The sequence below is a fragment of the Kordiimonas aestuarii genome (assembly GCF_025574465.1).
GTDB classification, from domain to species: Bacteria; Pseudomonadota; Alphaproteobacteria; order Sphingomonadales; family Kordiimonadaceae; genus Kordiimonas; species Kordiimonas aestuarii.
Window position 1 is genome coordinate 628,146 of record NZ_JAOBPP010000021.1, and the last position, 115,343, is coordinate 743,488.

Sequence of the window (115,343 nt, forward strand, 5' to 3'; positions counted from 1 at the left end):
TGAAGGCGGTCACCAGCCTGAAGGCGAGCTTTCGCCAGCATGCGCCAAACGGCACAGTGGCTCAGGGTACGCTGTACCTGGAACGCCCTGGCTATATACGGTTTGACTATACCGACGAGACCCCTTTTCTGGTGGTGGCGGACGGCAAGACGCTCAATTTTGTCGATTATGAAATTGGTCAGGTCAGCAAATGGCCGGTCAAGGATACGCCGCTCAGGGCGCTTCTTGGCAACTCGGTGGACCTTGCAGCCCTTGGTGCGCATATCGAGCTGGACCCAGCGGGTGCCACCGGCGTTATCGCGCTGACGGCACAGGACAACGACCGGCCCGAACTGGGGACCATCACGCTCTATTTCCGTCAGAAGGACGAGACCAAAGGCGGGCTTCAGCTCAATTCATGGGCGGTGGTGGACGCCGAAGACCGCGTCACCTATGTGGAGCTGTCGAACCAGCAGGTGAACATCAAGCTGGATGATAAGCTGTGGGAATTTGAAGACCCGCGCGGGCTATCGAAACGCCGCCGCCCGCGCTAAGGCCCGAAGCGCTATCACCAAAGCAGCCAGATGACGTATTTCCGCTTGCGCCAGGCCTGCGCGCGGGCTAGGCCTTTTGCCATGGTTTCACCCCAGCAAGGCACTTAGGGCATATGAGTATCGAAGACGAAGATATCTCCGAACTGTTTGAAGAATCCCCGGGGCTGAGGGCTGTCGCTCCTTTTCTGAAGCTTGCGACAAATGTGCACTGGTTCAGGACGCTGGGTGAAGACCCGGACCGCCGCACGGTGGATATCGCCCGCGCATACGCCGACGCGCTCGGCTTCCCCGAAGCGGACCCCGCTTTCCTCGCGGACTGGGAAGAAGCGGCGGACGCCGCCGAGAATACCGAGATCAACAGCCCGGCCTGGGAAGCGGAAGAGCAACTGCGCGCCGCGCTCACGGATGACGCGCTTGATGTCTTGGATGAGCAGACGCTTGAGATGGTCATGACCCATGTGGCGACCGAAACATCCGAAGCGATTGAGCAGGCAGCGATGGAAGCGGCGCAGGAGCTCAGGATTGTTGATGAAGAATTTGTGCGCGCGGTCTCAGGTGCAGCCGTTCAGGCCGTGTATCAGGCCACGCTCGCGGCCATCACTGGTGCGGAAGAGGACCATCCGTTTGTGCTCCGGTTCCAGCTTTTCGAAAAAGGCCGCTGGCCCATCGGCGTCATTGGCAATAGTTTTCTTATATTCTAACAAGCGCCCAGCCTTATAGGGCGCCCACTCAGGCGAGGGACAGCAGCATGCGCATTATCACGTGGAACATCAATTCGGTCCGGGCACGGCTTGATATCGTGCGCCAGCTTGTTGAGGAATATAACCCTGACATTTTGTGCCTGCAGGAAATCAAGGTGCATACCGACATGTTCCCGCGTGGCTTTTTTGAAGAGCTCGGCATGCCGCACCTGGCCATCCACGGCCAGAAAGGCCACCACGGCGTGGCGACCGTCGCCAAGGCCCCCTTTGAGGACAGCTTCCATATCGACTGGTGCGCCATGGGCGACGCGCGCCACATCGCCGTCAAGCTCAAGGACGGGCCGACCCTCCATAACTTCTATGTGCCAGCGGGCGGCGATGAGCCGGACCCCCTGATCAATGACAAGTTCGCCCACAAGCTGAAGTTCGTGGAGGAGATGACCGCATGGTCAAAAGAGCTGAAGGAACCCAGCATTGTGGTGGGTGACCTCAACATCGCGCCGCACCCTGACGACGTGTGGGACCACAAGAAACTTCTGAAGGTCGTCTCGCACACCCCGATCGAGACCGACGGCATGCTGGCGATGATTGAGGCCCATGGCTGGGTCGATGTGATGCGCGAATTTACCCCGCTGCCGGAAAAGCTTTATAGCTGGTGGTCCTACCGGGCGCGGGACTGGTCCGCCGCTGACAAGGGCCGCAGGCTTGACCATGTGTGGGTCAGCCCAAGCCTGAAAGAAACGCCCGTGCATATGGAAGTGCTGCGCGGCGCGCGGGGCTGGGAGAAGCCAAGCGACCACGCGCCGGTGCTGGTGGACTTCAAATTCTAAGTGGAAGGTAGCAAAGCCATGACGGGTGATTACCAGATTGAGGCAATGACCCGCGAAGACGTGGCAACCGCGATCGCATGGGCGGCGCGCGAGGGCTGGAACCCCGGCCTTGCGGACGCCGCCTGCTTCTATCAGGCCGCCCCGACCGGTTTTTTCAAAGGTGTGCTGAGTGGGCAGACCGTCGCGACCGGCAGTGCCGTTTGTTACGATGATAGCTACGCCTTCTGCGGGCTTTATATCGTTGCACCTGAGCATCGCGGCAGAGGCTATGGCCTCGCGCTCACCCGTGCGCGCCTTGCCTATTGCGGCAACCGCAACGTGGGCATCGACGGCGTGCTTGAGAATGTCAAAATCTATGAGCGCATCGGTTATGAAGCCTTCTATGAGAACTGCCGCTTCCATGGTGAAGCCAAGGCAATATCTGCATTAGCGCCTGAAGTCGTGGACCTTGGTGCCGCGAGCCTCGGCACCATTCGCGCCTATGACCGCCAGTGTTTCCCCGCCCACCGCGACAGTTTCCTGAACGCATGGCTTGGCCAACAGGAAGCGCGTTCAGTCGCTTATGTGGAAGACGGCGTGGTGAAGGGCTATGCCGTTCGCCGTAAGTGCTTTGAGGGCTTTAAGGTTGGCCCGCTGTTCGCAGATGATGCGGAGGTTGCGGGGGCGCTGTTTGATGCCCTGCAGGCGGACATCAAAGGCGCGCTCATCATCCTCGACACGCCGGAGAAAAACCCCGCGGCAGTCAGCCTCGCCAACCGTTACGGTATGGAAAAAGTCTTCGCCACCGCCCGCATGTACCAGAAGGGCATGCCAAACATCGCCAACCACAAGATATTCGGCATCACCTCGTTCGAGCTGGGCTAGACCCAACTCTCTTCGTCACCTGCAGGCGAATGACGATGCTGGGGTTAAGCTCCCAGCCCTTGCAGGCTGTAGCCGCCGGGTTCGGTGATCAGGATGCGCGCGAGGTTGGGCTGCGGTTCGATCTTCTGGCGCAGGCGATATACATGGGTCTCCAAGGTGTGGGTGGTGACGCCCGAGTTATAGCCCCACACTTCCGTCAACAGTTCCTCGCGGCCCACAGGTTTGCCGTTCGCGCGGTAGAGATACTTGAGGATGGCGGTTTCTTTCTCGGTCAGGCGTACCTTCTTGCCGTTTTCCTTTTCCTCTAGGATCTTGCCGGAGGGGCGGAACTGGTAGGGGCCGATGTCGAAAGTGGCGTCTTCGCTTTGTTCATACTGGCGGAAATGCGCACGGATGCGCGCGAGCAGTACGGTGAAGCTGAACGGCTTGGTGACATAGTCATTGGCGCCGGCGTCAAGGCCCAGCACCGTATCGGCGTCCGAGACATTGCCGGTCAGCATCAGGATCGGCACCGAGATGCCTTGTTTGCGGATGCGTTTACAGAGCTCACGGCCATCCATGTCCGGCAGGCCCACATCAAGGATGATCATATCAACCTGATTGTCCTTGAGGAAGGAGAGCGTGTCGGCCGCGGTGCCCTGCTCGACGGTTGAGAACTCGTCACACAGCGCCAGTTGGTCTGCCAGACCTTCGCGCAGGTCCACGTCATCATCAACAAGCAGCAGTTTCCTCACAGCCATGTAGTGTCTCCGGTCGTCAAAAATTATTTTCCTAGTATGCTTTACTCCGCCCTATATAAGAAGTGGAAAGCTAATCTGCCATCACACACGCTCACATTTGATTGATCATGGTGTGTTGGGCTTGCGCACACCAACGCAATTCTAGTGCTGACATTGCGGTATTTTCCCCTATATGAGGGTGCATGACAAAGACGGATATGGAACTTCTTTCGCTAGAACGCGCCGCCGATGACCTGCGCCGCGGTTATGTGGCCGTGGTGGCAGACGGCACTGACCGCGCGCTTGCGCTTATCCCGGCTGAACTGGCGAACACACCGTCGCTTGCGCGGTTCGATGCCATCACGGACGCTTCCTTTATCCTCCTTACCAATAACCGCGCCGCCAGCCTCAAGGTGCCGGGCGAAGACTGGCCGGTGGTGCGCCTTCACCGGCCTTCGTGGATGAAGGCCGAGGATATCGTCGCGCTGGCGGACCCTACACTTGACCTTGCGACGCCCCTGAAGGGACCGTTCAAACGTATGAACCACCGCGACGAGGCGGTGGACCGCGCGGCGGTCAAGCTGGTGAAATGGGCGCGGCTATTGCCTGCTGTGGTGGCGGCAGAGGTGCCCGCGACTTTCGCAGCACAGTATGGTTTCCTCAAGGTGCCCGCGGACCACATACTTGACGCAGACTTCACCCAGGCCGCGAAGCTCCGGCAGGTGGCCTCGGCCCGTGTGCCGCTCGCGGGGGCGGAGAACACACGTCTTGTCTCCTTCCGGCCGCTGGTGGGAGGGGTGGAGCATATCGCCATCGTTATTGGTGAACCGAACCGGCATGACCCGGTGCTGATGCGCATCCACAGCGAATGTTTCACCGGTGACCTCTTGGGCTCGCTCAAGTGTGATTGCGGTGAGCAACTCCGGGGGGCTATCAAGGCCATCGGCGACGCGGGTGGTGGTGTGCTGCTGTACCTTGCGCAGGAAGGTCGGGGCATCGGGCTTATCTCCAAATTGAAGGCCTATGCGCTGCAGGATCAGGGCTATGACACTGTGGACGCCAACACCCGCCTCGGGTTTGATGTGGATGAGCGCGTGTTTGCGCCTGCGGCCGAGATGCTGAAGGCGCTGGGTTTTGACGCGGTGCGCCTGATGACCAACAACCCCGATAAAGTCACGGGGCTGGAACGGTTCGGCATCACGGTGGCTGAACGTGTGGCGCACAAATTCCCCACCAACCCGCATAATGAGAATTACCTCGCCACCAAAAAGGCCCGCACCGGGCACCTGCTCTAAGCCATGGCGGTCTGGACGGTCAGCGCGGATGCGGATGACGGTCGTCGTGGGCGGCTCACCGGCCCGGTGTTTGGTGCGCCCTGTGCGCTTGGCCGCGGCGGCATGGTCCCGGCGGACAGCAAACGTGAGGGGGACGGCGCCAGCCCCATGGGCAGCTATGCCCTCAGGCGGGTCTATTTCCGTCCTGACAAGGTTGAGCAGCCGCTGACCGCTTTGCCGTGCGAGATTTTGCGCCCTGAATACGGCTGGTGCGACGATGCGGAAAGCCCGCACTATAACCGCCTTGTGCGCCTGCCCTTCGGGCCGAGCCACGAGAAGATGTGGCGGGACGATGATGTCTATGACGTGGTGGTGGTTATCGGCCACAATGACGCTCCGGTGGTGCCGGGCCTTGGCAGCGCCATTTTCATGCATGTGGCGCGCGGCGGCTTCACTCCTACGGAAGGCTGCGTCGCGCTCACTCTCGATGACCTCACCCGCTTCCTCAGGCAGGTCGGGCCGGAGGATACCCTCAAGATCGGCTAAATCCCCTTTGGTGTTTTACCGCCAGTTTGACATTTGTTACCGCTCACGGTTGGCAATCTCGCCTGCGTTGCATATATTCAAACATGGCTTTAATGGGGGATGGTGGTGATGGACAACAGAGGTGCATCTTTTTTGGCGTTGACCACATTGCTGACGCAGCTCCGCAGTGATGCCGGCTGGAAGAGCCGTAAGGTAGTACCTGTGGTGATTGCCGTTCTAGGCTTGACGTCTGATTTCCTTACTCCATGGTATGATCTGTTGTCATGGTTGATGCCTGCCGCCGCCCTGCTCGCGCTCGCTGGTTTCTGGCTTTGGCGCCGAGCGCATATTCAGGGGCAGCCAGCCCAGCGCGCAGCGAGTACGGCGCTTTATGGCTTGATGAGCGTAGTTATCCTGCTGCCGATTTCCACCATCAATGCCCTGGCGGGTGGGCAAACCGGAGTGATGGCGCAGGTTGTACCCCCACTTGAAAAACTGCAGGCTGCGGTGAATGTGCGGCTGGATCGGGTCGAACGCGCGCTTGATGTGCTCACCGGCGCGGTCGAGGACCAGACTGGTGCGGTTGAGAATGTGCAACAAACCATGGAAAGGTCTTACGCCGTTGAAGTGCTGGACCGTGCAATGGCTGCCCGCAATGGGTCTAATCAGGGGCAGGTTGAGGCAATCGAATCCCTGCTTGGTTATGGTTACGATTTTGTTGAAATGGATCTCAGTGGCATTTCGTTCCGTGGGGCCAAGCTCGATGGCGGTGATTTTTCAGGCGGGCGCAAGGTCTTTCTAAATCTTGATGAGGCCAGCCTGCGCAACAGTGTGCTTGACCGGACCGATTTCGCGTTAACAACTGCGCGCCGCGCGGACTTCACCGGCGCGGCAATGGAAAAGGTAGAGGCGGCTTTTTTTGATGGTCACCGCGCGCTGTTCGCCGGGGCCCGCCTTAAACAGGCCAACTTTTATGGCGCGGACCTGAGCGGCGCGGACTTTTCCGGCGCTGACCTAAGCGGTGCTTCCCTCGCCTTTGCTGATCTCTCCGGTGCTGACCTGCGCGGTGCCGACCTGCGCGGGGCGTATTTGACCGGTGCCATACTGCTTGGGGCAAACCTTTCCGATGCGATGTTTGGCGCCACCAATATGCTGGCGGTTGTCGCAGAGCAGGAGATATTTGGCGATGGCCAGCGCGCAGGTTTCTGCCGCCATCCGATTGCTGACCGGCGCTTTTCTGTCAGTTTTGTCGAAGAACGATCCGGGCCGCCTTACAAAGGGGGCAGCCGGTACGATAATTTTCTTGAGAGTTGGCAGAATGAAGACAATTCATATGGCTTCATTATGAGTGAGGTGCTGGCGGATAAAAGCCTGCCGCCCTGTACGACGCCGGACGACGCGGCACCTGGCTTTCAGGCGGACTACCCCCTTAATCTCAGACTTCAATTCGAAGAACCATTCCTGCAAATCGGCCGTCGATCCAAAAAGGCGTACGATCATTTTATCGGCGTGGTAAAAGCGCGGCAGGCCGCCTATGAAGCGGGGCCTCTGGTTCGCGGTACGGGAGCGTACCGGGACGCATGGTTGAATAGCATGCAAGCGGTTGCCGACGACCTCGGGACAGTTGACACGCCGATCTATTTGGGTTCCGACACTATGATGCTGCTTCTTATGGCTGACGGTGTCCTGAGCTCCGACAACATCAATTGGGGCCGCGCAGCCCAGGCCCGTTTCTGGATTGAGGAAAATAAGAAAACGGAAACTTTTGCTGTGACGGGATGGCCACGGTTTTTCCCCGGTGACGCCGCCTTCGATGATTTGCCAAAGGAAGCAATCAACATCTTCCGGCGCTGGAGCGAGCGGCGGGCGGCTACCCTGGGTACAGAATTTGTAATTCGTCCCGGCACCAAGCTCAGAACCGACGCGCAAGACCATCAGGTGTTGTTGATGTCTGGCAGCATCGCCAGCGTATCCTCCCAAAGTTGGTCGAGTAGGGTTTCATACGCACTCAGCAGTATTGGCGCAGACACAAAATCCAGTCTGATTGCACCCTCCCCGCGCGGGGCATTTGATTTCAGCAATATCATTATGGTGTTTGAAAACCCTGTCAGGGAGATGGGAGTGCGGTTGCCTGCGACCCTTAATCTTTCCGCCCCGCCTTCGGGTACCGAGGTGACGCTTGTGGTCACCGGAATCGAACGGCTGCCAACAAAAAGCAAGCGCGACATAATTGTCAGGGTGCGTCCGGTAGAGTTTCGCATTCGCAGCACGGACGGGTCTATTGCCTTCAGGGCACCGCTTTCAGTATTCCCCGGCCTGTGATGAGGTAATCTAACGGTAATCCCGCGCGCCGAAGATGGCGGTGCCGACGCGGATGTCTGTCGCACCCATGGCGGCGGCGAGCGTATAGTCCCCGCTCATGCCCATGGACAGGCGCTCGAGGCCATGGCGCTTTTGCAGTTTTTTCAGCAGCGCGAAGTGCATGGTGGGGTCCTCGCCCGCCGGCGGGATACACATCAGCCCCGCCACCTCAAGACCAAGGTTCTGGCATTCATCCAGAAGCGCGGGCAGGTCCTCAACCATGCAGCCGCCCTTCTGTTCCTCGCGCCCCGTGTTGACCTGAAGAAAAACCGGCAGCTGTTTGCCCTGTTTTTCCATCTCGCGTGCAAGCGCTTTTGCCAGCTTGATGCGGTCGACCGACTGGATGACATCAAACAGCGTTACGGCATCTGCTGCCTTGTTGGTTTGCAGGCCGCCGATCAGGTGCAACTCCACATCCCTGTACTCGGGCTTCAGCGCACCCCAGCGCTCGCTGGCTTCCTGCACCCGGTTTTCCCCAAAGACGCGGTGACCAGCCTCAAGGGCGGCGCGCACCCGCTCAAGCGGTTGCACCTTGGAAACCGCAATCAGCTTCGGCTGGTTCACTTCGGTGTCCACATGTTTGCACATGCGGCTGATCTCGTGGTGGACGGCGTCGATATTGGCTTTGATGTCGGGCATCATGGCGTGGACCTTCCTTGTGCGCGTCAGGTTCATATTTTGCTTATGCACCCTATGTGATAGGAAGCGAGCATGGTCAAGCTTGTGCTAAAAAAAAACCGGCAGTTCCCCGCGCACGCGCTTGCAAAAGCGGCGGGGGTAGAGCGGCTTATTTTCTGCACAGATCTCGCACGGGTGTGCGACCCGGTTGCGGTGGCTGAAAAATTGCCTCCGGGCAGCATCATCATCTGCCGGGACTATGACCACGCTGACCGCGAAACCTATGCACGGAAGCTGTGCGCGGCAACCCGTGAGAACCGCCAGTTTCTGTTGGTTGCGGGCGATGTAGCGCTGGCCCGAAAGGTGGGTGCCGACGGGGTGCACCTGCCTGAATACATGCTGTCGCGCCGTCAGGTGCTGAGCGGTTTTCGTCTTATTACCGCCGCCTGCCATAACCGGGCTGCACTCAGGCGCGCTGAGCGGCTTGGCGTCGATTTTGCCCTTGTTGCCCCGGTGTTTAGCACACGCAGCCATGTGGGCGCCCCCGCCCTTGGCCTGCACCGGTTCGCGCGGCTCACATTCCGCACACCTGTGCGGGTGGCCGCACTGGGCGGTGTGAACGTGGCAACGGCCAAAAAACTGAGGCCATTAAAACTAGCGGCCCTTGCTGGTATAGATGGATTTTTGTCTGATAAGTCAGGCGCTTAGAACTTCAGACGGCCGCCAAGGAAGACCATCTGGGATTTTTCGCCTGCTTCAGGGTGCAGCATGATGCGGCTGCCATAGTCATAATAGCGCAGGCCGCCCTGCAGCCCGAGGCTGTCTGTCAGCCGGTAGCTCGCACCCAGCTCAACCGAGATGATATTGCGCGCTTCGTTCTCGATACCATAAAGGTCCGCGCCCTCCTTGTATTCGCTGAGGGAAAGCCGCGCCATCCAACTGGATGCCTGATAGGAGAAGCCGACGCCGTAGCCGGAAATCTCCCGGTCGAACAGGCTTTCCTGCCGCATCATTGACGCATCAAGGTTGAAGCCGGAATACCCAACCGTCAGCCCGATGTTATAATTGCGTTCCGTTGTATCGCTGGAGCTAAAGCCCGAAAGCGCGGGAATGCCTTGCAGGGACATGCGGTAGCTGCTCTCCAGCGAGACTTCGATGCCCGGCGCATAAGGGTTGTCGCTTGTCGGCAGGCTGATGCCCATGCGTGATGTGGTGTCGAGAATATCCTGGCCATATGAACCCCGTACGGTGCCGTCTGGCGCCAGAAGCGAGGAAAAGTCAGGCCGGTCGCCAAGGTCACCAGGGATGATCATCGAACCCGGCATGCCCGCCGCGCTGCGGTCACGCAGGTAGAGGAACCCGCTATCGTTGGCGCCGGAGGTGTCTCGAAGGCTGAGATCGATATCCTTGATCTTCTCATCCTTGTCTTTCTGTTCGCCGCTGCGCAGTTTGGAAACCTGCTCGGCGATAAAAAGATCAAGGCTTTGCATGAAGCCGGTTGCTTCAAAACGAGCTTTATCCTCGGCAGTGGAGACTGTCGAGGCGCCACAAACAAGTGCTGCGGCTAGGCTATATTTCAAAACATTCTTCATGACCTTGGGGAGACTCGCTCTCGTAACGTGTATACATGGTATGGAATCTACCCCCCACTATGCAAGATGGTCGGGCAAAAATAGGGCGCTCTGTGTCCTCGTTGCCACTATTTGTTCCACTTTCTGACTGGTCAGCGCCTTTTATGGTCGTTATAACCCGCATTAAGCCATGGTTGTTACACATTTGAGGTGTAGCACCCGTGTGACGATAAAAACGAATCTACGGGGTGTAGCATGCAAAAATTTGCCCGGACCATGATGGCGCTAACGCTGGCGTTCTCGCTTGGTGCCTGTTCCGGATTGTTTGGCGGCGGTGATGAGAAGGGTGAGCGGCTAGCCCCGCGCCCCACAGCCATTGGCGTAAACGGTTATCTGTGGCAGGCGACGCTTGACACATTGTCCTTCATGCCGTTCGATCGGGTCGAACCCTCGGGCGGCGTGATCACAACAGACTGGCATTCCACAGCCGATGCGCCAAACGAGCGCGTGAAGGTCACAATCCAGTTCCTGTCTGAAGACCTGCGCTCCGATGCGATCCGTGTGTCTGTTGTACGGCAGGAACGGGAGACAGGTGGAAGCTGGCTCACTGTGCCTGTACAGGCGGCCACCACGCTGCAGATAGAAGAAGCTATCCTCGCGCGTGCCCGCCAGCTCCGGATCAGCACCCGCGGTTAAGCGGCTGCGGGCCTTGAAGAGGCCCCGGAGACAGAAAAGCATTCACTTCATGCCGGGCGGTTGCCCGGCTGTTTCAGTTACACAGATGCCGTCCCTGACCGGCGAGCCCAACCGAGATCAAAAACATGTCGCGCTACAACGCAAAGGCAACCGAAGCCAAATGGCAGAAAATCTGGCGTGAGGCCAACACGTTCAAGACCGACAGCAAGTCGGACAAGCCAAAATATTATGTGCTTGAGATGTTCCCGTACCCTTCTGGCCGCATCCATATGGGCCATGTGCGCAACTATACGCTCGGTGACGTGGTGGCCCGTTTTCGCCGGGCGAATGGCTTTGAGGTCCTGCATCCCATGGGCTGGGACGCGTTTGGTATGCCGGCTGAAAATGCGGCGATGGAACGCAAGGTGCACCCGGCCGACTGGACATACGACAATATCGCCAACATGCGGGACCAGCTGAAGCAGGTTGGTTTTGCCATTGACTGGGACCGCGAGTTCGCCACTTGCGACGCTGAGTATTACGGCAAAGAGCAACAGATATTCATCGACTTTTTCAACGCGGGCCTTGTGTACCGCAAGGAAAGCTGGGTGAACTGGGACCCTGTGGACAATACCGTGCTCGCCAACGAGCAGGTGATCGACGGCAAGGGCTGGCGCTCGGGTGCCACCGTTGAACGCCGCAAGCTGAGCCAATGGTTCCTCAAAATCACCGATTTTGCGGAAGACCTCCTCGGTGGCTTGAAGACGCTTGAACGCTGGCCGGACAAAGTGCGCCTGATGCAGGAAAACTGGATTGGCCGTTCCGAAGGGTTGAAGTTCAGTTTTAAAATTGCCGAGACAGGCGAAGACCTGCCGGTTTACACCACCCGGCCCGATACACTTTTTGGTGCCAGTTTCTGCGCCATTGCGCCAGACCACCCACTTGCAGCCAGGCTGGCGGAAGATAACGCCGAGCTGAAATCCTTCGCCGAAGAGTGCCGCAAAACCGGCACCACCGAAGAAGCGATCGAGAAGGCGGAGAAAAAAGGCTTCAATACCGGGCTTCATGTGCGCCATCCGCTGGACAAGGATTGGCTTCTGCCGGTTTATGTGGCCAACTTTGTGCTGATGGATTACGGCACGGGCGCGATTTTCGCCTGTCCGGCCGGAGACCAGCGCGACCTTGATTTTGCCCGCAAATACGACCTGCCGGTGATCCCGGTGGTACTGCCGGACGGCGAAGACGCCGCAAGCTACAAGATTGCCGATGAGGCCTACACGGGCCCCGGCAAGATGATCAACAGCCGCTTCCTTGACGGCATGGACGCCGTGGACGCCAAAGCCGCGCTCATTGACAAGGCCGAGGCCGAGGGCTGGGGCGAACGCACGGTCAATTACCGCCTGCGCGACTGGGGTGTGTCCCGCCAGCGTTACTGGGGCACGCCTATCCCCTTTGTGCACTGCGATGATTGTGGTGTCGTGCCGGTGCCAAGCGAGGAACTGCCGGTCAAGTTGCCGGAGGATGTCTCTTTCGACAAGCCGGGCAACCCGCTTGAGCATCACCCGACATGGAAGCACACCAAATGCCCAAGCTGCGGCAAGAAGGCAGTGCGCGAGACAGACACCATGGACACCTTTGTCGATTCGTCATGGTATTTCATGCGTTTCTGTACGCCGGATGAGGAGGCCCCGTTCGACAGTGACGTGGTGAACGACTGGTTGCCGGTGAAACAATATATCGGTGGGGTTGAGCACGCGATTTTGCACCTGCTGTATGCACGCTTCTTTACCCGTGCGCTCAAACATGTGGGTCGCACCAATGTGGACGAGCCGTTTGAAGGCCTGTTCACCCAGGGCATGGTTACCCACGCGACCTACAAGGACAGCGACGACGAATGGGTCTTCCCCGAGGTTGTGCGCGCGCGCGATGATGGCTCCCTCTACCGGACCGATAATGGCCTTGAGGTCTCTGAGGGCCGCATCGAGAAGATGTCCAAGTCAAAGAAAAACGTTGTCGATCCCGATGATATTATCGACCAATACGGTGCCGATACCGCGCGCTGGTTTGTGCTTTCGGATAGCCCGCCAGAGCGTGACCTGTTGTGGACCGAAGCCGGGATCGAGGGCGCCTGGCGCTTTGCCCAGCGCGTGTTCCGCCTTGTGAACAACCCGCCAGCACCCATTGGTACATTTGGCGCGGCACCGCCCGAGGCCTTGTCCAAGACGGCGGAAGCTTTGCGCAAAGCCACGCATAAAACCATCGAGGGTGTGACGGCGGATATCGAAAACCTGCATTTCAACAAAGCCGTTGCGCGGCTTTATGAGTTTGCCAATGCCGCAGGCGGCAAATGCACCGGCGACGGTGCGCCTGAGGTGCTCAGGGAAGCACTTGAAACGCTTGTGCTACTGGTCGGCCCGATGATGCCGCACCTCGCGGAAGAGCTTTGGAAAAAGCTGGGCCACAAGGAACTGGTTGCCAATACGCCGTGGCCGAAAGCCATCAAGGCGCTGACCGTGGATGACACGGTCAAGATGGCGGTGCAGGTGAACGGCAAGGTGCGTGACACGATTGAAGTTGCGAAAGATATGCCGAAGGAAGAGGTTGAGAAAATCGCCCTGGCATCCGACAGTGTTAAAAAGTTCACCGATGAGGGCACGATCCGCAAGGTGATTGTGGTGCCGGGCCGTATCGTCAACATCGTGGTAGGCTAATGAAAAAGCTGCTGGCTATCGGTTTTGTTCTGCTGCTTGGCGCCTGTGGTTTTCGCCCGCTTTATGAAGCTGGCGGCTCCTCGGCGGCGATGCAGCAGCATCTGGCAGGGGTGGAAGTTGCCCCCATCGCCGACCGCCTTGGCCAGCAGATGCGCAATCGGCTTCTGGACCGGCTGAACTCGGGCGGCACGCCGGAATACCGGCTTGTTATCACGCTGGCACAGGAAAGCGAAGGCTACGGCATTCGACCTGACGCCGCGGCGACACAGGAACAGCTAACGGTTTTTGCCAAAGTGCAGCTTATCAACCTGAACGGCGAAACGCTGGTGTTTGAGGAAGATATGCGCGCAACCACATCTTATGACCTCGTGCTGTCGGATTATGCCATTCTGTCCCGCCGGGAAGATAGCGCGCGCAGGCTTGTGCTTGAACTTGCCGAACGCATTCACCGGCGACTGGCACTGCATTTTACCAAGGTAGAACCGGCACCGTGAAAGCCAAACCCCGCGATATACCGGCCATACTGAAGGCGCTGGACCCGAAGATGCGGGCCGTGCTGGTTTTTGGCCGCGATGACGGGCTGGTGCGCGAACGTGCCGAGAAAATCGGCAAACAGATCTGTGAAGACCTTTCCGACCCGTTTCAGGTCGCCCGGCCCGGCAGTAGCGATATCAAGGAAAGCCCGAGTATCCTGCTTGATGAAGTTGCCGCGCTCTCGATGATGGGGGGCAGGCGGCTGGTGCGCCTCGAAAGCGTGGGCAATGAGGCCACCGAGGCGGTCAAACTTGTGCTCGATAGCGATGCGGGTGATGGCCTGCTTGTGATCACCGCCGGGGATCTCAAGCCGACATCAAGCCTCCGGAAACTATTGGAAGGTGCCAAAAACGCCATCGCCATCGCGTGTTATGAAGACAGCGCGCAGGACATCATGGGTCTTGTGCAAACCGTGCTTGGGAATGCCGGGCTGACAGCGACACAGGACGCGGTGGCTTATCTCGTTGATAATCTGGGCGGTGACCGCATGGTCTCGCGCAGTGAACTGGATAAGCTGGTGCTTTATAAGGGCTCGGCTGGTGGGCAGGTTACCATTGAGGACGCCAAGGCGTGTGTGGGCGATACGGCGGCGCTTGGCCTCAACCAGATCGCGGAAGCGGTAACCGCAGGCAACCTCAAGCAGCTTGAACGGTTCCTTGAACGCGCCTGGACATCCGGCGAAAGCGCCATCGCCATTTTGCGCACGCTGCAGAACCGTATGATGCGTATTCATCTGGCGCGTGGCTTTATGGATCAGGGCATGAGCGCGGGGGAAGCAGTGGGTAAATTGCGCCCGCCGGTTTTTTTCGGTGAACGTGACAAATTCATGGGGGAGGTCAGCCGCTGGTCTGCCCGTAAGGTAGAAACCGCGCTTGATATCCTCATTGAAGCCGAACTTGCGTGCAAAACCACCGGTAACCCGGCAGACACCATCTGTGCGCGCGCGCTTTTGCGTCTCGCCAAAGCGGCACGGTAAGGCGGGCGGATGCGCATTGGCTTTTTTGGTGACAGTTTTATCGCAGGCATGGGCGAGCCGGACGGCAAAGGCTGGGTGGGCCGCGTGGCCGAGCGCAGCGGGTTTACCGCGGTAAATTTTGGCATTGGCGGCGATACCAGCACGGATGTGCTCAGGCGCTGGCGCGCTGAGGCTGAGGGCGCGAACCTCGACCGGCTGGTTTTCTCTTTTGGTGCCAATGATTGCCTGCTGACAGACCACAAACGCATTACCGTAGGGCAGGTGGACCGGCTGAAGAACGCCAAGTCCATTATGGCCGAGGCGGGCAAAAAGTGGCCTGTTTTATTTGTCAGCCCCTTGCCGGTGGCAGGTGACCGGGCAGCCACCAACCGTATTGGCGAAATGGCCCGCCAGCTCATCACCTTCACCCGTATCCACAGGACACCCTATGTAAACATCTTCGATGATGTGAATGCTGCGGATGTCTGGCACGGGGAAGCGCTGGCGAACGACGGCGCGCATCCGGGGGCAGCTGGCTATGGCTTTGTGGCGGACCTTGTGGCGGCGCACCCCGAATGGCAGGCGTGGCTAAAAAGCTAGGCGGCGGATGTGCCGTGCAGCTTGCGGTAGGCGCCGGGGGTCAGGCCAAAACGTTTTTCAAACACCTGGATAAGCCTGCCCGATGAGCCAAACCCCGAGGACGCCGCAACGGTTTTAACCGGGATATCCGGTTGTTCCAGAAGCGCGCGGGCGCTGTCGAGCCTGAGGCGTTCCAGATAGCGTGCCGGGGTCACCCCCATTTCAGCGACAAATTTACGGTGGAAGCTGCGTTCGCTCATGCCCGCCGCATCGGCTATATCTGCCACAGTAATCGCCCCGTTCATATGGCTGGCCATCCATTCGGCCGCCTTTGCCACAAGGCCTGTGCCTTTGCTCTGGCCTTCGAGAAGCGCGCTGAACTGACTTTGGTATCCGGGCCGACGCGCATAGACCACAAGGCGGCGCGCAATGCCCATGGCCAGCGGGCGCCCATGGTCGCGCTCAATGATCGCAAGGCTCATGTCGATACCGGCGGTGACACCGGCCGAAGTCCAGAAACGCCCGTCTTCGACATAGAGGGCCTCTGCGTCGACGTCGACGGCAGGATAAAGCCGTGCCAGCGCGCGGGTGGAGCGCCAGTGCGTGGCAGCGCGTCGACCCGCCAGTACGCCCGCCGCGGCCAGCAGGAAGGTGCCGGTGCACACACTGGCAACCCGCTCCGCGCCGTCGGCCATATGCTTTAGCCACGTCAGCACTTTCTGGTCTTCACACGTCGCGCGCGTCCCGTTCCCGCCGGAGACCATAAGGGTGTGGACAGGGCCGCCTATCTCCTCATAGGGCACGGTCGCAAGAGAAATGCCGCTGGTTGTGCGCGTGCTGGCCCCAGCCGGGCTTGCGAGCACAATGTCATACTCCGGCGTGTTGTACGCCTCATTCACCGAAGCAAAAACCTGTGCGGGGCCGGTAATATCAAGGATCTGGGCATCGTCGAAACACAGAATAACAATTTTTTTGCTCATGGACTCACTCACAACTTGGCAGAAATCAATAATAATATGTCATATCCGCCATCCACCGACAAGTCTAAGGTGCCCACGTTGCCGAGTGACAACCGCGAGGAAAATATCATGACAATAAAAATTGGTTTCTATCTCTTCCCTGACATGACCCAGCTGGATTTCGCCGGGCCTTTTGAAGTTTTCTCCCAGGTGCCGGGGGTGGAGGTTTATCTGGCTGCCAAAACGCTGAAGGCTGTGACCGCCGACAAGGGCCTCGGGCTCATGCCGACCGTGACGCTTGAGGATTGCCCTGACCTGGACGTGCTGTGCGTGCCCGGTGGGCCGCATGTGGACTATCTGTTTGACGATGAAGCCACGCTGGCTTTCCTGCGCCGCCAGGGTGCCCAGGCGCAATATGTGACGTCTGTGTGCACCGGCTCCCTGATTTTGGGTGCGGCGGGCTTGCTGAGGGGCTTTAAAGCCACCTCACACTGGACGTCGGTCGATATGTTGTCGAACTTTGGCGCGGTGCCGACGGCGGGCCGCGTGGTCAAGGATCGCAACCGTATCACGGGCGGCGGTGTCACTGCCGGTATCGATTTTGCTCTGACATGTGTTGCGGAAATCGTAGGCGAACGGGTGGCGAAAATGATTCAGCTCGGGCTTGAATATAACCCGGAGCCGCCGTTTGACGGTGGCCACCCGAATGTGGCGGAACCCGAAATTGTTCAGGCCGTTGGTGTGCTGATGAAAGAACGGCTGGAACGCCGCCGCGGGCGGGCGGGTGCATTTGCCGAATAACCCCCTCCCAAACGAAAACCGGCTGATGAGATAAACCCATCAGCCGGCCTGCATTTCGGAAATTTACTGCCTGATTAATTAAGATTAATCGGGGCAGGGTCTTCGGAACTTGCCGCGTCAGCATTTGCTGCCCCGGCTTGTTGCGCTTCCTGTGCCGTCTGGGCACGGTAAAGCGCTTCGAAGTTGATTGGCTCCAGAAGGAGCGGCGGGAAACCGCCATCACGGCTTGCATCCGCAATAATGCGGCGTGCAAACGGGAACATCATCATCGGCGCCTGCACCAGAAGGAACGGCTTTAGCGCTTCTTCAGGGACGTTGCGGATGCCGTAGAGGGAGCCATAGGCAAGTTCAACAACAAAGGCAACCTGCTCACCACCCTCTTGGGCAGGTGCTGTCGCTTTTGCGGATATCTTCAGCTCAACCTCATAAACTTCATCGTTCATTTTGCGAACGCCGACATTGACGTTGACGTCAATGGCGGGTTTGGCGCCAGCGAGCGCCTGAAGGCTTGCCGGTGCGTTCGGGTTTTCGAACGAAAGGTCTTTTACATATTGTGCAATGACGCCTGCTTGTGGGCCTTCTGCACCAGCCGGTGCCGGGCCGCCTACGGGCGTTTGGTCATTCCCAAATTCATTATCAGCCATTTTTTCACTCTTTAATTGTCTGCCACCCCCCCAAACCACCTGGGTTGGCGAATCTGGGGCAAACGGCTAGCACGGTTTCAACAGATGAACAATAAACAATTGCGCCGGAGATGGCGGTTTTCCTAATTTTCGGGCCTGTCTGTGTTCCCATCCTCACGAGGAAGCGGCTCAGGCGCGGGTTGCTTGGTCTCCGCTGTCCAGAATTCGCCCTCGATGACGATGTTGCCACGCCGCATGCTTTCGGCCTTATGGGTCATCGCCCATGAGGCAATGCCCTTGCCAAGCCAAAGCCTGAGCGGCGGAATAAGAAGCAGGCCGCCGATTATGTCGGTCATGAAGCCGGGTATGAGGAGGCAGACACCGGCAAGGGCCAGAAAAAAGCCGTGCACGATGCTGGTACCGATGCGCTGACCCTGCGTCTGGATATCCCGCAACGTGGATAGCCCCTGCTGCCGCACGATGGTCAGGCCAACCGCTGCGGTCAAAATACACAGGGCGATGGTAGGCAATGCGCCGATCTCGCCACCGATATCGATCAGGATCGACAGTTCAACGACCGGAACGGCCAGAATTAACAATAATATGATTAAGGGCATTCCTTGTTCTTTCCTTCATTTCCACCTATCTATAAGGGCATGTTAGGCGCTTCGTTCAATAGCGGGCGGCCAAGTCTTTCAATATTTCAGGACGATCGGACTTCTATAAGTCATGTTGGATATCATTCTTCTCGCCATGTTGGCCGGTTTCATAATTCTGAGGTTACGCTCGGAACTTGGCAAAAAAACGGGCAATGAACCGCTTCCCCCGGCCGCCCCGCGTTCATCCGCGCAGACAGGCCGTCCGTCTTCACGCGAAGATGCGACGCAAGACATACCCGGGCGCGAGGACAATGTTGTAGAATTGGAAGAAAATCCGGCGTTGAGGAAGGCCTATCAGGATATCCGCCGGGTGGATTCAAGTTTTGACGTGCCTACCTTCATGGAAGGTGCGAGCGCGGCCTATGAGATGATCCTCGAGGCTTTCTGGGCTGGTGACCGGGAAACGCTCAAGGGGTTCCTTGATGATTCCGTCTATCAGCAATTCTCCTCTGCCCTCGATGCGCGGGAAGAGAACGGCTACAAGGTGGAAAACAAGTTGATCGACGTGGCGAACGCCGAGATCACCAAGGCCCAGCTCCAGAACCGCATGGCGGAACTGACCGTGCATTTCACCGCCGAGATTATCGCGGTGACAAAAGACGCGGACGGTAACCTGGTTGAAGGTGACCTGTCGGACGCCGTTGAGGTCAATGACCGCTGGACATTTGCGCGCGACACGCGCTCGCGCGATCCGAACTGGACCCTTGTGGCAACCCGCGCAGGCTAATCATGGCCGGCCGCGCCCTCAAATATATTGGCTTTCTTGCCCTGATTGCGCTGCCGCTTGTGGCGGCGCTTTTGCTGATGAGCCGCAAGCCGGCCGGCCTGAGCTTCCGGCCTGTACCGTTTGCAGAGCTGCCTGGCTGGGGGACGGATAATCTCATGGAGGCATTGCCCGCGCTCAGGAAAAGCTGCGACAGCATGAAACGCCAGCCAGCCAAACGTGGCCTGCCGGGCGCGGCGATTGGCGGCACGATGGGAGACTGGGCCGAGGTATGCACGCATATCCTGTCTGCCGGGCCGGATGACGACCTGCGCAGCTTTTTTGAAAGCGCCTTCCAGCCGCTTGAGGTCTCGCTGGGCGGCGAGACCAAGGGCATGTTTACCGGCTATTATGAAACTCTCCTCCGCGGTAGCGAGAACCAGAGCATCCGGTATCATGTGCCGCTTCACGTGAAACCGCCGGAGCTTGTAAGCGTTGACCTTGGCTCATTCCGGGCAGACCTCAGGGGACGCCGCATCGCCGGCAAGGTGCAGGGGGACAAGCTGGTGCCCTATTATGACCGCGAGGCTATCACCTCCGGCGCGATAGATGGCCGGGACCTTGAGCTGTTGTGGGTGGACGATCCGGTGGATGCTTTCTTCCTGCATATCCAAGGCTCGGGCCGGGTAATAATGGACGACGGTCGGCTTGTCCGCGTCGGCTACGCCAGCCAGAATGGCCATGCCTATACCGCGATTGGCAGGCAGCTGATTGCCGAAGGCGAGGTCCCGCGCACGAAAATGTCCATGCAAGCTATCCGCAGCTGGCTGGACGATAACCCGGACCGCGCCGAAGAGCTACTGAACACCAACGCATCTTACGTCTTTTTCCGTTTGCTGGAAGAGGGCGATGGACCTTTCGGGTCTGCCAATGTCGCGCTGACGGCTGGGCGCTCGCTGGCGGTGGACCGCAATCATCTGTCGCTTCATGTGCCGGTCTGGCTTTCGGCCAGTTATCCCGACCCCTCTGACCGGGAGGCCGAACCGCTGCCGCTCAACCGGCTGATGGTCGCGCAAGACACAGGCGGTGCCATCCGGGGCGAAATTCGCGGTGATGTATTCTGGGGCTTCGGTGAAGAGGCGGAGGAGATTGCGGGCCGTATGGCGAACCGTGGTCGCTACTGGATCATGCTGCCAAAGCCGCTGGCGGCGCGCCTGCTTGAGGACAGGGCCGGTGGCTAGGAAAAAAGACCCGTTAACCGAGCGGGACCGCGAGATATGGCAAAAGGTGACGGAAAGTGTCACGCGGCTTGGAGGTCGGCCCGAGACGCCGCCCCTGCAGTCGCTGCCCAAAATCTATCTGAAAGAAGAAGCGCGGGGTCTGCGGATGGAATGGCATACCAAAGCCTCGCCACAGCCCGAAGCCCGGATCGAAAGGCGCATGCAGCGGCAAATTGCGACCGGCCGGCAGGAGGTCGATCGCTCAGTCGATTTGCACGGCATGACACAGGACCGTGCTTTTGCCAAACTCCGTACCACCGTCGAGGGCGCTATCAGGCGTGGTGACAAGACGCTTCTGGTTGTCACCGGCAAAGGCGGCAAGCGTTTCAGCCAGCTTGATGCAATACCGGCTGCGTACCGTACAAGGGGTGATTTTGACCAGCACGGCGGCGTGCTGCGCCGCATGGTGCCTCTGTGGCTTGAAGGGCCTGAGCTGAAGCCTTTCATCCAGTCCTACGGGACGGCCGCGCCGGAACACGGCGGTGACGGCGCGCTTTATGTCATCCTCCGGCGGCGCTTGCCGGGCAGCCGGAAGAAGGGCTAGGCCATGACACCTTTTGGTGAAAAACTGCGCGAACTCAGACAAAGGCGCGGCATCACGCAGGCTCAGCTTGCGGCAGCACTGGATGTGACACCGGCCTATCTCTCGGCGCTTGAGCACGGCAAGCGCGGTGCACCGTCGTGGGCGTTTTTGCAAAAAATCATCCAGTATTTTGGCTTGATCTGGGACGATGCGGAACAGTTGCAGGACATCGCACACCTGTCCAAGCCCAAGGTCACGATCGATACCGCTGGCATGGATCCGCGTGCCACGCGCGCTGTCAATCTGCTGGCGCGGCGCATTGGCCGCCTGAATGACCGCGAGCTGGACCAGTTGCTGGCCTTCCTGAGCGAACAACCCCGCGCTGGTTGATTACCTCTTCTGACCTTCCATTTTCGTCTGGAAATCGTTGCCTTTTTGTTCTAGCTTTGCCACTGAAGCGATGGGAATGGGGGCTTTATGGTTGCATCGGTGCGGACAGTGGCGTTTGAGGGTATTGAAGCCTGTCCTGTTGAAGTACAGGTGCTGATCACAAGTGGGTTGCCGTCCTTTACTGTCGTGGGCCTGCCTGACAAGGCCGTTTCAGAAGCGCGGGAGCGGGTACGCGCCGCGCTTTCCGCCATTGGCCTTTCCCTGCCCGCCGAGCGTATCACCGTCAACTTGTCCCCCGCCGACCTGCCAAAGGAAGGGTCGCACTATGACCTGCCCATCGCACTGGCGACGCTTGTGGCGATGAACGTGCTGCCAAGCGATGCGCTTGAGGGTAGCGTGGTGATGGGGGAACTGGGGCTGGATGGTAGCATCCGCGCGGTGATTGGCGCGCTGCCCGCCGCGATCCATGCCAGTGCAATGAACGCCAGTTTCATATGTCCCCACGCGGTGGGGCCAGAGGCCGCATGGGCGGGGGGGCTCGAGATACTGGCGCCCGAGAGCCTTTTGGCGCTGATCAATCATTTTCGCGGCAACCAGATATTACGTGCGCCTGAGCTGAAGCCCGAGGCGGACCTGAGCGATCTGCCTGATCTTGCTGATATCAAGGGGCAGGAAACCGCCAAACGTGCGCTGGAGGTGGCTGCCGCCGGCGGGCACAACATGCTGATGTGTGGGCCGCCGGGGTCGGGCAAGTCGATGCTGGCGACGCGCCTGCCGTCGATCCTGCCGCCGCTCAGCCCTGAAGAGGCGCTGGAAACCAGCATGATTGCCTCGGTGGCCGGGCTTTTGAAAGGTGGCCGTATCAGCAGGGCGCGGCCTTTCCGCTCCCCGCACCATAGCGCCAGCCAGCCAGCACTTGTGGGAGGCGGGCAGAAGGCAAAGCCGGGCGAGGTATCGTTAGCGCATAACGGCGTGCTGTTCCTTGACGAATTGGAACTTTAAAGTTTTTGAACGCTCGTCCATTCTCCAGAAACATTAAATAATACAATTAATTAGTTTATTCCAGCAGCAGTAAAAAAATGGACGATGGTCCATTTTTTCTTTTCGGCTCGGCACATGCAACGCACTTTTTTGGGTGCACGTGTTGCTTTTTCAAAAAACATGTTCCTATTGGGTAGACCTTTTAATTTTGGAGGTCTTATGAGCATCATCAATGGCAAGCGCCACGATCTACGTAATTACGAATACAAGAGCGTCCCGGCGGATGTACGCGCGGACTTTATTCATACGGTAGCAACCGTTACACCCTGGTTTTCGGATAACATGTCTTTAGCCCTCATTGGGCTAGAGTGTTTCTGTCAGTTATATGATCGAAAACTGAATAGATCAGCAAAGCATTCCGCATCAAACAGGCAGATTGTAGAGCAATATTGCGTGTCGGTTTTTCAGGGAAAAATGTTTGACCGGAGCGAGTATGGTAACGTGCTTATGGCGCGATATTTTCTCCGATGTGCCAACGCCCTAAACTATGTGGATGCCAGTCCACTTCGCCTGTCACTGAAGTATCCCGATGAGTATCGTGAAGCGGTTGCGCGGGATTTACATGATTTGCCTTTCGATCTGGAGTTGCTGGAATATTGGAAGGGCTGGCCGTCGGTCTCTAAGTCTGGCTCCCGAAGGTATTTTCCCTTGCAAGAAGTATTGTCCACATGTGGAAAAGATTTCACAAAGAAGCTCTATGCAACGTTGGATGAATTCTTTCGAACCAGACAACGGGGCTTACATGGTACCTGGCAAGTTCTGATAGACGGCTATGCGGAATGGGGCGCCGAGGGGAAGCTTGAAGACTTGAAGTCCCCACAGCACGCGGCAGCTTTTTTACGTACCTTATTAGTCCGATTTCTCTCGGAATCCAAGAATGCGGAAAATCCAAAACAGTATGCATCTGCTGCAATTGAATGGCGATGTCAGTTTCGGACATTTATTCAGGATTACCTGATACCTGCCGGTTTGCTGGCACGCCCTGAAGGGGAATTTCCAATGCCGCGCGGAGAGCGTATTCGCGGCGCTGATACAAATGTTCGAGTGGGTACGTCTGGCGAAAAAATAAAAGCAAAGCTCATTACTGAGGTACCTCTGGAGGTTACAGATCGCAATGCCGTTGAAATACTCTTTGACGGCATTGAGAAAGATGTTGGCTGGATAAGAAGTTGGGCTGAATTTGTGACCGGCACCGTGTGGGACAACGTCGTGCGCCGCAGACGCCTGGCCGAAACAGGCGTCGCCATTCCTCTGCCACGCCACATGTCATCCCATACTGTAGAGAGGTCAATGCCGAACACCTGGCGGCGTTCGTCATCCAATCCTCATGTTGCTAACGACATGGCCGCGACATTTGAAAAGCACGGATATCTAACAGGAAAAGATTTGGGTTTGCAGCAGCTGTATGAAAACAGAGGCTCGGCGGCAAGAGAGCTCGGTATGCCATCCACCAGAGTTATTCTGGCATATTGCGCTCTTCTGACGATTGAACATCCAGCCCTCACTCAGGCAGCACTTCTGTCGCTGAAACTGTACGATAAGAACGGCTATATGACTGGATATCAAGAACGAGAGGGACAGGCGTTTTTGATTAGCTATAAGCCCAGAGCGGGGTCGAGCAACGCACAAAAATCAACCCAGTTAAACCAGCGCACATCTGCATTGGTACAACAAGCAATTCAAGTAACTCAGCCTTTGAGAGATTACTTGCGGAGGAAAGGAGACGATAACTGGCGTTACCTTTTTCTGGGATCGGGAAACACCTTCGCCTAGCCTAAGCCGATAAAAAAAGACGAAATTTCCTACCGCCATGAGTTGCGCAGGGAATTTTCTGCGGACATGAAAGAATTGGGGGCTCCGACCAGTGTAACCCATCGTCTGGCTCATGCCTTTACTTTGACACGCTTACGAGCCAGCGCAGCAACACTTGAGTACCTACGCACGACCAGCATTTCTGCCATGGCAAGCGCCCTTGGCCACAAAGAATTCAAGACCGCACTGATCGACCACTATCTCCCGGAGCCTATCCGACGTTTTTTTGAGGAACGATGGATTCGTATTTTTCAGTTGGGGATCGTTTGCGAAGTCATGAAAGACTCTGATTACTTAATGGAGGCTTCCGGTTTTCAAAGTGTTTCGGAGATGGATGCATTTCTCCGCAACCACGCCATCACTTTCCCTGATGAAGAAATCACAGTCGATGAAACTATCGGTCAGGTGGGTAATGTGATTGTTGGGATCAATGAGGATGTACTCGGTATCTATTGTGCCTTGTCGCAAGTCTCCGAGGCGGATGCGGAAGCTGCAGGTAGAACTTTCCATTTCTGGCACCAATTCGCAGATAAATTGATTTCGCACATTGAAAGCGCCGAGTTTTTGAGGCCGGACATCCAGAAGATGTTGGCTTCAGTGCGCGATAAGAAGGGCCCATCTCTGATCCGAGGGTTCGTATCATGAGTGAGGCTATCAAATTTCAGCGGGAGATCGAGCTTCTTGCCAATAGCACAGGCAAAAATGATCCATCACCGATTTGGTTGATCAGCAGTTTTGCGGACAATGATTGGACAATTGATCTGGGTCAGCAAGGCGTGATGTCGATTAACTTCGGAAAGAGGTTGGAGGATGGCAGTAGCCTGCTTGAGCCTCAAAATTCCGATTTGCTCAATGTTTTTAAGCATTGGATAGTGGGTGCTGTTGAACGAAGTGAAACCAACTTTGGCGTACTCAGAGGACCGTCACGGTATAGGAAAATCTCTGCTACACTGGCGCTCATGGACTACTTTCTCCTTCGAGCCGAGCAATTTCAGTTGTCGGAGTTTGGTCTTTCGCTCGTAAGCATCAACGACATTCGCAATTTGTTGGAAGATCTTGTCCGAAGCTCGTGTTCCAGTCTCAGCGTTTACCGCTGGCCGATCGAACTAAAATCCTACCTTGATCGGTGCATCGTTGGTTTCGATGCGGACCGGATTTTAAACGAATATCCAATTTTGTTGAGTGGTTTGGTGCCTAAGGAAGATCGTTGGTGGGCCTCGTCCGAAGACGAAATTTTCGCCTACAGAGCGTACCTTTGGTCAATCGGCCTTTATTATCAGCGCGGGGATCCAAAGCGGCTCTTCTCCGTGAAGCGAAGGTGTTTGGGTGATCGGGTTTTCTCTGAGATATTCAAGGGTGGATTTAATCACCCTGCTCCGCCGGAACTGGAAATTTGGCGGGCCATGCCCAAGGTGGAACGGTTTGACGCGGTATCGGTCAAAGCTCAAGGGGCGCGGCCGTTGCCCAAACAAGAGCTCGGCCGCTATGCCGCTTCACTCCGGGCGTTGGTGCGTTTGAACGTAAGTCTGGAGGGAATTACAGAACAAGACATTGATGAAGCCACGAAGGTAGCTTCGAACAAGGCGGTTGAAACTGGTAGGTTCAAGACTGTTCCACATCGCGTGGTGACCTACGCGTTGAGATCTGGCATGGAGTTTTACTTACGCTACGGGTCTGACCTTCTAAATGCTTATGTCTTATGCTGTGAGATAAGAAAGAAGCAGCCCAACCTTTCCTATGATGACGCTGTAGCGATTGCCCTACAAGATGGGGCTTTTGATAGCTTGTCTGATTTTGCTATCGCAGGTTGGTTTTTAGACAATAGAACGTCACCTACAGCGCATCATACAACTGCTGAGCCGAAGCAAGTGACTGGTCTAATAAACCTGATTCAAGTGTTGTTTGGCGCAATTCATATTACAGTCGCTGCCTTGTCGGCACGCAGAATATCCGAGTTTTTAAGCGTGCCGGTAGATCGCTGTCTCGATGCCACCGAGAGCTTTCTCGTGTTCTACAACAGAAAATCTGGCGCTGGGCCCTATCGGGCAAAAAAAATCAGGCCGGTTCCGACAATCGTTTCCAGAATGATAGGACAGATAAAGCAGTTCCAGACAGAGCTTATAGAGATTGAATGTTTGCCAGCTTACGTGCCGTTTCTCTGTGTTCCCAAGGTCCTCGGTGTTGGCCTTGTTTCTGTAGCTACTGTTAAATCTCAAGTGCACATCAACCGCTTCTGTGATTTTTTCGACATGCCCGGCGATGGTACGGGAACGCGCTACTATATTCGCACCCACCAACTCAGGCGTTTTTTTGCGATGGCATTCTTCTGGTCTGGCACGCCGTCCGGAGAGGATACCTTGAGTTGGTTTCTTGCCCATACCGATCCCGAACATCTTTACCGATATATCACGGAGGAAACGACGGGCGAGGTTTTGAGAACAATCAAGGCGGGCACGATTAGTGCCATGGTTGGGCACGACGCTCCTTGGAAAGAAGACCTGGAAACATTGATGTTTCAGCGTTTCGGCGTGAAGAAGTTTACTCTTTTGACCGAGAATGAGCTGAATGACTATCTTGAGGCGCTGCTTGAAGAAGGTACGGTCGATCTCGAACCAGTCTTCTATGAGAGCGAAGGGGGGAAAAGATACCGGATGTGCGTCAAAATCTCTCCGTTGGACGCTGGCATATGACAAGGATTCAACAGCGAAAAGAGGCCGTTATTGCGCGCAAGGAGTGGCTGGAGACAATCAACCACTCGATTGATCAGTACATTGATGACACGGCAGTGCTTGATGCCCTTTCATCCCAGGTAAAGTTTGCGGCTTTTACCAACGAACACCACATGGCGATGTCCTTGAACGCGTTAAAACGGCAGGCAGATGCTGTGCTTGAGGGAGGGTTTCTCGCGCTGGAGCAATTGCGCAGGTCGGTGCATATCCGTTTGAACAAAAAACGCGATGTTCGATCCGGCATTTCTCGAGACACCGTTCGTGACCTGAAGCGGACCAACACGCGGCTCCGGGAAAGACTACAAAGCCTTCATGGTGAACTGATGGTCTCCACCAATTGCATACGGCGCATTTTACGTGAGTTCGAGGAAGTAGTGAGGCGTTGTGGCGACAGCAAGGAGCTGGCGCGTTATCAAAAATTACGACGGGAGCTACTTGCCCTTTTCATGCATGGCATTAGCACGGATGAGGCGCTTGCTCGATTTGACAACGTTGTAGACCTGAAAAATGTCCAGAAGCGCTAAATCGAATTTTGAACTCCCGTTCGCATTAAGGTCGGACGGAACTATTAGCACTATTCTTGCCGGCAAAGTTTCGCCAATTTATTGGCCCGATGGTCGGTGGTGTTTTGCTGCAAACGCATTTTTGGTCGATTTGATCGAGAATAACAAATCGACGATCGACGGAGGAGGTACCATCACCACCTACGCTTCTCAGGTGAACCATCTTGTCACGTATTGTTATTCGAGAGGCATGGACTTTTTGGACCTTACCGATAACGATTTCACTGATTTTGTCTTCTCACTCTCAAGAAACTCGCACCAGCCCGCCGTGCCCGAGAGAAACGCGACGACCGTTCTAAATATTGGTCGCCTAGCCCTGAGGTTTTTGGATTTTCTGGGTCGACACCTGTGTGACACGCCTCTCGTAGGAGCTCAGGGGAAAATAAATGCAGAAATTCGACAGGTAAAAGACCGCAGGAGACATGGGTGGAGCGCTGTATGGCACCATCGTAGCTTCCCCGCACCTGAACCGGTAAACAATAAGAAACCGATCGGAACCGATTCACTCGAAGCATTAAAGGCCGCCGCAATAGAATGCAGCGGCAGTCACTTTATACTCATGCGACGCTTGGTCATGATTTTGCTCCTTGAGGTTACGGGTTGCCGAAGAGCGGAGTTAAACGGCATCAAGACCCACGACATTCGGCGAGCGTTGCGGCTCTCGCAGCCCATGCTTCGGGTGCCATCGCTGAAGAAGGGTGGTAATCGTATCGAGATGCGCGAAATTCCAGTGAACCGCTCAGATCTGGAGTTTGTGGACGAGTATATTGAGGTGAGCCGTCGTGTACTGAGACGCCAACTTGGGTTTAAAGGTGAGGATGCCGGCTTCCTCTTCTTGAACGCGCGAACAGGCCGCCAACTTACTACGGACACAATCACAGCAGAATTTAGAATGTTAGGGCGGCAAGCAGGCTTAAGGTGCGCGGTGTCTCCTCACCTGTTGAGGCATCGATTTATCACGAAAATATTCGTGGCGATAAGAGAGCGATACAGATTTGAAAGCGCTGATGAGTTTACAAGAGCGTTGCAAAACAATCTGGCACTTCAGCGGGAGCTCAGGCAGTGGACCGGGCATCGGTCTGCCCAGTCCCTCTACGTTTATATAGATGCGACCTATGCGGCGCCGGAAATTAAGCAATTTGTTGCCGACTACCTACGCCACCGTTGATGGAGGCTTCTTTCCAAGCCTGTGCCATAGCTCTGGGTCCGGCTTTCTGATGATCTCCAGAAGGTCATTTTGAGAAATTGATGCCGCCCATCTTCTGAACACGCGGCTTTCCCCGGGGCTCATGCCGTCAATTTTGGCCAGTGTTGGGCGCATTTTCCTGGCCACTGTGGATCTAGCGCACCCTGCAATGTCCGCAATCTGGACGGTGTTTTTCCTGTGGATACGAAAGAGAATAGCGAAAACGAGGCCCTTGGACTCTGATTGCAGAAGTATTTTATTCATAACTTCTCCGTTCGCCGAACGTATTAAATTCGACGTTTTGATTGAAAAAGTGAGCAAGCTATGAGAAATTCCACTTGGATTAGTAGCGAAACTAAACATAAAGGCTGCTCGGAAATCCCCATTTCCGAGTGGCTTTTTTGCTCATGTAAATTGGGCTGTTATGGTCTAGTGGTTTTGTACCAGAAGTGCGCTCTCCCTCTTTTGACGTAGTTAGCCAAGTGCCGGTCCTCCAGTTTGAGGAGTACCTTATGAACGTCTTGCGTCCTTTTTATTGAATACCCCTGTGAGTTCAGCTTCTCTTTCAGGGTTGCAACCGGCAATGCCGCGTTTGGATGCTCCGGCAGTGCATCCAGGGCAGCTTGTTGCATCGGGCCCAATCTGCCGCGAGCTGGTGTGTCTGCATCAGAAGGCAGGCCCTCCGGCTCCCTGAGGGCTTCAAGCGTCTCCAGTTGGATCTGCTGGATCTTTTTTTTGTCCTCTGTTTTCGAAAGCTTGGACCGAAGGTCGCAGATCTGTTTTTCTATACGGCCTTGCTCCTCATCAAGCACCTCGAGCGAAGTCATCACGTCCTGTAGATGCTGGTTCAGCCTGTGTTCGAGTGCAGAACTACTGTCCATGTATCCCTCCAAGTATTGTTCGACTCATCCAACCTGTAGATGAATTGGTGGGATATTTCTATAGCTGCACCCACTTCAATGTCGCAGGAGCTTATATTTTAATATAAGTCGTTGAAATATATGAAAAGTATTTAATATCAATAGCTTGTGTGAAATATACTATTTTTTCGCAGTATATTCTTGTGAATTTTATGGAAGTTTTGCGTATAGGTTTGCATTTCTGTGCTACTACCTATGAGAGATTACGTTGATTTGTCTTAACTTTCCCCGTTTACGCCAATCCAAGGCATTTCTGCTTCGCTGAATTTTGCTGTTGGGTGTTGTGTGAAAATAACCAAAAAAGCCAACTTTCTCGCAGCCCTGCTTGAGAGAGAAAGCCCAGTTTTACTAGGTAAGAACAAAACGTTGATCTTTCTTGGGTTGTATTGAACTCAACTCTATCGCAGTGTGAAAACCACCAATCCCAGCGTGGCAATAATGTAAAGTTCCCTTGATGCCGGATACCCCAAAACCCTCAAATCTTCTTGATGCATGGTTGGCGATTGAGGCGTTGCAGCCGCAAACCTTTGTCAAACAGGAAGCCCTACTGAAAGATGAAGTTCCCCGCCGCGGCCGCCAGAAGCCAGCAAAGGTGCCAGCGCGCCTGCGCGTGGAATTCGATATTTCGTCAGGTGTTATGCCGTGGGATACAACGGTCGGTGATCGGCAATCCATCGGGCTGGCTGATGATGACAAAATCAGATGGTACCTACCGATAGCATTTATCCGGATGAAACCAGCCACAGAGATGCTGGTTGCGGGCTTTGAGCCAGAGGGGCCTGAGCGTGAGGTTGCGTCTGGCGTATCCATTTTGGCCATGGTGCCTTTCGATGAGAAAGGGTTTCCCGTGACGTCAGGACTGATCCTCTCGAGCTTCGGCTGGGCTTGCGGGATGGTTCTGGCGGGAAGTCTCGACGAACTGCATCGTTACAACGAGGTAGAAGAAGAGCTCCGCCGGGAAATTGCCGACACTCTCGTTGAAACAGCAGAAGATGGCCTCCAGATTCCGACAAGTGTGAAGGCCTTTACGAGATGCATGGCAAAAGCCATGGAAGTCTTGAGGCTACCAAAAGACATTCTTGAGCGTCCAAGGGTTGCGATCCGTGTAATTGGAGATACAGAAAGGGACCCTGTCGACATCATCAACAGTTTTTACCTCCGAGACCTTTATCGAGTGAAGGCAGCAACCGCAGATGATTGCATGGGCGCAGCGCTACAAGCGTATCTGGCGCAGGCGTTGCCCTCCGCCAAAAAAGATGTCTTGAACGATCAGACTGTTCTCGAAGAATTGCTTGCCCCACGAAACTTTCCTTTGGCGCGTTGGCCAGCACCGATGCCTACAAAGCTGGTAACATTGCAACAGGCTGCTGTGAACGCGGCAACAAAAGATCTGGCCGACGGCGGCCTTCTGGCTGTCAATGGGCCGCCGGGAACAGGCAAAACCACTCTGCTTCGGGATATCGTGGCAGCAGTGATCTGTGAACGGGCTGACCGGATGGCGGAGTTCAGCAACCCTGAAAGAGCCTTTGAAGAAAAGGATATCGTGGCCGATGGTGGTTATCGCTCGCGGGTCAGTGCTCTGGATCCGCGGCTTCGTGGGTTTGGAATGGTTGTGGCTTCATCAAACAACGGGGCAGTTCGAAATGTCAGCGCCGAACTGCCGCGCGCTGATGCAGTTTCCCGTGACTTAGGTTTGAAGTTTTTCTCGGGCACCGCCGACAATATTCACGGCAGACGTGACAGTTGCTGGGGGCTAATCGCGGCAGTTCTCGGTAACCAGAAAAACCGCTCAGATTTCATTGAAGAGGCTTGGTGGCATTCAGATTGGGGCCTTGAAAAATACCTGCGAGCTATCACTCGTGGACGCTCACAGAAAGAAGGGGAAGACTCGCCTGCCATCGTTGCGGCAGAAGACCCGCCTGCCAATAAGCGCGCGGCAATGGAACGATGGAAGCGGGCCCGCCTGGAATACCGAGAGAGCCGAACCAACGTTGGTTTGATGATCAGAGTGCGGGAACAGTTCCGCATTGCATTATCCTCGAGCGCGGAGGCACATCAGGCAGCCTCAAGTGCGCAATCCGACTGGGAGGCAGCATCTCTTCGCTCCGAGGCTGCCAAAGCCACCTACAGCGCGGCGGAGCGAGCGTTGGTCGCTGCAGGTCAAGCATTGGAAGACGCCCGACTAATGCTTGATGGTCACACGGCCCTCAAGCCGCACGCCTTTTTCCAGTTGCTGGGTATGGGCCGCAAATGGCGCCTGATCCAGGAACAAAAACTGGAGCAGATGGGCGTCGCTGTCTCTGACCGCAAGAACGCGGAAGTTGAACGACTGGCTGCCGAGGAAAGAGCGCGTCAGGCAGAAGCCGATGCACAGGCGGCGGCATCAGTTCTGGAGAAAAGACAGACGGAACTGAAGGCGCTTCAGGAGGTCGAGGCGGAAGCTCAGATCGAATGCTCAGGTGTCCATATTGGATCTGAATTCTGGAATGGAAGTCATGAGGAAATCCACGTGGCTAGCCCTTGGATGGACGACAAGCTCATCGCTGCGCGCGATCGCATGTTTGTGGCGGCAATCAACCTTCACCGCGCCTTTATCGATGCAGCGGCCTGGCCATTGAAGTCTAACCTGGGCTTGATCATGCAACACATAAAAGGTCGGCGTATTCCCTCCGGCGCCGACGCTTACCTTGGTGATCTCTGGGACACTTTTTTTCTCATGGTCCCGTTAATTTCTACCACCTTCGCATCTGTAGATCGGCTGCTCGATGGGCTAGGCCAGGAAGCCATTGGATGGTTGATTGTCGACGAGGCGGGACAGGCTACACCACAGTCCGGAGTTGGTGCTGTGTGGCGATCGCGGCGCGCATTGATCATCGGAGACCCTCTGCAGATCGAGCCGGTTGCGACAGCGCCAACCGGTCTCGTTCGCGCGATTTGCACCAGTCGAGATGTTCACCCGGATATCTGGTCGGCCCCTAAGGCTTCTGTTCAAACACTGGCCGACGCAGCGAGCCACTTGGTGGCTGCTTTGGGCGAAGGCATGACCACAAGGGAGATCGGTTTGCCGCTCCTTGTTCATCGGCGATGCCAGGATCCGATGTTCTCTATCTCAAACGAAATTGCTTACGGCGGGTTGATGGTTCATGCGCCGGGGGACCCATATTCTGCTATAGGCGAAGCGCTCCAAACTTGGTTTCCCGGCAGCGCATGGATCGATGTGCGTTCGAGTTCTGAGAAATGGAGCCCAAAGGAGGGCGAGGCCGTCGTAACTCTAATGAACAAGCTTGCTGAACAGGGCATCTCCAAACCCAGCCTCTATATTATCTCGCCCTTTCGCGAAGTGGCGGACAAACTGCGGGCTTATATCCTTAAAAGTGGGGTGCTGGGCCCACTGGGCATTGATAGCCGGAGCCAGAAAAAGTGGGCGGAGGATCATGTCGGGACAGTACATACCTTCCAGGGCAAGGAAGCAGAGGCGGTGTTCCTGGTACTTGGTGCTTCGGCGGAGGAAAAGCGAGGTTCTCGGAACTGGGCGGGTGGAACACCAAATATTCTGAATGTCGCGGCCACTCGAGCAAAGAAGGTTATATATGTCATTGGGCATTACCAGCATTGGTCACGTGCAGGTGTTTTTGCCTCGGCCGCGACGAACCTGGATATTGTCAGATGGCCTTTGAGTGAAGAAATAGCTACAGAGTGATACCAGAGGGATTGAAAGCATGGTGAAGCTTGTAAAACTGACATTCGCACTCTCGGTGCTTTATTGCCTCACGTCATTTGGACTCCTGGGTCTCATGGTGCAGACCTATAAACTAGTGGGTATATCTGGGATGCGCCGATGATGAACTCTCCGCTGAACCCTAAGTAAACGAAGGGCGCCACTATATCTCCCGCCGTTGAGCATGGTGTGTTAGGAACCCAAGGACTGTCGTGCTCAGTGAGTTGGAAAATACACTGAATGCGTCTTTAGGAGGGTTGGTGCAAGACTAGCTTACGGCAGAAGTATCCCGTGACTTCGTCGGTGCTCGCTTATACCAGAGTTTGTCAATTTACTTAAAATTAAACCTATAAGTTGCAATTGTGGTTGTGCTGGATAGCATCTGTTCATCAGGCACATATTTTGAAGAGATGCTGTAATGAAAACATTCCAGCGCACAACAGGCTTTACTTCAGAAAGCATAGGGCGCGGCCCCAAGGCCGTCATGTGGTCCGTGGCGATATGCTTTTGGTCGGCCACCGTGGCTCCTGCCGCAACGGCCTGCGACCTCATCGGCGCGGATGAGAGCTCACCCGCCCAGGGGTCAGATAACACGCCGAACAAGTTTGAACTGCAACAAACCTATGACGGTTATGGTGGTGGTCCCTTCTGTAGCGAGATCGCCCGCGGGCTCGAAGCGCTTCAACTCACCAAACTGAACTTCTGCGGTGTAGCGGTTCCTCCCGGCTCCGAGGATTTTTCATTTCCCGAATGGCAATCCCTTGAGCCGTCTGAACACATGGAGCTGATGCGAACGGCTGTTCTCTGGAACAGCCTGGATATCAACACCGCCGATCCGGACCGACAACTGAAGTTTACGGAACTGAATGAGATCATCAGGTCTGGCCAGATTCCGCCGGAGATAAGGGCCCGCCTCATGGACGGGATTGCGGAGGAACTTGACGCACGGCTTCTCAAGGCTGAACTGGCTGTCGCACACATTGACCTCAACGGCGATGGCCTGCCCGACACGCTCTACCGCATGACACCGCTTTATCGTGTGAGTCACTATAAAAAAACCGAAACAGGCGAACGACAAAAGGTACTGTCCTCGCTTTCGCATTCATTCGCCAGACCATGCACGAATATAGGCCTCCCCGGCCCAGACCGTCCCTATATGTATTATTACGAACCTACGATCGCGCCAGGCCTTTTCGATAACTTGGTTGCGGGACAAGGTCACCGCTCCAGCAAGAACATTTTCTTCTGGCAACAGACGCTCCACATGTCCTCCGATAACGGTACCGGATACTCGCGCATTAGGTTCGATCGCGGCGGCGGCACAAAACCGCTGTGCGCGTTCCACCTCTTCCCCAAGCAATAACCACAGGCAGCAAAGGATATCAGGCAATGATCAACTGGCGCACATCCACAGGTACAACCAATTGGGGCATTGAAAACAATCATGGAGAGTATAATGAGTTTGCAACCAATTTAATCGGTCAACTTGAAGGCAAAGTATCGAACCTATATCTGGATACTGACGGCATACCCACAATCGGAATTGGCTTCAACCTGCGAGCATCCGCAATACGCGAACTGGTATTTAATGCGCTTGCGCTACGCGACGTGATTGAGGAAGACCGGAACTTTGCAACTCAGATCAAGAACATCTTGGAGGGTAATGTCAGCCTTACCGACGTAAATAATCTGATGGCTGACGCGCTTGACGCAGGTGACGCCAATCGGGATACATTTACCCTCACCCAAGCCGAGATAACCAACCTGTTCCCTCAAGTTGTCGATGAGCAGGACTTTGAAAATAATATCGATACCTTTTTTGCGAATATCCCTGTTTCTGACGAACGCGCTGCGCTTCTATCGCTAACCTACAATCAGTCGACAGCAAGCCCACTTCTCGGCCCTTCACTGGAAGCTGCTCTTAACGATTCAGACCGTGCAGAGGCGTGGTACGAGATTCGCTACCGCTCGAACGGTGACGAGGTTGCTGGCAAACGCCGGTATGTCGAGAGCGAAGTTTTCGGCTTGTTCGATGATGACACCGCTGATGTCACATCTGTTGGCGAAGCATTGCTGGCATTCCGCGTCGCCACGAAACATGAACAGTGGATAAAAGACTATGAGGCAGCATACGGCGAAAACGTAATGCTGAATGCAAACCAGGACCTCGCCGCTATCGGCCGCGATCAAGGTGTCGATGAACTTGAAGATGTACTTGAGGACCGCAAGGTCTTCGATTTATTGAAAACGGAGTTCACAGAGCTCGAAACTTCAGACAGCGCCGATTTAGCGACCGCCGGCTATACTGGAAGCCTTACGCAAGAGGTGGACTGGGTATGGGTCGCCGCACCAGAACAAGGCCCCCAACGACCAGGCAGCAGTGCTGAAGTGGATGCTCATACAGTAGACCGAACTTCTACCACTCAGAATGACCTGATTTTTGGCAATATTGATCAGCGTCACGGCAGCACAGCCACAAACGTCGGAGGGGATGACACGTTACTCGGAGGCGCAGGCAACGATTTCCTGATTGGAGGTGACGGTAATGACTCGATGGACGGAGGCGCCGGGGAGGACAGCGTTTCATACAAGAAAAGCAATAGCGGTGTGTCAGTCGATTTGGCAGGCGGCACCGCTAGCGGCGATATCGCACAAGGGGACACCCTTGCAGCTATCGAAAATGTTATAGGGAGCGACTATAACGATACGCTCACAGGCAACGCAGGGGCCAATGTCCTGATCGGCGGGATGGGCGCGGACTCTCTCTCAGGCGGCACGGGCAACGACACGCTGTTGGGTGGGAATGGCGACGACACCTTGGATGGCGGAGACGGCGAGGATTACCTTTTTGGTGGGGCTGGAAATGACCAGTTATTACTCAATGGTTCGGCTTGTACTGTCGACGGCGGCGACGGCGAAGACATTCTTATCATCTATGATACTGACCAAGACGCTGTGGTGAACGTTAGCGGCATCGAACATATCATCATCCTGCCACGGGACGATGCATTAGAACTCGTCGGATTGGACGATGTTAGCGATACTTCCATATACGTAACCCGTGATCCTGAAGCGACCAGTCTGCAAGCCAGTACCGAACTCATGCCTTTGATTGGCGGAATGGCCATGGCATTCAGCCCGTGGGACGACGAGTACCTCCCGATATCGAGCGCAATGCGTTTCGCACCAAATGATTTAACGTTCTTCGATCTGGTTCTTCCCAGCATCAATCTTTGGGAACATGATGGAGGCGACCCCTATTACAATGACCCTGGGCGCTATTGGGCAAACGCGGATCTCGCTTACTACGAGGGGCCGGGACCAGAAGTTTATGTTGGCTGGTCTATTCCAGGAAGTTCTCCGTTTGATCCAGTCGAGGTCTATCTGGACCTGACAATTACAGGTTTCACGAATGGCGATTTCGGCATCACCCTAGACGACTATGGCCAACAGGCAACTTATGACAACTATACGGACAGCGAGGAAATAGCGGCCTACATTTCGAATTTTAATGCGAAGATCGGTGCCTTTAATGCGGGCAGCCAGCCGGTCGAATTTGGGGAGCTACTGGGTATTGCGCCCCAGGCGGCACCCCAGTCCATGGGCGAAGACCTATGGATGTTTGCTAGCCTCGGGGACGAGGCAGCAGATAACGCAAGGCCAACCATGGTTTTTCTGCCGGAGGATCATGTGTTCGACCAGCACGCCCAATACTGGCAAGAAATTACGTTCGAAAACGCCTATGCCTAAACACACTTCGTTTAATGCCATGCATCTGGTTTCGTTTTCAACGATTTCAGTTGCAATACCAGCCTCCGTGTTAGCAGGAGGCTAGTGGGAAACCGCTAACTTAAAAATATCAACTGACAAACAAGCCGGAATTATAAATGCATATCCCATAGTCCGTGCTTGTTCTATGGCCTTCCTGTTCCTTCAGGACCGCGATTATCTGCTTTTCGCTGAACCGACTGAGTTTCATTGGGTCCGTCTCCTCATTGAGCCGGACTCTACATCAGTTTGAGAACATTCTAGGGGAGCATGTCAATTTGGCTAGAACGCGTCAGGATGGGCAACGTTATCCCGTCGCCAAGCGTCTTTGAACTATAGGAGGCTTTGAACGGTTTTCGCAAAGTATTTTGTGACCCAAGCGTCAAAGCTTGGGTCACGGTCTAGCAACCCAGTATTTAAATATCGCTGATATTGTGGAAATAATCTCTTGGTAAAAATTGCTGTGCTAAAATCAGCAACTTGCCTGAGGTACTTCGTGTAGAAGCGTCTATCAACTTCGGGGGTACATACCTCATGTGCTATGATCATTCCCAGAAATTCACATACGTCAGCCCAATATGAATGAGGAAAGTTCAGCTCTATATCTTTATGTAGCTCAAGAAAAACTATATTGGGAAGTTTCCGACTCAGAAAACGGGCAACGAGATAGCGATGCTCTCGCTCATGAGAAAATAAGTAGGCCTTGCAGTTGCCATAGTATCTTATAGTCAATAAGCCGCTGTCTACCAATGGTAAACATATTTCATCTTCTGGTATTTTACTAGATGGATAGAAATAGTTTTCGTTACTACAGAATTTTTCCCATGCAAGGTGTTCGAGATTAAGGAACAGATTATTCTTAGCAACAGTACTACATAAACTTTCATAAATTGATAGCGAAGAGGGAGGCAGCTGCTGATGTTCTTTAATGTAACGGGCTAGCAATTGGACCGTTTCCGGCAGTGCGGTAATGTCGGCAAGATATTTAGCACGCTCCACGGCCTCGATAAATTCCGTGGGTAGAATTTGGGAGATCTGTTCCTTCCCGAAGGGCTTGAGTGTAATAGAGGCTATATCAAGATCATCCCATTTCGGCTTTGTCTGTGAGGTTAAGATTATCTTGTTCTTTGAAGACATTCTACGAATGAATTCTTTAGTGTTTTCAGGAGTTGGATCTTCATTAAGGCCATCCATTAAAAGTAGAAAGCGCCCTTGTGCAAGAATGTCGTTTGCCTGCTCGAGGTCTTCTGTACGTGTTATGATTAGGGGCAAGTGGCCAATGTGATTCATCAAGGCACAAATTTCTCTGTCAGGCGGAAGTGAATTTCCCAGTGATATTAGAAATGGCGTGTAGCCTGCTTCTAAGGAGGCTAAAGTGAGATTTTCTAGAAGCGCCGTTTTCCCAAGGCCAGATACGCCTTGAACACACCATATAGCTTGCCGGTCGCAGGTTTTTACGTAGTCCAATAAGGACAGGCAGGTGAGGCAGGGTTGCTCGTTAGCTGGCTTCTTAGGCCCAGTTGCGATCAATATGTCAGGTGTAATGTATGTTTTTTCTTGCCATTTTTTAAGAGCGGCGCTTTGTGGCAGATTCTTGCGATAATCTGATAGCAAAGCACGTCTGACACTGGGTATAAAATGAATTAGCGGATCAATTATTACCCATTTTCCAAAGAATAGACTAACAAGTTTGGCGCCAGTCTTATGCAGAATTATATAGCGAGCCCACGCATAGCGCGTCGCCATGAATACCAAAACGGTGTTGAGAGCTAGTAGGGTTATAGTTGTATAAAGTGAGAATGATATCACCTGCCCTATGAGGCTAGGCTCGCTGAGTGGATTTGAGGTGAAATGCTTGATAAATTTGAACCTCTCCACTGCACCCATCGGGCCAACCAAGTTGGCTGTAACCAATAGTTGCAGCTTGCGTTTTGGGTTTAGTAACGACTTTGATGGGTCCTTAAAGTGTAGTTCAAATAGGCGAGAGGAGGTACCTTGAGGGGCAATACTGCGATAGCTATCGCTTTGAACTAGGATCTGACCATAAACTTGTGGATCCCATATCTCAACCTTGGGCGTGCCAATCACATCATGCGCGAATTCTAGCAAAAATGTTCCGCTGAGTTCGGATATCTCATCGTTTGAAGTCGATCTCAAACTTGGAGCAGACACCATTGTGGAGGTTATCTTTAGTACTTCACCCTTGGAGCCTAACGCCCAACCCTCTGTCTCGCTTTGATTCATTTTCAAGTCAAAGAAGCAGAGATCGTAGTATGCTGAGGAAAGATTATAGATGGTCAACTGGTCTGACTCACCGTTCTTAAACATGAAATTATCAGCTACCCATTTATGGTCTGAGTAATGTAATAATTGCCCGCCACAGCCGACACCCCAAATTTCTGTCTCCGCTTGGTTTAGCCAACCAGCAGTTATTTGCAGATATTGGTATGGGTACTCAACTTCATTTCGCTGTTCCCATCGCTTACCATCGTAATAAAAGAGTGAATTTCCAATAGACCAACCTTCGGAGCCATCTGGCGTAAAGATGACATTTCCTAACGATATACGTTGCGAGAGATCCGAGTTTGTATACTTAGTCCACTGATTACCCGAAAAGTGCAAAACCTCCGGGTTGAAGTCGCCGGTTATACTGTCTTGAAGAAACCCGAATGCCCAACCTGTAGAGCCTAATTCACTTAACCATATATCTGTCAAAGTTGAGTTGGTGACACTGGAGGCCGTTTCGTCTCGTGCCCAACTCCCATTGTTGTACCGCAAGAAAACACCGTTTTCCCCTGTCGCCCAACCGAAAGTCCCTTGCTCATCCAACCACAGGTCTAAAAGATTGCTCTCAGTTAGTAAGGAAGCTGAATCAGCTTCTGACCATACCCCATCAGAAAAATGTAGTATTGTGCCTTTATTCCCAATAGCCCAACCTAGTGAGCCGTGCTTGCTAATCCAAAGCTTATTGAGAGAAACCTTGGTAAGTTGGGAAGCTTCTAAATCTTCTGTCCACTTACCATCCTCGAGCCTCAATATAGTCCCGAGGTCGGCCACGGCCCAGCCTTGCTTGCCTTCCCGGTCTAGCCAGGCACTGTTGATGTCGTTTGGTGGTAGTCCTTGTGTTAAAAAGTCATTCGACCACTCATCGTTTTTAAATTTGAAGATTGCTCCTTCGGCACCGACCGCCCATCCTTCATTGAAACTGGAGCTAAAAGCCAAGTCAAATATCGCGTATGGCGTTTCAAAATAGGTAGACCACTTTTCGCCATTAAAATACAAAATCACCCCATTTGGGGCAGATGGAAATGGGTGGTAGTCAGCAGATTTTGGGTTAGTTGTGTGGTTGGCTGATGCCCAAGCCCGTTCGCCCGTTTCATCGACCCACACTGAGGTAAAGGAGTAGGTCATGTACATCGGGGAGGCGGTCCAATCAATCGATCCTTCATTGAAGGCAATGATCAAACCCTCTTCTGTTACTATCCATCCTTTCGAGCCACTTGGGTCCATTGCTATATCTTTTAGGTTTACATCAGTATCGCTCGATATACTAAGGTTGGCTGTCCAATCTTCCCCGTTAAACTGTAAGAGTGTTCCGGAGTCACCGACAGCCCATCCTTGGGTGCCTTTTTCATTTAGCCATATAGCGTTGAGGTTGAAGCCCATTCGTCCGCTTATGGGTTGATATTCTCGCCAGGTTTGTCCAGTCAGATGAAGAACTAGGCCATTAGAACCAACAGCCCAACCTTCAGTGCCGTCCGCGTTTAGCCAAACATCATTTGGAATTCTTTCGTATGAGATAGGTGGTATAAATCTCCATGCTTTGCCATCGAACCTAAGCACCTCTCCATTGTGAAGAAAAGCCCAACCAGCTTTCCCGGATTCACTCAGGCACATTGTTGATATGGATGAACTTGCCAGTCCATCACGATGCTGCTGTTGCTCCCACATCTTACCGTCGTAGTGCAAAATATTTGACCCACTACTCATGGCCCAGCCATCAGTCCCACTAGAGTTTAACCAAATGGCGGTTAAGGCTTCTGGCAATGTCCCGGAAGAGGGGTGATGGCGCGAAAAGTGAAGAAATCGCTTCGGCGAAGAAGAGGCAATTTCTAAAAAGTCCTCCGCAGCAGCTGCCCCATGGTCGGGCAAAGCTAACGCAATCTGGATAGCGGCTAGTAGGCAAAGCTTTAGCGATAGATACTGGCTTCGCACAGGAGAAGGTCCTTAAATTCAGAACGCCTTACTTTCCAGAACTCACATGATATTTGGGTTACCATAACTAAGTTAAATAATAGATGACTCTAGATATAATATGTCCGTCGACAGAACATTCGAGACAAGTTACCTCCATTGATCATGAGGATTGGTCTCAGATTTGTGTTTTAGCTTAGGCAGCTTGCATTTGGTGAAGCAAGCGCTTTTTACCTGATGGTGTCTTCTTTGATTTTTCTCCTCTTATTCAGAATGGCTTGTCCCCTATAGCCACCGTCGAGTTGCTAGGCACCATAATACTCTCATATTTCTAAGAACAACGCCTAGTATTAAAACAACAACCTTATAATTTTCTTCTGATGGCAAAACAATGAGGCATATGGCGGTCCTTGTCCTCGTCGTGTAAATGGGTGCAGCAAGCTTAAATAGCTAAGTGCTAGCAGGGTCTCACGGGCGCGATTCAAACAATCCACGAGCAAGTTCAAGTGTCCAATTAATACAAAACACTTCGTTGTATTTTTATGCTCGCGGCGTAGCCGACATCTGTTTATTTATCTCGCTAGCTCAGGTGCCGTGCGGCGGTCACTCCATCCGCGGTTCTAGCGTCGGGCAAAAGATTCTCTCAATTCTCAAGGCCAGTCTCTGTTCCAGATCATCCGAAAATGACTGCATACAGGCTTTGAGCGAGTTAGTGCTAGTTAACCGAATACCCGGCGCGCCAGTAACGTCTAAGGCGTTATGGGAACGCTCTACATAGCTACCCAAGATCGAAATGGGATTTGTGCCATAAGTTCCAATGGAATTCGCCGCTTCGTACACGGAAGCACCATATATATTGACTGTATTTATCTGGCTTGAGATTTGGCCTTCAGTTTCATCACAAAGATTCACAGAGATTGTAACATGCCCCGTCCAGCCCCCGGCGCCGCCCTCTGGCGAGAAGCCTGGATTTAAGGTTACATCCCTCCCGCCTATAATGACGCTCAAATCGGCAGGATGGTGTTTTTGCAGATGAGCCTTCCAAGTATGCCTTTTCACTGCCCCGGGGCAGTCGAACCAATAACCAAGCAACTGGCCAGATGCAACAAACTGCTCTCCTCTGTCCATTTCGAGTATTATTACTTCGTTCCGTGGATAGGTTGGTGGTTGGCGGTCGATGCAGCGCTCGAAAGTTGCGTACGGATTGGACGTTGCGTCTGCTGGTGTCTCTGCCGCTGGGCTGCAGACGGCGGGCACGGTCTGTCGGTCTTCGGCACCGGCTGGTACACTGAGGTAACATATCCCAAGTCCCAGTATGGCTGAAAGTAGATAACCTGCGTTAGAACGATGTACGGTGGGTACCAATCTAGAAGCGTGGGTCATTGAATTTGCCTTTCAGTTCCCTTTATTTGAAATCGCTGACGATAGCATCCAGAACTGGTCGAGTGATCTGTGCGTATGATCGCTAAAACGAAAATTTCCCATTTCAAGATGGTACGCTGTTGGCAGTCCAACCCAACAAGAGTCCGAGTCTGATTGAACTTCCAGCGGTTTACATTCGGTCCAAAGCTTAACCTTCCAATCAAACTTTCTAACCATCGCTTCATCGGTCGTGATCGTGTCAAGCCAGTCAGGAAGCAGCGATTTTAGCTGTGACTCTGGATGGCCAGTTTGAGGCACATATACGGCCCAGCGATAGAGTTGGGTGGGCTTCCCAAGTTCATTCAGGCGTCTGGCCACCAGAAATCGACCAAAATTTTCGCGGAGGATGTTGTTCTTGGTCAGCAGATAGCGAGCAAGACCCTTTGCTTTGGACTCAGTTTCGAGCTTGCAGGCGGTCTCCAGCCTTTGGAGCAATGCCACGTCGCACTGCGGCCCCGTGTCTTCGTTAAGGGCACGGTACAGGAAGGGCAGCAGTAGATCGCCATCGGCTAGCACTGCCTGGCCTAAACCGATCTGAGTTGCGAACAAGGCAGCATCGATCATGTCCGTCAGCTTTTCTTTTGTCGGATCAATTTTTTCGGCGTCCTGATAATCAGGCTTCACAATCCCGATATACTCTCGAAGCAAGGTCTCAACCTCTAAGGCCGTACCAGTAGCGAACTGGAGATAAGCTAGGTCGACTGGACGCCGGGCTTCCTGCATGAGCGTGCGCACGCGAGCATCACGCTCTCTGCGCTTCCGGCTATTGTGTTTTGGAGGACCGGATGCCTCGACATTGAAGTCTAGTTGGGCGCCGTTGTCGGTCAGCCAGCGATACTTTTCTTCGAGAGTGGTGAACGACGCCGCAGGGTAGCCTAGGGCCATAACCAGTTTTACGAAGAAGCGCTCTTGCTTTCTCCACTGTCTGAGAATGATGTCACGGTTGCAGTCCGTTTCGAACTGAACGATATAGATGAGGCAATAAGAATCTGTGAGGCTTTCCATCACCTCCCGAGCCTTCGAACTCATATGGCCCTGCGGACGTTCTTGGAGTTCAAGTTCAGCCCAGTCTGGGCCTCTTAGCGCGACGGATAGGCCTGTGGATTCGCTGGCGACTTGGAAGATGCGCCCAATCACATCAAGGCACTCATCGATTCTTCTGCGGGAAATCTTCTTTTTAATAAGGTGCTCCCGAAAAATATCGATATTTAAATCTTTCTCACTCGCCGATGTGTTTTTGCTGGCCAGCTCCCGCCTTCGGTCAGACACCTCCATTTCGATCTCGGCGCCTGTCCGGACGATCGCTATACAATTGCCAAAGCCGACTTTTTGCTGATCTCGAATATCTTTGTGAATAAGGGCCAACATTTGTTCCAGAGCGTTGAACCGTTCATCGACGTCAACCCGGAACGCGGCAAGCATGACCTTGAGTTCGTCCAGTCGGCCCAGAATTTCCTCTTGGTTCTCTAGGACTTTATCGAGCTTCTCATCGATCTTATCGAGCTTTTCGCTTAGAGCTCTCAAAGCTGCCAGCATTGCGGTGTTTTCGGACGAACCACCACCGAGCCCCCCGCCACTGAACAAGCTCGAGCCCATGCTAATCGCGTTTAGCGCCATGACTGGATTTACACCGCCGGAGAAAGCCAAACCTACGACATTGGCCAGCTCAATCCCTCTGTTGACTTGTGAAACCTGATGCATGACATCATCTGAAATCGGGACGCCCTCACCCTTTAAAATAGTCAACATGGCGCTGGTTTGGGCAGCTAAGTCGGTGGCTTTGGAGAAGACTTGGTGATTGCTTTTCAGTATCTGCTCGAAAGATTCGCTATTGTCAATTAAGGCCTTACCAACGTCCACAACCCGCCCCAATGCTGTCGCCTCGTATTGAATGAATGTCTCAAGGAGTTGCTCTTGAAGGTCGTGAGCCGTGATCTCTGATGCAAGTGCATCGGTGAAAAGGCTCACAAGATCGCCACGGGCAATATGATCCAGGAATGCGAGTTGGCCGTCGGCAGTCAAGCTGTGAAGGAGCTTATTGGCCTTCTTGTCCTTCATTAGGCTCTCAAGTGCGCCGATCTTGAGCCCATTCAATGCGGCTTCGTCGACAATCTTCATCAGGTTGCGTACTGACGCGTCCTCCATGTTTAACTCACTGGATTCAGGATCGCTGAGTTTACTTACGACTGTAGCACAGGCCTCTCCGTGTCCTTTAATCCGACAGGCGCGCGCCAGATCAGCCAACAGACTAACACTTGCGCCGCCCAGCCTGGTGCTGAGGGTAATCGCCGACCGCATGCCGCCCCCAGGCAATTCCTCAAGTGTGGGCCGTTCATAAAAGTCGCGGACTAGTACCGTTGCCAGCGGCTGCGATTCGATCCCGTCCCTGGCGGTTGTCTTAGCACCCCCGAGCATTTTTTTGAGCGGTCCGGGCGCGTCAGGCGGATTAGAGTCATCCCATTCGAGAGGTGGGCAGCCCTTTGGATTGGTCAGGGAGGGGTCGACTGGCTGAATCTCGTAATAGCGATTCAGAAATTTCTTCTGAGGATCTGCTACATGTTCCCCGAACCGTTCCATACCACCGAATATACTCTTATATTCAGCCGTACTGGAACGGCCAGGGACGTGAAAGAGCAATTCAAAATGGACGTGGACCTCAACCATGCGGCAGTACGTCGGGTTCTTTGCACCTCCTTTAACCGAACGTCTCACGTTACCGGTAGGGTTGGCAAACATGGTAAAACCGTCAACTTCTCCCTTGAACTCCGGTCCAAAAAAAATGCCATATCCGACTTCATTCCCGGCAGCAATCCGATCACCGACCTTCCAGACTTTGGTCTGATAACCATTCGAGCCTTGGATAACCGCAAGATGTGTGTAGGCGGTGTAGCAGCCGTTTTGATGATCTATAAGCACCAAGTTGCCGTAGCTACTCTTCACGCCGGGAGCTCCATTATACCGGGCATAGGCAATCCTACCGTCTGCGACGGCTCGCACTGCGTAAGCTCCTTGATCCCGGTACATGGCCCGCCAAAATAGGTCCACGCCAGTGTGCGGCTTCCCGTTTCTTGATGTGCCAAATTCTCCGACTTCACCACGAATAGCCACAAAGCGATCTGATTTTTTTTCGACATGCAGAGGACCGATTGGTGGAGACTGGTAAGAGAGCCAGTCTTCGCAGGCTTCTTTCATATTATGACTGGGTTGGCCTTGCATACCCATGCAAAGCAACGCAGCGGAAATTAAGGCACTGAATTTCATAAAGCAGTCCCCCGTTGTTGGTCGTTGTGGCAATGGCCTCCCAACGGCCGCAGTTGCTTACTCCTCGATACGAACGATTATTCTCTGAAGTCGACGATCAGCCCTGCCTACGGATGTTCAGAGCTCGAGACATTATAAGCCTGTCCCAACTGCATGAACTCCCCAGATGACATACTCGGAGACACTCTGGTGGCCGTCATCTTGAGTGCGCCCCTTAATAGCAACAAAGTTTTTCTACTAGAAGGAGTGCATGGCGGTGCTCCGCAAAACAATTATGCCACTTAAGCTGTTATTTTTCTATTTAATTGTGTTCCTTTGCTACTATTGGTGAGGACGTCGCTTTGGTAATCCAAGGGGCTCGTCCTAGGTGATAAACGGAGCGACAGCCCAGGTTGTCCGCCGTGCAACGTGTCGGCAGTTTCAGCAAGATGCTTCCATGAGGGGATACAGTTTGGCAAAGGGATGTGTTTGGCAGTGACCAGTCAAAGGATGCGCTTAAGAATAGGCTTGGCCGCCAAACCTATTCTCCACAAAAGTTCGTTGATACAGGTTCACAAAAACTCAACGACTTAAGAAAGGCAACAAGATCTATAATTTCTTCATCTGACAGAGTGATCGGTTCAAGAGCTTCGTCAGACCAGGCAAGAAGGCGCCCGTAGAATTCCTGTCGTGCACCAGAATTCATGTTTTGCGTTTGCTGTAGCACCAATGGATCAAGGTGCGCCGCAATTACTTCTTGCAAAAGTGGAAGCGAGCCGGAGTGAGTATAGGGCGCTGTGTGTTGGACGTTATACAGGGGAGGCGTTCGGAACTTATACCTATCGGCTGGTGCAAAGGTGACGTTGTATCGTCCATAGTCTACGCCGAACCCGTTCTTACCAAACCCTAACTGAGGCGTTGGTATCGCATGGAAATCTAGATCTGAAAAGAAGGGGCCGTTGTGGCACATTGAACACTGGCCTTTTCCGTAGAAAATAAGGCCGCCAGCAATTGCATCTTCTGAAAGCTCTCCCTGCCCGAATACAAAACGATGGAAGTCTGTTTCTCGAATGCGGAATTCCGCCCTGATAAAGGCAGCAATTGCCATGGCGGCGTCTTCAAAGCTCAGCTCTTCTGGGTCCTTGTTCAGGCTGTGGGCTAACTCTTTTGCAACGGATTTGTCCTCCCGAATTCTCCCTGCCAAAAGTTGGTAGATTGCCTCGGCACTCTCGGTAGTCTCTGTTTCATAAGCCAGGACGTCAGCCTGTAGATCATCGAGCATTTCTCTGAACTCGACGGGTGGCAAGTGAACGGCAACAACTAACGGATCGTCAGATGGAGACACAGTGCCAAACTGACTGACAATGACGCCCGACGATGTCTTTCTCTCAACTTTGCCATCCCAAAAGAATGTATCGAAGCCAACACTACCGCGCCCCCACAATGGCAATGTGTTTCTGGGAACAATAGCTCCCCCGCTCGTCAGCCGAGAAATGCCTTCCCCTTGGCCCCTGACGCCAATAGCATTGGGCAGTCCATCGGCCGATGAAAACTGCGGAAGATGGCAACTGCGGCAGGAAACTTTCGAATTCAGGCTGAGATACTCTGCTTCAAACAGTTTTTGACCAGCCGCAGCGAGTCCGGGATCGACCGCTGGCGTGAGAGCTTCTACTGGGGTGAGCCCTGACTCGATTGCGCGGTCCTTTAATATGCGCTCCCGGAGTGTGTCCTGGCTTGCATGGTTGTCGTATGAACAGAACACGACCAACGAGGCTATAACTCTGACCCTAGTACCGAAATTCATGTTCTTTCACCACATCAAGAAGGTCCTGGCCCCGTTCCTCGAAGGCGACAAGGCGCATGCGTGATAGGTCTTCCGCATTGAGCCCGAACTGCATCAGTCGCTTTTGATAGAGGTCGTAGTCTTGACAGCTCAATAGGCCGACCTCTGCAGCGCGCAGCTTCTCGAGTTTCTGATCGGACGCATTTTCAGCAAAAGCGAGTTTGGCAACCAAGTGAGTGCGCATGGAGTGATCGCAATCATACATAAGCTTTGAGTATGTATCTTGCGTAACGCCACTCAGCAGTATTCGGTAGGCTGGCTGCACGCCCACACCAAGGGCAATGCCAAGCGCCAGAAATGCAGCAGCGGCAGACTTAGGATGCGCGGATACGAAGTGCATCTAGTGTCCTGCTATCAAGTATACCTGACGGTATGATGTCAAAATCCTCTTGGAACTGCTTAATGGCTGCCTGTGTTTGGACTCCCAACACCCCGTCGATGACTCCCTTGTAGTAGCCATACAAAAACAGGACGACCTGGACTTCTTGTACAATGTGCCTAAATTTTGCGGAGTTGCCGGGTAGTTGCTTAAGATATCCTCCTTTGTCGAATATCAGGGACAGCCGGATGTCCATGGCGCGTAGCAGCTTTTCCGTTATACGCCCCGTAACTGGCAAGCCGTGGGCTTTTTCAAATTTGCCAATTGCTGCCTGCGTTTCTGGACCAGGAAGCCCGTCTATATCTCCGGTGTAGAACTTATCCACCCAAAGCCGGGCCTGAACCTTTTGCACTACTTCGATATGGTCTTCGAAATCCTGCTTTTCCTGTCTTAAGGCCACGTAGGGAGAGGAAGGCAGTACCGATTGGTCCGGCGTGCTATTCTCATTTCGGGAAGGCGCTGCAGGTGGCGTATAGACGGGCCTAGATCCGCCAGAACTCGACCGATGTGACCGGTGGCTAGAATGCGAACGGTGACTGGAATGAGACCGGTGCATGGCCAGAGTATAAACATGGTCCAGCCGCATGACGTCTGCCAGAACTGGCTCCTGATCTTGGCCTGATGGATCTTCCAGCAGAAGGGCTTGTGGGGCGTCTGTCGATGCTGTATGTGTGCCAATCGTACCGATACCTAGCATAGCCCAGGTTTTTCTGTAGCGTGTGGATTTCATATCGCTCGGATCTCCTGATAGGTGTGATCGTCCGGGTGCCATTCAAAAAAGCCGCAGCAGTCATTTTTCAAAGTGCAGAGATCACAGGCTTTGGCAAATCGGTTCTTCCAATCTGATATTGATCTGGCGGCATAGCCCCGGAATGATGAGGGCACAGTACAAAGCGGAAAATTATACAAGGCAACGTCCTGTCCGTACGTTTGTACATGTAATATCGCCTCCTTGATGGGGTCAAAGTCGACAGAATTGTCGAAGAAAAGGTCCCGCCAAGCCCGGCGGGCAAATCCCGTTGCTTCCAGTTGCATGATAGCCCACACGTCGATAAATGGCAGGTGGCCTACCACGAACCGCGCAAGGTTGGGCAACACGCCGCCATTATGTTTGGTCAAAACAGTGCGAAGTTCGATTGCTGCACCGGCGGCTCCCAAGAGCTCAAATGACGCCATCAGCCGGGCGAAAGCGCCTGATTTGGCAACTATCTTGTCATGGAGCTCTGGATCAGGTGCGTATAGTGGAATTCCCCAAACGACGTTTCGTAGTTGAGCCAGTGTGGCGGTGTCGGACGGCTCAAAATGTTGGCCGTTCGTTAAGACGTGGAATTTTAGGCTGGGCCTGTGTGACTGCATGGCAAGCAAGAGTTCGAAGAGCTGTTGCTTATACAAGGTTGGCTCGCCACCGGATAAACCGATGGTGCTGTTTGCTGGTGCGAGAGAACAGGCCTGCAGAAAATACTCAAACTGATCGACATGCGTTTTCTTTGGCGGCTGCGAACACATGATGCACAACTGGTCGCAACGTTCGGTTATAAGGAGTGTGTTATGTTGAGATCCAGCTCTGATCCACCGATGAACGGTCTTTGAAGACGGAGAAACCAGTACGACATCGCCTAACATGTCTTCGCCTGACTGTTGTCGAATGACAAATTGATGCTCCCTATAGCGATATATGGACAACGCACTATCCTGCGCGACCAAAGCCGCATCAAAATCGCTCAACTGCTCATGGTTAGGGCCAGCCAGACGCACCACGAAATCCGGTACATAAGGGTCGATTCCTTCAAGTGGGAGCTGCAATTCAATCATGGTGTACCTTCAGGAACGTATCCGGTATTGCCGGCAGGCCGAGCCAAAGCGCGAGCGTATACGCTTGTTCAGCAGTTGGCTGCGCCAACATCTCGAAAAGGAAGTCGAAGATCATGGTCTGTTGCTGGCAAAAATATTGATCGTGACGAGGCTGGTCTGTGCGGCCGTAGCGAGAAATGCTGTCGATGGGATCGCTGCCGCAAAACGGCTGATACGCACAGTGAATGCAATCGGGGTCGAAGTCATTGAGAGCCAGTTCCGACAGAGCGAGCACTTTCGATCCGTCCAACCCGGAGTGAACATCCCCAATCGACATGTCTACATCGCCAGTCCGATCAATCATCCGAGCCTCGTCTGATGGAAAAAGGCGGCCGTCATGATCGATGACAAAATAATCCAAACCCAGCGGGTTTGGATTCCGCAGATCGGCATGGCCGTTGGCGCGTGGACGGAAAATGCGGCGCAGGCAATGCGCCATGTAGAATTCTTCCAGCGCTTTACCTTCGTGAAAATTTCGCTCGATCATGCGCCTGACGACGGCGAGGTAATAGTCGAACCATCGCTCCTGACCTGTGCGAGCGGCGTCATGTTTTTTGCGGGCAAATCCCTGGAAGTTGATGGGCCGGAGATAGATAGAGTTCATCCCCAATGCGAGATATTCATCTATCAACGTATCCGGATCAGGAGGCGAATTGGCATCAATAGTTGGCAATGCTGAAACGCGGGATTGGCCGAAATTTTCAATCACATCTTTGATGTTTTTGAGCGTACGGGCCGTTGCTTCAGCGGATCCCGTGCGTTGCACTGTGTGCTTCTTCTCTGAGCCATCGAATGAAGTGCTGATATAGACATTGCCTCGGCCTAAGAGCGTTCTCAAATCTGATGAAAGCTCGCCAAGGTTCGTGCAGATGACCGCCTCTACGTTCCGACCGGTTTTTTCAACTGAATCTATAACGCGTTTAATCAGGTCGAGGCGAAGTGTGGGTTCTCCTCCCTGAAATTCTAGCTTCACTGTCGGGGCACCGGTAGTGCAAATCAACTTGATCGCATCATCGGCAATCTGGTCCGTCCAGTCGAAACCTCGCGCGTTCTCCGCGACCCGGGAAACCTGGCAATAACTGCAAGCTAGATTGCACCGAAGCGTAGGTACGAGAATGAAATAGTCTATCGTGTTTGGCAAATGATGGCGCTGGGCAAAGCGATATGCATTTGCCACTGACGGCTGGCCAGTGTTTGAGCATCCCGCAAACCCCTCTGCGCGGAGAAAATCCACATCATTTTCGTTCAAGTTCTGAAAGACGTAGCGGTTCAGAAAGCTTTGACTGGCTAGGAAGCTTTGCCCACCGTCGTCGACAAAGATCAGGTCCCTATCGCCGCGGCTCGTATCTTTGAAACGCAGCGGTATCACCGGCGTTTTCCATATAGATGTTGAATAAGTGTCGCCCGCTGATCCTCATATCGTAGCCGTATCATCTCGCGATACAGGAGGTAATTTACCTCTTTCGCAATTTCGTTTCTCTCTGATTGGCTCCCTATCACAACGGTAACGATATCATGATCCAAGGTTGCTTGATGTTGCGGATACAGATAAGCGAACCTCACCAATGCGCTTTGAGCGGCTGCGACGGGCATATTTAGCCCCTGTAAGTCAATGATTACGAGCGGCAGGTCTTCCGATGCGGTGGCTTCATTTATTCCCATAACACTACCACTCAAGCACATAGTTATCGCAACCGCCCGGCCTGTCCTCGTCCCTTCCGAAACGGTTGGTAACGGCGCAGCCAGTCCCATCGCTTACATCCGTTCGCAGCACTTGAATTCCCTCACCTTCCAAGAACGAGACAATCTCCGCATCCGGCAGAGTAACCGTCTGATACTTCTTCGGCCCTCCAGAAATCAGCGCAATCTCGGGCGACACATGGCGCACAAACTCAGCCCGCGAGGATGTCTTGCTACCATGGTGGCCAACCTGAAGGATATCCACGTCGATGAGCGACGGGTAATGCTCCACAAGATGCTTTTCCACATCGCCGAGTGCCGCAGACGGCAACTCGCGCGGGCCTGACTCTGCGTCACCGACCAGAAGCAGCGACTTTGATCCAAGATCCATGCGGATCACAATTGAGTTCTCATTGAAGTCACCACCTGCATGACCGTTGGCGTGGAGAATGGTGAAGCTGGCCGTGTCATCAAGCTTGATGACATCACCCTCTGCAAATTGCCGCCAAGTGTGGCCGGAGAGGTCATGGTTTTTCCGGACCTTGATCTGAGGCGGCTGGGGTGGCGCAACGGCGGTGTTGTAAGCAAGCCCCTGCTCTGCAGCGACCCGCTCGATAATACGGTCATAAAACACGGTGTCGTTGATGGCACCACTGTCCCACATGTTCGCGACCGCATAGCAGTCGAATACGTCGTCCATCAGTGAACCATGGTCGTCATGGGGATGTGACAAAACCATATGATCGATGCCGCGCTCCGGGAGGTCTGCCACCGGCCAGGGATCACTGTCTGGCACGCATTTCTTTGCACCAGAAGGCCCCAGTGCCGCGTAGAGGTAGGCTATAACCCGACTTTTGCTGCGACCACTCGATTGGTTGCCAGACTTATCGTCGGCAGACCCTGCGTCATAGAGCAGATTCCAGTCGTGGCCTTGAACGAGCACCGATAGCCCGGTTCCAACGTCAATCAAATGCAAACGGTAGTGCCCCGTATCTGGCGGCGTTGCCGATAAATCGGATGCGCTCGATACTTGCCTAACTTGAATGGCTTGAGCATGAACTAGTGATTGGCATGCCGACAGGCTCAGTGCCAGCGCCAAGCCACGGACAATATTCCGCAAACCATGAGAGTTCATCGTTAGCCCCCTTCTCCCTCTAAGGCGGCATAGTAGCAAAACTCTCTTTAATCGCGAACTAGAAATAGTTTGGGTGACATGAAGGGTTTGGACGTCACGTGCTCAGAACATGCTGGGCTGTAAGGTGTCGTAGCGCGACATGGGCGGCGCGACCGCGCGAACAGCAAAGTTGTCGCCGTCATAGGGCCGCATCAAGGCAATCACCTCTTCCATGTCACGTTTGGGATCAAGCCACACATCATAATCTTCTGGCCTGACGATCACCGGCATGCGGTCATGAATGGGCGCCGCAATGGCATTGGGTTCCGTGGTGATCATGGTGCAGGAAATCAAGCCTCTCGGCCAATCCGGCGTGCCCCACTCCCACAGGCCCGCGACCGAGAATATCCACTGGTCAGTGAGCGTGAACAGATGGGGTTTGCCGTTCTTGAACTCATAATAGCCATTGACCGGCATCAGACAGCGCCGCCCTTCCTTGAACGGGGCAAGATAGGCTGATCCCTTATGTGAGCTAAGCGAAGGTGGCAGGTTCTGCCACCAGCGATACTGCTCAATCAGATTGTCCGCACGGGCATTGAACATTTTATAGCGGCTCTTGAGCTCAGTCGCGAAACTGGGCACCAAACACCAGCGCGCTGTGGTGATGCGGCGCTCCCCGTCCCGGAGCGCCACAATGGGCACAGGATCGCCCGGGTTCATATCGCCCGGTCGCCAGTCTGGGTGGCTCCTCATCACAAATAAGAACATATCAAGAACAACAAAATGAATCTATACAGTTATTACGATATAAGTAACCTTTCGATGCTACTAACAACAAAGGTTAGCTGCGGCGTTGGATTTCGGGTGCCATTTGAGCAGCGACCACCGTACAAATTTAAGCAGGTCTCAGATGAAGCGCATACTCGATTAAGACGCCGGTCCTCTGTCACAGGCTAGTACTGCGCGAATATCCAGTGGTCATCGGGGATGAAGTTTGTTTCTTAACCGGAGTTGCCTCACTTGATTTTAAATTTGGAAAGAAGGTGTGCCGGAAAAAGGTTCTCCGAAATAATATGAACCGTTGGCGCGAGGTTCTCTCTCGGAAATAAAGATATGCCTGCGAACACCACTTCATACAGTGCTGGTGGTCAGCTGTGGCAAGTGCTCAGCCAGTTCGGAGTGTCTAAGGTAAAAGCGCGCAAGCTGCAGTGCGTCTGGCCCTGCGCGATGTACTGTGCTTTGCCGCAGTACCTTCGCCCACTCCCTTAATGCACGGTTCATGTCCGAAAATAGATTGGCAAAATGTCGGGCGGAAAGTTCTTGATCGGTCGCTCCGGCCGCATCCGCTAAGCGCCGGTACCAGAACCCATCGTAAGCGGGAGCGTCACAAAAGAGAGTGTCTACTCCGGTTAAGTCACTTTGAAATTCTTGCCACACTGCATCAGCGGTCCGGCCTTCATGCACAAGCATGGCCAATGTAATGCCATGAAGCTCTTCCGAAGCTGAAGACCAGTCAGTCAGGTCCCATGTTGGTGCCGGCTTTATCAAGCGAGACTTTGAGAGATATTCACCTCCACTTTCGACAACTGCCCACCCTAGTTCAATAGGCCAGCTATGACGAGACAGACTGGAGGCCTCAAAATCTATGAAAACCAGCCGCCCCTCAGTAGACGTTAACGGTCCTTTGCGCACTAATTATCGCCCACGCCACAGGTCCATTCATAGACCGAGTTGTCAGTCCGAAATCGGACGTAATTTCCACGATCCTCGATTATTTCCACCACAGGGGTGGTTATCCAATAATCTTGGACCTGATAGGTCCGCGCATTTTGAGCGCCCACAAGAACACAAAATCCGAGTTCTGGTCGCCCGTGCTTAGAAAGAGTAGAGCCATCGGGACCGCGTTTCAGCAATTTCGACACAGCGCCAATATCGCCTGCCCCATCTGCAACCCGCCTAAGTGTATATGTCATAGCGTTCGAACCACTCAATGGGTGCTTGGTCGCGACGGTGCCTTGTAGTGCTGAATGTGACGCGTGGCTTCGCGAAACACACGCAATGTTGGCGCTTTTCCAACGCAACTCAAACCCAGCTCAGCGCTTACCTCCACGAATGCGGCAAGGATGCAATTCGCCTGCGAGGTTCCGTTTTTGACAAGTGCTGTTTCAATCAAAACCCGGAGTGCGTCCTTGATTGCATTAGCGGTTTGTCGCTGGTCGGTGGCCATATCGTATCGTGTCATAAGGTAAGAATATTCGAAAATCGAATACAACGCAATATCGATTAGTAGGTGTGGGAAAGGAGCCAATGCCCAATGTCCCGCACCAAGACGTTACGCTCGCCTGCTCAGATGGAGTTGCAAAAGCTCCTGAAGGCGGCTCGTGTTCAAGCAGGGCTATCTCAGCTAAGCGTTGCGGAAGGAATGGGGTGGAGGCAAGCTGACATCTCGAAGGTTGAAGCAGGGGAACGCCGACTTGATGTTGTTGAGTTTGTGCGCATGGCCAGAGTAGTCGGCTTTAACCCAGATAAAATACTTCGTATGATCGATGCGGTTCTCGACTAGGTGAATTCAACCTATCATGGTGGTTAATTATTGCACCCTTATGCCGCATGTCTCGATTTGGAGTAGTCGGTGTGGAGGCGTCAGGCCGCTCCCAGTAAAAAGCGGGCTGAAGGCCATGTGATCGGTCGCCGGGCGAGTTCTGCTCTGTTCCCGATGTCCTGTTTCAAATGGGTAAAAGTGCATTTGCCGCTAGTTAATATGCCTGTCCATATAGGCGCACATCAATCCGAAGAGCACGATCGGCGCTGTCACCACCAAGCTCGAAGCCCAGTCCCCTCCGGTAGCATCTATTACGACATTTAATTTGGTAATACCGTGATCGACGTCAAAGCGCACGAACTTGTCGGTCCCAATAAAAACAATAGTCGCACAAAGTGCAGTGTTGAATGAGCGCCGATACGCATACGCGGGGTTGTGAAACAACACAATGATAAAGGTTAGCAATCCCGCAGTAATTGACCCAAGTACTCTTGCCTCGAGTGACCAATCTATCGGCATCAGCCACCCAGCTAGGACGCCGCTCAATAGGCCTATAACTAGCCCCCCCGCTAGCCACTGCCAGGAATTATTTGCCTCAGCAGTAGCCTTGGCTGCAAGTTGCTCTCGTTGTCGGCTAAAACGTTCCTCATTGAGGCGTTTACAGAAGCCGTCGTACTGATCTAGCAACTGTTTGAATTTTGCGCCAGGGACGCGAAGCACGGTTAATTCCGCCGACCTGACGAAGACATCTGCGGTCCGAGGGTGACCAGAGTCCATTGCAGCCATCTCACCAACTTGGTTAGGAGAAGAGCGTATGGTGATGCGCTTAGACTTTACGAACACATCGACCTCACCAGCGATCAAGAAATATACGTCTGTATCGTGGTGCCCTTGAGAAATAAGCTTTTCGCCCTTCTGAAAATGGGCCAGTTCTCCAATTTTTATCAGCTGATTTGCGATAGCTTCATCACCGCCAACCGCTCTATTCTTGCATAGAATTTGAAGGAGCTGCTCGGCGCCATGGTCTCGATCGAACATGCCCTCATGAGTTCTGGATGTTGCGAATCCGAATTTTCGAGCTAGCCTCTGCGCCCAATACATTTCTCAATTTCCTCGATATTCTCAATCGTTAGCATGTAGCTGCTTTCGTTTCTCATTACCTCGTCCTTCACCTTGCGAGGGTCAAATCCGAAGTTTCTCAAATAGTAAAATAGCATTGCCTGTCTAACCGAAAGGTGAAGCTGTCCACCTTCCATATTATACTCGAGTTGCAGTTGTTGTGCTTTTGCTGCGGGAAGACTAGGATCTGGACGAAGAATTACCGTGATATGAGTATTCCAAGAAGTGTCCTCGGGAAGCTCCCTGTCCAAAACTTTTGTTAATTCGACTTCCATTAGCCGAGATAGCACAAAGTCTGAATATCGCGCGTTTCCAAAGTCAAAAGCTCTTACGTGCCAACGATGGCCATCGCACCCTAGGGCGTGAGGAAAAAGCGTACGAAATTCTGTATTGTCCGAAGCCATTGAGACATAGCGGCCACGAACACCAGCTTTGTTCCTTATGGCTGTTAATATCGTCTCGAGGGTGTCTGTCCTGATTTCGCGTGATGGTATATTCACCGCTTCAAAAGTCGGAACGTCATTAATCCAGGTCTCATCAACTGAAACATGCCTTCGGCTTATCATGTCGAGATGGTGAAGGTACTCTGCTGCCGTGCCCTCGGCAAAACAGGATTCGAAGCGTTCAGTAGGAATATATGTCTTTCGCCTTGGGTCGTAGACCATGTTGTTAGGGCAAGTGTCAGCATAGGCGGTTAAATCTTTTGTGGCCTGCTGAGGCGAAATCAAAAATTTATCCTGCAGCTTTTTCCGGCCGACGCCACCTTCCCACTTCAATTGGAACTCAATAAACTCAAACCGTTGTCGGACATTCTCTCTTACATCTAGTCTGCTCATGACGCCTCCCAAATACATCCAATTAATGATATATTGACATTTTATACAATGCTACTATAAAATAGCATGATAGAAAAGAATCGGTGCGCGAATAGATGGGGGGCTTGATGCGCTAGCAAAACCAAGGAGGCCACGTTGCTTTGGCGTAAAGACGTAGCGCAAAGGCGCATTGACAAGCTGCTAAGAGAGGCACCTGCAGTAGATGTCCGGAATTTTAGGGACGACTATTTGCCTCACTACAAACTTCGCGCAGCCATGTTGCAAGCTGAGAGCAAGGCCGTCGCGCCACCACTATATAACCTTCCCAAGGGTAGCGCGGTGCTGGTTCAAACCATTCAGATTTATATCTGCATTACCAATTACGACGATTTCCGGCTAGAAAGCGGATCCGAGACCGCATCGTCTCATGACCGCGCCTTAAGATTTCTACACCTGTATTATAGTGCATGTGATCGATCTACAGAGGGCACGGATGCCCAACGCGTAGACTTTCATGGTAGCCGCATGCATGCTGTGGTTATTGATGAAAATGGGGGCAGCAACCCAGAGGAGGCGATCGCAGAAGCCTTATCCTTTGTGCTCCGTTTTCAAAAAGTGGCCGAACAAGCAAATCGTCAACTTGCGAGGAATGAATTCGACGCAAGAATTCGGGTCGGGATTGATGTTGGCCCGTGCGTTGCCATCAACAATGGTACTGGCAACGAGCAGGAGCCGTTGTTCTTGGGTAGCGCAGCCAATCATGCTGCAAAGCTGGCTGCGGGAACCGAGCCCGGGGTGTTCGTGTCTGATGCGGTACGCGCAAGGCTGAGCTTAGTGCAGTTAGGCGCCCTAGAGCATAAAAAACCCCTTAGTGATCTTGATATTTCGCGGGTACTTACTCGTCAGCAAGAACGCGACTTAAGTTTGAGGGCGCAACCTCGCAGCGGCCCATCAACTGATAATATAGTCGAGAAATGGAGAGAGGAGATCGCCAATCGCGATGTGCCAGACCCAGTGATCGCTCGCTTTGCGTTCCATTACAAAGCGCCTCCCCTGAAAAATATTGATTATGGCGAGTTGTCACCGAGCAACTCAATCCGGATGCCGCTGGCGTCGGTATTTGCGGATCTATCCGGCTATACAGCTTATATAGATAATGCGATTGCCCAAGACAGCATCGCATTGGCTGTAAAGGCGCTTTATGTAATTCGCGCAGAGTTCCAAAATGTAATTGAGCAAGACTTTGGTGGACGTAAGGTACGCTTTATTGGAGATTGCATCCATGCACTGCTTGCGGAGGGTTCCAGTACCACTACCGATGACAAGCTTAGTGTGCAACGAAGCCTAGAGTGTGCGGGTGCGCTGCGTTCTTCCTTCGAGCTTTGCCAAACATCCTTGCCCGGACTCAGCTCACTCGGCCTAGCCATTGGCCTAGAGTTCGGAGCGACACCGATCTCGCGAATAGGGATCCGAGGCTTAAGATCCGTTCGGGTGGCGTCCAGCGTCGCAACAACACGCTCGGAAAAAATGCAACGTGAGTGTGGGCATAATGATACGCGAGTTGGCCCAGCGATGAGTTTATTGATCCCAGCGTCTGTTCGGGACCTATTTGATGGTGATGGCTCGACTTCAGATCTTACATACGACGATATTGCAACTGCCATGGGTTCGTTTGGGGTGCAAATCAGTGCGCCAAGCTATATTCCATCACCTTCCCGAAATACAGGAAATGTGTCGAGAGCGCACAGCGACATTTTATGACCTCCATTTCATTTCTCCTGAATGCGGCACCGCCTTGGGTTTCTGCGCTAGAGCGAGGTGAGAAAGGACTTTCGTTTCGTGCTGCGCCGCCAAAGCCTAGTGGGGCGAGCACCCGGCAATATTCGCTGGTGATTTCAGAAACGAGTGGGGGGAAAGTGGCAGTGCGTGAAGGCGAAGGTGAGCGATTGCTTCCGAAATGCTGCCCTGAACGACACATCAATCCTGGGGGTTCATTTTGCATCTTTCTCAGCTCAACTGCTGCGATCCTGGGGCCGGAGCCAGCGGTTGATTGGTGGAAGTCCTTGGGCGATTTCCTCGTAAATCAGGATTACGCCAATAAGCACCGCAGGTGGCCCATAACTGCCCAGCTGAGCCACGGAAGCGCTGCGGAATTACAGCTGAAAATGGAGGCTATTGCTGATCGACTGGGTTGGCGCGACGAAATTCTTTCGGGAATCTTCAGGCGCCAAGGGTGGCTTGGTGGAAAGCTGCCAAAACTAAGGAAAAAAACTTCGAAGTTGGTCAACGGGCGCGCACCGTGCCCTCGGGAATGCCATCAACTGCACTCACCATTTAAGAAGCATAGTTGTGGTATCCAGAAATGCGCTGGCAATTGCTATAAGTCACATAGACACAAGCTCAGACGCGCGTGTCCTCACCGATCCGACATCGAGCAGCTAATAATACTTGAGAGCGAACGCCGCCGGCTGGATATAGAGTTTACCAAGTCACTTAGGAAAGATAATTACAGCTGTTGTGGTACCATGGCATACTGTCCGCTAGCGGACGAAGACAATGGAAGAGAAGAACGTTCCTAGAGCCATAAGCGGATATGCCTGTAAACTCGTAATAACCACTTTCAAAAACAGCATTTCAGATCATCGAAATAGCTTGAATATCGGACGGACCTCAACATGTTCCGCCTATGTTCTTTTGTCTGGCACGCACGCTTGCAATGATCCATAAAAGGTTGCAAAAATAAACAAATAAATTGTTGAGGGATTCCAGTGTCAATATTTAGCGCAGCAATCCAGCTATTCTGGGGTGGGGGGCGAGCTTTAGTCCCCTTAAGGAAGTGGCTGAGCTGGTCTTCGCAACAAGAGCAGCAGTTGGGGTCATTGGGCCTTTTTTTTAGCGTGCTTGACCGATATCCATACAAATTGACTATGTTAGTTCATATAGCAGGGGCGGCGGCATCCGTTATATATTTTGGCAAAGAGTTTAGCCTTGTTGAAAAATGTTTTTTGGGAATTCCGGCATCTATACATGACCACTTCCAGAGCATTTTTTGGGCGTGGCTAATTTTTGCACTCCTGGATTTCTTGGCGTTCATACCAGCGCTGCTACGACTGGTTTTTGGCAGTTTCGCCGTGACCCGAAATACTTATGGGTGGGCGAATGCGTCATGGCATGCGGAGTATAAAGAACATGCCACCGCAGTCATCCCGAACGACACCGATCACATAGAAGGTGTAGCGGGCAATATTATAGATGCATTAGTCACTAGTTCTAGCAACCCCAACCGCGCAATTCGTCCTGAAGGGCTGACCGATGAAGTCGCCGCAAATATTCTATTCGTCGGACACATTGTCGAAGCGAGGTTTCAGCACGAGCATCAATGGCTTAAGGAAACGGAATGGACTGCATTCTATCAAGAGCTTGGTGCCTTGGCACTAATTGATAGCGATTTGTTCTCTTCCAAGGGCATTGCTAGCCCAATCTGGCAAGATAAAAGCTACGCCTTCACCCTTGCAGAAGCGATAGGAGGCACCGAAACGCGCGGTATATCGGGTTTGTTGAGGAGAGAGGCGATTGCAACATCTATAAATGAGTCCGTTGACGAACTCAGGCGAAACTATGGTGGTTCGGCGCTGAAACTAGCGACGGGATTCTGGTGCAGTAATGGCAGGCCTAAGAAACTGGAAAGCAACTTGAAAAAGTTTCGTTGGTTCGCGGCAAAGGGCATGCGACGTCAGTTTTTAAAACTTACCGTTATTTGGAATCTACATCCTCACATGAAACGCCCAAAAGTATTTGCTATTCCTTTCAATGCAGGAATGGCGCGGTATCTATTGGACAGAAGTGTCATGCGCACAACCGCGAAATTTTTTAAGTATGAAGAGGAACAATTTCAGATTTGCTTCGATCTTTCAATGAAATCGCTGCTTGAGACAAGCCTTTCAATGCTGACGAGAAGTAATACCCCAAATGTAAAGAACTGGCGGCTTGCACGAGAAGCGGAAGCGGAAAAGCTTAAAGCAGATCCCAATTGGTACATCACCTATCGTGTTGACCAATATATCTATCATCTTGGAAAAACCCCAGACGCAAATGGTTGGCAAGTAGATCACGACAACAAGCAGATTAAGCTGTCTATCTAGGGGGGGGCCAATTGAGCGCGTTCAATCGGGTTGACTATCGGGAGCTACGAAGAGATTGGTACGCAAACGGCGACCTCATGTCTCGCTTTATTCGGCGCGCGGTTCAGGGCATGAAAGAAAACACAGATAATTTTCAGTTCATTAATTTTCCGAAGACTTGGGTGGCGCTATTTGAATATTTTGGCCTAGATTGGAAAAACTCTACTGATGTCAACACATATGTTCCATTCATCTCAGGGCTTACAGAAGAAACACTCATTTATGAAATAGAGGCCGCTAAAAGAAACGGGCAATTGAGGTTGTTGCTTGAGGCCGTCGCGTCTGTTGATGTGACAATTTCAGAGACACTTCAACGTATAGACGAAGCATCATTAGGCCCAATAAATCCAATTTCCGAAGTTAGAACTTCAGATGACGAGCCAATAATTCTTTCCAATTGGCATTCTTATCTACGCCCTGACATCCGACGATTTGAGGCGGAGGTGCCAACACTTGAGCAGCAAAACAAAAAGATTCTGCTTTTGCCGTGCGGGAAAAAACGCCCTTATCATCAATCGCCGACCTACAAGAATCTTACGGGTCGGCTCTTTGAGGCAGGGTACGACCTAGAAGATTATGATCAAGTAGTGGTCACTTCTCTCGGCTTTATTCCTAAGGAGACCTGGGAGCATTCTATTGTTATGAGGTATGATACGGGGGTCCGTGACCTATATAGAATGCTGGTTATGGGCCGTCGGCTGTTGAAAAACTGCTTTTATGAAGAGGCCCTAGATTGCTTGAGCTTTCGCCCATACAGAGACCTAGTTAGCATTCTTGGCATAGAGGGTCATTTTAAAAAAATTCAGCGTCCGAACGGGCTACGGGTAAGAACTATCCCAGTCTATCGATAAGGTCATCACCTCCAACAGCTTGTTTTCGCACAGGAATGACACCCTCCTATGTTTGAATTTTTGCATGCGCCCACCAAGCACTCAAAGGAAAAAAAACTTCAGTTGTGGCTTGGTCAAAGCGTGCGCGCCCGAGTTGTAAGCGCAGAGTTTGATGAACTCAAAGGTCAGCCTTTGATGCTGAGCCTAGGGGAGGCGGTACATAGGCCACAATACCTCCAAAAGATATTCTCGAAGCCACTAAAGCCGCAGTTTGGAGTGGATGGTCCATTGATGCTGGATTCAGGGGGCTTCACCATGATGACAAACCCCGACGGCGCTTTACCAATTCAAACTATAGCGGATGTGTACCGAGATACTGATGCAGATCTATTTATTTCCTTAGATTTTCCACCTGGATTTGACGAGACGGAGCAGGAGCGATCAGACAAATATAGACGAACTCAAGAGAATTTGGAGTTTCTTCTCCAGGAGCTTGGAACGGAGAAACTAATTCCGGTAGTGCATGGGCGAACGATTGATGAAGTGTCAGCGAATATTGATGTGATAAAAGCTAGATCTAGTTCTTGGGCTTGGGTTGGTGTGGGTGGAATAGTGCCCCTGCTCCGGCAAAAAAATGATAGCCGGCTATCTGATGGAAGACATGCCCGAGAACACGTGTCCTCAATAGTCAGACAGACTAAAGAGGCGTTTCCTGAACATAACGTTCATGCTTTTGGTGTAGGCGCACCGTCAACAATTCTATCTTTAATGGCGCTTGGTGTGAATTCCGTGGACTCTATCGGATGGCGCTCAGCTGCTAATTTTGGCACAATTTATTTGCCCGGTCGCCCCGCACGCTTTCCTACAAAGTCTGGTATAAAGACACGACACACTCGTCCTGCGCTAACCGAAGCAGAGATTGAGCTCTTGGAGAATTGCTTGTGCCCGATCTGTAAACATTGCTCATCAGTCGAGGAGCGCCTTGCGAAACTCAACTCTTCCTACGTGCCCCGCGCGGCTCACAACGCGTGGGTGGTTCTAAGCGAGGTCAGATCATTGGAAAGTGCAATAGCAAGCGGCGAGCACCATCACTTCCTCAGCTCACGGTTGCCAAGTCATTGGTTCAGTTTACTCAATCTTTGATTACTCCAACCATCAGATCGTTCGCTGTGGGTCGTTTCCGGATAAGAGAACCAGCTACTGATCTATGCATCACCGCCAGTTTTTGACAATAACATCGTACTCGCTCTGTCAAGGTAACCGCTTCGCGGCGGTCTTTGACCGACCTTGACTGCCGCTGCGTTCGCTGTTCTTCTGAAATTGGTCGGGACGGAAGGATGGTCGTTATTTGGGGTCCAACAAAAGGATGCAGAATTGAGCACCTATCATGGATAAAATGGATGACTCATGTCCTAAAACGTAAAATGCCGGAGTTCTCACGCAATGCACTGGAAGCGCTAAGGCAACCGCTTGAAAGCGGTGAGGCAGCGGTGGCACGGGTTCAGGCCCATGTTGTCTATCCGGCCCGGTTCCAGATGGTGGCCGCCATGAACCCCTGTTGATTTGTTGCCCTGTTGCCATCGTTTTCCGAGGAAAAGATGAGATCAATATCGATTTCATCTTTTCCGATGGTGATGCGGCTGCAGACCGCCTCAACAATGGATCTCTTCTCTTCGTAAGAAAGAAGAGTCCATTGCTTGTAAAGGTCTGCAGCCTCAGCGAGGATATGATCTTTCGAAAGATGATTAATTTTCAGAACGTCACATTCTGCCTGAGCGCGAGGCAGCTCATCCTCGATTTGACGCAATTGTTCCTCGTAAGGAGCAATCCTTTTTCCAAAGCCGTCTTTTGGGATTTGGCCATCTAGATAGAGGTCGTAGACTTGGTCAATTTTCTTTTGAATGTCGCGCTGCTTGGCTTCAAGCACATGCACGCGTTCTTCATGTGCCTTGAGGTTCTCGTCCACTTGCAAGAGGTAGTCGTCCAGTTCTTGCGGATGCAGCGAAAGCTCTTTGAGCTGTTCATGGAACACGGCGTCGAGGTCTTCGATCGGGATTTTGTTCCGACACAGATAGCAAACATATTTCGGAGTGTTGGACGGAACATACATTTTGTGCCCGCACGAGCAATAGGCGATACCAGTGAACAGGTGAGTGACCTTGCGGCTCATCTTCTTCTGCCGTGATGTCCGCTGCTGATCAAGAAAGCCCACACATTCATTCCACAACTCTTCTGACACAATTGGCTCAACGGGCAACCATATCCACTCTTCCTCAGGCTTTATGGACCACTGCTTGTTTGCACCAGGAGTTCTTGTGTAGTTGGCACGGCGCAAACCCTTGGCTGTCGGATCGCGTAGCAACCTATCTACTGTAGTATCGGTGAACTTGCGGCCTTTGCGTGTGCGGTATCCACGCTCGTTCAAGATACGGGCTACTGTCTTCTTGCGTTTATGCTCCTTGAAGAGTTCATAGATCAGCACTCGGACGGGGGCTTCCTCAGGGTCGGGCTCAAGTTTGCCGTCATTCCAGCGGTAGCCAAAACTTGCCTGACCACCAATGTTTTTCCCAAGTTTGGCCCGGATGGGGATTGAGGCCGCGACACGATCAGCAATCTCTTCGCGCTCCCATTGCGCCATCGCAGCAATCATTGTGTAGAAGAGGCGTCCCGCAGGGCTGGTGGTATCAATGGCCTCTTGGAGGGAAATGAGGCCCGCACCGTGCTCTTTGAAGATATCGGCGAAATCCAGCAGTTCTCTGGTGTTTCTGGCGAGACGTGCCAGTTTAGAAAAAATGAGCCCTTGGATGGCGCCAGCTTGCACATCAGCAAGCATGCGTTTCGTCTCAGGGTGGTCCATGACCGCCTTACCACTGACACCCTCTAGGTGGTATATAGAGACCACATCCCAGTCTTTGGCGTCGGCATACCCTCGGGCGCGTTTCTCATGGTGCTCAGGGCTATCGCCCTGAGCCTGCTCCTCGGTTGAAACCCTTATCCAGATGCCCACTTGTTTGCGAGCGTCGGTATCGCCAGCCTTCCGAGGCATGGCCTCCTCCTATTTCTTCTGGTGGCGTTTGATCCATTTAAGCACTTCATCTTGATACCATAGGGGGCCAAGTCTACCGGCTTTGGTGGGAATGCGGACAGCATCGGGGAAGTCGGGTTTACATACCACTCGCTGTTGGATCGTGATTTTTGATCGATTGAGATACGCGGCAATATCATCGAGAGACCACATGCGTTTGATCGTTTTCGACGCCCGCGTCTCGTGGAGGATTTCCTCCAGCAACTCAATTATACGCCGGTTCTGAACGTGCGTGGGAACATAGTCCTCGGAAAGATGCTGAAATGACATTTTCTCCCCCAACAGGAAATGTGCGAGGAGTGGATTTTAAGTTAATTTAAATAAATGGTACAGTTAAAACTATCGAATTATCCATGTTTGATGGATTTTGAACAGAATTACGTATTTTGTTCAAAATACTGATTAGAAGTCAACTTGTTTTGAGTAAGTATATGAGTGCGTACAGAGGATTTAAGCCGTTCGATGAGGCTGGGAATAGAACATACCTTACAACAAGGGAAAGAGAGGCATTCTTAGAGGCAGCGCAGAATGCTGATCCAAGTGTGATGACATTCTGCATGATCCTCGCCTACACAGGTGCACGGCCTTCAGAAGTGAGCGCATTAACGCCAAGTTGTGTAGACTTAGCGCTTCAATGCATTGTCATTAAATGCCTGAAGAAACGCAGAAAAGTTGTGTTTCGTGCCGTTCCCGTGCCCTACGAAGTATTGATGACTCTTGTTCGGGTTCATGGCATTACAGAGACTGAAAAGCGATCCGACAAGAGGTTGTGGGCATGGTCGCGCACGACGGCATGGAGCCGGGTTGCTCAGGTAATGCAGAACGCAGGATTATCGGGAATTGGTGCGACTTCACGAGGACTTCGTCATACATTCGCAGTATCCGCTGTTCAGTGCGGCGTAGCACTTAACATGGTACAAAAATGGATGGGCCATGCAGATATTGAGACCACAGCGCTCTATGCAAATGCGACAGGAGCCGAGGAATTGGAGATAGCCAAAGGAATGTGGCGGAGTTTTCCTCTGTCGTAGCTGGCTTGGCTCGGCGATTTATTCAAAGTGCTTTTTATAAATCTCTTCGCCCATTCGCCCGTATTGACTGGAATGGTAGTCTCCAAATGCAAATGCATCGATGCCATCTAGCCGCTTGCTGTAATAGCTAAGATCCCCGAGTTTATCGTTCTCCACGATGTGGCGTAGGCAGATCAATAGGCCGTTTATGAAGGTTGTCGTTAGTAGGCGGCCCTTTATATTTCTTTCCGTGACCCACTTGTCACTGGGCATGATCTTTTTGACGGCAGACAAGAATAGATTAATTTCGCTTGTACAGTGTTTGATATATTCTTCTAAAAGCTCCTTGTCCGCTCCAGATTCAAGGGTTTCTTTGGCTGGGTTCTTCCAGGCTTTGAACAGAGAATCTGAGCCGCCCAACTTGATGAGTGGTATCAGCCCATAGCTAATTATAGACGTCGTTTTGAGTTTCTGCGCGTCATAGAAATGACGCTCAAACTGATCAAACAGAGCACCTTTCTCATTCAACTTGTTCACAATCTGCTTGCCTATTGACGCAGGCGAAAATGGCGTCAATAGCAATCCAATAGCATGCTTTAGATCTGACTTGGCGTTGGTTTGATTGGAATTGATTTCCAAGAAGAGGTTTGCTTCAAACTTTGTTCGCTCAATATCTTTAATGCCTTCAGGATATATTATTCCTGTGACAAGCAGATTTTGGCGCTGTCTCAGTTTGACGATGTCTTCGTCAAAGCTCCCTCCTTCATGGTAGGAAAAAACCCGATGCTGCCCGTCGATGATCCCGATAGAATTGTATGAGTCTGGCAACTGAATTGTTACAGGTGATGTTTTGGTCAGCTTATCAACATCCATTGTATTTTTTTTGTCGTCGAGAAGTTTGGTCTCACTCGGAAGGGTAACAATGATGTTGTTGATAAAAACTCGTTTTTTCTCTTTCAGGTGTTTACGAATTGCGGAAACTTTGCCAGCGGAGATCATGCGTTGATATAGGCCGTCGCCTTCACGCCAACCATCCTTACGCAGTACATATGTACGAGATAAAAGGGCTTCGGGGTCTACGTAGAATGAGACGACCTTGAAACCTTCATCAAAGTTGGAATGCGCTTCGGGAAGGATTGATCCCGAATATGTCGAGTTCTTTTGGCCTGTGCCACCACTGCCTTTTACCGCAATATCTGTACAATCAAAGCCCAAGAAATTCAGTAGTTCGAAACGGGCAGATTTTTTGACCGCTTTAACTACACTCTGAAAATATTTCATTACGGGGTAGTCAAAATAGACTGTGTTGGGCACAGAGGTTTTATGAGCTTCATCTATCTTGTTTTTCGAGGCATAGACGATGCGGAGCTTGTATTGGGAGATGTGGTGATCATCGCCCCGGCGTTCTTTGAAGATGGGAAACTTTGTATCGAGGTACTTAATAAATCCAGTTGGATCACCAAGGATTTTATCGAAGAGAATTTTCTTCTTCAGCAGATGCGTAGAGATGTTTGCCGATTTTGTGCAGGTGTACTCTGCTAGTACGACAATGTTTTCGTAAACAAAAATGTCGTCTACGTCTCCCGTTCGACCTCCGAAAGTGAATTCCTTGTCGGCAACGGCTGGAATTCGTTGGAAACCTGAAAGCGTAAATACAGAACGTATTTCGCTGGTATGCTGTTTTCTCTCCTTTTCTTCAGGAGACAATTTTTTCTTTTTTGGTGCCTTAGCCATTTAGGTTCCAGTTATTCATTAGTCTGCAGCCATTCTTCAGGGACTTGCGCAACCTTTTCGGTCTTCTTAGGGCGACGGACAGGTTTGCCTGACGGCCTCATAGCCAACTCGCCTGCACAAAACTTGGATACTCTATCGGTGGCGATTTTCACGTATTCAGGGCTCTTATCTATCCCCACACTTGCCCGCCCATGCTTGAGAGAGGCAATAACGCTTGTGCCGGTGCCGACAAAAGGGTCCAACACAACGTCGCCTGCGTTACTGAAAGCGAGGATGCATCTTTCCGCCAGTTCTATTGGGAATTGGCAGGGATGTATTGTCTTTTCGGGGTGCAAAGATTTAACATTCGGAATATCCCAAACAGGATCGTCTTTGAAAGCCTTTTCCCCCGAAAACTCCCAATAATCAGAAGGGTTTTTGCCAAGCGGGTTTCCTGATGGCTTTCCCGCTTTATCACCTTTTTTGTCGCTGTGCCGCTTTCCTGGATATAGTTGAGGAACTCTAACGGGGTCTAGGTTGAAGGTGTATTCGTCCGATTTTGAAAACCAAAGCAATGTTTCATAGCGTCCAGAGAACCGATTAGTGGCGTTCAGGCCAAAATTGAAACGCCAGATAATTCTGTTTCTGAGCTTTAATCCACGCTTTTTGAAAAGCTGGTAGAAGAATATATCCAGTGGGAAAACCTCTCCTGCGTCGATGTAGTTTCCCACTTGCCAGCAAATAGAGCCTGTATTTTTGAGTTTTTTTACAAGCTTTTCAATTATACCGTCGAGCCACTCCAAATAGTCGTCGAGCGAGAGGCGTTCTTCACGCTCATACTCTTTACCAATGTTGTATGGTGGCGAGGTAATAACGAGATCAAAATGGTCATCTGGATAGGTCTCCAGAATCTCTTCTGCGAGCCCCTCCCTAAGGTCAAACAGACTGAAATCATTACAACTTAATGGCGCGTTCATGTTCTTCTGCATCTAATATACAACCATAATCATATAGATAATGAGTTGGTGTTTTGGCAACCATTCAATTTAAAGCGTCTTATTTTGCCACTAAAAATTGCCATCAAATCTCCGTAAGATATTGATTTATTTATGATTCTGCTATTCACCGCTTCTAGCATTGCTTGATATCACGCTTGTTTCCGGACGTGTAGAGAAATTGAAAATTCGACGTTTATGGGTGTCGCGCCAAATTTCAAGCGTTTCCAAGTAGGCTACCAACAAGCTCGCCAGTCCTCCTACAGCCTTGAACAAAATACGTAATTCTGTTCAAGGGCTAATCGCATTTCCCTTGGAACAAATTCGTGATCCAAGGGGAGGCGGACGTGAAAAGTATATTCTCGGTAGTGTGTGTCGCCGTTGTGCTGATGCATGGCTCACCGCTATGGGCTGACGCCGCGCAGGATAAAACCGAAGCCCATCTCCTCGGCCTCATCAAACAATTCTCCCTCACCGAAATCGACGAAGCCGCCTGCCTGCAAGATATCCGCAAGGAACTGAGGGGCAGTCGCGGCGATGATTGTTTCGGCCCCTTTGACCGCATCATCGGTGGCTGGAAAGAGGAAGCCGCTCGCAAGGATTGGCAAGAAGACACCGATACCGTTTCTGTAGACGTGCCGGGAGACTGGGCTTATGTGCGGATAACGCGTTTTGGCCTCAACACCGCTGACGAGTTTTATACTGCCGTCTCCGATATCGAGCAGAACCACATTGTGCTGGACCTGCGCCAGAATGGCGGCGGTCGGCTGGATCAGGCTATCAAGATGGCGCTCATGGTCGTGGACCCCGACGGTGACGCCCCCGTTTATACCGAAACCAAGCGGGATAGTGAGGCTGAGGACTTCAGCCTCATCACCAAAACATTTCATGTGCAGGAACTGGCTGAGCGTTTCTATCCCGATAAGCGGGACCGTGTTGGCAGCCTCAGAGACAAGCGTTTCGCCATCCTTATAAATGACCACACCTACTCAGCTTGTGAAATTCTGGCGGAAATCATGCGCCGCCTAAATTCCGACAACGTGTTTCTGGTCGGGAGACAAACCTTCGGTAAATGGACAGCACAGGCGTGGTTTCCGTTTGAAGACGCCGAGGGCAATAAGCGCCGCCTCGGATACACGGTGCTGCGCTATGCACCGGGTGCGGACAAAGCACCGCCAGCACATGTGATGCCAGATTTCAAACGAACCTACAGTCTTCGCCGTGACGGTGAACTCGGTGTGGCGACCGACAGGGTCTACACCTTTGCCATCCGCCAGCTTTTCCGAAAGGCGCGATGATGGTGTGCCTGAAATTTCATCCAGTTTGCTCTCTGCCCCTCCGTATGAAAAGCAAGTGGTGTGAGAGCCGCGTGTCCAGTCTTCCTTCCCAAAAGATGGCTGGGCACGCACCTGTTTATGACCCCTAGAGGTTCCTCCTGACAGTCCCGCGCAGGGGAATGTCAGGATAGCTCCGGTTTTTCATGGTGTCTTGCCGGGGCGGGGGTGAGGGGTGGTTCTGGCGCTTCTCACCCTTTTTTATGGAATATTATTGATACGCATTGCATCCTGCCATGAGCGCCGAGGTTCCAGCTCGACCCAAACTCGTGTGACCAGCAATCACAGGAGCTTCGGCGCTTTCACTATTGAAAAAGCCTCGGCGGTTACACCCGCCGAGGCTTAAAAGAACAGTTTTCATTCCGCTGCCACCATACGCACTCCTGCTGTTTCAAGCAGATAATCCATGGCAGCACTTGCTTTGCTTGCCGCCGTAAACACCGCGCGATTGTCCTTCTTGAGCAGAGACAGCCAGTTGTCGATATAGGACGCATGCCTCAGTTGCCCCTCGATGCCGAACGCAGCACAGAGATACGCGGACGTAAGTTCGGCAATCAGTTCCTCAGCCGCATAGGCTTCGGTACCGAACCGGCTCCTGAGATCACGGTTCAGACGAACTTGATGCCCGCTCGCGTGCCCAAGCTCATGGAAGAGCGTGGCGTAATAATGCTCAGGTGTCTCAAAACTTGAGAGAGGGGGCATGACAATGGCATCGTGACGGGGGTTATAGGCCGCCCTATCGCCACCATGGGCGATATTGATGCCGATGGCCGCGATGAAGCTTTCCGCCAGTTCGATACGCTCATGTTCAGGCAGGCCTTCAGGCTCATGGGTATAGGCCTCTGGCAGTTCGTCTATCTGGCTGAGATTGAAGACGACATAGGATTTGATGATGGCCACCGACTTGGTGGCTTCTTCATCATCTGCATCATCATCCTGTACTTCCATGCGCTTGACGAACACCACATGCGAGCCTTTCTCGCCCTTCCGCACCCGCGCGCCGAGTGCTGTGGCCTGACGGAAGGTGAGCCAGCCAGGGCGATCATAACCACGTTCTGCAGCCATGCCCCAGAGAAGCAGCACATTGATGCCGCTGTATGGTCGACCGGTGACGGCATTGTGTGGCAGCATGGGACTGCCTTTTGATTTCCATGGTTTGACCCACGGCACGGTACCTGCCTCCAGTTCTGCGATGATCTTGTTGGTGACGGTTTCATAGATTGCTTGCGGCTTCACGGGGAGCCTCCTTTGATTGATGGAACGGATGTGAAGCCAGGAACAGGGTTCCAGGCTTCAGCCCCGCGCCATCCGAGGAGGCGGGTTAACCGTGCTGCGTGACGTGGAAGTGCGTGAGGGCAAGAGAGGCAGCCGAAAAGTAGCTCATGGCCTTATGCTCCACTTCCCATGGTTTCTTGTGTGGCGGCACGAGATGCGTGAGGTTCGGTATGATGGCGCCGACTGCTTCCGCGATTTCCTGCTTGGTGAAGGCATGGCGGGTCTGAAATGCCTCCCTGATCTGCGCTCGGGAATAGAAATGAACCTCGCACCCCTGCGCCATGGATATCTGTGCAAGCGAGATGATGAGGTCAGCAACACGAGGGCGGCGGTGCTCTTGTTCTCTCGGAATATCCTCCAGCACGATATCGGTGGGATGGCTCTTGTTGAGGAGACGGATGAACTTGCGGACACAGACCTTGTTCTTGTCCCCGGCGGCCCGCTTAACACCCCAGGCAAGGATGGCGTCGGTATTCCTGAAGAGCGCGAACCCGAACCCAGGTCCATTGGGATAAATGGCCAATGTGATGCGGTCGGTCGATTGATGTTGGTACATAGAAAGAACGGTTATCTCGGCTTTTCACTGGCCATGTGGGCATCCAGTGCAAGGGTATGTGTCGGGCAATTCGAGACGCTGGAAATCCGAGGACGACTGATAACGTTGATACCTGTCTGCGCAACATCGACGGTATATGTGCAACAGGATAACGAACTGCAGGGAATAGAGGTAGGTACCCCAATGTGGGTGTTGTGCTGTGGGTACCGAAAGGGAGACACCTCGACCGACACGCACCTGCCCGTATTCTGGGGACATAGCCGCTAACACTATTTGCCATGTCCACATCAAAACCATTTAAGCCGATGGGGTCTGACCAATTGAGTGAGGTTCTCGATCTCACCATCAAACATGACCGCACCAACAAGCTGGTGACGTTCCTCTGTGCGCTCTCGGCCTTCACCGAAGGCGATCAATATAACGTATCCTTCAATGCACCGTCATCGACGGGCAAGAGTTATATCCCCACGGAAATTGCCAAACTGTTCCCAGGCGAAGATGTGATGCAGATGGGCTACTGCAGCCCGACCGCTTTCTTTCATGATGTGGGAGAGCCGGACAAGGAGAAGAAGGGAAGGGTCATAGTGGACCTGTCCCGTAAAATACTGGTCTTTCTGGACCAGCCGCATTCGGAACTGCTCACCCGGCTCCGTCCCTTGCTATCCCATGATGCGAAGACCATCAATATCAAGATTACCGACAAGAGCCAGAAACAGGGGCTGAGGACCAAGGATGTGGTGCTGAAGGGGTTCCCGTCTGTCGTGTTCTCGACAGCGGCGCTTGTCGTCAATGAACAGGAATCCACACGGTTCTTCCTGCTGTCCCCAGATGTGGATCAGGAGAAAATTCGTCACAGCATCGATGAGAGCATCAAAAAGGCCATGGATGGCGCTCGATATGTTTCGGAATTGGAACAGAATGCGGCACGTATGGCCCTAAAGGAGCGGATCAAAGCGGTGCGGGATGCGCGTATCGACAATATCCGCATAGCACCTGATCTGCGTGAAGAAATACAGAAACTGTTTCTCGGTGACGACACCACACTTCGACCACGCGCGCAGCGGGACATCAAACGCTTCATATCCCTGATGAAGGCATTCGCGCTCCTTAACCTGTGGCACCGAGACAGGGATGGCAGCACCATCACCGTCAGTCCAGACGACTTTGCTGAGGCCTATGCGTTATGGGAAGAGTTGCGTCCTGCACAGGAAGCAAACATCCCGCCCTATGTTTATCAGCTCTATACGGATGTGATCCTGCCTACCTGGCAGGACAAACAGAAGGCCTACAATGGGCGCACCATCGGTCTGACGCGGGGCGAGGTTTTGACCGAGCACTACCGTTTCTATGGTCGCATGCTGGATGCCATCCAGTTTCGTCAGCAAATCCTCCCCATGCTGGAGACGGCAGGGCTCATTGTTGAAGAGCGCGACCCGTATAACAAACGGCGGAAGTATATCTATCCTGTTCAGGACACACACAGTGAGTTGCCCCGTGGGGAGAATCCACTGGCTGAGATTCGCACGGATAACCATGACGCGGTATGATGAATAGAGACCAGCACCCAACCCCAAAGGCCACCCCCAAAGGCGACAAGTTTACCGAAGAGGAAATGCAGTCCTTTCGCGACCTCGGTGCCGTCCTGCGCCGGATTCACAATCGCCTGATATCTGAAGGATATACGATCACCGACGATGAAATAATCCCACCATCACATGTCAGTTCAAACGGACAAACAAATACTCAAAAAGATCCAAAGCGGCGCCTACCGTGACTGTTATCTCGTCTATACCCGTAAGAGTACCGACGAAGCCAATAATCAGAAAAACTCTATAGCGTACCAGCGCACTGAAAACGCCAAACTGGCGAAACGGGAACATCTGCCTATAGCACCAGTGACTCTCAAGGGCTTCGCGGTATCCGGCGTTATCTCCGAACGACATTCAGGTTTCAAGGAAGATACCAATGTGACTGTCACCAAGGACGGTATGGTGCAATATCGCATCGAGCGCCCGAAGTTTCAGCGTCTGGTTGCGTTCCTCAGTCAGGGATATTTCAAAGGTGTCATCTGTCTGTGCTGGGACCGTATCAGCCGCAATAAAGGAGATGATACTGTCATCAGCAAATTGATGCGGAGCGGTATTGATGTACGTTTTGCCTATGCCACCTATGAGAACTCAAGTGCCGGCGCATTGCACATGGACATCGACGGCATGTTCGCGGCCCACCATTCACGGGTGACCAGCGAAAAGGTGCGGCTCGCGACCTATAACCTGCGGGAACGGGGAGTCTGTACCTATCGTGCGCCCATCGGATATCTCAACAGGGGCGACATGCTGAAAAAGCCGTTCGATCCTGACCGCGCCCCTCTTATCAGACGACTCTTCGAACTATACGCGGAGGGCACATGGGCGCTTGCGGAATTGGCAGCGTGGGCGGGCGAAGCAGGGCTGACAGCACTGCCGATGCGGCGCAAGCGCACCGAAGAAGAAATGCTTGCCGATGACGAAGTGACTCTGAAAAAGGTAGCCCGGCCATTGACCACCAGCCACATACAAAAAATCCTCCGCAATCCGTTCTACACCGGGCGCGTGATCGGCAACCACGGGCAGTATGTGAGAAGTGTGAGCCATGAGGCACTGGTGTCAGACAAGCTTTTCGACCAGGTACAGGGCATGCTCGGCGGCAGGAATGTCAGCATCCGCTATGCGAACAAGATCGAGATGCCGCTCCGAGGCAAAATACGATGTGCGTACTGTAGTCGTGTCTATACGCCGTACATGAAGAAGGGGATTCAGTATTTTGGCGCCCGCTGCGCCAAGGACTGCGTGAACACCAAGCGGAGCTTTAATCTGTCTTTCATAGAGGACAGGATCGGCGAATGCATTGCCAAGCTGGTATTCACCGAGGAGGAGCTTGAAGAGCTCAACAGAAAGGCAGACACCGATGTTGCCGTCCTTGAAGAACGCCGCCACAGCGAACTGGACCAGATGGAACGCCGCAAAAAGAGAATCCGCAGCGACCTGAAATACATGCATGAAAACCGCCTCAGCCTCCTCAAAGCGGGCGTATATGACCCTGACAGCTTCGTGCGGGAGGAAGTTCGGCTGAATGCTCAACTCGCCGATCTTCGGCAGAATGAGCAGATTTCTGACGAGGCCATGCACGAAACCATGAAGGATGTCGTAAGGCTTTCCGAACTCGTAAATAGGGCTAAGCTCTACTATTTTTCAGCGGAATCGATTGAAAAACAGATGGTCATCGATTTGATGTTTTCCGAACTCACCCTGTCCGAAAATACGTTGAAGTTTAAGTGCAAGAATGGATTCCGAGCACTCGAAAACCATTCTGTTGCTTTGGGTGACCCTACGGACTGGCTTTCCGAACTTGATGAGGGAGAAGTCCTTGTAAGTATCGAACGCTTGAGGTCCGCTATACGATCATAAAATCCCCCACCCTCAGACTCACATTATCTTACGGGCGGCAGTGGAAATATTGTTACCTCATTGTTCGGGCGGAACTGGCGGGTCAATAATCATCGTTAAATTCATGAATATCAATATTGGCATGGAATCTGTGCTCGTCTAAAATCCTACTATGTCGCGACCTCGAAAAAAGATTGGCACAGAGCTATCGGTATTGCCCCACAATCGGGCAATTGTCATGCGCAACGTCACTTGCGTTTATTGTGGGATACTTCTGACCAAGGAGACATCTACCAAAGAACATGTTGTTGGTCGAAGATTTGTCCCCAGAGGAAAACTCAACAATCAATGGAACCTCATTGTTAAGGCTTGCGAGCAGTGCAACAGTGAAAAGGCCGACCTTGAGGACGATATTTCAGCAATCACGATGCTTCCTGGGTATGATGGCGATGGATTTAATATTGATGACCAGATTGCTGCGGAAGCGCATCGCAAGGCTCAAAATGCTGTAAGCCGCCGAACTCAGGAAAAGGTATTTCGGAGTGAAGAAGAAGTGAACATCAACGCCAAAATCAGTGCAGGCGTTACGTTCAAGTTTAACTTTAAATCGGCACCACAAATCGACGAGCAGCGCGTTTATCAGCTTGCGCGTATGCATATCAGGGCTTTCTTTTATTGGATCACTTTTCAGGAAGTGGAACAGAAAGGACGTTTCTGGTCTGACGTATTCTGTGGCGTTGCTACTGCTTGCCGCGGCGACTGGGGAAACCCAGTATTGGTGACGTTTTCAAATATGGTTATAGGTTGGGAACCGCGTGTTATAGCTTTCACCGCGGATGGGTTTTTTCGTGTCGCAGTTCGCAAACATCCAGAAAAGATGTGTTGGTCATGGGCTCTCGAATGGAATCACAATCGCCGCGTGGTCGGCTTTTGTGGCGACAAAGCGACCATATTGGAGCTGAATAAAAAGCTACCCAAGCTCGAGCTGGAGACTCTTCATAGCGCTCCCAATGAGTTGCTTCAAATGCGCTTTGAGACTCCTCTGCATGACGATGAGGACGACAAACTTTTCTTTCATCCAACATTAGACGAGACAGCCGACTGAGGAGCGGGGAGAGCTGCTGTCAGTCCACCCAATCAACGCACGTTAGGGTACCTAGTGGCCGGCGCTGACCACATAGATAATTGCGTCAATGCTCAATCAGACCACCGACATTTCATATTTTGCCCGCACTAATTTCCGCAATCGCGGCATCCGCTTCGGTATCAAGCAGGCAGATCGGCACCATCACATGTATGTGGTAGGGAAGACCGGCTGTGGCAAAACCACACTCCTTGAAAACCTCATCATGCAGGACATTCGAGCTGGGCGCGGGCTGGTGTATCTGGACCCCCACGGAGATAGTGCCGCCCGAATGGCTGCATCCGTGCCAGCATACCGAAAACCCGACCTCATCTATCTCAACGCACCAGACAGTGGGCAGCCGTATGGCTGCAACCCGCTTAGGCCAGTGTCACTGGATAAGCGGCCTCTGGTGGTGTCTGGCATTCTGGAAGTGTTCAAGAAGCAATGGAGCGGCAATGCGTGGGGTGTCAACATGGAACATATTCTGCGGTGCGCCCTTCTGGCGCTTCTCGATATGCCACATGCGACCCTGACAGATATCCCGCGCCTTCTTTCTGATGAGGCCTTCCGCAGGCAGGTCATTGCTCATATCCAGAACCCACAGGTGCGGGCGTTCTGGGAGCGGGATTTTGTTTCTGGTGGGTTCAATCGGCCAGGTGCGCTCGGGCCCGTGATCAACAAAGTGGGGGCGTTTCTCTCTAACCCCATGCTCTTCCGCATCCTGACCACATCTGAGAAACCCATCTCGTTCCGCAAGGTCATGGATGAACGGAAGATACTCATTGTGAACCTGGCTAAGGGGCAGATAGGGGAAGATGCGTCTTCTCTCCTTGGTGGGCTCATTGTGTCCATGCTGACACTGGCTGCCTTCAGTCGGGCAGACCAGCCGGAATACATGCGTGTGCCATTTGCCATGTTCGTGGACGAGTTCCAGAACATGGCGACCGAGAGTTTTGCCGATGCCGTATCCGAACTGCGGAAGATGAAGGTGGGGTTGGTGCTCTCACACCAGCATCTGCATCAGGTGCCGGAGAGTATTCGGCTTGCCATACTGGGCAATGTGGGAACGCTGATTGCCTTTCGGGTGGGAGGGAAGGACGCGCCCTACCTAGCCCGCGAACTCTATCCTGATGTCAGCCAGGAAGACCTGATCGGGCAGGCCAATTATCACGTCTATATCAAGCTGATGATCGATGGAGTGCCGTCGAGGCCATTTAGCGCGGTAACGGAATCATGGAACTTCACTCAATGACCATATATGCGCACTTCACATGTCATCATCTTGTGCAACGAAAGCCCGTATATGGCGGAACCGTGGGTACAGGCTGGGTATACCGTTTACATGATCGACCCGCTCCATCCCAAGGGACAGCGGAACCATCCGTTCTTGCCCAATTGTCATACGGTAGGGGCCGTTATTGCCCCTGATCGTTCTACGCCTGACATACCACATTGTCTCGGGTTGATCGGACGTCTGGTTCGTAGTTGCCGGACAGAAATGGTAATCGGCTTTCCACCCTGTATCGACCTGGCAGCCAGTGGCGCGCGACACTGGGAAAGGAAGGCCGCACGGGATCGATATTTTCAGGCAACGGCTGCACTTATATTGGAACAGTGCCGCATGATAGGCACGCTGTCGGGTGCACCGTGGATGTTTGAAAATCCGATCGGGGCCACAAGCGGCATTATGGGGCCGCCATCATTTCACTTCGATCCTTGCGACTACGGCGGGTATCTTCCTGAAGATGACCTTCATCCTGACTATCCTGAGTATTTGCCGCCAAGGGACGCATACCGCAAACACACGAATATCTGGTGCGGTGGTGGATTTAGGGAACCCCGAAAACGGCCAGTGCCAAGCTTGCCGTATTTCCCAGGCTGGAAAAAGTTGGGTGGAAAAGCTGAGAAGACCAAGCGTGTTCGTAGCGCGACCCCGAGGGGTTTTGCTATTGCGGTGTTTGAAGCGAATGCCCGCGCGGGCGGCAAGCGGCGTATGGCATCGCCGAAACGTCTACCTTGAATGCTTCTTTCGATAATTCTCAACCATCGTGTCTGAAACATCCGCAGGGTAGCACAGGGGGCTATATCCACCCGGCTTGCTGTATGCGCTCCGTTTTCCACAGCTCCTGCCATTTTTCATGACGTTGTACGGGCAGGGACAGTTACCTGGATAGCTGGCCAGAGACTGCTGGATCAGGATTTGTCGAATTTCGGCGTCGGAAAGCGGCTTGTCAGCGGCGACGACTGTACCTGATACCAGTCCACAGAAAATTACCAGTATGAGGGGACTTTTCATGATGATTCTCTCTATTCAGGTGAGCAGCCAAGGGCGTTGTTTAGGTTTCCTGTTGGCCATGTCGATGCTTCGGGAAAGAGGTCAAGGCCGCTAGCGGTCTCCACATCGGTAAGCGATTTGATATGGTCACAATAGTTGGCATTGCGGTCTGTATCTTGGTCAAAGATAAAGGCCGTCATTGCACCCGTATCGGATGCGACCACCTTGAAATAGCCTGTAGGAACCGTGTGCGTTTCATCGGCCTCGGGTAAGGTCATTTGGTTCTCGTCTGCATCATACAATGGGCCAGTGACGACATAGATTTCTTTGCGGGTATAGGCGAGGTCACGCACGGCGCTTTCAAGCGCCACCCAAGCTCCTTGATTGAGGTTACTCTTCTGGGGCGTGATGTTGGACAGAATGTTGGTGGAGCGCCAAAAGATGGTGCCCGCAAAGCTTGCGAGCGGTGCCAGGTGCCCCCGATCGGTGTGAAGCTGGTTGAACGCTTTTTTATAGTCGTCAGGCTCGAGTGTCTCATTGTCATCCAAGAAGGGGTCAGCCTCCCAGTCTCTGCTGAGCGATTTTGATGTACCTATTGTCTCTGAAGTCACCCGATAGGCTACCCAGTCGGCAAACTTAGTTTCATCATTTGAGGACAAAGCAAAAATTTCGCGGACAATCAGGTCATTTGTCTCAGGGGTGCCAGTGGGGCAGCCTTTGAGACAATGCACGATATGCATTTCACCACCGAGGCTCGCTGTGGCTGACAGAGTTATCGCGAATGCAGTAGAAAGCATCTGCATAGGAAGGCGCATTTGATTTCCCCCTGAAGTTAGGTTGGCATTGGCTGCACAGCTTTTGCAGATGAATACTACACTAACACTTCCTCATGAGTAGCATTAATTCCCGCACTGCGGTATGCTTCTGTCTCTCGGTGACGCGAAAAAGAGGGGGCTATGATGGAGCTTTTGGTTCGTCGGGGACAGAAAGTGGATGCCGGTGCGTTCAGCAACACCCGGTGGTTCACGCTCTATGTCAAGGCACAGTTGACAGATGAGGAGGCAGACAATCTCAACAAATACGACATGGGCAGCACACTGCTCTACAGCAACCCTGAAGCGGCGGCTGACAAATCGGTAAGAGTTGATGGGTATAAATATCCGGTCATATCGGTGCAGGGGCTGGCTGAAGGTCTCCATGTGAAGTGTGCGCGCATAGTGGATATGATGGATTTTGAGACTAAGATTCTGAGCTCAAGCGAAGTCTTTAAACAGATGCTTGATGTAGCGGCGAGCTTTGGTGGTGAAGAAGTCTACACCTTTGATTGAAGGTAGGTGCAGAGTGTAGATCGTGGACGGCACCCAGGAGCAGTTGGTTGAGCGCGACGATGGTCCCGGACCATCTCGCTCTTGGCTGTTTGAGCTGTGGCAACATGTTTGGCACGGAAAAACACAACACACTAACGAGCGGCAAGAGGCCCATGCGCTGTTTTCCGAGGCGCGGCGTCTATACTTGCAATCGCCACTCGAAGGCCTCGATCCTGACGACCTCACTGTGGCATGCGTGATCGATGCCTGCCAACATCTGGAACAGCGGCCTTCGATACCCGTGCTTCGCCAATGCGTCCGGACTATAAACCTTTTCATACAAGAAGAAGGGTTTTGGAATCGTCCGTCTTTTATTTGGTCTGATGAGTATCCGCTCACTCACATCAATGCGATGCGAGAGGCCTACCGCAGAAAGATCCGATTCTACACCGATTTCGAGAAGCGGGCGGAAGTCTGGGCCATCACGGCGACACAGATTATTTTGGCGGTTCTTGCAAGTCTGCCTGACGAGATGATGTTGGAACTTTCCGAGGACGATGACGACGACGAAACACCGACCTTCAATGTGCCGCTTATATCCGTACTGAAGGACCCTCCTGGTGCTCTGCATTTCATTCTGGATACGATCATTGACGAACAGATTGGCCAATGTGAGCTTTTCGGTGCTTTCCGAAAACAGGTGATAGACAACCTCTATCGGGTCAGTGGTGTTACGAAAGATCAAAAAAGAAAGAGTACACCCCATTTTCTGTGGCCGACCGAGGCAAAGGGTCTGACAGAGCTGGAATTGGTCGAGGCTTATTACGGCGGAACGGCGCTGGAACTATTGCTGTCACACCCGCTCCCGTTTTCCATTCCTGAGGAGGTACGGTTCGAGCACTGCCATATTCTTGGCGGGACAGGCCACGGCAAGACACAGCTCCTGCAACTTCTTATCTATCAAGACCTGCTGAAGGCGCAAAAAGATGGACGCTCGGTGATCGTGATCGATAGCCAAGGCGATATGATCCAGACGCTGTCGAGACTTGCCCTATTCTCGCCAGCCGCTGAAGGAAGTCTTGCTGATCGGCTTGTCATCATCGATCCCACTGATATCGAATATCCTGTGGCTCTGAACATGTTCGACTGCAAACAGGATCGCATAGAAGGGTATGGCCTTGTTGAGCGCGAAAAATTGCTCAATGGCATAATAGCCCTCTACAGCTATATGTTTGGAGCACTCCTCGGTGCGGAACTTACCGACAAACAAGGCGTCATATTCAAATATCTTGCACGTTTGATGCTTTCCATACCCGACGCGAACATTCACACGATGCGTCAACTCATGGACGATGCCACGCCGCTCAAGCCCTATGTTGCCAAGCTCGACCCCACGACGAGGCAGTTCTTTGAAACGCAGTTTTTCAGTCGTTCGTTTGCGCAGACGAAACAGCAGATCGCACGCAGACTATGGAGTGTTTTGTCCCATTCCACGCTCGACCGTATGTTTTCGCAAGCCCGCAGCAGTCTCGACATATTTGAAGCGATGAACAGTGGAAAAATAGTGCTCATCAATACCGCGAAAGACCTGCTCAAATCCGATGGCAGCCAAGTCCTGGGCAGGTTCTTTATCAGCATGATTGTGCAAGCGGCTATGGAACGGGCCACCATCCCCAAAGACAAACGCACTCCTTGTTACGTCTATGTAGACGAGGCGCAGGAATATTTTGACGAGAATGTCAGTGACCTCCTTATACAAGCTCGCAAATACAAGGTGTCTCTGACATCTGCGCATCAAACGCTTGATCAGCTTTCACCAGCGTTGCGTTCGACCATGATGACCAACACTTCCACCAAGCTGATTGGGGGAGTGAGCGCTAAGGATGCCCGCGTATTTGCTGAGGAAATACGGTGTAGCACGGAGTATCTGCAAAACATCAAAAAGCGGAAAGATGAGACGGAATTTGCTTGCTGGATACGAAATGAGACAGGGAAGCCGGTGACGTTATTTGTGCCGTTAGGCGCTATAGAGCGGCAGCCGACACTATCTGACGACGAATATCGATCAGCGATTGATAGGAACCGGGAAAAGTACTGCGTTCGATGGAATGGCAAGGTGTCTTCAGCACTTGAAGCGACCATTCATCCGAAAGTTATCCATAATCCATTGGACCGACAGACCGCAACTGAACCTCAAGCCAATGCACCAGCAGAAGCCGCAAGACCAAAACGCAAAAAAACTACTCCAGTAGAGCCACCAGCGATGGGACAAGGCGGGCAGAAACACGTCTATATGCAGACGCTTATCAAGAGGTGCGCAGAAGAAAGAGGGTGGCGCGCAATTATTGAAAAACCAATAGCTGATGGTGCAGGCCGGGTGGATGTTTCGCTAGAGAAAGGTAAGCGCAAGATCGCGTGTGAGATTTCAGTGACAACTACCGTTGAACACGAACTGAATAATGTGAGGAAATGCTTAGTAGCTGGATACACGCAAATTCTCATCATTGCAGCTGAAGCTAAGCGGTTGAGAGCGCTGGAACTGTATATTACGCAGACATTAAACCAAGATGAGTTGAAAAAGTTAGTCTTCTTGCTGCCTGAAAGCGTAGTGGGGTTTTTGAACAGTGTAGCTCCTGATGTCGATTCCGCGGCCATTCGAGGATATAAAGTCAACGTGAGGCGGAAGGAAGTCAGCGCAAATCTTTCCAAAGAACATAGGAGCGCGATTGCTAAAGTCATCGCAATGTCAGTAAAAAAAGGGCCATAACGTCTGCGCTTATGAAGTCGCATACAAAAAGTCATCGATCAGACCGTTTCAGCATGCAAAAACTGGGAGATTGGCGTGATCAAACAGAGATATCGGAATGCCCAGCCTAATAGATATTACGACTCTGGACCATTTGATATTATCGGCGATATTCATGGGTGCGCGATGGAGCTTCTGCTGCTTCTCGAAAAGCTGGGCTACAAACTGGTTTCTTCAGCAACGGAAATTAAGAAAGAAGTCCAATTGGAATCTCCGCTAGGACGGAAAGCAATCTTCCTGGGAGACATTGTAGATCGTGGGCCGCAGATCCCGGAGGCATTACGCATTGTTAAGGCGATGGTTGAGTCAGGAGATGCGCTCTGCGTTTGTGGAAATCACGAAGCTCGATTGATGAAAGTTCTGAGTGGGCAGAGGGTGAAAGCCGGATATGGACTACGGGAAAGTGTTGCTCAGCTGGGACTGGAGGGCGCTGGTTTTTGTCAGGAGATGCTCAGTTTTATTAGAGGTATGCCAAGTCATTATGTATTGGACGAAGGCCGACTTGTTGTGGCGCACGCGGGTATACCAGAAAGCATGCATGGTCAAACCTCCAGTGCTGTATGGCATCACTGTTTGTATGGTGGGCTTCATAATTTGCGGAAGGACGTGCGCCAGCCTGTCGACCGAAGCTGGGCATCAGAGTATCGCGGTAAAGCTCTAGTGGTATATGGACACTATGCTGTGAAGCACGTAGAATGGCTAAACGGAACTGTTTGTATTGATACAGGTTGCGTTTTTGGTGGCCCACTAACGGCTCTGCGTTACCCAGAAATGAGTTTGGTTCATGTGTCTTCGATGCAATACGCAAGGACTAAGACATCTTGCGTTTCCGGGTAACAGATTTATCCTGTCTTAGACAAAACTCCACGGCTTTAGCCGTGGAGGAATGAACCTTCCCGCTCAGTGGGGCCATATTTTGATGGGTTTGTGTTTGGTTGTGTAGTGGGTGTAACTGTAGAGATACGGATCTACCCGCGAGTGTCTACAGGTGTTTTTTTCGCTGAAGAGTTTCCTGGTAGAGGTTGTACCAGTGCTCATTAATCTCATTAGATTGTTTGGAAATATTAGGTTTGGGAACGTCGTCTACATTACCAATATTCAGAAATTTAAATACCCTTGCAATAGAATCTCTCGGTGAGCATGATAAGTCTTCATAGTGTAGTTGAAAAACATCACAATCTTTATTTTTTACATGCCGATCCCATTGCTGCTCTAATTCTTCTAGGTATTTAATATTTTTGCTAATTTCATCGAAATCATAAACAGGATCTTTTGTTTTATTGTTTTTCTTGAGCCATTCGTTGTCCAGAATCCAAATGTTGGTTTGGCGGGCTATTGTGTGTGATATGGCTTGGCGGACAAGGTCTTTTCTGCGTATTCGAACGATTTTGTAGTCGGCAAATAGTTCTTTAAAATCCACGTGAGCGTTTATAGGTTCATCCAAGTGGCAAACGTGAATCTTTATTCCGAAAACGCCGTTCGGAGATGTGCGTACCTTCTGGAGTTTCTCTAGATACTTGCCATGCGCAATATTAGGCTTCTTCTCGCCTTTTACCCATGATTCGAAATTAACATTTGTTTTTGTGAGCATGTTCCAACGACTATCAAAGTCTTGGACGTATCTGGATGCAAAATACTCCTCGGGTGCTCCCGCTTGCTTGCTTAACCACAGATATCGGGTTAGAAGATTGCTCCCCGATCTTGGCGTAGAAGCGATAACGTATTTTGTTTTTGGGGTCCCATTGAATTTAGGAAAGTCGAAGGTAGGGCTGTTCGTGCTATAGAATAAAGTCATGACTTCAAGCCTAAGCTGGGGAATAGAAAAGAACGCTGTCGCTCTCGAGGTCCTTGTGTGCGATCAGGTCTGGGTGTTTTCGCCCAATTTCATGAAAACGCAACACACGAACCGATTCTGGTGTCAGAGTCTGGTGATCTTCGATCAGGGCAACGCCATTCCAAGGGAAGCAAGAGCCCAGCTGCGGCACAGCAATCTGCCCTTTCTTTGGATGAACTGTAGCGCGAAGCGCCTCTGGGAACATCTGATTTAGGAGGTCTGTACACTTGAGCAGAATATTCTCACTCGCATATGAGATGGCGGCAGCCCTCGCTAATTCATCAATTTCCGCACGTGCCAGCCTTTCGTTGTCGTCTAAATTTCCCAAAGAATCGTCCATGATGACATTCCACGCTCGTTCTGCTCCCAATTGTTCCACCAAGTGATGGTTGGGGAGGTTTTGTCGCATACCTCTCATTAAGACATGGAATGCTAATTTGAATTCCTCAGATCCACCATCAACTAGTTCCTCGATTCTATCGGCGACGGATTGTCGCAGTTTATGGTATGTCGTGTCTGCTGTGCCTTGGGAGAACTGATTGATTATGTCTTTAAGGTCTAATATTGAGACGGTTCCCTGAATGTTTAGATATGTCCGAACACTCTTTAGTCGATTAAAATATTTCTGCGCTGAGGTTGGCTCTATGCCAAAAATGTCACTATAGAGCACCCCATCGGATGCAACGATCCAGTCTGCCCCAAATGGGTGCAGTTGGTAGATCGCAATGGATAGCGAATGCAGTCTCGCTAGGAGAGCTATCTCGCCCATATCAAAATGATGTGGCAGAGCCGAGCCGGTACGGAAATAATTTTGATCTTTAAAGGGGAATGCTGGAAGTATGAAAACTAATCTATCGGCCGTGTCATTTTTCTTTTCCACAACTCTGTTCAGCTCATCATGGTCGATGTTTCTTTCGTTACTCTTGTTTCCAATTTCTGGATGAGATAGCAGAAGGTCTATACTCTTACTTAGGCTTTCACCAGATACTTCCGATACGGCTTTTACGTAGTCGGAATATACGAGGCTCTTTTCGCATTTCTCTAAATATCTTGTTGTGAAATCAGGAGGTGCAACTTTCGTGGCAACAACTTTTGGCAGCCTTGGGGGTGTTACTTTATGTTGCGTGTTGCCAAACTCTCCTTTTACAAATGATCGAAATAGCTTCTCTATTTGTAAACTTTCGAGGCTTGGGATTTTGCTGCCGATTGCTTCAAAGCTGTATTCTATCGGAGAATAAAATAAGCCACTGGTTGAGTCATAGTTGCAACTCCGAGAGCGATTGATTGAGGCCCCCAACGGAACGTTATCCCAGACTCTCTCGATTTTGGAACTGCCACTTTCATGACCAAAGGGCTCGAGGTTGGTTTCGGTCGTTCTATCGTCCATTATATACCTCATTCGATGGCAATCTTTGTAGGCCCGAGATTAGCCGCGCAGGTATCCGTATCCCATCTCGCACAATAGCAACCATACCCTCACCTGCTTTGTATGGAGAAGTAGCTCCTCGACTTTCTTGCGAATATCGATCGCCCGCTGGTCCTTATTCTCGATACGCTGAAGGAAAGCATGGGCGATGATTTCCAGTTCTATATCCCCTATGGTCTTACCCCTACATTCAATAAGCCGAACGCTAACGTGCGAGGAGTCCAGTTGTATATCACTGACACATAAGGACTCAGCCACGATTCCTGCAAGGTTGTCTATTATTGGCTCTAATAATAATATATTTTCTTCAGATGTATGTATGTTTAGTATTGGCATTCGACGCACCAGTCTAAATCATAATAAAGTTGTACTGTGCCTAGTTTAGCTATCGTGCCAAAACGTATTCGAACGAAGCTGTCTCATGGGAATGTTTTCTAATAGATAAGCCATCCGTTCAATGTGAAATGAAAAGGTCAAGACTTTTAGTCCGCCAAATCTTATTTCTTTTGCACATTCAACTATGACACTTCTTCCTGGAAATACTAGCCTTGAGAGTTCAATAACTTCCGGCCGCGACAACCCACCATCTGCCATTCGTTTGGGCGTCAGAATGTGAATGCCCAAATCGGGTCTTTTGAAAAGCTGAACAGTTGGGACCTCTACGTCCATCTGTTCTATCCTCGGCGGCCACTTGAGAGCCTTGGTTTCCCAAAGATGTGGATCAAATGTGCGTGTATCTCGTGGCAGTGTCTTTACGTTTTCAAAGACGGATAGCATTACTTTGGTGAGGTATTCCCAGTAATTCTTACCAATATCTGTATCCTGAGCGATCGCGAAGACAACAGATGCTTCGGTACTGCTCTTCTCATCTCTGTAGCTGGTACTAAAGCATTTTCCGGACGCGTATATACGTGGCAAACCTGTGGCAATCATAGCCTCGAAGAGTTGCGGAACCGGTGTAGGGGCAAGATAAGTATAATAACCAAACCCAGGGTATTCTATGCGCATTGGCTCTAGCCCAACGCCACTCCAATTCACGGAGATAAGATTTGGTTCAATTTCGACGAATTCGCTCTCACTAAGTACGCTGCAGACTCGTTGCTTCAGGCGCGCTAAAATTATTTGTCCGCCTACGCGCCTATATGGTTGGTCAGCTTCGGAAACGGCGATATCCAAGTCAGTGGACAGCGGTATAGGATTTGTTGTGATACTTAGTGATAGCCGATCAGGCAGCCCTTCTTGACTTTGAACGTCGACAAAACCTTCTGCCAAAATAAAGTCAGTCTTTCGTAGGGACTTCACTTGTAACCATTCCGCGTCGGAAAAGTGATCGTGCTTGAAAATTAATTGTATGGACCCGGTTGTATCTTGAAGGCCTAAGAAAAGAATTCCTCCTCTATTATTACGATGTGTGATGACGCCTCTAAGTCGGGCATAGATCGCGCTCTTATCGTCGATGCGAAGCTGCGCTTTAATGTCTCTGACATGCTCAAGCCTTAGTGCACTTTTATGGTTCATGGTGCTCCCTCCAGTCGGCAAAAACACCTATAGACCAGCAACTGCCTCAGGCAGTGCCTGAGAAAAGGCTCGTATTTCCTCAATGGTATTAAAGTAATGCGGAGATACCCGCATTAGGGCCTTAAGCTGTTTCTTCGAGTAGTCCCACGGGGCGTCCCAATCATGCATTACAGAAACGTTAATGTTCTTTTCCATAAGTTTCTGTTTTAATTTGTCTAGATCTACAGTGTCGCTGGAAAACGTCACTGTTCCACTTTGGGGGTTGGTTTCGGGGTATAGGTCCAACTGGGTAATATTCTTTACGGTAGATACAATCTCTTCACGCAACTTAGAAACATGGGAAAAGGCTGCGGATTGATCGAGTTCGAGGAAATGCTGGATTGCGGTTGCCAGCCCTATCTGACCGGCAATGTTTCGTTCCCAAATCTCGAAGCGCTTTGCGGTTTTCGAAATCTCTAGTCTAGAGGCTCCGGGGCGTGCGTCATATACCCAGTCAGTATTGGCAAGGTCCACGGCAACGGTGTCAAGTTGTGGTGCAACATTATTTGCCACGAACAAAAAGCCAGTTCCTCTGGGGCCTCTCAACCACTTCCGTCCAGTAGCGACTAGCGCATCGCAATGAAACGCTTTTACGTCTAGGTTCATTTGCCCAACCGACTGACAGGCGTCAATCATGTAGAGGCATGAGTGACCTTTAGCGACCTCGCCAATTGCTTGCACGTCCTGGACCGAGCCACAATGTGCCGGAACATGGGTAACAGCAATCAATTTCACCCTATCATCTAGTAACGCCGATATTTTTTGGGACACCGAGCTTGAACCTGAGCTGGTATCGACGACCACCAGTTCTAGGTCATGCAGTTCTGTGATGTGTTGTAGCGATACAACGTTGCTTCCAAACTCAAGGTCTGTTGTGATAATTTTATCGCCGGCTTTAAATGGGATTGAATAGAGGAACGTATTCCATGCACGCGTTGCACTGTCGGTAAATGCGATCTCTTCAGGTGCGCAATTTATAAGCTTCGCCGCGTTTGCATAGAAAGACTGGGTAAGTTGAGAGTTCTCGACAGCTGCTTCATATCCCCCTATCTCAACCTCACGCAATAAGTGGTGCATGACAGAGTCTAAAACTCGTGCTGTCGGAATAGAGGCCCCAGCGTTGTTTAAGTGGATGCGCGTGCAAGCCTGGTCTTTGTTCATCGAGGTTTCCTTCGCCATCATTGTACCTTTATGTATTATCTACCACCCCCAACAATGCCCTGCCTAGTTCAGTAGTTCGCCAATATACATTGCCTGAGTGCTCAAGAGGCTTAAGCCTAGCATCATCTACTAATAGCCCGTGTAGCTCCATTACCCGTACAACGGACCTCAATACCGATTCATAGTCAGGGAACTTCAAAATTATCTCATAAGGTGTGCGCCCCGACAAATTATCACCCTCAGGGTTGTGCTCGTCAATATACTTGAGAACCGCTAGATGTATGGGGTCCAGTTGGTCCAGAATTCGTGAGAAAGTGAAGTACTTCTCTAGATTCCCACCTTCCTGCCTAATCTCGGAAAGTAACTGGGAATAAGCAGCTCGTTTTTCATCAAAGTTTGTGCTGGCGGACATGTTTAGGATTATAGCACTCAAGTCGACCTTATCTTCTGACGCCAGAAGTGCCGCAACAAATGTTTCGGTGCCTTCGTTTTGTAGCTGGGCCGCCAGTTCAAGGGTTTGGAGGGCTCGCCTTTGGCGGCGTGCTAGATATTCCAGCGCAAATGAGGTCGTAGGGCCGCTAGCGGCTCCAACGGCCGCTCCAACAGGCCCCCCGATTACCAAGCCTACCATTGCTCCAACTAGTGAGCCACTGATGTTGGTAACAAGAGTGCTCAATTTAGTTCCGTTTTCTGTATTGTGCGGTTTGTTGACTTTTCGTGGCATTGTTGCCCCCTTCACGCAGGTGCAAAGCTGTGAGATAGCAAAGCTCTAGTCCAACATTCCATCTGCTTTTCATGCTGTACGGCGAAATCACACTGAAATTCAGCTGATTGGGCTCCAGTTTTTGACAGAGTCTCTTTCCCGAGTTCACACCAAGCTCTGATGGTCTGTAAGGTTGCATCTGGGTGAAACTGAAGTGCCAAGGCCTTTCCAAATTCATAGGCTTGGATGGGAAAAAGATCTGAATGAGCGAGCCACTTTGCGCCATCAGGTAGCTTCATGTCATCCCTATGCCACTGGTAAACAAACATCGGTTTGGAAAATAAAGGGTGGCTATGGGATGTGGGGTAGATTTTTTGAAAGCCGATCTCAATCGCCCCTTCGGGGTGTGGTTCAACGATACGCCCCAGTACCTTCGATATGAGTTGCCCTCCAAGGCATACTCCAATCGTGGGAACGCCAGCCTTCAATAGTTTTTCAATGAGGCGGCACTCCATTTTAAGTTCTGGATGTTGTTCGCTCTCCGCGTTCATTGTTCCGCCGAAAATCACCACACCCCTATATCGCTCAATGCTTGTAGGTATTTGATCTCCGCGTATAATATTTAACTTCTCCACACAGTGGCCTAGTTCCGTAAGCAAGCGGCCAACTCTTCCCAAATTGTTAGATTCGCTATGTACGATACATAAAATCATCTAGTTCACCGAGCTTGACCGTGGGTAAATTAAAAGTAGCATCGTTCAACCATTTATAACAAGTTTTCAGCTTAGATTGGTCAAAGGCAAGATGTGCCTGCGTAGGTTTTGGGCGTCATGAGGAATTTGATAACAGAATGGGGGAAGGTGATGTTGGAGAAAGACTACCAACCGGTCGAAAGATGTGTAGCGGTGTTAGATATATTAGGTTTCCGATCTCAAATAAGAGATGGGGGGATTCGCAGCCTGGCAAGACAGCTTGATATTCTTTATCTTGATGCGTCCGCTTCTTTGACTTGGGCAGCAACTCAGTTTAGCTCAAAAGACGATGAACGAAAACCCAACTGGTACAAAGGTGTTGAAACGCTCCACCGCCTTTTGTTCTCGGACAGCCTTTTTTTATGGTCTGACCCGCTGCCTAAAACTCAAGTTAGAGAACAAGAAAGAATAGCCGGATTTGCAACGCTAGTTGCGCGGATATTATGTGGGGCGTTTAAGCGAGGGCTTCCAATGCGAGCAGGCCTTGCTTTTGGCGAAGTGGTGATTAACACCAAGAAACAAATAGTCGTGGGGCAACCAATAGTGGATGCCTATTATGTAGAGAGTATTCAGGAATGGGCGGGAGGTGCCTTTCACCAAAGCTTTCCCTATATTGGTTCCAATTCTGCACTACATGATATGGACATTCCGTTAAAGGACGGTGTGACCGAAAGGCCAGACAGGGTGCTAGACTGGGTAAGCCCGCTCTATTGGGGAACGCGGGAACAAGCAACAGAAGACATTGATAAAATAAGATCGTTCTTGGGGGGCGCGGTCTCAAATTCTGAGACTGAGGTGATTCGAAGAAAATATGTTAACACTCTGGAATTTCTAAATACTCGCGTGAGCTATTGGGAGGGGCCAAAGCGGTTTGGATCTAACATTTCATGAGTTGTGAACATATTAGACATTAATAAAAAACCACTCTCGCCTTTTACCTGTTGATTATGGCCTAAAATCGCGGAAGTAGGTTAAAAGCACAGTTGAGTTCGGTGTGCATCATTTGCGAGGAACTGCGCCAATCTTTCGCTGGCCCGACCTAATGGCTTCCGATCATTGTGCTCCCATTGATATATCGTTGATGGATCGACATTGATCAGTTCTGCGAACTGTCGTTGGGTGAGGCCAAGACTTTGACGCTTGAACCTAATCATCTCACCTTGTGTATGTGGCTCCGGAAAAGGCTCATACCCAAGAAATGATATAATCGCCGGATAGTATCGAATTTCCGGCGTAGAGCTGCCTTTTTCCCAGTTCATGATCGTGCAGCTACACACGCCAATCTGCTGACCAACGTCCTTTTGGAAAAGTTCCAGCTCACACCGCCGTTTTAATATATGCTCTCCAATGGTTGTAGGGTTTTTCGGATAAGGCGTTGATCTTTCTACAGAAAGGCGAAATGCCATGTTGGCAACGCGACTATGATTGATGCCCCATCGCGACCAACTGGAAGCTGACAGGATCAAATCATAATTCCTCGTCTATCGCGAGCGTTCACGTATACTCCGCCTTCTGGCCCGCAATATAAGCATCTGCTTCAATGTTGATTGTGTATCGTCAGGCGCGTTCCCTTGTGGGAAGGGCGGCAGATAATCCCATGGTCAGAATTGCGGCTTTCTGAAATTGGCGCCGACGAAAGGGTGCTCACTGCTGTATTTAGTGGGCTCGTATCCTATGGACAAGGTTTAACGATTCACCTGTCAGCAGTTAAGCGCGTAATGAAAATTGCTCTTCGCGAACATTGAGTTTGTCAATGAAATACCCCCTTCCGTCGCGGTCAACCTGAACACCAAGTTCGCGAGCTTTGGGTAGCTTGGCTTTGTGGAAGTATATTTCTTCGCCATCGACTTGGATACATAGAACAAGGTCTTGATTTGGGGGTATCCAACAGTTTAGGCCAACCACCCGCTGAGATAATTGAAGAGTTTGGTCATCAACAAAGCGGCCCGACACCGTATAGACCTTCAGGGGAAATACCAGCATTTTAGCTCGCTCCATGACATCTTCTTCAAAAAACGAGATGATTACGTGGTGTTCAGGCGAAGTGCCATTGGTTTCATGATCAAAATCCAGCACTTTCCGCACGATGATCCGCTTGCTGTCAGTGTTGTTTTTGTTGGCTGAGAAGCCCTGTGCTCGCCAAAAGGCTAGTGAGGTGGGCTCATGCACTTCAACTTCAAACACCGCCACACCTTCTCTGAACGCTCGATACATCACCGCCTCTAATAGAGCAGTACCGTAGCCCTTGCGGCGGTGATCTTCATTCACATAAAGCGTTTCAACTTCGGTCTTTCCAACCTGGTACCCAAAGACTTTGCCTGTGTGCTCCAAGATGTGAAGCGCGCTTTCATCATGGGCTGTCGTGATCATTCGTTTAAGTGATTCCAGTCCGGCGTATGTATCTGCGCGATAAGATTTGTGGTTATCGACTATTTCAACAATGTCTGACTGTCTCGAAGACCTTACGCATGCTGTCACAGTTCCCCCCATTACAATATCACTGCATGCAATGACTATACCTCTAATTGTGTGTATGAAAAGGGCTCCTGAAAATACTTTCCCATTTCGCCGATGGTAGGGAAGAGTAACGCGCGTGAAGTGAGATCACGAGCATATACGTTCCTGGAACTATTTGACTGAACCATCGCAATGCGATGAAGGAGAAAGCTAACTCAGTTGGGGTTTGGCGCCTCTCTTGCGAAACGAAATTTGCTGGATTCACACACAATCTACCAAGCTTCGGTAATCTACTCCAATGCAAGTTCGCGAAGAGCTTGGCCAATGGTGGTCAGCTTCAGCGCCTGTCCAGGCAAAGACGTGGTTAAACTCGAAAGGGTCGCCTCAAGGCTCTCAATCGATTGGGCCAATAGTTCAGGGTTGTGTTCATCGCGCTGCGGCACAGGCAATAGAATGCGCCCGGGTAAGGGAATGAGTACAATTTCGAAAACCCTAAGTCGAAGTAGATGTTCCAAGCCTGCTTCATGGTCAAATCCACAGTCATTGCATTTGTCAAGCAGCCGTTTTTTTGTGTAGCAGGAATGTGGGCTGAGGTTGATACCACTCTCTACATCCAAATTGACCAATTTTGAAAAGGTTCTGGCGGCTTCAGGTGGCATCCCTTGGAGCAGACTTGCTAAGCCGTGATTATCCTTTGAGCGGTTAGGTACCATCGTGTCTGCCAGAAGTTTTGCCCACAATTGCTGAAGGGTAGGATCGTCTTCTATCCATATCGCTGAGGCGGCCAACTCAAGCATCTTGTCGGAGAGATTAGCAGGCTCATATATCTTGAGCTTCCTCAGATGTCGCTGGGTCTCGGTTAGTATTTGAGCCGCACGTGCCTTATAGCGTTCTTGCCGCTCTACGCGCATATGCCGACGTCTGTCCGTAATCCAGTCTCCTATGAGGCCATATGCATCTTGAATAGGCTTTGTACAGCCAAGAAGAATGGCTTCACTTACCCTAAGTTCCAACAGCGGTGTCTTCACCTCTAAGCCGACTTTGCCTTCTCCATTCATTTACCTCGCTCCAAATAGTTGAGTCCAAGAGTCCTCGTATTAAACCTTGTATTACGATAATCGTAAATTTCAATGTATGTTGCAATGGCAAAAATGCTGGAGGCATATAAATTAAATGAGGCTATATGACACGAGGGTCAACATGGCTGGAAATATATGAGTTTCCAAAATTCGAGCATATAGCTGGACAAGAATACAACTTTCAGGGCATTTGACGTTATGTTGTACAACGATGTCAAAAGGCAAAAGTAAGAAAGAGAGATCGGCATGGGGGTCTATGTTGGAACTGTTGGTAACGACAGCCTGACGGGAAGCGAAAGTGATGACAATTTCTCCGGCGGGAACGGATCGGACTATCTGTCTGGTGGCAGCGGCAATGACCGTTTCACAATAACGGACAAGACAGGTAGCTGGCACGACACGGTTATTGGCGGTGAGGGAACAGACCGAGCTATCATCTCACTCGATGGAGTTGATAGTCTCGAAGAATTCTCGAGTATTACAGCCGAACTCGACGATACGCTTGGACTTAACTATGTCCTGACAGATGAAGAGGGAAACAGCATTACCCTCGCTGAAGTCGAAGAGATCGAGATAAATGGGCAAGTCTTCTCCGTTTCGGACGGAGCCACGTCCGGCAGCACCATTTACTCAGACTACTTGCACAGCCTGACGAGCGAAAACTTGATGGTATATGGCATCTCCGATGCCACTGCGACGACAGGCGCCTACGCCTATTGGACCACCGAGTTGGACAGCACGGCAGTTGACCAGAGAATCATTGGCACCGAGAGGGACGATGTCTTGGTGAATCCCTCCGGCCCGTCCATACCTACACCCGCGAATCCAGGGCCTAATGAAGGGTATCGCATTACAGACGATTATATTGATGGGCGTGATGGCGATGACGATATATCAGCCCAGTACGGCACAGACACTCTGATCGGGGGTGATGGTGATGATACGATCGCTGTGTATGATGCGGGCGACTATATTGACGCGGGATCCGGTGACGATTTTGTCCATATTGGCCTCGCAGATCCGTCCGATTTTCTCTTGCTTGATGGTGGCGACGGCATTGATGCCCTGGCTATTACTTTTGAAGGCGATGGGGCGTTTAACCTCGAGAGTTATACGGGTCATGTAAATTTCGAACAATGGAGCCTTCATTTCTACCAGCAGACCACAACTGTTGCGGGCACCTCCGCCGATGACATCATTACACTCTGGTCACACGAGGCTGAGGTGTCTCTCTTTACTGGGGACGGTAACGATACAATCTACGGCGGAGGATGGTCCAGCGATAGCGCTGTGTCTATAAACGCAGGCGTGGGTGATGACTTTATCTACGCCTACACTCACGATGCCACTGTTTTCGGGGGATCAGGACGCGATACAATCTGGGGTTCGTTTGGGGACGATACATTGGATGGCGGCGAGGGTCATGACCTGCTCGAGGGCATTATGGGGACGGATGTTTTCGTTTTACGTTCCGGCGACAGCGACGGTACATTTGACGATGCAGACGAAATTTCCTCATTCACTCCGGGTGATGATAAGATTGCTCTGGACGGTATTTCGCTATCACACATCACCCTTACTGACGAGATAGAAGTAGTAACGGATGAATACTCCCGGCCGATTGTTGTCATATCGGTCACAGATACGAACGAAATTATCGGGGTGGTACGGGACGTCACTTCTACAGACTTTTCTGCCAGTGACTTTATCGCTCTGAATGATCCATTGCCTGATACTCAAGAAGATCCGACTGGGCGTGCATTCACAGCCGTGCTGGATGAAGATACAAGTCATATCTTTCAGAGTTTCCAATTTTCGTTTCGTGATACAGACCCATTGGATACGCTCGCTGCAGTCATCATCGACAGTTTACCCGCGACTGGGGTTTTACTGTTGGATGGCATCGCGGTCGAGGTCGGAACGCGCGTCATCGCCTCCCACCTCGCGGATGGGCTGCTGGTCTATACACCGCCAGCTAATGCAAATGGCGCGAACCTCGCTGCTTTCTCGGTGCGTCTCGAAGACAACACAGGGCTCCTGTCCGAGAGTCTCACAGTTACTCTTGATGTGACGCCGGTCAACGATGCGCCAACCACTGTGAGGCTGTCGTCAAGTACTGTGGACGAGAATACTGTCGGCGCAATTATCGGCACCCTTTCAAGCAATGATATTGAAGGCGAAGCCATAAGCTACACTGTGTCCGATGATAGGTTCGAAGTGGTTGGGGATACCCTGAAACTAAAGGACGATGTTTCTCTTGATTTTGAGATGGGAAGCAGCATTCGGCTCCGCGTTACTGCGGTCGATGCGTCAGGGTTGCGCCACTCCACCTTTCACCGGATTTCTGTTGAAGACCAAGTTGAAGTCTCCCCAGAAACATTGGCCGGGAGCGCAGGTCATGACAGCTTGGTTGGTGGAAGCGCCAATGACCTTGTACTAGGACGCAGTGGCGCTGACACACTCTTGGGTGCTAACGGTAATGACGCGATCGGAGGCGGTGATGGCGATGACCTCTTGGATGGTGGTAGTGAGAATGACCTTTTGTGGGGTGCCGCCGGCAATGACATCCTTATAGGGGGCAACGGCAACGACACTCTATTTAATGGCGCTGGTGCTGATACAGTCGATGGCGGTGATGGAGGCGACACCATTTGGGCCGGCCAGGGGAATGACAGGTTAAGTGGGCAGGGGGGCGCAGATAGATTCGTGTTTGGTCGAGCAGTTGGCGACGATACAGTTACAGATTTTGACGTCTCAGAAGACATATTGGATCTTCGGTATTTGGAAACTCGCTTCGACACCGTGCAAGCGGTTATCGCAGCATCCACGGAAGCTACATACGACGGAGAAACAGGAGTGCTGGTCGACCTCGGTGGGGGCAACAGCGTGTTTCTGATTGGGCTTCAGGTAAGCGACTTGGCGAGTGTTACGATGGTAATTTAGGGAAAACCAATCAACTAACTCTGGTGCCTGAAAAACATTCCATATGGTCTGCCTATCGCTGGGTTTGTCCGACTTCACATTCACTGGATATTGTCTGGATCTTCGCAGTGATACGGGACACGTCGGGGTGACGGTCTTGTAGGCCTAGCTTCTTCAAGTTCTCACGTTCCTTCCCCAGCTTCTCGATACGTTGTTGGCAGGTACCCTGCTCCGCATCGGCGGCACCGGCAATCGGTGGCAAGCGTTCCGATACAAGCTTTTGAATCTCGGCAAGTTTCGCGGACAGTGCCACATTCTCCTGCCGAAGCTGTAGGACTTCCATCTCAAGCCGCTGCACCCGTGTATTCAACTGGTCGGTCGAGTCACTCACGCTCAAGCCAGGCGAAGACACCGAAAGCAGTAAAATAGTTGTCGCCAGACATATACGCATTATCAGCCCCCTAAGATAGAATGGCGCCCCTACGCCATACATATAAATCGCCCGTCAAGGCCAGGTTGTGGAGGTCAGCATATGGGCAGAATTGGTAAATGTCTCGGGTTTTTGATGAAGTCAGCTTAATGCACTTCGGCAATGGCTCATCTTGGATGACAGGCCAGCACGGAGTACACCTTGATTGTACTGGACCTGTTTGCGGAAACGGTTCTCGACTTTAAGGGTTTTGCCTGTCGGACTTTTATAGATGACCGCTTGTGGGCTTTTTTCTAATTGGCCCTCGAGAAATGAAATGGCGCTCCTGTATGCGAGAATCTGCTGGACGCATTGGGCCTTTGAGAGAACTGGCTTAATATACCGCAGTGTTTTTGCTGAGTGCTCGCTCGCGTTTGCGGTAAGGGCTGCCTGGAGCACGCCTATGACGCATATAAGGCTAATTAGGGCATATCTCATACCGTGCCTCCTCAACTGACTGGCAACTGTACCACTGGTGAGCTTGGGATGCCAATATCCTAACCTTCACACGCCAGCGCGGCGTTTTCAGGTTAAAATGGTGTTGGCTGACTGCCCCGCTGCTTTCGAAAGAGCAAGGGGAACGCTAACCGCTGCCGTAGGGTTGGGAAACACCCGTATGCTTGTATAGCTTTATGGCGTTACCGGATCCACCCGTGATTTATGTCGACCGTTCGTTTGGTCAGTCAGCCACCTAACCCAAGGGGGGCATCATGACCTATGTTGGCGTGGATTTGCATAAGAGGACATTCACTGTCTGTTATCGGCAATCTGAGGAAGAGCAGGCTACCGCAGAATTTGAAAACACCAAAGCAGGCGTAAGTGCTTTTATTGCAACCTTGAGCTACCTTGATTCATTAGCTGTCGAAGCAATGAGTATGTCGCGTCCGTTCATTAAAGCGGTGAGGCCGCATGTAAGGGAGGTGGTGCATGTCAACGCGGCCCGGAATGAACTGATATCTAAATCCAACAAAAAGACTGATGCACACGATGCCCGAATGCTGGCTTTCGGTCTTGAATATGGCATTCTTCCGAGAGCTCGCTTCAGATCTGAGGCAGCCCAGCAGTTGCGCAACCTTGTCACCACCCGCTTCAAGCTCGTGATGACGCGGGTTTCGACAATGAACTTCCTTCATGCCGTCTTGGCGCGAAACGGCCTCTCCATTCCAGAGACAAAGATGCGACATGAGAAATGGCGCAGCCAAATTGATACAAGCGTCTTTGGATTCGGGGATGATGCGAGTTGGTATATTTTGAACTTGCAGATGCTCCAGTTAGACAAGGCGATAAATGTTCTTGAGAAAAAGATCCAAATCGCTGTGGAGCAGTTTGAGGGATATAAATCGCTTAGCCCCCTGCCAGGGTTCGGACCAATAACCATCGCGACGCTGCTTTCATACATCGACAGCATTGATGACTTTCCAAGTTCCAAGAAGTTGTGTTCATATTTCGGCATTGTGCCGCGCACCCGTATGTCGGCAGGTGAGCCGTTGCCGAGCAAAAAGTTCGGGCGCTTCCGAACTGGTGCCATAACCCGGACCGGAGACACTCAAGCACGCACAGCGATAACGATGGCTGCCAATTATGCAATTGCAGAGAACGAAAGCTTAAGAGCGTTCTACGACCGGATAAAGGGTCGAAAAGGCTATCGTAAAGCACGAACTGCGACAGCGAGAAAGTTGCTGGGATTAGTATTCTACCTGCTCAAATATCGGTGCACGGTCCGGAATTTCAGACTCATCAACTTTTCCCAGGCATATGAAATCCAACCTTATGTCTGTCCGAAGTTACCAGATTTGCACTAGGCCGATTATCATCACGCGGACCAATATCATGCTACGTAATCCGTTCTGGAAATGGCCGGGTAGTGTAGAATTTCTGAGAGTGTGTCTATAGTCCCAAGCGATATGGTTTAGCCACAAACTTCCATCCTGGCTTATGCGAGAATTTGATTGAGCTTTTGTCCTGCCGAACCTGATGGCTTTCGGCGATTGTGCTCCCACTGATGCACCGTCGATGGATCAACCTGTATCAGCTCCGCGAATTGCCGTTGCGAAAGTCCGAGACTTTGGCGCTTGAACTTAATCATCTCACCCAGTGTTCGCGGTTCTGGAAAGGGCTCATATCCAAGAAACGATATGATAGCCGGATAAAATTGTATTTCCGGGTGAGTAGCCTCTTTTTCCCAGTTAGTGATCGTCCATGTATTGACACCTATTTGTGCTGCTACATGTCGTTGGAAAAGGCCGAGCTCATGGCGTTTTTTTAGGATATGCTCTCCTATAGTTTTCGGGTGTTTTGGATAAGGTTTTGATCTTTCTATGGAAAGGCGAAATGACATGTTGGCAACGCGACTATGCCGCTGTGGTTATCTGGATGATCCGGCGCTGGCGTGCGGGCGTGCGCCCAAGTGCGCGCTGGATTACCAGTCTAAAATCTCAGGCCCGCTGTATGACCGAATGGACCTGCATGTGGACGTGCCCGCGGTATCCGCGAGCGATCTGACCTTGCCGTCACCGGCGGAGACATCGGCGGATGTCGCTGCGCGCGTTTTCAGGGCGCGCGAGGTACAACACCGGCGCTATAGCGCACTGGGCGCGCCCGAGGCTGTGCGGGTTAATGCGCGCGCGGACGGTAAAATTCTTGAAGCGGTGGTCAGGCTTGACACCAGCGGCAGGATATTGATGGAGCGCGCGACCGATCGCATGCGCTTGTCAGCCCGCGGCTATCACCGGGTGCTGCGGGTGGCGCGTACGCTGGCGGATCTTGAGGGCGCGTCAGATGTGACCAGCAGCCATATCGCCGAAGCACTGACCTACCGCCGCATGAGCCCACACATGGCAATGACAGCGGCGGGATAACGCAAAATGGGGAACGCACATGGATCTCGGGATTTTTTCTGTCAGCCTTGCGGTAAAGGACATCAAGGCATCACGCCGGTTTTATGAGACTTTGGGTTTCAAGGCCGAGCACGGCGATGAGGACAAGAAGTGGCTGATTATGGTGAACGGGGAGGCCAAGATTGGCCTGTTTGAAGGTATGTTTGAAGACAATATCCTGACGTTCCATCCGTCAGACACCCGCGCGGTTGAAAAAGTGCTCAGGGACGCCGGGTACCACATCGACAAGGAAGCCCAGGGTGACGATGGTCCCTGCCACACCGTCCTTAAGGACCCGGACGGCAATGTGGTCATGTTTGACCAGTTCTGAACATGCCCCGCAAGCTGAGGTATATCATCGGCATCGGTTGCATGGGCGCAGTGCTTGCGGCGGCAATTTTTTTACCGGCGCCCGCGATATGGGTGGCGCGGGTCGCCCTTGTCGGGCCGTTCGTGTGCATGGTTTGGCAAAGGCGGCAGTACCGGCTTTTAAGAACGCGACAGGTTTTCTGGTCCGCCCTTTTGACAAGTTGTGCAATGGCACTGGCGATAACGACGATATTGGCACTCGGGGGAGGAATGTTACCCTTTACGCTTGCTGTGCTGCTTATGCAGCCACCGGTTTTGGCCACGCTGATGGCCGCAAGCTTTCATCACCTGAGCATGGGAACAGGGCGAATGGCCTGAGCACTATTCGACCCGAAACTCGATTCTGACCTTTTTTTCATCCTTGTCCGCGCGCGAGGCTGTCAGTTCGCCGGTCCAGATGCCGGGCATGAAGCCGCCCGCTGGTTGTTTGCGGCCAATGAAGCGGTAGTAGAACTGATGGTCCTTGTCGATATCCATGTCCTGATCGACAAATGTTTTACCCTTCGGGTCCCTGATCACCATATGCCACTGGTCGGCCTGGCGGATGTGCATGGCCCGGGCTGTAAGCACCAGCGCCGGGCTGTTCCGGCTGAGGATGTTTGCACCGGCTTGCCAGATTGTCTCACGTTTGGGTGGTTCCTCCGAGGCCTGTAACTCAAAGAGCACCAGCGGCTCATAGGCGATATCATGCGCCCACAGCATGGGCCCGCTGGCGTCACAGACGTCGGACATGGTGCTGCCGTCAAAGGGGTCGATAATCTGGCCGTCACGGCGCAGCATATAGTGCAGGTGGGGAAACTCTGTCTGGCCCGACAGGCCAATCTCAGCGATTTGGTCACCTGCCGTGACTGTGTCACCCTGCGCTACGGTAATGCTGTTGTTCTTGAGATGGCAATATTGGCTCTCGTCGCCATTGTCATGTGCCAGCACGATGCCGTTGCCGCACTTCTGTCCTTCAACTTCCGCCTTGCCGGTTTTGCGTACCGACACATCCGGCATGCCATCCCGCACCCGAAGAATGGTGCCGGACTTGGCTGCCAGCACCGCCACGCCGTCCGCCATGCGGCCGAGATCGGCGATGGCGATGTCGGTGCCTTTGTGGCCGGGCTGGCTTTGGCCACCACACAGGTAATCCTTGGCTTTTCCGCCTTGGCCGTGGTTGACATACCGCGCGATCCAACAGTCTTTTCCTGGCTCACAGGCTACGGGAAAATGCAGACCATCGGGGTTGGCCGGTGGGGTTGCTTCCGAGCTCTTTTGCTCGCAGGCCGAAAGCAGTATCGAAACGATGGCCAGCGCGACAAGGTGTTTCGGTGTTCCTGTTGTGCCAACCATGCCATGTCTCCTCTATTTGCTTCGGTTTGCCTTCTCATCAAGCCCGGAAAGCCCTTCGCGCCGCGCGAGTTCCGCTGCAACGTCGCCAAGGCTCAGGCCTTTGGCGCGCAGCAGCACCATCAGGTGAAACAACAGGTCAGCGCTTTCGGCGACCAGTTCCTTGTCGTCACCCCCGGCGACCGCCATGGCGGCTTCAACGGCTTCTTCCCCTACCTTCTGCGCTATCTTTTTGGCACCTTTATGGTAAAGCCGCGCAACATAGCTTTTTTCAGGGTCGGCGTTTTTTCGTTCCTCCAGCAGGGCCTCAAGTTTTGTTAGTGTCTCTAACATGTCACTCATGCTGCTGTCTCCCTGACCGGAATACCTTCAAGCGCCATATGCGCCTTTGCTTCGGCAATGGTATAATCACCAAAGTGGAAAATCGAGGCCGCAAGCACGGCGGATGCGTGCCCGTCGCGCACACCTTCAACCAGATGGTCCAGCGTGCCCACACCGCCCGAAGCAATCACCGGGATACTTACCGCGTCTGATATCGCGCGTGTCAGCTCAATATTGAAGCCTTCCCGCGTGCCGTCGCGGTCCATGCTGGTGAGCAGGATTTCACCCGCACCCAGGCGTGCCGCTTCTTTGGCATATTCAACCGCGTCAATGCCGGTGGCGGTGCGGCCACCATGCGTGAACACCTCCCACTTGCCGGGGGCGACCGCCTTCGCGTCAACGGCGACCACAATACACTGTGCGCCAAATTTTTCCGACAGTTCGCCAATAAGGGCGGGACGGTCCACAGCGGCGGTCATCACAGACACCTTGTCCGCGCCCGCAAGCAGCAGCTTGCGCACGTCCTCTGCCGTGCGCACACCGCCGCCCACCGTCAGCGGCATAAAGCAGGCTTCGGCTGTGCGGCTGACCACATCCAGCAGGATATCGCGTCGCTCGGATGAAGCCGTAATGTCCAGAAATGTCAGCTCGTCCGCGCCTGCTGCGTCATAGACACGCGCCTGCTCCACCGGGTCACCGGCGTCGATGAGGTCCACGAAGTTCACACCCTTGACCACACGGCCGTCCTTCACATCAAGGCAGGGTATAATGCGCGCTTTCAGCATTTTGCTACCTCCAGCGCGGCCTTGAGGTCAAGCCGCCCGTCATAGATGGCGCGCCCCGTGACCACACCCTCAAGGTTGCCGGCAGCCTTGACCGCGTGGATGTCATCAATGTCCTTCACACCGCCTGACGCAATCACCGGGATCGATACCGCGTTTGCGAGCAGCGACGATGCACCCGCGTTCACGCCCGCGAGTGTACCGTCCCGGTCGATATCGGTGTGGATAATCGCGGCGACACCGGCGTCCTCAAACTGGCAGGCAAGCTCTGTCACCTCTACTTCGCTGGCTTCGGCCCAGCCTTCGACCGCAACCATGCCGCCCTTGGCGTCAATACCGACGGCAACCTTACCGGGGAACAGCTTGCAGGCTTCCTTGACAAGGTCGGGGTTCTTGACCGCGAGAGTACCGAGGATCAGCCGCGAGATACCGGCCTCCAGCCAGCGTTCCATGGTTTTGAGGTCGCGGATACCGCCGCCCAGCTGTACGGGAACATTGGTTGCCTTCAGGATGGCTTCCACAGCTGCCGCGTTCACCGGTTCACCCGCGAAGGCGCCGTTAAGGTCCACGAGGTGCAGCCAGCGGCAACCTGCGTCCACGAACTCCTTCGCCTGCGCGGCAGGGTTGTCGTTGAAGACGGTGGCGGCGTTCATGTCACCCTTAAAGAGGCGTACGCAGTTGCCGTCCTTCAGGTCGATGGCGGGATAAATCGTGATCATGGCTGCCACTCCAAAAAGGCGGCGAGAAGCGCAAGACCAACGGCCTGACTTTTCTCGGGGTGAAACTGGGTGCCGACCATATTATCGCGGCCGACAAGCGCGGTGACACGCCCGCCATGCTCGGTGGTGGCGAGAAGGGCGGCGTCATTCGTCAGTGTCATATGGTAGCTGTGGACAAAATAGGCGTGGTCACCGGGGCGGATATGCTTACACACCGGGTGCACACGGCCTGCGCCCGACAGGGTCAGCTCATTCCAGCCCATGTGCGGGATCTTGAGGCTGGGGTCAGCGGGGGTCATAGGCTCGACCACGGCGTCCAGCCAGCCGAAGCCTTCATGGATGCCGTGTTCATGCCCTTCGCCCGCCATCAGCTGCATGCCGACACAGATGCCAAGGAAGGGTTTAGCGGCTTCCAGCACGGCTTCTTCGATCGTGTCGGCAAGACCATCAATGGCCATCAGGCCACGGCGGCAATCGCCAAAGGCGCCTACGCCCGGCAGCACGATACGGTCGGCTTTTGCGACCACTTCTGGCTGGTCGGTCACAATAATCTTGCGGTCAAGCTTGGCGTCCAGCGCCGCCCGCGTCAGCGCTTTTTCAGCGGAACGCAGGTTGCCCGAGCCATAATCAATAATGGCAACGGTTTCGGTCATAAGGTGTCCCCGAAATGTTAGAGGCTGCCGCCAAGCGTGCCTTTGGTGGACGGAACAGCATCTGCCTTGCGCGGGTCTACCTCTGTGGCCACCCTCAGCGCGCGGGCAACTGCCTTGAAGCTGCTCTCGATAATATGGTGGTTGTTGACACCGTACAGGTTTTCCACATGAAGCGTCACGCCTGCGGCAAACGCAAAGGCGCGGAAGAACTCTTCAAAAAGCTCGGTGTCCATCTCGCCGATCTTGTCGCGGCTGAAATCCACCTTCCACACGATGAAAGGCCTGCCGGAAATGTCGATCGCGGCGCGGGTAAGCGTCTCGTCCATCGGGATATAGGCACTTGCATACCGCGTGATGCCCTTCATATCCCCCAGCGCTTTTTTGATTGCCGTGCCGATCACAATACCGCAGTCCTCGGTGGTGTGGTGGCCGTCAATGTGCAGGTCCCCTTTGGCGCGCAGGGTGATATCCATCAGTGAATGGCGCGACAGCTGCTCAATCATATGATCAAGAAAACCAATGCCGGTATGAACGTCGTACGTGCCCGTACCGTCCAGATTTACCGTCACGGAGATTTCGGTCTCCTTGGTCTTTCTTTCACATGATGCCGTGCGCATGTTTTACTCCGCTTGCAGCCTACAGGATAAAAGCCGTGTAATCACCGGCCTTTCGGTCACTATGGCTTTAGGGTTAAAGTACCTGAAACGCAAGGGTTTATGGGGCTTTTCAGCCTAATTGCTTGTAAGAGGGCTGTTCGGTTCATATATCCTTTCGCAAAGAGAAAAACCGGAAAAGGAAAACTAAACTCCTATGACCCAGTTCCATTCAGAACTCCCCACATGGCATGCCACCACCATCTGCAGCGTGCGCAAGGACGGCAAGGTGGTGATCGCCGGTGACGGACAGGTTTCGGTCGGCGACACGGTGATGAAAGCCAACGCGCGCAAGGTGCGCCACTTGGCAGGCGGCAAGGTTATTGCCGGTTTCGCCGGTGCGACCGCTGATGCTTTTACACTATTTGAGCGCCTTGAGGCCAAGCTTGAACGCCACCCCGGCCAGCTTGCCCGGGCGTGCGTGGAGCTCGCGAAAGACTGGCGCACGGACAAATACCTGCGCCAGCTTCAGGCCATGATGATTGTGGTCGATGAAGGCACCAGCCTTGTGGTCACCGGCAACGGCGACGTGCTGGAGCCAGAGCACGGTGTGGTCGCCATCGGCTCCGGCGGCAACTATGCGCTGGCCGCCGCCCGCGCGCTTTATGACCAGGACCTGAGCGCCGAGGACATCGCGCGCAAGGCAATGAAAATTGCCGCCGATATCTGTGTATACACCAACAATAATATCGTGGTTGAGCATATGGAAGCTTCCGTCCCCACGACCGATCGTCAGGAGTAAATATGACCAGTTTTTCCCCGCGGGAGATTGTCTCCGAGCTTGACCGCTTCATCATCGGCCAGCAGGACGCCAAACGCGCCGTTGCCGTGGCGCTCAGGAACCGTTGGCGCCGTCAGCAGCTTGAAGGCCAGATGCGCGACGAGGTGCTGCCCAAGAACATCCTGATGATCGGGCCAACCGGCGTCGGTAAAACCGAGATCTCCCGCCGCCTTGCCAAGCTGGCCGAAGCCCCGTTTATTAAGGTTGAGGCCACCAAATTTACCGAAGTAGGGTATGTGGGCCGCGATGTGGAGCAGATCATCCGCGACCTGATTGAAAACGCCATCCTGATGCTGAAGGAAAAGCGCCGCAAGGAAGTGGCCGCCAAGGCCGAGATCCACGCCGAAGAGCGTGTGCTGGACGCGCTTGTGGGCGACGGTGCCGGCGACGCCACGCGGCAGAAATTCCGCAAGATGCTGCGCGAGGGAGAGCTGTCGGAAAAGGAAATCGAGCTTGAAGTGGCCGATACCCAAAGCCCCTTCCCGCAGTTTGACATTCCCGGCATGCCAGGCGCCAGCATGGGTATGGTCAACCTTGGTGACATGTTCGGCAAGGCCATGGGCGGCCGCAAGGTCAAGAAGCGACTGAAGGTTTCGGAAGCTTATGAAGTGCTGATGGCGGAAGAAGCCGATAAGCTGGTGGATGAGGAAAGCGTGACCCGCGACGCTACCAGCCTTGTGGAGAACCACGGCATTGTCTTCCTTGATGAGATCGACAAAATCTGCGCCCGCCAGGATGTGCGCGGCGGTGATGTCAGCCGCGAAGGCGTGCAGCGCGACCTGCTGCCGCTGATTGAAGGCACGACGGTGTCGACCAAATACGGTGCGGTCAAGACCGACCATATCCTGTTTATTGCGTCCGGTGCGTTCCATATTGCCAAGCCAAGCGACCTGCTGCCTGAGCTTCAGGGCCGCTTGCCGATCAGGGTTGAACTGCGACCGCTGACGGAAGAAGACTTCAAACGCATCCTGACGGAACCCGACTATAGCCTCATCCGCCAGTATGTCGCGCTGATGGGCACCGAAGACCTGACGCTTGAGTTCACTGAGGACGGCATCGACGAAATCGCACGTATTTCTGCACACTTTAACGAAACGGTTGAAAATATCGGTGCCCGGCGCCTGCATACCGTGCTGGAAAAAGTGCTGGAGGAAGTCAGCTTCACCGCCAGTGATCAGAGCGGCGGCAACATCACCGTAGACGCCGACTTTGTGCGCAAAAACATGGGCGAACTGGCCGAGAAAGATAACGACCTGTCCAAGTTCATCCTATAGCGACCCCTAATAAATTATCATGGCGCTTCAACTGCCCGGTGGACGCCGGCGGTTGGGGCGTTATAGTTTCTGGCAAGCAAAGACAAACCAGCGGAGACACCTTCATGGCCTATGACGAGAATAATATTTTCGCGAAAATTCTGCGCGACGAGATTCCGTGCAAGAAGGTCTATGAGGATGATTTTGCGCTCGCCTTCCATGATATCAACCCGCAGGCACCCGTTCATGTGCTGGTGATCCCCAAGGGGCCTTATGTGTCCATGGCGGACTTCACCGCCCATGCGCCGGATGACCTGGTCGCCGGTTTCATGCGGGCGGTGGGTAAAACGGCGGAGGAACTTGGGCTGGCGGAAGATGGTTACCGTACGCTCGCAAATGCGGGCGAGAACGCGCATCAGGAAGTGCCACACCTGCATATTCATATCTTTGGCGGCAAGCCGCTTGGCCCAATGCTGGTCGGGCACGCTCTAGGCGGGGAAGGCCCTGGGGGCTATTGAGTCTTAAAGCTCGCGTGCTTCATCGGTCAGCAAAATGGGAATACCATCCCGGATCGGGAAGGCGAGGTTTGCTGACCTGCTGATCAACTCCTGCTTTTCAGCGTCATACTCAAGCCGCTGTTTGGTAACAGGGCACACAAGAATTTCAAGAAGTTTGGGGCTGGTGCTGCTGCGCTCGCTCATGTTGTTTTCCGATGTGCTGGTTGCCCCTTAGTGGGCTTTAGCCGGGCCTTCGCTTTTCATGGTGCTTGTCGCCGCCATGGTCAACAGGTTTCTCAAAAGTGCCGAGCGCATGTAAACCGTCTCGGCCTCCAGAAGGGCCTGTTTTTCCGCGTGCGCAAACGGCACGATCATCGACAGGGTGTTCACCAGCACGTCATCCGGCGCTTCGGCGATGGCGCTGAAATCAGCCTCAAGCCCCTTGATGTCAAGGTAGGCTTTCAGCGACGTGAAAAGGTCGTCGCGTTCCACGGCTGTGGTGGTCTCCCCGCCCCAGGGATCGGCGGCAAAGGGCGCCCAGTTTGCCCGCACCTGCCGGTAAGGCGTGGCCGTGCTCAGTTCTTCTTCAATCCTGAACCTCGATATACCCTTGAGGCGAATGAGGAATCGACCGTCGCCGGTTTCCTTGAGTTCCGAGATCATGCCCATGCCACCTACGCCATAGAGCGCGGGCTTTTTGCCGCCTTCGTCCTTGTCCTTGGGCTGGACCATGCCAATAAGCTTGTGGCTGGCTTCCGCATCGCGCACCATCTTGAGGTAGCGCGGTTCAAAGATATTCAGCGGCAGGCTGGCACCCGGCAGCAGGATAACGCCCGAGAGCGGAAACACAGGAATGACGGACGGCAACTCCTCTAACGTATGCTCTTTGTCCGTCACACCACGCTCCTAGCTGAACAGTACCGAAGACAGGCGGCGCCTGTACTTCAGGGTGAAGGGGTCTGTCGCTCCCTGTGCTTCAAAAAGCTTCAGCAGCTGCTTGCGCGCGGCATCATCGTTCCATTCGCGGTCCCGCATGATGATACCAAGAAGGGCCTCGGCGGCTTTATCAAGCGCGCCCTGCCCCTGGTACGCCAGCGCGAGCTTGTAGCGTGCCTCATGGTTCATCGGGTCGGCAGCGACCTCAGCCTCAAGCGCGCTGGCGTCACCAGCGTCCTTTGCCTCATCAGCCAGTTGAAGGGCGGCGCGGATACGGGCAAGCCGTTCCTTGAGCTTGGCATCTTCAACCTTGCTTTCGTCGATAGTGTCGAGGATCTGCCCGGTTTGTTCGCCCTGCCCCAGCTTGGCCGACGCGTCGGCCATGCCGATAAGCGCGTGCACGTTACCCTCGTCATGCATCAGGATCTGTTGGTAAACCTGGGCGGCCTGCATGGCCTCGCCAGCGTCGAACAGCTCATCGGCATGCGCCAGTGCTTCCGCCAGCGGGTCGCCTTCGCTGCCGCCTTCGCCGCCTGACAGTTGTGTCAGCCGGTCAATGAAGGTTTTGAGGTGCGATGCGGGCACGGCACCCTGAAAGCCGTCGACCGGTTGCCCCTGCCAGAAAGCCAGCACAGTTGGCAGGCTTTGGACCTGAAGCTGGGAACACAAAGTCTGGTTTTCGTCAGCGTTTACTTTCACCAGCGCCACGGCGCCACCCGCAGCCTTCACAGCGGCTTCAAGGGCAGGCATCAGTTGTTTGCACGGGCCACACCAGTCCGCCCAGAAGTCAACGATCACAGGCCGGGTGCGCGACGCGGCGATAACATCTTCGCCGAAATTGCGGACGTCACTGTCCTTGATCATATCTGCATCTGCGGTGTTTACGTCACCGCCCAATATGGTTTCCATAACGATACTCTTGTTAATTTTTTTGCCCGAGGCGGCGTCAGCTCTTTCCGCGACCATAGGCGCTCAGTCGCGTCATGACCAGTGGGGATTGATGAAATTTTCTGTGCGCAGCGTCAGGATAAAGTGTCGAAGTCGATCACCTGCGCGGTGTAACCGCAGGCTTGGACAAAGCGCATGAGCTCAGACGGCTTTATTGCGGTAGTGGCGGCATTATGAAGGGGGTGCACATTTATCAGGTCACCGTCCAGCAAGTGTTTATCAATGGCGAAGACCAGCGGCGGCGTGCCTCCTTCGAGAACGCGGTTGTTATAAAGCGCAAGCGGTGTGACCGAGCCCGGCACCACCCCGAGATAGCTCATCAGGCTATCGGCGGAACCAAACGACAGGCGACCCAGCGCAATCCGGTCGGCCAATGTGCGCAGATCTACCTTGCGGTTTTCCTCAAGCGTGATGAGCGCACGGCGCTTTTTCTTGTCGCGCACAAAGAGGTTTTTGGTGTGCGCGCCGGGCATGCCTCCTTCGCTGCTGATACGCGCCGCCTGTGCGTCTTCAACGGTGAAAACAGGCTCATGGCGATAGGTTCTAACCTCAATGCCCAGGCCTTCAAGGAAGGCATAAAGGGCTTGTTCCGATTTTGGCGATTCCATGTAAAATTCCCGATTTTCCCTACGGCTATCAACAGTCTTTCGTGCAAATATCCATTATTTTCATTGGCTTAAGCAAGTTTCATAAAAAAATAAAAAAAGGTGTTGCAAAGGAAAGGTGGATAGCTATTATCCCGCCTCGCAAGCAGCAATGCTTGTGACCCCTTACGTGTTGAGCGGGCGTAGCTCAGGGGTAGAGCATAACCTTGCCAAGGTTAGGGTCGTGAGTTCGAATCTCATCGCCCGCTCCATTATCTCCCTGATTTATCAGGGATTTACAAAAGCCTCCCACACTGGAAACAGTCGGGAGGTTTTTTGTTTTGTGCGCTTAGAGGCCGGCGAGCCGGGCCAGGATAGCGCGTTTTTCATCATTGCTGGCGCGCGACCAGACACCAATTTCAAATGGCGTGCGCAGGCAGCCGATGCAATAGCTTCCGCCCGGGTCCAGCTTGCATACACCGGTACAGGGGCTTTCGACTTCATCAGCTACATCATTTTCGGGTTTGGTGTGCATGGCGGCTCAATAATGCGGCGGCGGCGGGTCCGCCTTTGCGTCGGTGCGCCCCGCCTCAAGGTCGGCCATGTCGTTTTGCAGCTTGTCGAGCCGGCGTGTCAACCGATCAATCAGCGCCCATTGTTTGGTTACGATATCGTTGAGGCTGTCGATCGTCTCCTGCTGGAAGGCGAATTTTACCTCAAGGTCTGATATCCGGCTGTCTGATTGTTCGCTCATGCGTTTTTTGCTTTCGCCCGGTGGTAAAGTTTTTCCAGTCGCTCGCCATAGACCGCGCCCGCCACATGGCGGCGCAGCTTCAGGGTTGGTGTCAGTTGCTCGTTCTCGATCGAGAAGGCTTCATCGGCAACGATGAACTTGCGCACCTTCTCAAGGTTCGAGAGCCGCCCGTTGATACGGGTGACCGCGTGGTCGATGGCGCGGTGCAGGTCGGCATCGGCATTCAGGTCCATGTTGTCCGCGTTCTTACCGTGCTCCTTCGCCCAGCCGCGCAGCCACTCGGCGTCCGGCACAATAAGGCCCACGAGGTGGGGCTTGCGGTCACCATAGACCATGGCCTGCGCGATCTCGTCCTCAAGTGCCAGCATGCCTTCAATACGCTGGGGCGAGACATTGTCACCCTTGTCGTTGACGATGATATCCTTTTTGCGGTCGGTGATCATCAGGTGGCCGTCCTCATCAAAGGTGCCGATGTCACCGGTGTGCAGCCAGCCGTGCACGATTGTTTTGGCGGTTGCCCGGTCGTCACGCCAATAGCCCTTCATCACCAAATCTCCGCGCACGAGGATTTCACCGTCGTCTGCGATGCGCACTTCCGTGTCAGGGAAAACAAGGCCGACTGTGTGGGCCTTGGGGGCCGACGGCGGGTTGACCGAGATGATCGGCCCGGATTCTGTCTGGCCATAGCCTTGCAGAAGTGGCAGGCCAAGGGCTTCGAAGAAATACCCCACATCCGGCGCCAGTGGGGCCCCACCCGAAACCAGCGCCTTGATACGCCCACCAAACTGATTATTCACCTTGCGCCTGACTGTCAGCGACAGGAAGATATTCTCAAACTTTTCGATGAAGGTGAGAGGTTCGTGCTTGGCTTTTTTGGTGCCAAGCTCGATCGCCCGGTTGAACATCTTCGCTTTTGTGCCGCCTTCTTTTTCAATGGCGCGGCTGATGCGGGTGCGCAGCATCTCAAAGAGGCGCGGTACCACGACCATCACGGTTGGTTTGGCTTCGGCCATATTGGCGGCGAGCTTTTCAAGGCTTTCGGCGTACCAGATCTGGGCACCGATGGTCAGCGGCCAGCATTGGCCCGCCGTATGTTCATAGGCGTGGCTGAGCGGCAGGAAAGAAAGGAAGGTATTGTTCTCAAGGCCCAACTCGCGGAAAATCTCAATCGCGCCCTCGGCGTTATGCAGAATGGAGCCGTGGTGGGTTTTCACACCCTTGGGCGCGCCGCCGGTGCCGGAGGTGTATATGAGGCAGGCGATATCATGGCGGGAGACGTCCTGCGCACGTTTGGCATAGTGCGCGATGTCAGCTTTCTCAGCAGCCAGCGCCTCGTCCCAGTGGTGTACCCCCACATTCACCTGTTGTTCAAGCTTCACTGGTTCGATGGTGATGGCATGTTCCAGTTCATCGGACTGATGGGCCGCCTTAAGGAACGTGCGGGCAAGCTGTTTCGTTGATACGATTGCCGCTTTGGCGCCGCTGTTTTCCAGGATATGCAGATGGTCGCGCGCGGTGTTGGTGATATAGGCTGGCACGGTAATGGCACCGGCGGCCATGATGGCAAAGTCCGCGATCATCCATTCCGGGCGGTTTTCGGACACAATGACAACACGGTCACCAGGCTCGACCCCCAGGCGTTCCAGCGCGCGGGCGAGCTTGGTAATCGTCTCGGCGACGTCATGCCAGCTTTTTGACTGCCAGGTGCCATCTCGTTTGGCGCACAGCAGGGGTGCATCACCCATTTTGGCGGCCTGGTCAAAGAACATGGCCGTCAGGCTTTGCCAACGCGTGTTTGGCATGTGTCTGGTCTCCCTCTTCTTCCCCCGAAGGTTCCGCCCTTTTTGACCCAAAACGCGAAAAGGGGCAAGCATCAAGCGCTGTCAGCGCTGTCAAATTGCCGCGAGCGGTGACGCGTATAAAAAAGTTGTCTATTCGCGGCGATCTTGCTTGCATGTGGGGGGAGGCGATGCCATACCCGGAGGCATGCGACACAGTGCTGACGCAGAAATCAACGATGGTTTGTGGGCCATGAACGGCGATCACGAAGATAAATCTGAAGATACAGACCACGAAGTCCCAGACGACTTTTCGCCTGCCGCCCCCGGTGGCCATGCTCAGACCGATGCTGAAGAACGCCGCCTGCATTTGCGCGCCTTTGACTATTGGCATGCGCTGAAGGGTGACCGTGTTTTTCCGCTGTTCAAGGAACTGAGCCCGCAAGGGCTTGCACCGTTTAAAACCAACAGCCTTCTTCTGGAGTTTACGCCAGCCGGCGCCACCGTGCGTTTCGTCGGCGATGCAGTTGTGAGCCTGATGGAAGAGCCGATCGCCGCCGGTACCAAGCTTGAGGAAATGCCGGGCTCGCCTTTTGCCACCGCGCTCCTTGGCCAGTTTGATAGTGATGATGGCCGGACCCGGGCGGCGGAATTTGAATTTGTCGAAGACTTTCTCGACTGCCGGGGCATCATGCTGCCGTTCAGCCGCACCGGGGATGACGCCCATTTTATCATGGTGGTTGTCAGTTTCCGGCAGCGTGAAGAATGGAAACCGTCCGCCAATGCGCCGGACGGTGCGCCGTCGCTCACCCCGGATGCGGCGATTGAACATGAAAGGGATGCTTCGGACGCAGAAGCCCTCGCGGCGCCGCTTGAAGCATGCGAAGACGCGGTCTCGCAGGTGGCGCACCTTGATGGCGGTGGCCGGGACAGTCTCTATAACGCCCTGGCCGCAGCGCTCAGGCTATATGAAGAAGCCAGCCTGAATCCAATGGCCTATCAAGCGCTCCTCGCGGAAAATAACCTGAGGGTGCAGGCCCGTGCACCCTATACGCCGGTGCTCAAGCTCACCTTCGGGCTAAACTATGACAAAACCCGGCTGACGGAATATGCCGCCGCGCTCGCCTTCGCCCGGCGTGAAGGCGAAACGTCGGAGACGCTGGCATCTTTCCTCAAGGCGCAGCCGGGCGGCATCAAGGGTTGTGTCAAGGCCGAGCGCGAGGCGCGTCGCAGCAAAGAGGGCACCAGCGCTCACACCCGGCAGGAAGCGGCGCTGGCGACCGCCCGCAAGGCCCAGGCCCATGATTTGACCACACTTGAAAACAAAGGAGAGTTCTGCCTTGTGCTTGCACGCCGCAAAGACGGCGGCGGGCTTGAGGCGATCGGCGTAGCGGAAAGCCCGCCGGGTGAGGTGGACGCAGCCCTGCGCCGCCTTCACCGCAAGAGTGAATGAAAACAATAAAATAAAGACCCCAGTTACCAAGGTTTTGAAGGGACCAAAAAAGTGACCAATGATGAGCAGTATAAGCAGATCATGGCAGAGATTGGCAGGCGCGCTGTGGAAAGCATGTCAGGCGAAGAGTGGGAGGCGTTCGACAAGTTCCTGACGCAGTTTTACGCACAGGGGCCCGACGACCTGATGGCTTTTGACCCCGAGGCGCTCTACGCCATCGCCCACAATATGTGGCAGATGGCTGAAAGCCGCCCGGCTGGCAAGCCGCTTATCAAGATCATGAACCCGCGTGGCGGTAAGGTGGGCTGGTCGACCAAACATACCGTCATCCAGATCGTCAACGACGATATGCCGTTCCTTGTTGATTCGATCACCGGGTGTCTGGCCGTTACCCTTCAATACCGTATCCACATGATGCATCACCCGATCCTCAAGACATGGCGGGATGACAAGGGCAAACGCACCGACGAGGGCAAAGGCACGGAGACCACCGAAAGCTATATGTTCATCGAGATCGATGCGCAGTCTGACAAGACGGTGCTCAAGGAGATCGAGGACACGCTCGCAACCACGCTTGCCGATGTACGTGCGGCCGTGAGTGACTGGAAAGCCATGCTGGCGAAGATCGATGAGACGGTTGCGTCCCTGACGGTGAATCCGCCGCCGATTGACCAGGAAGAGGTGGACGAGACAATCCGCCTGTTGCGCTGGCTGGGCGCGGATCACTTCACCTTCCTTGGTTTCCGGGAATACCGCTTTGAAGGCGACCCGGCGAAGTTCGACTTTAACCGCGTGGAGGGGTCGGGCCTTGGTATCCTGCGTGACCCTGAGCGCAATGTGCTGCGCGACAAGGAAGGCCTGACGCCGATGTCGCCCGAGATCAGGCACTTCCTGTCGGCGCCAGACCCGTTGATTATCACCAAAGCCAATGTGAAATCCATGGTGCACCGCCAGTCTCACATGGATTATGTCGGCGTGAAAATCTTCAACGAAGACGGTGTTGCCGTGGGGGAACGTCGTTTTGTCGGCCTGTTTACCTCGCTTTCTTATCG

101 protein-coding genes, 1 tRNA gene and 3 pseudogenes (2 of these 105 cut by a window edge) are annotated in these 115,343 nt (G+C 52.8%); 55 read left to right on the forward strand and 50 right to left on the reverse strand.

Annotated elements, in window-relative coordinates:
- From OEU85_RS15530 to OEU85_RS15545, 4 genes are all read left to right on the forward strand, one after another.
- A protein-coding gene (locus OEU85_RS15530; protein WP_262692428.1) for a LolA family protein crosses the window boundary here: on the forward strand, positions 1 to 533 show its 3' portion. The gene continues 169 nt to the left of window position 1, outside the view; 533 of the gene's 702 nt are visible here — the last part of the coding sequence; its start codon lies off the left edge, out of view; the stop codon is at positions 531 to 533.
- A 113-nt stretch (positions 534 to 646) separates the two neighbouring features.
- Entirely contained in the window at positions 647 to 1,234 is a 588-nt protein-coding gene (locus OEU85_RS15535) for a hypothetical protein (protein ID WP_262692429.1), read from the forward strand.
- A gap of 47 nt (positions 1,235 to 1,281) precedes the next feature.
- A complete protein-coding gene (gene xth / locus OEU85_RS15540) occupies positions 1,282 to 2,064 on the forward strand; it encodes an exodeoxyribonuclease III (RefSeq protein WP_262692430.1) in 783 nt (260 codons plus the stop codon).
- A gap of 18 nt (positions 2,065 to 2,082) precedes the next feature.
- Complete coding sequence (locus OEU85_RS15545) at positions 2,083 to 2,928, forward strand: GNAT family N-acetyltransferase (protein WP_262692431.1); 846 nt, start codon at positions 2,083 to 2,085, stop codon at positions 2,926 to 2,928.
- Between the two features lie 44 nt (positions 2,929 to 2,972).
- Here the strand turns inward: OEU85_RS15545 and OEU85_RS15550 are convergent, their stop codons facing one another.
- Positions 2,973 to 3,668, reverse strand: coding sequence for a response regulator transcription factor (locus OEU85_RS15550; protein WP_262692432.1), 696 nt, complete (start codon positions 3,666 to 3,668; stop codon positions 2,973 to 2,975).
- A gap of 182 nt (positions 3,669 to 3,850) precedes the next feature.
- On the opposite strand from OEU85_RS15550, the gene ribA reads away from it, so the two are divergent.
- From ribA to OEU85_RS15565, 3 genes are all read left to right on the forward strand, one after another.
- Positions 3,851 to 4,942: a GTP cyclohydrolase II gene (gene ribA, locus OEU85_RS15555; protein ID WP_262692433.1), complete on the forward strand. Its 1,092-nt coding sequence runs from the start codon at positions 3,851 to 3,853 to the stop codon at positions 4,940 to 4,942.
- Positions 4,943 to 4,945: 3 nt separating this feature from the next.
- Complete coding sequence (locus tag OEU85_RS15560) at positions 4,946 to 5,467, forward strand: L,D-transpeptidase family protein (protein WP_262692435.1); 522 nt, start codon at positions 4,946 to 4,948, stop codon at positions 5,465 to 5,467.
- A gap of 108 nt (positions 5,468 to 5,575) precedes the next feature.
- The gene (locus tag OEU85_RS15565; protein WP_262693030.1) at positions 5,576 to 7,768 is read left to right on the forward strand and encodes a pentapeptide repeat-containing protein; all 2,193 of its coding nucleotides are present in this window, start codon (positions 5,576 to 5,578) and stop codon (positions 7,766 to 7,768) included.
- A gap of 9 nt (positions 7,769 to 7,777) precedes the next feature.
- On the opposite strand, the gene OEU85_RS15570 is transcribed toward OEU85_RS15565, so the two are convergent.
- Positions 7,778 to 8,449, reverse strand: coding sequence for a YggS family pyridoxal phosphate-dependent enzyme (locus OEU85_RS15570; protein ID WP_262692436.1), 672 nt, complete (start codon positions 8,447 to 8,449; stop codon positions 7,778 to 7,780).
- Positions 8,450 to 8,518: 69 nt separating this feature from the next.
- On the opposite strand from OEU85_RS15570, the gene OEU85_RS15575 reads away from it, so the two are divergent.
- Entirely contained in the window at positions 8,519 to 9,133 is a 615-nt protein-coding gene (locus OEU85_RS15575; protein ID WP_262692437.1) for a thiamine phosphate synthase, read from the forward strand.
- On the opposite strand, the gene OEU85_RS15580 is transcribed toward OEU85_RS15575, so the two are convergent.
- A complete protein-coding gene (locus OEU85_RS15580; protein ID WP_262692438.1) occupies positions 9,130 to 10,005 on the reverse strand; it encodes a porin in 876 nt (291 codons plus the stop codon). The two genes, OEU85_RS15575 and OEU85_RS15580, sit on opposite strands and share 4 nt — an antisense overlap.
- A 246-nt stretch (positions 10,006 to 10,251) precedes the next feature.
- Between OEU85_RS15580 and OEU85_RS15585 the strand changes: the two genes are divergently transcribed.
- The 5 genes from OEU85_RS15585 to OEU85_RS15605 all read left to right on the forward strand — a co-directional run bounded on the left by OEU85_RS15585 (position 10,252) and on the right by OEU85_RS15605 (position 15,471).
- On the forward strand, positions 10,252 to 10,692 hold the full coding sequence (locus tag OEU85_RS15585) for a DUF3576 domain-containing protein (RefSeq protein ID WP_262692439.1): 441 nt from the start codon (positions 10,252 to 10,254) through the stop codon (positions 10,690 to 10,692).
- A gap of 125 nt (positions 10,693 to 10,817) precedes the next feature.
- Positions 10,818 to 13,382: a leucine--tRNA ligase gene (gene leuS / locus OEU85_RS15590; protein WP_262692440.1), complete on the forward strand. Its 2,565-nt coding sequence runs from the start codon at positions 10,818 to 10,820 to the stop codon at positions 13,380 to 13,382.
- On the forward strand, positions 13,382 to 13,876 hold the full coding sequence (gene lptE / locus OEU85_RS15595; protein ID WP_262692442.1) for an LPS assembly lipoprotein LptE: 495 nt from the start codon (positions 13,382 to 13,384) through the stop codon (positions 13,874 to 13,876). The genes leuS and lptE overlap by 1 nt, the downstream gene beginning before the upstream one ends.
- A complete protein-coding gene (holA, locus tag OEU85_RS15600; RefSeq protein ID WP_262692443.1) occupies positions 13,873 to 14,892 on the forward strand; it encodes a DNA polymerase III subunit delta in 1,020 nt (339 codons plus the stop codon). Before lptE ends, holA begins: the two co-directional genes overlap by 4 nt.
- Positions 14,893 to 14,901: 9 nt before the next feature.
- Positions 14,902 to 15,471 carry a GDSL-type esterase/lipase family protein gene (locus OEU85_RS15605; protein WP_262692444.1) on the forward strand — a complete coding sequence of 190 codons (570 nt, stop codon included), beginning with the start codon at positions 14,902 to 14,904 and terminating at the stop codon, positions 15,469 to 15,471.
- On the opposite strand, the gene OEU85_RS15610 is transcribed toward OEU85_RS15605, so the two are convergent.
- Positions 15,468 to 16,430 (reverse strand): GlxA family transcriptional regulator, encoded by a 963-nt coding sequence (locus tag OEU85_RS15610; RefSeq protein ID WP_262692445.1) that lies wholly within the window; start codon positions 16,428 to 16,430, stop codon positions 15,468 to 15,470. The genes OEU85_RS15605 and OEU85_RS15610 overlap by 4 nt on opposite strands.
- Positions 16,431 to 16,538: 108 nt before the next feature.
- Here OEU85_RS15610 and OEU85_RS15615 point away from each other — a divergent pair, with 108 nt between their 5' ends.
- On the forward strand, positions 16,539 to 17,210 hold the full coding sequence (locus OEU85_RS15615) for a DJ-1/PfpI family protein (protein WP_262692446.1): 672 nt from the start codon (positions 16,539 to 16,541) through the stop codon (positions 17,208 to 17,210).
- Positions 17,211 to 17,284: 74 nt separating this feature from the next.
- Here the strand turns inward: OEU85_RS15615 and secB are convergent, their stop codons facing one another.
- Both secB and OEU85_RS15625 read right to left on the reverse strand, forming a co-directional pair.
- Positions 17,285 to 17,854: a protein-export chaperone SecB gene (gene secB / locus OEU85_RS15620; protein ID WP_262692447.1), complete on the reverse strand. Its 570-nt coding sequence runs from the start codon at positions 17,852 to 17,854 to the stop codon at positions 17,285 to 17,287.
- A 122-nt stretch (positions 17,855 to 17,976) separates the two neighbouring features.
- On the reverse strand, positions 17,977 to 18,450 hold the full coding sequence (locus tag OEU85_RS15625; RefSeq protein WP_262692448.1) for an FxsA family protein: 474 nt from the start codon (positions 18,448 to 18,450) through the stop codon (positions 17,977 to 17,979).
- Between the two features lie 112 nt (positions 18,451 to 18,562).
- Here OEU85_RS15625 and OEU85_RS15630 point away from each other — a divergent pair, with 112 nt between their 5' ends.
- The 10 genes and pseudogenes from OEU85_RS15630 to OEU85_RS15675 all read left to right on the forward strand — a co-directional run bounded on the left by OEU85_RS15630 (position 18,563) and on the right by OEU85_RS15675 (position 28,701).
- A complete protein-coding gene (locus OEU85_RS15630) occupies positions 18,563 to 19,219 on the forward strand; it encodes a Tim44/TimA family putative adaptor protein (RefSeq protein WP_262692449.1) in 657 nt (218 codons plus the stop codon).
- A 2-nt stretch (positions 19,220 to 19,221) separates the two neighbouring features.
- Positions 19,222 to 20,436 (forward strand): murein transglycosylase A, encoded by a 1,215-nt coding sequence (gene mltA, locus OEU85_RS15635; protein WP_262692450.1) that lies wholly within the window; start codon positions 19,222 to 19,224, stop codon positions 20,434 to 20,436.
- A complete protein-coding gene (locus OEU85_RS15640) occupies positions 20,429 to 21,019 on the forward strand; it encodes a Smr/MutS family protein (RefSeq protein WP_262692451.1) in 591 nt (196 codons plus the stop codon). The genes mltA and OEU85_RS15640 overlap by 8 nt, the downstream gene beginning before the upstream one ends.
- Positions 21,020 to 21,022: 3 nt before the next feature.
- Positions 21,023 to 21,388 carry a helix-turn-helix domain-containing protein gene (locus tag OEU85_RS15645; protein ID WP_262692452.1) on the forward strand — a complete coding sequence of 122 codons (366 nt, stop codon included), beginning with the start codon at positions 21,023 to 21,025 and terminating at the stop codon, positions 21,386 to 21,388.
- An 87-nt stretch (positions 21,389 to 21,475) separates the two neighbouring features.
- Positions 21,476 to 22,381 (forward strand): annotated as a pseudogene (locus OEU85_RS15650) (YifB family Mg chelatase-like AAA ATPase); the annotation flags it as partial.
- A 207-nt stretch (positions 22,382 to 22,588) separates the two neighbouring features.
- The gene (locus tag OEU85_RS15655) at positions 22,589 to 24,202 is read left to right on the forward strand and encodes a hypothetical protein (protein ID WP_262692454.1); all 1,614 of its coding nucleotides are present in this window, start codon (positions 22,589 to 22,591) and stop codon (positions 24,200 to 24,202) included.
- A 66-nt stretch (positions 24,203 to 24,268) separates the two neighbouring features.
- Positions 24,269 to 24,886 (forward strand): hypothetical protein, encoded by a 618-nt coding sequence (locus OEU85_RS15660; RefSeq protein ID WP_262692455.1) that lies wholly within the window; start codon positions 24,269 to 24,271, stop codon positions 24,884 to 24,886.
- Positions 24,883 to 26,931: a hypothetical protein gene (locus tag OEU85_RS15665; protein WP_262692456.1), complete on the forward strand. Its 2,049-nt coding sequence runs from the start codon at positions 24,883 to 24,885 to the stop codon at positions 26,929 to 26,931. Before OEU85_RS15660 ends, OEU85_RS15665 begins: the two co-directional genes overlap by 4 nt.
- On the forward strand, positions 26,928 to 27,494 hold the full coding sequence (locus tag OEU85_RS15670; RefSeq protein ID WP_262692457.1) for a hypothetical protein: 567 nt from the start codon (positions 26,928 to 26,930) through the stop codon (positions 27,492 to 27,494). Before OEU85_RS15665 ends, OEU85_RS15670 begins: the two co-directional genes overlap by 4 nt.
- The gene (locus OEU85_RS15675; protein ID WP_262692458.1) at positions 27,478 to 28,701 is read left to right on the forward strand and encodes a tyrosine-type recombinase/integrase; all 1,224 of its coding nucleotides are present in this window, start codon (positions 27,478 to 27,480) and stop codon (positions 28,699 to 28,701) included. The genes OEU85_RS15670 and OEU85_RS15675 overlap by 17 nt, the downstream gene beginning before the upstream one ends.
- A 440-nt stretch (positions 28,702 to 29,141) precedes the next feature.
- On the opposite strand, the gene OEU85_RS15680 is transcribed toward OEU85_RS15675, so the two are convergent.
- Positions 29,142 to 29,600 carry a hypothetical protein gene (locus OEU85_RS15680; protein ID WP_262692459.1) on the reverse strand — a complete coding sequence of 153 codons (459 nt, stop codon included), beginning with the start codon at positions 29,598 to 29,600 and terminating at the stop codon, positions 29,142 to 29,144.
- A gap of 493 nt (positions 29,601 to 30,093) precedes the next feature.
- Here OEU85_RS15680 and OEU85_RS15685 point away from each other — a divergent pair, with 493 nt between their 5' ends.
- The 3 genes from OEU85_RS15685 to OEU85_RS15695 all read left to right on the forward strand — a co-directional run bounded on the left by OEU85_RS15685 (position 30,094) and on the right by OEU85_RS15695 (position 37,107).
- Positions 30,094 to 33,339, forward strand: a complete 3,246-nt coding sequence (locus tag OEU85_RS15685) for a DEAD/DEAH box helicase (RefSeq protein ID WP_262692460.1) — start codon at positions 30,094 to 30,096, stop codon at positions 33,337 to 33,339.
- A 436-nt stretch (positions 33,340 to 33,775) separates the two neighbouring features.
- Positions 33,776 to 34,720: a hypothetical protein gene (locus tag OEU85_RS15690; protein ID WP_262692461.1), complete on the forward strand. Its 945-nt coding sequence runs from the start codon at positions 33,776 to 33,778 to the stop codon at positions 34,718 to 34,720.
- A 26-nt stretch (positions 34,721 to 34,746) separates the two neighbouring features.
- Entirely contained in the window at positions 34,747 to 37,107 is a 2,361-nt protein-coding gene (locus OEU85_RS15695; RefSeq protein ID WP_317277433.1) for a hypothetical protein, read from the forward strand.
- Positions 37,108 to 37,458: 351 nt separating this feature from the next.
- On the opposite strand, the gene OEU85_RS15700 is transcribed toward OEU85_RS15695, so the two are convergent.
- From OEU85_RS15700 to OEU85_RS15740, 9 genes are all read right to left on the reverse strand, one after another.
- Entirely contained in the window at positions 37,459 to 41,340 is a 3,882-nt protein-coding gene (locus OEU85_RS15700; RefSeq protein ID WP_262692462.1) for a hypothetical protein, read from the reverse strand.
- 1,374 nt (positions 41,341 to 42,714) lie between these two features.
- Entirely contained in the window at positions 42,715 to 46,002 is a 3,288-nt protein-coding gene (locus OEU85_RS15705; RefSeq protein ID WP_262692463.1) for a M23 family metallopeptidase, read from the reverse strand.
- 520 nt (positions 46,003 to 46,522) lie between these two features.
- Positions 46,523 to 47,785 (reverse strand): His-Xaa-Ser system-associated MauG-like protein, encoded by a 1,263-nt coding sequence (locus OEU85_RS15710; RefSeq protein WP_262692464.1) that lies wholly within the window; start codon positions 47,783 to 47,785, stop codon positions 46,523 to 46,525.
- Positions 47,769 to 48,164 (reverse strand): TIGR03982 family His-Xaa-Ser system protein, encoded by a 396-nt coding sequence (locus OEU85_RS15715; protein WP_262692465.1) that lies wholly within the window; start codon positions 48,162 to 48,164, stop codon positions 47,769 to 47,771. Before OEU85_RS15715 ends, OEU85_RS15710 begins: the two co-directional genes overlap by 17 nt.
- The gene (locus OEU85_RS15720; protein ID WP_262692466.1) at positions 48,139 to 48,933 is read right to left on the reverse strand and encodes a peptidoglycan-binding protein; all 795 of its coding nucleotides are present in this window, start codon (positions 48,931 to 48,933) and stop codon (positions 48,139 to 48,141) included. Before OEU85_RS15720 ends, OEU85_RS15715 begins: the two co-directional genes overlap by 26 nt.
- Complete coding sequence (gene hxsC, locus OEU85_RS15725) at positions 48,930 to 50,015, reverse strand: His-Xaa-Ser system radical SAM maturase HxsC (RefSeq protein WP_262692467.1); 1,086 nt, start codon at positions 50,013 to 50,015, stop codon at positions 48,930 to 48,932. The genes OEU85_RS15720 and hxsC overlap by 4 nt, the downstream gene beginning before the upstream one ends.
- Entirely contained in the window at positions 50,008 to 51,423 is a 1,416-nt protein-coding gene (gene hxsB / locus OEU85_RS15730; protein WP_262692469.1) for a His-Xaa-Ser system radical SAM maturase HxsB, read from the reverse strand. Before hxsB ends, hxsC begins: the two co-directional genes overlap by 8 nt.
- A 297-nt stretch (positions 51,424 to 51,720) precedes the next feature.
- Complete coding sequence (locus tag OEU85_RS15735; RefSeq protein ID WP_262692470.1) at positions 51,721 to 52,710, reverse strand: ComEC/Rec2 family competence protein; 990 nt, start codon at positions 52,708 to 52,710, stop codon at positions 51,721 to 51,723.
- Positions 52,711 to 52,971: 261 nt separating this feature from the next.
- Complete coding sequence (locus tag OEU85_RS15740; RefSeq protein ID WP_262692471.1) at positions 52,972 to 53,568, reverse strand: SOS response-associated peptidase; 597 nt, start codon at positions 53,566 to 53,568, stop codon at positions 52,972 to 52,974.
- Positions 53,569 to 55,162: 1,594 nt separating this feature from the next.
- On the opposite strand from OEU85_RS15740, the gene OEU85_RS15745 reads away from it, so the two are divergent.
- Positions 55,163 to 55,411, forward strand: coding sequence for a helix-turn-helix domain-containing protein (locus tag OEU85_RS15745; RefSeq protein ID WP_262692472.1), 249 nt, complete (start codon positions 55,163 to 55,165; stop codon positions 55,409 to 55,411).
- 189 nt (positions 55,412 to 55,600) lie between these two features.
- Here the strand turns inward: OEU85_RS15745 and OEU85_RS15750 are convergent, their stop codons facing one another.
- Positions 55,601 to 56,428, reverse strand: coding sequence for a Crp/Fnr family transcriptional regulator (locus tag OEU85_RS15750; RefSeq protein WP_162139649.1), 828 nt, complete (start codon positions 56,426 to 56,428; stop codon positions 55,601 to 55,603).
- Positions 56,429 to 56,469: 41 nt separating this feature from the next.
- Positions 56,470 to 57,345 (reverse strand): WYL domain-containing protein, encoded by an 876-nt coding sequence (locus OEU85_RS15755; RefSeq protein WP_262692473.1) that lies wholly within the window; start codon positions 57,343 to 57,345, stop codon positions 56,470 to 56,472.
- A 135-nt stretch (positions 57,346 to 57,480) separates the two neighbouring features.
- Between OEU85_RS15755 and OEU85_RS15760 the strand changes: the two genes are divergently transcribed.
- From OEU85_RS15760 to OEU85_RS18650, 6 genes and pseudogenes are all read left to right on the forward strand, one after another.
- Positions 57,481 to 59,085, forward strand: coding sequence for an adenylate/guanylate cyclase domain-containing protein (locus tag OEU85_RS15760; RefSeq protein WP_262692474.1), 1,605 nt, complete (start codon positions 57,481 to 57,483; stop codon positions 59,083 to 59,085).
- Positions 59,082 to 59,903, forward strand: coding sequence for an E2 domain-containing protein (locus OEU85_RS18645; protein WP_394805425.1), 822 nt, complete (start codon positions 59,082 to 59,084; stop codon positions 59,901 to 59,903). The genes OEU85_RS15760 and OEU85_RS18645 overlap by 4 nt, the downstream gene beginning before the upstream one ends.
- A gap of 189 nt (positions 59,904 to 60,092) precedes the next feature.
- Positions 60,093 to 61,466 carry a hypothetical protein gene (locus OEU85_RS15765; protein ID WP_262692475.1) on the forward strand — a complete coding sequence of 458 codons (1,374 nt, stop codon included), beginning with the start codon at positions 60,093 to 60,095 and terminating at the stop codon, positions 61,464 to 61,466.
- 11 nt (positions 61,467 to 61,477) lie between these two features.
- Positions 61,478 to 62,356, forward strand: coding sequence for a DUF5591 domain-containing protein (locus OEU85_RS15770; protein WP_262692476.1), 879 nt, complete (start codon positions 61,478 to 61,480; stop codon positions 62,354 to 62,356).
- Positions 62,357 to 62,404: 48 nt separating this feature from the next.
- On the forward strand, positions 62,405 to 63,478 hold the full coding sequence (locus OEU85_RS15775) for a tRNA guanosine transglycosylase family protein (protein ID WP_262692477.1): 1,074 nt from the start codon (positions 62,405 to 62,407) through the stop codon (positions 63,476 to 63,478).
- A 278-nt stretch (positions 63,479 to 63,756) separates the two neighbouring features.
- Positions 63,757 to 63,894 (forward strand): annotated as a pseudogene (locus OEU85_RS18650) (ATP-binding protein); the annotation flags it as partial.
- On the opposite strand, the gene OEU85_RS15780 reads toward OEU85_RS18650, so the two are convergent.
- Together OEU85_RS15780 and OEU85_RS15785 are read right to left on the reverse strand one after the other, a co-directional pair.
- Positions 63,852 to 65,381, reverse strand: a complete 1,530-nt coding sequence (locus OEU85_RS15780; RefSeq protein ID WP_262692478.1) for a recombinase family protein — start codon at positions 65,379 to 65,381, stop codon at positions 63,852 to 63,854. The pseudogene OEU85_RS18650 and the gene OEU85_RS15780 overlap by 43 nt on opposite strands.
- Before the next feature lie 9 nt (positions 65,382 to 65,390).
- A complete protein-coding gene (locus OEU85_RS15785; protein WP_262692479.1) occupies positions 65,391 to 65,690 on the reverse strand; it encodes a helix-turn-helix transcriptional regulator in 300 nt (99 codons plus the stop codon).
- A gap of 161 nt (positions 65,691 to 65,851) precedes the next feature.
- On the opposite strand from OEU85_RS15785, the gene OEU85_RS15790 reads away from it, so the two are divergent.
- Positions 65,852 to 66,451 (forward strand): tyrosine-type recombinase/integrase, encoded by a 600-nt coding sequence (locus tag OEU85_RS15790; protein WP_262692480.1) that lies wholly within the window; start codon positions 65,852 to 65,854, stop codon positions 66,449 to 66,451.
- An 18-nt stretch (positions 66,452 to 66,469) separates the two neighbouring features.
- Here the strand turns inward: OEU85_RS15790 and OEU85_RS15795 are convergent, their stop codons facing one another.
- Positions 66,470 to 68,164: a DGQHR domain-containing protein gene (locus OEU85_RS15795; RefSeq protein WP_262692481.1), complete on the reverse strand. Its 1,695-nt coding sequence runs from the start codon at positions 68,162 to 68,164 to the stop codon at positions 66,470 to 66,472.
- Between the two features lie 11 nt (positions 68,165 to 68,175).
- The gene (locus OEU85_RS15800; protein ID WP_262692482.1) at positions 68,176 to 69,132 is read right to left on the reverse strand and encodes a DNA-methyltransferase; all 957 of its coding nucleotides are present in this window, start codon (positions 69,130 to 69,132) and stop codon (positions 68,176 to 68,178) included.
- 353 nt (positions 69,133 to 69,485) lie between these two features.
- On the opposite strand from OEU85_RS15800, the gene OEU85_RS15805 reads away from it, so the two are divergent.
- Positions 69,486 to 70,436, forward strand: a complete 951-nt coding sequence (locus OEU85_RS15805) for a S41 family peptidase (RefSeq protein WP_262692483.1) — start codon at positions 69,486 to 69,488, stop codon at positions 70,434 to 70,436.
- A 393-nt stretch (positions 70,437 to 70,829) separates the two neighbouring features.
- Here the strand turns inward: OEU85_RS15805 and OEU85_RS15810 are convergent, their stop codons facing one another.
- Both OEU85_RS15810 and OEU85_RS15815 read right to left on the reverse strand, forming a co-directional pair.
- Positions 70,830 to 71,708 carry an ArdC family protein gene (locus OEU85_RS15810; protein WP_262692484.1) on the reverse strand — a complete coding sequence of 293 codons (879 nt, stop codon included), beginning with the start codon at positions 71,706 to 71,708 and terminating at the stop codon, positions 70,830 to 70,832.
- 85 nt (positions 71,709 to 71,793) lie between these two features.
- Positions 71,794 to 72,303 carry a hypothetical protein gene (locus OEU85_RS15815; protein WP_262692485.1) on the reverse strand — a complete coding sequence of 170 codons (510 nt, stop codon included), beginning with the start codon at positions 72,301 to 72,303 and terminating at the stop codon, positions 71,794 to 71,796.
- 320 nt (positions 72,304 to 72,623) lie between these two features.
- On the opposite strand from OEU85_RS15815, the gene OEU85_RS15820 reads away from it, so the two are divergent.
- The 5 genes from OEU85_RS15820 to OEU85_RS15840 all read left to right on the forward strand — a co-directional run bounded on the left by OEU85_RS15820 (position 72,624) and on the right by OEU85_RS15840 (position 78,874).
- Positions 72,624 to 73,850: a hypothetical protein gene (locus OEU85_RS15820; protein ID WP_262692486.1), complete on the forward strand. Its 1,227-nt coding sequence runs from the start codon at positions 72,624 to 72,626 to the stop codon at positions 73,848 to 73,850.
- Positions 73,851 to 74,018: 168 nt separating this feature from the next.
- Positions 74,019 to 75,749 carry a recombinase family protein gene (locus tag OEU85_RS15825; RefSeq protein ID WP_262692487.1) on the forward strand — a complete coding sequence of 577 codons (1,731 nt, stop codon included), beginning with the start codon at positions 74,019 to 74,021 and terminating at the stop codon, positions 75,747 to 75,749.
- Positions 75,750 to 75,966: 217 nt separating this feature from the next.
- Entirely contained in the window at positions 75,967 to 76,833 is an 867-nt protein-coding gene (locus tag OEU85_RS15830) for an HNH endonuclease (protein ID WP_262692488.1), read from the forward strand.
- An 88-nt stretch (positions 76,834 to 76,921) separates the two neighbouring features.
- Entirely contained in the window at positions 76,922 to 78,106 is a 1,185-nt protein-coding gene (locus OEU85_RS15835) for a type IV secretory system conjugative DNA transfer family protein (protein ID WP_262692489.1), read from the forward strand.
- A gap of 399 nt (positions 78,107 to 78,505) precedes the next feature.
- The gene (locus tag OEU85_RS15840) at positions 78,506 to 78,874 is read left to right on the forward strand and encodes a hypothetical protein (RefSeq protein ID WP_262692490.1); all 369 of its coding nucleotides are present in this window, start codon (positions 78,506 to 78,508) and stop codon (positions 78,872 to 78,874) included.
- Here the strand turns inward: OEU85_RS15840 and OEU85_RS18655 are convergent.
- Together OEU85_RS18655 and OEU85_RS15845 are read right to left on the reverse strand one after the other, a co-directional pair.
- Complete coding sequence (locus OEU85_RS18655; RefSeq protein WP_394805426.1) at positions 78,866 to 79,150, reverse strand: hypothetical protein; 285 nt, start codon at positions 79,148 to 79,150, stop codon at positions 78,866 to 78,868. The two genes, OEU85_RS15840 and OEU85_RS18655, sit on opposite strands and share 9 nt — an antisense overlap.
- Before the next feature lie 11 nt (positions 79,151 to 79,161).
- The gene (locus OEU85_RS15845; RefSeq protein WP_262692491.1) at positions 79,162 to 79,944 is read right to left on the reverse strand and encodes a DNA/RNA non-specific endonuclease; all 783 of its coding nucleotides are present in this window, start codon (positions 79,942 to 79,944) and stop codon (positions 79,162 to 79,164) included.
- A 141-nt stretch (positions 79,945 to 80,085) separates the two neighbouring features.
- Between OEU85_RS15845 and OEU85_RS15850 the strand changes: the two genes are divergently transcribed.
- The 3 genes from OEU85_RS15850 to OEU85_RS15860 all read left to right on the forward strand — a co-directional run bounded on the left by OEU85_RS15850 (position 80,086) and on the right by OEU85_RS15860 (position 84,079).
- Entirely contained in the window at positions 80,086 to 80,457 is a 372-nt protein-coding gene (locus tag OEU85_RS15850; RefSeq protein WP_262692492.1) for a hypothetical protein, read from the forward strand.
- Between the two features lie 22 nt (positions 80,458 to 80,479).
- A complete protein-coding gene (locus tag OEU85_RS15855; protein ID WP_262692493.1) occupies positions 80,480 to 83,203 on the forward strand; it encodes a type IV secretory system conjugative DNA transfer family protein in 2,724 nt (907 codons plus the stop codon).
- 75 nt (positions 83,204 to 83,278) lie between these two features.
- On the forward strand, positions 83,279 to 84,079 hold the full coding sequence (locus OEU85_RS15860; RefSeq protein ID WP_262692494.1) for a metallophosphoesterase: 801 nt from the start codon (positions 83,279 to 83,281) through the stop codon (positions 84,077 to 84,079).
- Positions 84,080 to 84,224: 145 nt separating this feature from the next.
- On the opposite strand, the gene OEU85_RS15865 is transcribed toward OEU85_RS15860, so the two are convergent.
- From OEU85_RS15865 to OEU85_RS15890, 6 genes are all read right to left on the reverse strand, one after another.
- Positions 84,225 to 85,037 carry a Stf0 family sulfotransferase gene (locus OEU85_RS15865; protein ID WP_262692495.1) on the reverse strand — a complete coding sequence of 271 codons (813 nt, stop codon included), beginning with the start codon at positions 85,035 to 85,037 and terminating at the stop codon, positions 84,225 to 84,227.
- Between the two features lie 10 nt (positions 85,038 to 85,047).
- Positions 85,048 to 86,463, reverse strand: a complete 1,416-nt coding sequence (locus OEU85_RS15870) for an isocyanide synthase family protein (protein ID WP_262692496.1) — start codon at positions 86,461 to 86,463, stop codon at positions 85,048 to 85,050.
- Positions 86,464 to 86,883: 420 nt separating this feature from the next.
- Entirely contained in the window at positions 86,884 to 88,020 is a 1,137-nt protein-coding gene (locus OEU85_RS15875; protein ID WP_262692497.1) for an OB-fold nucleic acid binding domain-containing protein, read from the reverse strand.
- Between the two features lie 27 nt (positions 88,021 to 88,047).
- Positions 88,048 to 89,220 (reverse strand): aminotransferase class V-fold PLP-dependent enzyme, encoded by a 1,173-nt coding sequence (locus tag OEU85_RS15880; RefSeq protein ID WP_262692498.1) that lies wholly within the window; start codon positions 89,218 to 89,220, stop codon positions 88,048 to 88,050.
- A 28-nt stretch (positions 89,221 to 89,248) separates the two neighbouring features.
- Complete coding sequence (locus OEU85_RS15885; RefSeq protein WP_262692499.1) at positions 89,249 to 89,944, reverse strand: glycine zipper family protein; 696 nt, start codon at positions 89,942 to 89,944, stop codon at positions 89,249 to 89,251.
- An 11-nt stretch (positions 89,945 to 89,955) separates the two neighbouring features.
- Positions 89,956 to 90,582 carry a glutamine amidotransferase-related protein gene (locus OEU85_RS15890; RefSeq protein ID WP_262692500.1) on the reverse strand — a complete coding sequence of 209 codons (627 nt, stop codon included), beginning with the start codon at positions 90,580 to 90,582 and terminating at the stop codon, positions 89,956 to 89,958.
- Positions 90,583 to 90,786: 204 nt separating this feature from the next.
- Here OEU85_RS15890 and OEU85_RS15895 point away from each other — a divergent pair, with 204 nt between their 5' ends.
- A complete protein-coding gene (locus tag OEU85_RS15895; RefSeq protein ID WP_262692501.1) occupies positions 90,787 to 91,566 on the forward strand; it encodes a hypothetical protein in 780 nt (259 codons plus the stop codon).
- An 80-nt stretch (positions 91,567 to 91,646) separates the two neighbouring features.
- On the opposite strand, the gene OEU85_RS15900 is transcribed toward OEU85_RS15895, so the two are convergent.
- From OEU85_RS15900 to OEU85_RS15910, 3 genes are all read right to left on the reverse strand, one after another.
- Positions 91,647 to 92,141: a helix-turn-helix domain-containing protein gene (locus OEU85_RS15900; RefSeq protein WP_262692502.1), complete on the reverse strand. Its 495-nt coding sequence runs from the start codon at positions 92,139 to 92,141 to the stop codon at positions 91,647 to 91,649.
- Between the two features lie 241 nt (positions 92,142 to 92,382).
- Entirely contained in the window at positions 92,383 to 93,165 is a 783-nt protein-coding gene (locus OEU85_RS15905; protein WP_262692503.1) for a GNAT family N-acetyltransferase, read from the reverse strand.
- 257 nt (positions 93,166 to 93,422) lie between these two features.
- Positions 93,423 to 94,190, reverse strand: a complete 768-nt coding sequence (locus tag OEU85_RS15910; RefSeq protein WP_262692504.1) for a hypothetical protein — start codon at positions 94,188 to 94,190, stop codon at positions 93,423 to 93,425.
- 267 nt (positions 94,191 to 94,457) lie between these two features.
- Between OEU85_RS15910 and OEU85_RS15915 the strand changes: the two genes are divergently transcribed.
- A complete protein-coding gene (locus tag OEU85_RS15915) occupies positions 94,458 to 97,154 on the forward strand; it encodes a calcium-binding protein (protein WP_262692505.1) in 2,697 nt (898 codons plus the stop codon).
- A gap of 52 nt (positions 97,155 to 97,206) precedes the next feature.
- Here the strand turns inward: OEU85_RS15915 and OEU85_RS15920 are convergent, their stop codons facing one another.
- Positions 97,207 to 97,584 carry a hypothetical protein gene (locus OEU85_RS15920; RefSeq protein ID WP_262692506.1) on the reverse strand — a complete coding sequence of 126 codons (378 nt, stop codon included), beginning with the start codon at positions 97,582 to 97,584 and terminating at the stop codon, positions 97,207 to 97,209.
- 728 nt (positions 97,585 to 98,312) lie between these two features.
- On the opposite strand from OEU85_RS15920, the gene OEU85_RS15925 reads away from it, so the two are divergent.
- Complete coding sequence (locus tag OEU85_RS15925; RefSeq protein ID WP_262692507.1) at positions 98,313 to 99,404, forward strand: IS110 family RNA-guided transposase; 1,092 nt, start codon at positions 98,313 to 98,315, stop codon at positions 99,402 to 99,404.
- A 131-nt stretch (positions 99,405 to 99,535) separates the two neighbouring features.
- On the opposite strand, the gene OEU85_RS15930 is transcribed toward OEU85_RS15925, so the two are convergent.
- Positions 99,536 to 99,940 carry a helix-turn-helix domain-containing protein gene (locus tag OEU85_RS15930; RefSeq protein WP_262692508.1) on the reverse strand — a complete coding sequence of 135 codons (405 nt, stop codon included), beginning with the start codon at positions 99,938 to 99,940 and terminating at the stop codon, positions 99,536 to 99,538.
- A gap of 16 nt (positions 99,941 to 99,956) precedes the next feature.
- On the opposite strand from OEU85_RS15930, the pseudogene OEU85_RS15935 reads away from it, so the two are divergent.
- Positions 99,957 to 100,460, forward strand: a pseudogene (locus OEU85_RS15935) (magnesium chelatase subunit ChlI family protein); the annotation flags it as partial.
- Between the two features lie 19 nt (positions 100,461 to 100,479).
- Positions 100,480 to 100,809, forward strand: a complete 330-nt coding sequence (locus OEU85_RS15940; protein WP_262692510.1) for a VOC family protein — start codon at positions 100,480 to 100,482, stop codon at positions 100,807 to 100,809.
- 359 nt (positions 100,810 to 101,168) lie between these two features.
- Here the strand turns inward: OEU85_RS15940 and OEU85_RS15945 are convergent, their stop codons facing one another.
- From OEU85_RS15945 to hisB, 6 genes are read right to left on the reverse strand one after another with little or no spacing between them, the layout of a single operon-like run.
- Entirely contained in the window at positions 101,169 to 102,182 is a 1,014-nt protein-coding gene (locus tag OEU85_RS15945) for a M23 family metallopeptidase (RefSeq protein WP_262692511.1), read from the reverse strand.
- A gap of 12 nt (positions 102,183 to 102,194) precedes the next feature.
- Complete coding sequence (locus tag OEU85_RS15950; protein ID WP_262692512.1) at positions 102,195 to 102,521, reverse strand: phosphoribosyl-ATP diphosphatase; 327 nt, start codon at positions 102,519 to 102,521, stop codon at positions 102,195 to 102,197.
- On the reverse strand, positions 102,518 to 103,285 hold the full coding sequence (gene hisF / locus OEU85_RS15955) for an imidazole glycerol phosphate synthase subunit HisF (RefSeq protein ID WP_262692513.1): 768 nt from the start codon (positions 103,283 to 103,285) through the stop codon (positions 102,518 to 102,520). The genes OEU85_RS15950 and hisF overlap by 4 nt, the downstream gene beginning before the upstream one ends.
- Positions 103,279 to 103,998: a 1-(5-phosphoribosyl)-5-[(5-phosphoribosylamino)methylideneamino]imidazole-4-carboxamide isomerase gene (hisA, locus tag OEU85_RS15960; RefSeq protein ID WP_394805440.1), complete on the reverse strand. Its 720-nt coding sequence runs from the start codon at positions 103,996 to 103,998 to the stop codon at positions 103,279 to 103,281. The genes hisF and hisA overlap by 7 nt, the downstream gene beginning before the upstream one ends.
- Positions 103,998 to 104,654, reverse strand: coding sequence for an imidazole glycerol phosphate synthase subunit HisH (hisH, locus tag OEU85_RS15965; protein WP_262692515.1), 657 nt, complete (start codon positions 104,652 to 104,654; stop codon positions 103,998 to 104,000). The genes hisA and hisH overlap by 1 nt, the downstream gene beginning before the upstream one ends.
- Before the next feature lie 17 nt (positions 104,655 to 104,671).
- Complete coding sequence (gene hisB / locus OEU85_RS15970; RefSeq protein ID WP_262692516.1) at positions 104,672 to 105,271, reverse strand: imidazoleglycerol-phosphate dehydratase HisB; 600 nt, start codon at positions 105,269 to 105,271, stop codon at positions 104,672 to 104,674.
- A gap of 193 nt (positions 105,272 to 105,464) precedes the next feature.
- Here hisB and hslV point away from each other — a divergent pair, with 193 nt between their 5' ends.
- The 3 genes from hslV (at position 105,465) to OEU85_RS15985 (ending at position 107,859) form a co-directional block, all read left to right on the forward strand.
- Positions 105,465 to 106,049 (forward strand): ATP-dependent protease subunit HslV, encoded by a 585-nt coding sequence (gene hslV / locus OEU85_RS15975; RefSeq protein ID WP_262692517.1) that lies wholly within the window; start codon positions 105,465 to 105,467, stop codon positions 106,047 to 106,049.
- Positions 106,050 to 106,051: 2 nt separating this feature from the next.
- Positions 106,052 to 107,362, forward strand: coding sequence for an ATP-dependent protease ATPase subunit HslU (gene hslU, locus OEU85_RS15980; RefSeq protein WP_262692518.1), 1,311 nt, complete (start codon positions 106,052 to 106,054; stop codon positions 107,360 to 107,362).
- A gap of 104 nt (positions 107,363 to 107,466) precedes the next feature.
- Positions 107,467 to 107,859, forward strand: coding sequence for a histidine triad nucleotide-binding protein (locus OEU85_RS15985; protein WP_262692519.1), 393 nt, complete (start codon positions 107,467 to 107,469; stop codon positions 107,857 to 107,859).
- 3 nt (positions 107,860 to 107,862) lie between these two features.
- Here OEU85_RS15985 and OEU85_RS15990 read toward each other — a convergent pair whose 3' ends face one another.
- The 4 genes from OEU85_RS15990 to OEU85_RS16010 all read right to left on the reverse strand — a co-directional run bounded on the left by OEU85_RS15990 (position 107,863) and on the right by OEU85_RS16010 (position 110,330).
- Complete coding sequence (locus OEU85_RS15990; protein ID WP_262692520.1) at positions 107,863 to 108,042, reverse strand: Trm112 family protein; 180 nt, start codon at positions 108,040 to 108,042, stop codon at positions 107,863 to 107,865.
- Positions 108,043 to 108,069: 27 nt separating this feature from the next.
- Positions 108,070 to 108,735 carry an LON peptidase substrate-binding domain-containing protein gene (locus OEU85_RS15995; RefSeq protein WP_262692521.1) on the reverse strand — a complete coding sequence of 222 codons (666 nt, stop codon included), beginning with the start codon at positions 108,733 to 108,735 and terminating at the stop codon, positions 108,070 to 108,072.
- A 9-nt stretch (positions 108,736 to 108,744) separates the two neighbouring features.
- The gene (locus OEU85_RS18660) at positions 108,745 to 109,683 is read right to left on the reverse strand and encodes a tetratricopeptide repeat protein (RefSeq protein ID WP_394805427.1); all 939 of its coding nucleotides are present in this window, start codon (positions 109,681 to 109,683) and stop codon (positions 108,745 to 108,747) included.
- A 113-nt stretch (positions 109,684 to 109,796) separates the two neighbouring features.
- Positions 109,797 to 110,330, reverse strand: coding sequence for a prolyl-tRNA synthetase associated domain-containing protein (locus OEU85_RS16010; protein WP_262692522.1), 534 nt, complete (start codon positions 110,328 to 110,330; stop codon positions 109,797 to 109,799).
- A gap of 173 nt (positions 110,331 to 110,503) precedes the next feature.
- Here OEU85_RS16010 and OEU85_RS16015 point away from each other — a divergent pair.
- Positions 110,504 to 110,578: transfer RNA gene (locus tag OEU85_RS16015), tRNA-Gly, on the forward strand.
- Positions 110,579 to 110,655: 77 nt separating this feature from the next.
- Here the strand turns inward: OEU85_RS16015 and OEU85_RS16020 are convergent.
- The 3 genes from OEU85_RS16020 to OEU85_RS16030 are packed head-to-tail and all read right to left on the reverse strand — an operon-like array spanning position 110,656 to position 112,862.
- Positions 110,656 to 110,841, reverse strand: coding sequence for a DUF1289 domain-containing protein (locus OEU85_RS16020; protein ID WP_262692523.1), 186 nt, complete (start codon positions 110,839 to 110,841; stop codon positions 110,656 to 110,658).
- A 6-nt stretch (positions 110,842 to 110,847) separates the two neighbouring features.
- Positions 110,848 to 111,060 carry a SlyX family protein gene (locus OEU85_RS16025; RefSeq protein ID WP_262692524.1) on the reverse strand — a complete coding sequence of 71 codons (213 nt, stop codon included), beginning with the start codon at positions 111,058 to 111,060 and terminating at the stop codon, positions 110,848 to 110,850.
- On the reverse strand, positions 111,057 to 112,862 hold the full coding sequence (locus tag OEU85_RS16030) for an AMP-dependent synthetase/ligase (RefSeq protein WP_262692525.1): 1,806 nt from the start codon (positions 112,860 to 112,862) through the stop codon (positions 111,057 to 111,059). The genes OEU85_RS16025 and OEU85_RS16030 overlap by 4 nt, the downstream gene beginning before the upstream one ends.
- 184 nt (positions 112,863 to 113,046) lie before the next feature.
- Between OEU85_RS16030 and OEU85_RS16035 the strand changes: the two genes are divergently transcribed.
- Positions 113,047 to 114,291: a PAS domain-containing protein gene (locus OEU85_RS16035; protein ID WP_262692526.1), complete on the forward strand. Its 1,245-nt coding sequence runs from the start codon at positions 113,047 to 113,049 to the stop codon at positions 114,289 to 114,291.
- Positions 114,292 to 114,342: 51 nt separating this feature from the next.
- Positions 114,343 to 115,343, forward strand: partial view of an NAD-glutamate dehydrogenase gene (locus OEU85_RS16040; protein WP_262692527.1) — the 5' end (the start) only. It continues 3,814 nt past the right edge of the window; only the first 1,001 of its 4,815 coding nucleotides appear in the window; it begins with the start codon at positions 114,343 to 114,345; the stop codon falls past the right edge of the window.

Bases quoted from the DNA above. Each gene is read 5' to 3' on its own strand.
- OEU85_RS15535 (WP_262692429.1), top strand. From the start codon at position 647: ATGAGTATCGAAGACGAAGATATCTCCGAACTGTTTGAAGAATCCCCG.
- xth (WP_262692430.1), top strand. From the start codon at position 1,282: ATGCGCATTATCACGTGGAACATCAATTCGGTCCGGGCACGGCTTGAT.
- OEU85_RS15545 (WP_262692431.1), top strand. From the start codon at position 2,083: ATGACGGGTGATTACCAGATTGAGGCAATGACCCGCGAAGACGTGGCA.
- OEU85_RS15550 (WP_262692432.1), bottom strand. From the start codon at position 3,668: ATGGCTGTGAGGAAACTGCTGCTTGTTGATGATGACGTGGACCTGCGC.
- ribA (WP_262692433.1), top strand. From the start codon at position 3,851: ATGACAAAGACGGATATGGAACTTCTTTCGCTAGAACGCGCCGCCGAT.
- OEU85_RS15560 (WP_262692435.1), top strand. From the start codon at position 4,946: ATGGCGGTCTGGACGGTCAGCGCGGATGCGGATGACGGTCGTCGTGGG.
- OEU85_RS15565 (WP_262693030.1), top strand. From the start codon at position 5,576: ATGGACAACAGAGGTGCATCTTTTTTGGCGTTGACCACATTGCTGACG.
- OEU85_RS15570 (WP_262692436.1), bottom strand. From the start codon at position 8,449: ATGATGCCCGACATCAAAGCCAATATCGACGCCGTCCACCACGAGATC.
- OEU85_RS15575 (WP_262692437.1), top strand. From the start codon at position 8,519: ATGGTCAAGCTTGTGCTAAAAAAAAACCGGCAGTTCCCCGCGCACGCG.
- OEU85_RS15585 (WP_262692439.1), top strand. From the start codon at position 10,252: ATGCAAAAATTTGCCCGGACCATGATGGCGCTAACGCTGGCGTTCTCG.
- leuS (WP_262692440.1), top strand. From the start codon at position 10,818: ATGTCGCGCTACAACGCAAAGGCAACCGAAGCCAAATGGCAGAAAATC.
- lptE (WP_262692442.1), top strand. From the start codon at position 13,382: ATGAAAAAGCTGCTGGCTATCGGTTTTGTTCTGCTGCTTGGCGCCTGT.
- OEU85_RS15605 (WP_262692444.1), top strand. From the start codon at position 14,902: ATGCGCATTGGCTTTTTTGGTGACAGTTTTATCGCAGGCATGGGCGAG.
- OEU85_RS15610 (WP_262692445.1), bottom strand. From the start codon at position 16,430: ATGAGCAAAAAAATTGTTATTCTGTGTTTCGACGATGCCCAGATCCTT.
- OEU85_RS15615 (WP_262692446.1), top strand. From the start codon at position 16,539: ATGACAATAAAAATTGGTTTCTATCTCTTCCCTGACATGACCCAGCTG.
- secB (WP_262692447.1), bottom strand. From the start codon at position 17,854: ATGGCTGATAATGAATTTGGGAATGACCAAACGCCCGTAGGCGGCCCG.
- OEU85_RS15625 (WP_262692448.1), bottom strand. From the start codon at position 18,450: ATGCCCTTAATCATATTATTGTTAATTCTGGCCGTTCCGGTCGTTGAA.
- OEU85_RS15630 (WP_262692449.1), top strand. From the start codon at position 18,563: ATGTTGGATATCATTCTTCTCGCCATGTTGGCCGGTTTCATAATTCTG.
- mltA (WP_262692450.1), top strand. From the start codon at position 19,222: ATGGCCGGCCGCGCCCTCAAATATATTGGCTTTCTTGCCCTGATTGCG.
- OEU85_RS15645 (WP_262692452.1), top strand. From the start codon at position 21,023: ATGACACCTTTTGGTGAAAAACTGCGCGAACTCAGACAAAGGCGCGGC.
- OEU85_RS15655 (WP_262692454.1), top strand. From the start codon at position 22,589: ATGAGCATCATCAATGGCAAGCGCCACGATCTACGTAATTACGAATAC.
- OEU85_RS15660 (WP_262692455.1), top strand. From the start codon at position 24,269: ATGAAAGAATTGGGGGCTCCGACCAGTGTAACCCATCGTCTGGCTCAT.
- OEU85_RS15665 (WP_262692456.1), top strand. From the start codon at position 24,883: ATGAGTGAGGCTATCAAATTTCAGCGGGAGATCGAGCTTCTTGCCAAT.
- OEU85_RS15670 (WP_262692457.1), top strand. From the start codon at position 26,928: ATGACAAGGATTCAACAGCGAAAAGAGGCCGTTATTGCGCGCAAGGAG.
- OEU85_RS15675 (WP_262692458.1), top strand. From the start codon at position 27,478: ATGTCCAGAAGCGCTAAATCGAATTTTGAACTCCCGTTCGCATTAAGG.
- OEU85_RS15680 (WP_262692459.1), bottom strand. From the start codon at position 29,600: ATGGACAGTAGTTCTGCACTCGAACACAGGCTGAACCAGCATCTACAG.
- OEU85_RS15685 (WP_262692460.1), top strand. From the start codon at position 30,094: ATGCCGGATACCCCAAAACCCTCAAATCTTCTTGATGCATGGTTGGCG.
- OEU85_RS15690 (WP_262692461.1), top strand. From the start codon at position 33,776: ATGAAAACATTCCAGCGCACAACAGGCTTTACTTCAGAAAGCATAGGG.
- OEU85_RS15695 (WP_317277433.1), top strand. From the start codon at position 34,747: ATGATCAACTGGCGCACATCCACAGGTACAACCAATTGGGGCATTGAA.
- OEU85_RS15705 (WP_262692463.1), bottom strand. From the start codon at position 46,002: ATGAAATTCAGTGCCTTAATTTCCGCTGCGTTGCTTTGCATGGGTATG.
- OEU85_RS15710 (WP_262692464.1), bottom strand. From the start codon at position 47,785: ATGAATTTCGGTACTAGGGTCAGAGTTATAGCCTCGTTGGTCGTGTTC.
- OEU85_RS15715 (WP_262692465.1), bottom strand. From the start codon at position 48,164: ATGCACTTCGTATCCGCGCATCCTAAGTCTGCCGCTGCTGCATTTCTG.
- OEU85_RS15720 (WP_262692466.1), bottom strand. From the start codon at position 48,933: ATGAAATCCACACGCTACAGAAAAACCTGGGCTATGCTAGGTATCGGT.
- hxsC (WP_262692467.1), bottom strand. From the start codon at position 50,015: ATGATTGAATTGCAGCTCCCACTTGAAGGAATCGACCCTTATGTACCG.
- OEU85_RS15740 (WP_262692471.1), bottom strand. From the start codon at position 53,568: ATGAACCCGGGCGATCCTGTGCCCATTGTGGCGCTCCGGGACGGGGAG.
- OEU85_RS15745 (WP_262692472.1), top strand. From the start codon at position 55,163: ATGTCCCGCACCAAGACGTTACGCTCGCCTGCTCAGATGGAGTTGCAA.
- OEU85_RS15750 (WP_162139649.1), bottom strand. From the start codon at position 56,428: ATGTTCGATCGAGACCATGGCGCCGAGCAGCTCCTTCAAATTCTATGC.
- OEU85_RS15755 (WP_262692473.1), bottom strand. From the start codon at position 57,345: ATGAGCAGACTAGATGTAAGAGAGAATGTCCGACAACGGTTTGAGTTT.
- OEU85_RS18645 (WP_394805425.1), top strand. From the start codon at position 59,082: ATGACCTCCATTTCATTTCTCCTGAATGCGGCACCGCCTTGGGTTTCT.
- OEU85_RS15775 (WP_262692477.1), top strand. From the start codon at position 62,405: ATGTTTGAATTTTTGCATGCGCCCACCAAGCACTCAAAGGAAAAAAAA.
- OEU85_RS15780 (WP_262692478.1), bottom strand. From the start codon at position 65,381: ATGCCTCGGAAGGCTGGCGATACCGACGCTCGCAAACAAGTGGGCATC.
- OEU85_RS15785 (WP_262692479.1), bottom strand. From the start codon at position 65,690: ATGTCATTTCAGCATCTTTCCGAGGACTATGTTCCCACGCACGTTCAG.
- OEU85_RS15790 (WP_262692480.1), top strand. From the start codon at position 65,852: ATGAGTGCGTACAGAGGATTTAAGCCGTTCGATGAGGCTGGGAATAGA.
- OEU85_RS15795 (WP_262692481.1), bottom strand. From the start codon at position 68,164: ATGGCTAAGGCACCAAAAAAGAAAAAATTGTCTCCTGAAGAAAAGGAG.
- OEU85_RS15800 (WP_262692482.1), bottom strand. From the start codon at position 69,132: ATGCAGAAGAACATGAACGCGCCATTAAGTTGTAATGATTTCAGTCTG.
- OEU85_RS15815 (WP_262692485.1), bottom strand. From the start codon at position 72,303: ATGTACCAACATCAATCGACCGACCGCATCACATTGGCCATTTATCCC.
- OEU85_RS15825 (WP_262692487.1), top strand. From the start codon at position 74,019: ATGTCAGTTCAAACGGACAAACAAATACTCAAAAAGATCCAAAGCGGC.
- OEU85_RS15830 (WP_262692488.1), top strand. From the start codon at position 75,967: ATGCGCAACGTCACTTGCGTTTATTGTGGGATACTTCTGACCAAGGAG.
- OEU85_RS15835 (WP_262692489.1), top strand. From the start codon at position 76,922: ATGCTCAATCAGACCACCGACATTTCATATTTTGCCCGCACTAATTTC.
- OEU85_RS15840 (WP_262692490.1), top strand. From the start codon at position 78,506: ATGTTTGAAAATCCGATCGGGGCCACAAGCGGCATTATGGGGCCGCCA.
- OEU85_RS18655 (WP_394805426.1), bottom strand. From the start codon at position 79,150: ATGAAAAGTCCCCTCATACTGGTAATTTTCTGTGGACTGGTATCAGGT.
- OEU85_RS15845 (WP_262692491.1), bottom strand. From the start codon at position 79,944: ATGCGCCTTCCTATGCAGATGCTTTCTACTGCATTCGCGATAACTCTG.
- OEU85_RS15850 (WP_262692492.1), top strand. From the start codon at position 80,086: ATGATGGAGCTTTTGGTTCGTCGGGGACAGAAAGTGGATGCCGGTGCG.
- OEU85_RS15865 (WP_262692495.1), bottom strand. From the start codon at position 85,037: ATGACTTTATTCTATAGCACGAACAGCCCTACCTTCGACTTTCCTAAA.
- OEU85_RS15870 (WP_262692496.1), bottom strand. From the start codon at position 86,463: ATGGACGATAGAACGACCGAAACCAACCTCGAGCCCTTTGGTCATGAA.
- OEU85_RS15875 (WP_262692497.1), bottom strand. From the start codon at position 88,020: ATGAACCATAAAAGTGCACTAAGGCTTGAGCATGTCAGAGACATTAAA.
- OEU85_RS15880 (WP_262692498.1), bottom strand. From the start codon at position 89,220: ATGAACAAAGACCAGGCTTGCACGCGCATCCACTTAAACAACGCTGGG.
- OEU85_RS15885 (WP_262692499.1), bottom strand. From the start codon at position 89,944: ATGCCACGAAAAGTCAACAAACCGCACAATACAGAAAACGGAACTAAA.
- OEU85_RS15895 (WP_262692501.1), top strand. From the start codon at position 90,787: ATGTTGGAGAAAGACTACCAACCGGTCGAAAGATGTGTAGCGGTGTTA.
- OEU85_RS15905 (WP_262692503.1), bottom strand. From the start codon at position 93,165: ATGGGGGGAACTGTGACAGCATGCGTAAGGTCTTCGAGACAGTCAGAC.
- OEU85_RS15910 (WP_262692504.1), bottom strand. From the start codon at position 94,190: ATGAATGGAGAAGGCAAAGTCGGCTTAGAGGTGAAGACACCGCTGTTG.
- OEU85_RS15915 (WP_262692505.1), top strand. From the start codon at position 94,458: ATGGGGGTCTATGTTGGAACTGTTGGTAACGACAGCCTGACGGGAAGC.
- OEU85_RS15920 (WP_262692506.1), bottom strand. From the start codon at position 97,584: ATGCGTATATGTCTGGCGACAACTATTTTACTGCTTTCGGTGTCTTCG.
- OEU85_RS15925 (WP_262692507.1), top strand. From the start codon at position 98,313: ATGACCTATGTTGGCGTGGATTTGCATAAGAGGACATTCACTGTCTGT.
- OEU85_RS15930 (WP_262692508.1), bottom strand. From the start codon at position 99,940: ATGTCATTTCGCCTTTCCATAGAAAGATCAAAACCTTATCCAAAACAC.
- OEU85_RS15940 (WP_262692510.1), top strand. From the start codon at position 100,480: ATGGATCTCGGGATTTTTTCTGTCAGCCTTGCGGTAAAGGACATCAAG.
- OEU85_RS15945 (WP_262692511.1), bottom strand. From the start codon at position 102,182: ATGGTTGGCACAACAGGAACACCGAAACACCTTGTCGCGCTGGCCATC.
- OEU85_RS15950 (WP_262692512.1), bottom strand. From the start codon at position 102,521: ATGAGTGACATGTTAGAGACACTAACAAAACTTGAGGCCCTGCTGGAG.
- hisF (WP_262692513.1), bottom strand. From the start codon at position 103,285: ATGCTGAAAGCGCGCATTATACCCTGCCTTGATGTGAAGGACGGCCGT.
- hisH (WP_262692515.1), bottom strand. From the start codon at position 104,654: ATGACCGAAACCGTTGCCATTATTGATTATGGCTCGGGCAACCTGCGT.
- hisB (WP_262692516.1), bottom strand. From the start codon at position 105,271: ATGCGCACGGCATCATGTGAAAGAAAGACCAAGGAGACCGAAATCTCC.
- hslV (WP_262692517.1), top strand. From the start codon at position 105,465: ATGACCCAGTTCCATTCAGAACTCCCCACATGGCATGCCACCACCATC.
- hslU (WP_262692518.1), top strand. From the start codon at position 106,052: ATGACCAGTTTTTCCCCGCGGGAGATTGTCTCCGAGCTTGACCGCTTC.
- OEU85_RS15985 (WP_262692519.1), top strand. From the start codon at position 107,467: ATGGCCTATGACGAGAATAATATTTTCGCGAAAATTCTGCGCGACGAG.
- OEU85_RS15990 (WP_262692520.1), bottom strand. From the start codon at position 108,042: ATGAGCGAGCGCAGCAGCACCAGCCCCAAACTTCTTGAAATTCTTGTG.
- OEU85_RS18660 (WP_394805427.1), bottom strand. From the start codon at position 109,683: ATGGAAACCATATTGGGCGGTGACGTAAACACCGCAGATGCAGATATG.
- OEU85_RS16010 (WP_262692522.1), bottom strand. From the start codon at position 110,330: ATGGAATCGCCAAAATCGGAACAAGCCCTTTATGCCTTCCTTGAAGGC.
- OEU85_RS16020 (WP_262692523.1), bottom strand. From the start codon at position 110,841: ATGCACACCAAACCCGAAAATGATGTAGCTGATGAAGTCGAAAGCCCC.
- OEU85_RS16025 (WP_262692524.1), bottom strand. From the start codon at position 111,060: ATGAGCGAACAATCAGACAGCCGGATATCAGACCTTGAGGTAAAATTC.
- OEU85_RS16030 (WP_262692525.1), bottom strand. From the start codon at position 112,862: ATGCCAAACACGCGTTGGCAAAGCCTGACGGCCATGTTCTTTGACCAG.
- OEU85_RS16035 (WP_262692526.1), top strand. From the start codon at position 113,047: ATGCGACACAGTGCTGACGCAGAAATCAACGATGGTTTGTGGGCCATG.